This is a genomic window from Enterobacter sp. ECC-249 (assembly GCF_043965265.1).
Lineage (GTDB): Bacteria > Pseudomonadota > Gammaproteobacteria > Enterobacterales > Enterobacteriaceae > Enterobacter > Enterobacter quasiroggenkampii.
The window spans coordinates 3,849,999-3,965,341 of sequence record NZ_CP143660.1 but is presented as its reverse complement, the minus strand read 5'-3'; the positions used below and the strand labels follow the sequence as shown (position 1 = coordinate 3,965,341).

Annotated in this window: 102 protein-coding genes, 6 tRNA genes and 1 other RNA gene (2 of these 109 cut by a window edge); 62 read left to right on the top strand and 47 right to left on the bottom strand. The window is 57.0% G+C overall.

Annotation, left to right across the window (positions count from 1 at the left end; all coding sequences use genetic code 11):
- Positions 1–181: the 5' portion of a MurR/RpiR family transcriptional regulator gene (locus tag V1587_RS18830; RefSeq protein ID WP_008502123.1), read on the bottom strand. 650 nt of this gene lie to the left of the window's left edge; the window shows 181 of its 831 coding nt (coding positions 1–181); it begins with the start codon at positions 179–181; its stop codon lies beyond the left edge, outside the window.
- A 292-nt stretch (positions 182–473) separates the two neighbouring features.
- Between V1587_RS18830 and V1587_RS18825 the strand changes: the two genes are divergently transcribed.
- The 10 genes from V1587_RS18825 to iolB all read left to right on the top strand — a co-directional run bounded on the left by V1587_RS18825 (position 474) and on the right by iolB (position 13,601).
- Complete coding sequence (locus V1587_RS18825; protein ID WP_048226210.1) at positions 474–1,979, top strand: CoA-acylating methylmalonate-semialdehyde dehydrogenase; 1,506 nt, start codon at positions 474–476, stop codon at positions 1,977–1,979.
- Between the two features lie 11 nt (positions 1,980–1,990).
- Complete coding sequence (iolD, locus tag V1587_RS18820) at positions 1,991–3,916, top strand: 3D-(3,5/4)-trihydroxycyclohexane-1,2-dione acylhydrolase (decyclizing) (protein WP_371897427.1); 1,926 nt, start codon at positions 1,991–1,993, stop codon at positions 3,914–3,916.
- Between the two features lie 300 nt (positions 3,917–4,216).
- Positions 4,217–5,203 (top strand): inositol 2-dehydrogenase, encoded by a 987-nt coding sequence (gene iolG / locus V1587_RS18815; protein ID WP_042715811.1) that lies wholly within the window; start codon positions 4,217–4,219, stop codon positions 5,201–5,203.
- A gap of 31 nt (positions 5,204–5,234) precedes the next feature.
- Positions 5,235–6,164: a sugar ABC transporter substrate-binding protein gene (locus tag V1587_RS18810; protein WP_008502118.1), complete on the top strand. Its 930-nt coding sequence runs from the start codon at positions 5,235–5,237 to the stop codon at positions 6,162–6,164.
- 54 nt (positions 6,165–6,218) lie between these two features.
- Complete coding sequence (locus V1587_RS18805; protein ID WP_248165366.1) at positions 6,219–7,766, top strand: sugar ABC transporter ATP-binding protein; 1,548 nt, start codon at positions 6,219–6,221, stop codon at positions 7,764–7,766.
- Positions 7,767–7,777: 11 nt separating this feature from the next.
- Positions 7,778–8,806: an ABC transporter permease gene (locus V1587_RS18800; RefSeq protein ID WP_008502116.1), complete on the top strand. Its 1,029-nt coding sequence runs from the start codon at positions 7,778–7,780 to the stop codon at positions 8,804–8,806.
- Between the two features lie 8 nt (positions 8,807–8,814).
- Positions 8,815–9,948, top strand: coding sequence for a Gfo/Idh/MocA family protein (locus V1587_RS18795; protein ID WP_371897425.1), 1,134 nt, complete (start codon positions 8,815–8,817; stop codon positions 9,946–9,948).
- A 12-nt stretch (positions 9,949–9,960) separates the two neighbouring features.
- Entirely contained in the window at positions 9,961–11,865 is a 1,905-nt protein-coding gene (gene iolC, locus V1587_RS18790) for a 5-dehydro-2-deoxygluconokinase (RefSeq protein WP_395314451.1), read from the top strand.
- An 11-nt stretch (positions 11,866–11,876) separates the two neighbouring features.
- Positions 11,877–12,767: a myo-inosose-2 dehydratase gene (gene iolE, locus V1587_RS18785; RefSeq protein WP_023618722.1), complete on the top strand. Its 891-nt coding sequence runs from the start codon at positions 11,877–11,879 to the stop codon at positions 12,765–12,767.
- A gap of 9 nt (positions 12,768–12,776) precedes the next feature.
- Positions 12,777–13,601 (top strand): 5-deoxy-glucuronate isomerase, encoded by an 825-nt coding sequence (iolB, locus tag V1587_RS18780; protein ID WP_371897423.1) that lies wholly within the window; start codon positions 12,777–12,779, stop codon positions 13,599–13,601.
- A gap of 57 nt (positions 13,602–13,658) precedes the next feature.
- On the opposite strand, the gene V1587_RS18775 is transcribed toward iolB, so the two are convergent.
- Genes V1587_RS18775 through V1587_RS18765 form a run of 3 tightly spaced genes read right to left on the bottom strand, consistent with a single transcriptional unit; the run spans position 13,659 to position 16,160 of the window.
- A complete protein-coding gene (locus V1587_RS18775; protein WP_371897422.1) occupies positions 13,659–14,402 on the bottom strand; it encodes an alpha/beta fold hydrolase in 744 nt (247 codons plus the stop codon).
- Positions 14,403–14,413: 11 nt separating this feature from the next.
- The gene (locus V1587_RS18770) at positions 14,414–14,881 is read right to left on the bottom strand and encodes a DUF6130 family protein (RefSeq protein WP_371897421.1); all 468 of its coding nucleotides are present in this window, start codon (positions 14,879–14,881) and stop codon (positions 14,414–14,416) included.
- Between the two features lie 49 nt (positions 14,882–14,930).
- A complete protein-coding gene (locus tag V1587_RS18765) occupies positions 14,931–16,160 on the bottom strand; it encodes an MFS transporter (RefSeq protein WP_371897420.1) in 1,230 nt (409 codons plus the stop codon).
- A 97-nt stretch (positions 16,161–16,257) separates the two neighbouring features.
- On the opposite strand from V1587_RS18765, the gene V1587_RS18760 reads away from it, so the two are divergent.
- Entirely contained in the window at positions 16,258–17,202 is a 945-nt protein-coding gene (locus V1587_RS18760; protein ID WP_371897419.1) for a LysR family transcriptional regulator, read from the top strand.
- On the opposite strand, the gene V1587_RS18755 is transcribed toward V1587_RS18760, so the two are convergent.
- Positions 17,133–17,315 carry a YfgG family protein gene (locus tag V1587_RS18755; RefSeq protein ID WP_371897418.1) on the bottom strand — a complete coding sequence of 61 codons (183 nt, stop codon included), beginning with the start codon at positions 17,313–17,315 and terminating at the stop codon, positions 17,133–17,135. The genes V1587_RS18760 and V1587_RS18755 overlap by 70 nt on opposite strands.
- 369 nt (positions 17,316–17,684) lie before the next feature.
- On the opposite strand from V1587_RS18755, the gene V1587_RS18750 reads away from it, so the two are divergent.
- Positions 17,685–19,925, top strand: coding sequence for an EAL domain-containing protein (locus V1587_RS18750; RefSeq protein ID WP_371897417.1), 2,241 nt, complete (start codon positions 17,685–17,687; stop codon positions 19,923–19,925).
- 4 nt (positions 19,926–19,929) lie between these two features.
- Here the strand turns inward: V1587_RS18750 and ppx are convergent, their stop codons facing one another.
- From ppx to purM, 4 genes are all read right to left on the bottom strand, one after another.
- Positions 19,930–21,468 (bottom strand): exopolyphosphatase, encoded by a 1,539-nt coding sequence (ppx, locus tag V1587_RS18745; RefSeq protein WP_371897416.1) that lies wholly within the window; start codon positions 21,466–21,468, stop codon positions 19,930–19,932.
- 3 nt (positions 21,469–21,471) lie between these two features.
- The gene (gene ppk1, locus V1587_RS18740) at positions 21,472–23,532 is read right to left on the bottom strand and encodes a polyphosphate kinase 1 (RefSeq protein ID WP_371897415.1); all 2,061 of its coding nucleotides are present in this window, start codon (positions 23,530–23,532) and stop codon (positions 21,472–21,474) included.
- A 228-nt stretch (positions 23,533–23,760) separates the two neighbouring features.
- Entirely contained in the window at positions 23,761–24,402 is a 642-nt protein-coding gene (gene purN, locus V1587_RS18735) for a phosphoribosylglycinamide formyltransferase (RefSeq protein ID WP_021241814.1), read from the bottom strand.
- The gene (purM, locus tag V1587_RS18730; protein WP_032675306.1) at positions 24,399–25,436 is read right to left on the bottom strand and encodes a phosphoribosylformylglycinamidine cyclo-ligase; all 1,038 of its coding nucleotides are present in this window, start codon (positions 25,434–25,436) and stop codon (positions 24,399–24,401) included. The genes purN and purM overlap by 4 nt, the downstream gene beginning before the upstream one ends.
- 266 nt (positions 25,437–25,702) lie before the next feature.
- On the opposite strand from purM, the gene V1587_RS18725 reads away from it, so the two are divergent.
- The 4 genes from V1587_RS18725 to V1587_RS18710 all read left to right on the top strand — a co-directional run bounded on the left by V1587_RS18725 (position 25,703) and on the right by V1587_RS18710 (position 30,159).
- The gene (locus tag V1587_RS18725) at positions 25,703–27,133 is read left to right on the top strand and encodes a 6-phospho-beta-glucosidase (protein ID WP_048226189.1); all 1,431 of its coding nucleotides are present in this window, start codon (positions 25,703–25,705) and stop codon (positions 27,131–27,133) included.
- Between the two features lie 225 nt (positions 27,134–27,358).
- The gene (gene upp / locus V1587_RS18720) at positions 27,359–27,985 is read left to right on the top strand and encodes a uracil phosphoribosyltransferase (protein ID WP_008501641.1); all 627 of its coding nucleotides are present in this window, start codon (positions 27,359–27,361) and stop codon (positions 27,983–27,985) included.
- An 86-nt stretch (positions 27,986–28,071) separates the two neighbouring features.
- A complete protein-coding gene (gene uraA, locus V1587_RS18715) occupies positions 28,072–29,361 on the top strand; it encodes a uracil permease (RefSeq protein ID WP_371897414.1) in 1,290 nt (429 codons plus the stop codon).
- Between the two features lie 96 nt (positions 29,362–29,457).
- Positions 29,458–30,159, top strand: coding sequence for a DnaA inactivator Hda (locus tag V1587_RS18710; RefSeq protein WP_211438414.1), 702 nt, complete (start codon positions 29,458–29,460; stop codon positions 30,157–30,159).
- A gap of 89 nt (positions 30,160–30,248) precedes the next feature.
- On the opposite strand, the gene V1587_RS18705 is transcribed toward V1587_RS18710, so the two are convergent.
- The 3 genes from V1587_RS18705 to celB are packed head-to-tail and all read right to left on the bottom strand — an operon-like array spanning position 30,249 to position 33,949.
- Positions 30,249–31,670, bottom strand: a complete 1,422-nt coding sequence (locus tag V1587_RS18705; RefSeq protein WP_395314593.1) for a leucyl aminopeptidase family protein — start codon at positions 31,668–31,670, stop codon at positions 30,249–30,251.
- Positions 31,670–32,626 (bottom strand): N(4)-(beta-N-acetylglucosaminyl)-L-asparaginase, encoded by a 957-nt coding sequence (locus V1587_RS18700; protein WP_371897413.1) that lies wholly within the window; start codon positions 32,624–32,626, stop codon positions 31,670–31,672. Before V1587_RS18700 ends, V1587_RS18705 begins: the two co-directional genes overlap by 1 nt.
- Positions 32,627–32,629: 3 nt before the next feature.
- Entirely contained in the window at positions 32,630–33,949 is a 1,320-nt protein-coding gene (gene celB / locus V1587_RS18695) for a PTS cellobiose transporter subunit IIC (RefSeq protein ID WP_371897412.1), read from the bottom strand.
- 146 nt (positions 33,950–34,095) lie between these two features.
- Here celB and V1587_RS18690 point away from each other — a divergent pair, with 146 nt between their 5' ends.
- The gene (locus tag V1587_RS18690) at positions 34,096–34,920 is read left to right on the top strand and encodes an XRE family transcriptional regulator (protein WP_371897411.1); all 825 of its coding nucleotides are present in this window, start codon (positions 34,096–34,098) and stop codon (positions 34,918–34,920) included.
- Here V1587_RS18690 and arsC read toward each other — a convergent pair.
- The gene (gene arsC / locus V1587_RS18685; protein ID WP_371897410.1) at positions 34,917–35,273 is read right to left on the bottom strand and encodes an arsenate reductase (glutaredoxin); all 357 of its coding nucleotides are present in this window, start codon (positions 35,271–35,273) and stop codon (positions 34,917–34,919) included. The genes V1587_RS18690 and arsC overlap by 4 nt on opposite strands.
- Positions 35,274–35,291: 18 nt before the next feature.
- A complete protein-coding gene (gene bepA / locus V1587_RS18680; protein WP_395314450.1) occupies positions 35,292–36,755 on the bottom strand; it encodes a beta-barrel assembly-enhancing protease in 1,464 nt (487 codons plus the stop codon).
- Positions 36,756–36,976: 221 nt separating this feature from the next.
- Here bepA and V1587_RS18675 point away from each other — a divergent pair, with 221 nt between their 5' ends.
- Positions 36,977–38,041 (top strand): AI-2E family transporter, encoded by a 1,065-nt coding sequence (locus V1587_RS18675; RefSeq protein WP_371897408.1) that lies wholly within the window; start codon positions 36,977–36,979, stop codon positions 38,039–38,041.
- Between the two features lie 138 nt (positions 38,042–38,179).
- Here the strand turns inward: V1587_RS18675 and bcp are convergent, their stop codons facing one another.
- Positions 38,180–38,650 (bottom strand): thioredoxin-dependent thiol peroxidase, encoded by a 471-nt coding sequence (bcp, locus tag V1587_RS18670; protein ID WP_032659360.1) that lies wholly within the window; start codon positions 38,648–38,650, stop codon positions 38,180–38,182.
- On the bottom strand, positions 38,650–39,219 hold the full coding sequence (locus V1587_RS18665) for a glycine cleavage system transcriptional repressor (protein WP_104950379.1): 570 nt from the start codon (positions 39,217–39,219) through the stop codon (positions 38,650–38,652). Before V1587_RS18665 ends, bcp begins: the two co-directional genes overlap by 1 nt.
- 145 nt (positions 39,220–39,364) lie before the next feature.
- Here V1587_RS18665 and dapA point away from each other — a divergent pair, with 145 nt between their 5' ends.
- The 6 genes from dapA to ypfH all read left to right on the top strand — a co-directional run bounded on the left by dapA (position 39,365) and on the right by ypfH (position 45,822).
- Complete coding sequence (gene dapA, locus V1587_RS18660; protein ID WP_008501633.1) at positions 39,365–40,243, top strand: 4-hydroxy-tetrahydrodipicolinate synthase; 879 nt, start codon at positions 39,365–39,367, stop codon at positions 40,241–40,243.
- Positions 40,244–40,259: 16 nt separating this feature from the next.
- A complete protein-coding gene (gene bamC, locus V1587_RS18655) occupies positions 40,260–41,294 on the top strand; it encodes an outer membrane protein assembly factor BamC (RefSeq protein WP_395314449.1) in 1,035 nt (344 codons plus the stop codon).
- Between the two features lie 109 nt (positions 41,295–41,403).
- Complete coding sequence (gene purC / locus V1587_RS18650; protein ID WP_008501631.1) at positions 41,404–42,117, top strand: phosphoribosylaminoimidazolesuccinocarboxamide synthase; 714 nt, start codon at positions 41,404–41,406, stop codon at positions 42,115–42,117.
- 120 nt (positions 42,118–42,237) lie between these two features.
- A complete protein-coding gene (locus tag V1587_RS18645) occupies positions 42,238–43,107 on the top strand; it encodes a neutral zinc metallopeptidase (RefSeq protein WP_371897406.1) in 870 nt (289 codons plus the stop codon).
- Positions 43,107–45,053: a tRNA(Met) cytidine acetyltransferase TmcA gene (locus V1587_RS18640; protein WP_371897405.1), complete on the top strand. Its 1,947-nt coding sequence runs from the start codon at positions 43,107–43,109 to the stop codon at positions 45,051–45,053. Before V1587_RS18645 ends, V1587_RS18640 begins: the two co-directional genes overlap by 1 nt.
- Before the next feature lie 73 nt (positions 45,054–45,126).
- Positions 45,127–45,822, top strand: a complete 696-nt coding sequence (gene ypfH / locus V1587_RS18635; RefSeq protein ID WP_371897404.1) for an esterase — start codon at positions 45,127–45,129, stop codon at positions 45,820–45,822.
- A gap of 93 nt (positions 45,823–45,915) precedes the next feature.
- Here the strand turns inward: ypfH and V1587_RS18630 are convergent, their stop codons facing one another.
- Genes V1587_RS18630 through V1587_RS18620 form a run of 3 tightly spaced genes read right to left on the bottom strand, consistent with a single transcriptional unit; the run spans position 45,916 to position 47,626 of the window.
- Positions 45,916–46,113, bottom strand: a complete 198-nt coding sequence (locus tag V1587_RS18630) for a YpfN family protein (RefSeq protein WP_008501627.1) — start codon at positions 46,111–46,113, stop codon at positions 45,916–45,918.
- Between the two features lie 24 nt (positions 46,114–46,137).
- Complete coding sequence (gene dapE, locus V1587_RS18625; protein WP_023294260.1) at positions 46,138–47,265, bottom strand: succinyl-diaminopimelate desuccinylase; 1,128 nt, start codon at positions 47,263–47,265, stop codon at positions 46,138–46,140.
- Positions 47,266–47,275: 10 nt separating this feature from the next.
- Positions 47,276–47,626, bottom strand: a complete 351-nt coding sequence (locus tag V1587_RS18620) for an ArsC family reductase (protein WP_371897403.1) — start codon at positions 47,624–47,626, stop codon at positions 47,276–47,278.
- A gap of 387 nt (positions 47,627–48,013) precedes the next feature.
- Between V1587_RS18620 and ypfM the strand changes: the two genes are divergently transcribed.
- The gene (gene ypfM, locus V1587_RS18615; protein ID WP_015572204.1) at positions 48,014–48,073 is read left to right on the top strand and encodes a protein YpfM; all 60 of its coding nucleotides are present in this window, start codon (positions 48,014–48,016) and stop codon (positions 48,071–48,073) included.
- Positions 48,074–48,182: 109 nt separating this feature from the next.
- Here the strand turns inward: ypfM and acrD are convergent, their stop codons facing one another.
- Positions 48,183–51,296: a multidrug efflux RND transporter permease AcrD gene (gene acrD, locus V1587_RS18610; RefSeq protein ID WP_371897402.1), complete on the bottom strand. Its 3,114-nt coding sequence runs from the start codon at positions 51,294–51,296 to the stop codon at positions 48,183–48,185.
- 142 nt (positions 51,297–51,438) lie between these two features.
- A complete protein-coding gene (gene narQ, locus V1587_RS18605; RefSeq protein ID WP_371897401.1) occupies positions 51,439–53,133 on the bottom strand; it encodes a nitrate/nitrite two-component system sensor histidine kinase NarQ in 1,695 nt (564 codons plus the stop codon).
- Between the two features lie 151 nt (positions 53,134–53,284).
- Between narQ and aegA the strand changes: the two genes are divergently transcribed.
- The 3 genes from aegA (at position 53,285) to V1587_RS18590 (ending at position 57,066) form a co-directional block, all read left to right on the top strand.
- A complete protein-coding gene (gene aegA, locus V1587_RS18600) occupies positions 53,285–55,261 on the top strand; it encodes a formate-dependent uric acid utilization protein AegA (RefSeq protein ID WP_371897400.1) in 1,977 nt (658 codons plus the stop codon).
- A gap of 66 nt (positions 55,262–55,327) precedes the next feature.
- Complete coding sequence (gene nudK, locus V1587_RS18595; protein WP_048029618.1) at positions 55,328–55,921, top strand: GDP-mannose pyrophosphatase NudK; 594 nt, start codon at positions 55,328–55,330, stop codon at positions 55,919–55,921.
- Between the two features lie 101 nt (positions 55,922–56,022).
- Entirely contained in the window at positions 56,023–57,066 is a 1,044-nt protein-coding gene (locus V1587_RS18590) for a DUF1176 domain-containing protein (protein WP_371897399.1), read from the top strand.
- 377 nt (positions 57,067–57,443) lie between these two features.
- On the opposite strand, the gene tkt is transcribed toward V1587_RS18590, so the two are convergent.
- Complete coding sequence (gene tkt, locus V1587_RS18585; protein WP_371897398.1) at positions 57,444–59,432, bottom strand: transketolase; 1,989 nt, start codon at positions 59,430–59,432, stop codon at positions 57,444–57,446.
- Positions 59,433–59,451: 19 nt separating this feature from the next.
- Positions 59,452–60,402, bottom strand: a complete 951-nt coding sequence (gene tal / locus V1587_RS18580) for a transaldolase (protein ID WP_395314448.1) — start codon at positions 60,400–60,402, stop codon at positions 59,452–59,454.
- Between the two features lie 289 nt (positions 60,403–60,691).
- On the opposite strand from tal, the gene maeB reads away from it, so the two are divergent.
- Positions 60,692–62,971 (top strand): NADP-dependent oxaloacetate-decarboxylating malate dehydrogenase, encoded by a 2,280-nt coding sequence (gene maeB / locus V1587_RS18575; RefSeq protein ID WP_045406103.1) that lies wholly within the window; start codon positions 60,692–60,694, stop codon positions 62,969–62,971.
- Positions 62,972–63,068: 97 nt separating this feature from the next.
- On the opposite strand, the gene hemF is transcribed toward maeB, so the two are convergent.
- Positions 63,069–63,968, bottom strand: coding sequence for an oxygen-dependent coproporphyrinogen oxidase (gene hemF / locus V1587_RS18570; RefSeq protein ID WP_371897396.1), 900 nt, complete (start codon positions 63,966–63,968; stop codon positions 63,069–63,071).
- A complete protein-coding gene (amiA, locus tag V1587_RS18565) occupies positions 63,968–64,843 on the bottom strand; it encodes an N-acetylmuramoyl-L-alanine amidase AmiA (RefSeq protein ID WP_023308739.1) in 876 nt (291 codons plus the stop codon). Before amiA ends, hemF begins: the two co-directional genes overlap by 1 nt.
- Before the next feature lie 212 nt (positions 64,844–65,055).
- On the opposite strand from amiA, the gene V1587_RS18560 reads away from it, so the two are divergent.
- The 10 genes from V1587_RS18560 (at position 65,056) to pdxK (ending at position 73,399) form a co-directional block, all read left to right on the top strand.
- Complete coding sequence (locus tag V1587_RS18560; RefSeq protein WP_023308738.1) at positions 65,056–65,481, top strand: GNAT family acetyltransferase; 426 nt, start codon at positions 65,056–65,058, stop codon at positions 65,479–65,481.
- Positions 65,468–65,917: a DUF2919 domain-containing protein gene (locus V1587_RS18555; RefSeq protein ID WP_371897395.1), complete on the top strand. Its 450-nt coding sequence runs from the start codon at positions 65,468–65,470 to the stop codon at positions 65,915–65,917. The genes V1587_RS18560 and V1587_RS18555 overlap by 14 nt, the downstream gene beginning before the upstream one ends.
- A gap of 63 nt (positions 65,918–65,980) precedes the next feature.
- The gene (locus V1587_RS18550) at positions 65,981–66,556 is read left to right on the top strand and encodes an RpoE-regulated lipoprotein (protein ID WP_395314447.1); all 576 of its coding nucleotides are present in this window, start codon (positions 65,981–65,983) and stop codon (positions 66,554–66,556) included.
- Between the two features lie 92 nt (positions 66,557–66,648).
- Positions 66,649–67,548: a Dyp-type peroxidase gene (locus V1587_RS18545; protein ID WP_371897393.1), complete on the top strand. Its 900-nt coding sequence runs from the start codon at positions 66,649–66,651 to the stop codon at positions 67,546–67,548.
- 173 nt (positions 67,549–67,721) lie between these two features.
- Entirely contained in the window at positions 67,722–68,735 is a 1,014-nt protein-coding gene (locus V1587_RS18540; RefSeq protein ID WP_023344640.1) for a sulfate ABC transporter substrate-binding protein, read from the top strand.
- Positions 68,735–69,568, top strand: coding sequence for a sulfate/thiosulfate ABC transporter permease CysT (cysT, locus tag V1587_RS18535; protein WP_004123378.1), 834 nt, complete (start codon positions 68,735–68,737; stop codon positions 69,566–69,568). The genes V1587_RS18540 and cysT overlap by 1 nt, the downstream gene beginning before the upstream one ends.
- Positions 69,568–70,443, top strand: coding sequence for a sulfate/thiosulfate ABC transporter permease CysW (cysW, locus tag V1587_RS18530; protein WP_371897392.1), 876 nt, complete (start codon positions 69,568–69,570; stop codon positions 70,441–70,443). The genes cysT and cysW overlap by 1 nt, the downstream gene beginning before the upstream one ends.
- Positions 70,433–71,527 (top strand): sulfate/thiosulfate ABC transporter ATP-binding protein CysA, encoded by a 1,095-nt coding sequence (gene cysA / locus V1587_RS18525; RefSeq protein ID WP_028013999.1) that lies wholly within the window; start codon positions 70,433–70,435, stop codon positions 71,525–71,527. Before cysW ends, cysA begins: the two co-directional genes overlap by 11 nt.
- 118 nt (positions 71,528–71,645) lie before the next feature.
- The gene (cysM, locus tag V1587_RS18520; RefSeq protein ID WP_371897391.1) at positions 71,646–72,557 is read left to right on the top strand and encodes a cysteine synthase CysM; all 912 of its coding nucleotides are present in this window, start codon (positions 71,646–71,648) and stop codon (positions 72,555–72,557) included.
- Between the two features lie 5 nt (positions 72,558–72,562).
- Positions 72,563–73,399, top strand: a complete 837-nt coding sequence (gene pdxK / locus V1587_RS18515; protein WP_371897390.1) for a pyridoxine/pyridoxal/pyridoxamine kinase — start codon at positions 72,563–72,565, stop codon at positions 73,397–73,399.
- Between the two features lie 44 nt (positions 73,400–73,443).
- Here the strand turns inward: pdxK and crr are convergent, their stop codons facing one another.
- The 5 genes from crr to cysZ form a co-directional block, all read right to left on the bottom strand.
- A complete protein-coding gene (crr, locus tag V1587_RS18510) occupies positions 73,444–73,953 on the bottom strand; it encodes a PTS glucose transporter subunit IIA (protein WP_003861316.1) in 510 nt (169 codons plus the stop codon).
- A 40-nt stretch (positions 73,954–73,993) separates the two neighbouring features.
- Entirely contained in the window at positions 73,994–75,721 is a 1,728-nt protein-coding gene (gene ptsI / locus V1587_RS18505) for a phosphoenolpyruvate-protein phosphotransferase PtsI (RefSeq protein ID WP_023332954.1), read from the bottom strand.
- 44 nt (positions 75,722–75,765) lie between these two features.
- Positions 75,766–76,023, bottom strand: a complete 258-nt coding sequence (ptsH, locus tag V1587_RS18500; RefSeq protein WP_045909449.1) for a phosphocarrier protein Hpr — start codon at positions 76,021–76,023, stop codon at positions 75,766–75,768.
- Between the two features lie 317 nt (positions 76,024–76,340).
- Positions 76,341–77,312, bottom strand: coding sequence for a cysteine synthase A (cysK, locus tag V1587_RS18495; RefSeq protein ID WP_014884739.1), 972 nt, complete (start codon positions 77,310–77,312; stop codon positions 76,341–76,343).
- A gap of 163 nt (positions 77,313–77,475) precedes the next feature.
- Positions 77,476–78,237 carry a sulfate transporter CysZ gene (gene cysZ, locus V1587_RS18490; RefSeq protein WP_023308728.1) on the bottom strand — a complete coding sequence of 254 codons (762 nt, stop codon included), beginning with the start codon at positions 78,235–78,237 and terminating at the stop codon, positions 77,476–77,478.
- Positions 78,238–78,467: 230 nt separating this feature from the next.
- On the opposite strand from cysZ, the gene zipA reads away from it, so the two are divergent.
- From zipA to V1587_RS18475, 3 genes are all read left to right on the top strand, one after another.
- A complete protein-coding gene (gene zipA, locus V1587_RS18485; protein WP_395314446.1) occupies positions 78,468–79,451 on the top strand; it encodes a cell division protein ZipA in 984 nt (327 codons plus the stop codon).
- Positions 79,452–79,520: 69 nt separating this feature from the next.
- Positions 79,521–81,536, top strand: coding sequence for an NAD-dependent DNA ligase LigA (gene ligA / locus V1587_RS18480; protein ID WP_395314445.1), 2,016 nt, complete (start codon positions 79,521–79,523; stop codon positions 81,534–81,536).
- A gap of 1 nt (position 81,537) precedes the next feature.
- A complete protein-coding gene (locus tag V1587_RS18475) occupies positions 81,538–81,753 on the top strand; it encodes a DUF3820 family protein (RefSeq protein WP_003861328.1) in 216 nt (71 codons plus the stop codon).
- Here the strand turns inward: V1587_RS18475 and V1587_RS18470 are convergent.
- On the bottom strand, positions 81,750–82,745 hold the full coding sequence (locus tag V1587_RS18470; protein ID WP_024907615.1) for a bile acid:sodium symporter family protein: 996 nt from the start codon (positions 82,743–82,745) through the stop codon (positions 81,750–81,752). The genes V1587_RS18475 and V1587_RS18470 overlap by 4 nt on opposite strands.
- 89 nt (positions 82,746–82,834) lie before the next feature.
- On the opposite strand from V1587_RS18470, the gene V1587_RS18465 reads away from it, so the two are divergent.
- A complete protein-coding gene (locus tag V1587_RS18465) occupies positions 82,835–83,770 on the top strand; it encodes a LysR family transcriptional regulator (RefSeq protein WP_371897387.1) in 936 nt (311 codons plus the stop codon).
- On the opposite strand, the gene V1587_RS18460 is transcribed toward V1587_RS18465, so the two are convergent.
- The gene (locus V1587_RS18460) at positions 83,767–84,105 is read right to left on the bottom strand and encodes a FlxA-like family protein (RefSeq protein WP_371897386.1); all 339 of its coding nucleotides are present in this window, start codon (positions 84,103–84,105) and stop codon (positions 83,767–83,769) included. The genes V1587_RS18465 and V1587_RS18460 overlap by 4 nt on opposite strands.
- 207 nt (positions 84,106–84,312) lie before the next feature.
- Here V1587_RS18460 and xapA point away from each other — a divergent pair, with 207 nt between their 5' ends.
- The 3 genes from xapA to V1587_RS18445 all read left to right on the top strand — a co-directional run bounded on the left by xapA (position 84,313) and on the right by V1587_RS18445 (position 87,400).
- On the top strand, positions 84,313–85,137 hold the full coding sequence (gene xapA / locus V1587_RS18455; protein WP_371897385.1) for a xanthosine phosphorylase: 825 nt from the start codon (positions 84,313–84,315) through the stop codon (positions 85,135–85,137).
- A gap of 51 nt (positions 85,138–85,188) precedes the next feature.
- Positions 85,189–86,445: a nucleoside permease gene (locus V1587_RS18450; protein WP_371897384.1), complete on the top strand. Its 1,257-nt coding sequence runs from the start codon at positions 85,189–85,191 to the stop codon at positions 86,443–86,445.
- Between the two features lie 67 nt (positions 86,446–86,512).
- Complete coding sequence (locus V1587_RS18445) at positions 86,513–87,400, top strand: LysR family transcriptional regulator (protein ID WP_395314444.1); 888 nt, start codon at positions 86,513–86,515, stop codon at positions 87,398–87,400.
- A gap of 99 nt (positions 87,401–87,499) precedes the next feature.
- Here the strand turns inward: V1587_RS18445 and V1587_RS18440 are convergent.
- The 5 genes from V1587_RS18440 to V1587_RS18420 all read right to left on the bottom strand — a co-directional run bounded on the left by V1587_RS18440 (position 87,500) and on the right by V1587_RS18420 (position 88,032).
- Positions 87,500–87,628: non-coding RNA, RtT sRNA (locus V1587_RS18440), on the bottom strand.
- Positions 87,629–87,654: 26 nt separating this feature from the next.
- Positions 87,655–87,730: transfer RNA gene (locus V1587_RS18435), tRNA-Lys, on the bottom strand.
- 4 nt (positions 87,731–87,734) lie between these two features.
- Positions 87,735–87,810 (bottom strand) — tRNA-Val (locus V1587_RS18430).
- Between the two features lie 29 nt (positions 87,811–87,839).
- Positions 87,840–87,915, bottom strand: a tRNA-Val gene (locus V1587_RS18425).
- A gap of 41 nt (positions 87,916–87,956) precedes the next feature.
- Positions 87,957–88,032 (bottom strand) — tRNA-Val (locus V1587_RS18420).
- Positions 88,033–88,290: 258 nt separating this feature from the next.
- Here V1587_RS18420 and gltX point away from each other — a divergent pair.
- On the top strand, positions 88,291–89,706 hold the full coding sequence (gltX, locus tag V1587_RS18415; protein WP_371897383.1) for a glutamate--tRNA ligase: 1,416 nt from the start codon (positions 88,291–88,293) through the stop codon (positions 89,704–89,706).
- A 49-nt stretch (positions 89,707–89,755) separates the two neighbouring features.
- On the opposite strand, the gene V1587_RS18410 is transcribed toward gltX, so the two are convergent.
- Entirely contained in the window at positions 89,756–90,142 is a 387-nt protein-coding gene (locus V1587_RS18410; RefSeq protein WP_371897382.1) for a YfeC-like transcriptional regulator, read from the bottom strand.
- A gap of 1 nt (position 90,143) precedes the next feature.
- A complete protein-coding gene (locus tag V1587_RS18405) occupies positions 90,144–90,506 on the bottom strand; it encodes a YfeC-like transcriptional regulator (protein WP_045909399.1) in 363 nt (120 codons plus the stop codon).
- Between the two features lie 217 nt (positions 90,507–90,723).
- On the opposite strand from V1587_RS18405, the gene V1587_RS18400 reads away from it, so the two are divergent.
- The 3 genes from V1587_RS18400 to V1587_RS18390 all read left to right on the top strand — a co-directional run bounded on the left by V1587_RS18400 (position 90,724) and on the right by V1587_RS18390 (position 93,320).
- A tRNA-Ala gene (locus V1587_RS18400) sits at positions 90,724–90,799 on the top strand.
- Positions 90,800–90,840: 41 nt separating this feature from the next.
- Positions 90,841–90,916 (top strand) — tRNA-Ala (locus tag V1587_RS18395).
- Positions 90,917–91,130: 214 nt separating this feature from the next.
- Positions 91,131–93,320, top strand: a complete 2,190-nt coding sequence (locus tag V1587_RS18390; protein WP_371897381.1) for an EAL domain-containing protein — start codon at positions 91,131–91,133, stop codon at positions 93,318–93,320.
- Positions 93,321–93,364: 44 nt separating this feature from the next.
- On the opposite strand, the gene V1587_RS18385 is transcribed toward V1587_RS18390, so the two are convergent.
- Positions 93,365–94,552 (bottom strand): NupC/NupG family nucleoside CNT transporter, encoded by a 1,188-nt coding sequence (locus tag V1587_RS18385; protein WP_045909397.1) that lies wholly within the window; start codon positions 94,550–94,552, stop codon positions 93,365–93,367.
- Between the two features lie 349 nt (positions 94,553–94,901).
- Between V1587_RS18385 and V1587_RS18380 the strand changes: the two genes are divergently transcribed.
- Positions 94,902–96,140 carry an Nramp family divalent metal transporter gene (locus V1587_RS18380; protein ID WP_237424673.1) on the top strand — a complete coding sequence of 413 codons (1,239 nt, stop codon included), beginning with the start codon at positions 94,902–94,904 and terminating at the stop codon, positions 96,138–96,140.
- Positions 96,141–96,173: 33 nt separating this feature from the next.
- Here V1587_RS18380 and V1587_RS18375 read toward each other — a convergent pair whose 3' ends face one another.
- Together V1587_RS18375 and mgrA are read right to left on the bottom strand one after the other, a co-directional pair.
- The gene (locus V1587_RS18375; RefSeq protein WP_048224360.1) at positions 96,174–96,524 is read right to left on the bottom strand and encodes a DUF2502 domain-containing protein; all 351 of its coding nucleotides are present in this window, start codon (positions 96,522–96,524) and stop codon (positions 96,174–96,176) included.
- Positions 96,525–96,651: 127 nt separating this feature from the next.
- Positions 96,652–97,650 carry an L-glyceraldehyde 3-phosphate reductase gene (gene mgrA / locus V1587_RS18370; protein ID WP_371897380.1) on the bottom strand — a complete coding sequence of 333 codons (999 nt, stop codon included), beginning with the start codon at positions 97,648–97,650 and terminating at the stop codon, positions 96,652–96,654.
- Positions 97,651–97,837: 187 nt separating this feature from the next.
- On the opposite strand from mgrA, the gene ipdC reads away from it, so the two are divergent.
- A complete protein-coding gene (ipdC, locus tag V1587_RS18365; RefSeq protein ID WP_371897379.1) occupies positions 97,838–99,496 on the top strand; it encodes an indolepyruvate decarboxylase in 1,659 nt (552 codons plus the stop codon).
- Here the strand turns inward: ipdC and V1587_RS18360 are convergent, their stop codons facing one another.
- Positions 99,497–100,732 (bottom strand): ion channel protein, encoded by a 1,236-nt coding sequence (locus V1587_RS18360; protein ID WP_371897378.1) that lies wholly within the window; start codon positions 100,730–100,732, stop codon positions 99,497–99,499.
- Positions 100,733–100,937: 205 nt separating this feature from the next.
- Between V1587_RS18360 and glk the strand changes: the two genes are divergently transcribed.
- Positions 100,938–101,903 (top strand): glucokinase, encoded by a 966-nt coding sequence (glk, locus tag V1587_RS18355; RefSeq protein WP_048029635.1) that lies wholly within the window; start codon positions 100,938–100,940, stop codon positions 101,901–101,903.
- Between the two features lie 35 nt (positions 101,904–101,938).
- Here the strand turns inward: glk and V1587_RS18350 are convergent, their stop codons facing one another.
- Entirely contained in the window at positions 101,939–102,670 is a 732-nt protein-coding gene (locus tag V1587_RS18350) for a LytTR family DNA-binding domain-containing protein (RefSeq protein ID WP_023294232.1), read from the bottom strand.
- Between the two features lie 3 nt (positions 102,671–102,673).
- Entirely contained in the window at positions 102,674–104,380 is a 1,707-nt protein-coding gene (locus V1587_RS18345) for a sensor histidine kinase (protein ID WP_048029636.1), read from the bottom strand.
- 386 nt (positions 104,381–104,766) lie between these two features.
- Here V1587_RS18345 and alaC point away from each other — a divergent pair, with 386 nt between their 5' ends.
- Entirely contained in the window at positions 104,767–106,005 is a 1,239-nt protein-coding gene (gene alaC / locus V1587_RS18340; protein WP_371897377.1) for an alanine transaminase, read from the top strand.
- A 52-nt stretch (positions 106,006–106,057) separates the two neighbouring features.
- Here alaC and ypdK read toward each other — a convergent pair whose 3' ends face one another.
- Together ypdK and lpxP are read right to left on the bottom strand one after the other, a co-directional pair.
- Complete coding sequence (ypdK, locus tag V1587_RS18335) at positions 106,058–106,129, bottom strand: membrane protein YpdK (RefSeq protein ID WP_099458937.1); 72 nt, start codon at positions 106,127–106,129, stop codon at positions 106,058–106,060.
- Positions 106,130–106,487: 358 nt separating this feature from the next.
- Positions 106,488–107,408 carry a kdo(2)-lipid IV(A) palmitoleoyltransferase gene (lpxP, locus tag V1587_RS18330; RefSeq protein WP_348941315.1) on the bottom strand — a complete coding sequence of 307 codons (921 nt, stop codon included), beginning with the start codon at positions 107,406–107,408 and terminating at the stop codon, positions 106,488–106,490.
- A 12-nt stretch (positions 107,409–107,420) separates the two neighbouring features.
- On the opposite strand from lpxP, the gene V1587_RS18325 reads away from it, so the two are divergent.
- The 8 genes from V1587_RS18325 to tssH all read left to right on the top strand — a co-directional run.
- Positions 107,421–107,558: a hypothetical protein gene (locus V1587_RS18325; protein WP_159427010.1), complete on the top strand. Its 138-nt coding sequence runs from the start codon at positions 107,421–107,423 to the stop codon at positions 107,556–107,558.
- 642 nt (positions 107,559–108,200) lie between these two features.
- The gene (gene tssB / locus V1587_RS18320; protein ID WP_371897376.1) at positions 108,201–108,698 is read left to right on the top strand and encodes a type VI secretion system contractile sheath small subunit; all 498 of its coding nucleotides are present in this window, start codon (positions 108,201–108,203) and stop codon (positions 108,696–108,698) included.
- Positions 108,699–108,730: 32 nt separating this feature from the next.
- Positions 108,731–110,275, top strand: coding sequence for a type VI secretion system contractile sheath large subunit (gene tssC / locus V1587_RS18315; protein ID WP_395314443.1), 1,545 nt, complete (start codon positions 108,731–108,733; stop codon positions 110,273–110,275).
- 18 nt (positions 110,276–110,293) lie between these two features.
- The gene (gene tssK, locus V1587_RS18310; RefSeq protein ID WP_371897374.1) at positions 110,294–111,631 is read left to right on the top strand and encodes a type VI secretion system baseplate subunit TssK; all 1,338 of its coding nucleotides are present in this window, start codon (positions 110,294–110,296) and stop codon (positions 111,629–111,631) included.
- Complete coding sequence (tssL, locus tag V1587_RS18305; protein WP_371897373.1) at positions 111,628–112,281, top strand: type VI secretion system protein TssL, short form; 654 nt, start codon at positions 111,628–111,630, stop codon at positions 112,279–112,281. The genes tssK and tssL overlap by 4 nt, the downstream gene beginning before the upstream one ends.
- A 3-nt stretch (positions 112,282–112,284) precedes the next feature.
- Positions 112,285–114,009, top strand: coding sequence for an OmpA family protein (locus tag V1587_RS18300; RefSeq protein ID WP_371897372.1), 1,725 nt, complete (start codon positions 112,285–112,287; stop codon positions 114,007–114,009).
- 5 nt (positions 114,010–114,014) lie between these two features.
- Positions 114,015–114,506, top strand: coding sequence for a type VI secretion system effector Hcp (gene hcp, locus V1587_RS18295; RefSeq protein WP_023325816.1), 492 nt, complete (start codon positions 114,015–114,017; stop codon positions 114,504–114,506).
- Between the two features lie 156 nt (positions 114,507–114,662).
- Positions 114,663–115,343: the beginning of a type VI secretion system ATPase TssH gene (gene tssH / locus V1587_RS18290; protein WP_395314442.1), read on the top strand. 1,953 nt of this gene lie beyond the right edge of the window; only the first 681 of its 2,634 coding nucleotides appear in the window; it begins with the start codon at positions 114,663–114,665; its stop codon lies beyond the right edge, outside the window.

Here is a 115,343-nt window from a genome sequence, read left to right as displayed (position 1 = left end):
AGCGGATCAGCGTCGAGGGCGGCACGTCGGCGCGCTCGGCAATGACGGCAACCGTATCAAACGCCACGCTGTTGGTGTTATCCAGCACGTAGCGGGAGACCTGCTGCAGCCTCTTGCTAAGGCTATCGTAGCGATCGCGGATTTGCTGCTGCAGTTCGTTCAGGCTGGTTGCTGTCGTCATGTTATCCCCCAAATACAGTCATATGATTCTAAACGCAAAACCGCGTCTTTTAAATGTCGGCCATCCATCTGGCAGCAAAAATGAAACAGAAGCTTCAGTCATTTCCTCGCCCGAAATTCCTTAATAGCGCACGCGGCGTCAGTGGTGCTGGCTGTTAACATAAAAATCCATCCTTGATCACAATAATCATCATTTATTTTATTTCAACTTAAAATGGAATATTTGTTTCATATATAGTGTTCAGTACACAGTGTTCAGGTCACAGTCACGTATCAACAGCGAGAGGTTAAGGATGGAGACGGTAGCGAATTTTATTCACGGCGAATGTGTCACCGGTTCAGGCCAGCGCGTTCAGGCGATCTTCAACCCGGCCACCGGCGAGCAGATCCGCCAGGTGGTGATGAGTACGGCACAGGAAACGGAGCAGGCGATTGCCGCCGCGCAGCAGGCGTTTCCGGCGTGGGCGCGCCATGCTCCGCTTAAGCGCGCGCGCGTGATGTTCCGCTTCAAGGCGCTGCTGGAAGAGAACATGGATCGCCTGGCCCGCCTCATCAGCGAAGAGCACGGCAAGGTCTTCTCCGACGCGGTGGGCGAACTGACGCGCGGCCTGGAAGTGGTGGAGTTTGCCTGTGGTATTCCGCATCTGCAAAAGGGCGAACACTCGGCGAACGTCGGGACCGGCGTCGACAGCCACTCGCTGATGCAGCCGCTCGGGGTCTGCGCCGGGATCACGCCGTTTAACTTCCCGGCGATGGTGCCGATGTGGATGTTCCCGATTGCGCTGGCGACCGGCAACACCTTCGTGCTGAAGCCGTCGGAAAAAGACCCTTCTCTGGCGCTCGCGCTGGCGCAGCTGCTGAAAGAGGCCGGCCTGCCGGACGGCGTCTTCAACGTGGTGCAGGGCGATAAAGAGTCCGTTGACGTGCTCCTGACCGACCCGCGCGTGCAGGCGGTGAGCTTTGTCGGCTCCACGCCGATTGCGGAATACATTTACCAGACCGCGTCCGCCCACGGTAAGCGCTGCCAGGCGCTGGGCGGTGCGAAAAACCACTGCATTTTAATGCCGGATGCCGACATGGAGATGGCGACCAACGCTATCATGGGCGCGGCCTACGGCGCGGCGGGCGAGCGCTGCATGGCGCTCTCGGTGGTGCTGGCGGTGGGGGATAACACCGCCGATGATCTCTGCGCCCGGCTGGAAAAACAGATTGCCGTGCTGCGCGTCGGACCGGGGCTCGACCAGACGCCGGAAAACGAAATGGGACCGCTCATCTCTTCTGCGCACCGCAGCAAGGTGCTGGGCTACATCGACAGCGGGGAAGCGCAGGGGGCGACGCTTCGCGTGGACGGCCGCGGCTTTAGCGTGAAGGGCCACGAGCAGGGCTATTTTGTTGGGCCAACGCTGTTCGATAACGTCACCCCGGAGATGACCATCTATAAAGAAGAAATTTTTGGTCCGGTGCTTTCTGTGGTGCGCGTAGCAGATTACGCCAGCGCGGTGGACCTGATTAACCGCCATGAATATGGTAATGGCTCGGCAATCTTCACCCGCGACGGCGGCTGCGCGCGCCGCTTCTGTGAAGAGGTGCAGGCGGGCATGGTGGGGGTCAACGTGCCGATCCCGGTGCCGATGGCATTCCACAGTTTCGGCGGCTGGAAGCGCTCCATCTTCGGGGCGCTCAACGTCCACGGCAACGACGGCGTGCGTTTCTACACCCGAATGAAAACCATCACCGCGCGCTGGCCGGAAATGCAGCAGGAGACAGGCGCTGCGTTCTCCATGCCGACGCTGGGCTGACAGGAGGCGTTATGCAAACCGAACGTATGACCATGGCCCAGGCGCTGGTCCGGTTCCTTAATCAACAGTACGTTAGCGTGGATGGCCACGAAACGCCCTTCGTTGAGGGCGTCGCCACCATCTTTGGACACGGCAACGTGCTGGGTATCGGCCAGGCGCTGGAGCAGGATCCCGGCCATTTGCAGGTGATGCAGGGCTGCAACGAGCAGGGCATCGCCCATATGGCGACGGGATTCGCCAGGCAGCACCGTCGTCAGCGCATCTTTGCCGTCACCTCCTCCGTCGGGCCGGGCGCCGCCAATATGGTCACGGCCGCGGCAACCGCCACGGCGAACCGTATTCCGCTGCTGCTGCTGCCGGGCGATATCTACGCCAGCCGCCAGCCGGACCCTGTGCTGCAGCAGATCGAGCAGTATCACGACCTCAGCATCAGCACCAACGACTGTTTCCGTCCGGTCTCCCGCTACTGGGACCGCATTAACCGCCCCGAGCAGCTGATGAGTGCGATGCTCAGCGCGATGCGAACGCTCACTGACCCGGCAGATACCGGTGCGGTGACGATTTGCCTGCCGCAGGACGTGCAGGGGGAAGCGTGGGATTACCCGCTGAGCTTCTTCGCGCGTCGCGTGCATCACATCGAGCGTCGTCCGCCCGATCCGCAGCGCCTGGCGCAGGCGCGGGCGCTGATCGCCCGCAAGCGTCGCCCGCTGGTGGTGTGCGGCGGCGGCGTGCGCTACTCCGGCGCGCATGAGGCGTTTCGCGACTTTGTCGAGTCGCTGCGGCTGCCGTTTGCCGAAACCCAGGCCGGAAAGGGGGCGCTGGTAAGTGACCACCCACTTAACCTCGGTGGAGTAGGGGTGACGGGGGGAATGGCCGCCAACCAGCTCGCGCCGCAGGCCGATCTGGTGATCGGCATCGGCACGCGCCTGACCGACTTTACCACCGGCTCCAAGGCGCTCTTTTCCCATCCGGACGTCGAATTTCTGCTGCTGAACGTGGCCGAGTTTGACGCCCTGAAGCTGGACGCCACGGCGCTGATTGCCGACGCTCAAACCGGGCTCGAGGCATTGACCCACGCGCTCGGTGATTACCGCAGCGGCTGGGGAGAGGCGATCGCTGAGGCGAAATCCGCCTGGCGCGACGAGTGCCGTCGCCTGTGGGATCGCCAGTGGCGTCCGGACGACGCGCCCGAAGTGGCGGGGCACCTGGACGCGCAGCTGGCGGAGTACGGCGAGACGCTCAATACCCGCCTGACCCAGACGCGGGTGCTGGGGCTGATCAACCAGCATATTGAAGATAACGCCATCGTGGTGGGCGCGGCCGGTTCGCTGCCGGGCGATTTACAGCGCCTCTGGCAGGTCAAAACGCCGGACAGCTATCACCTGGAGTACGGCTACTCCTGCATGGGCTACGAGATTGCGGCGGCCATCGGCGCGAAGCTTGCCCGACCCGAGCAGCCGGTTTATGCCATGGTGGGGGATGGCTCCTACATGATGCTGCACTCCGAGCTGCAAACCGCCGTTCAGGAGGGGATTAAGGTCACCGTTCTGCTGTTTGATAACGCCGGCTTCGGCTGCATTAACAACCTGCAGATGGGGCACGGCATGGGCAGCTTTGGCACGGAAAACCGCCATCGCAACCCGGAAACCGGACGGCTTGACGGTCCGCTGGTGAAGGTCGACTTTGCGCAAAACGCGGAGAGCTACGGCTGCCGCGCCTGGCGGGTGCACGACGAACAAACCCTGCTGGCGGCGCTGGAGGCGTCGCGCGCCCATCCGGGCCCGACGCTGCTGGACATCAAGGTGCTGCCGAAGACCATGACCCACGACTACGCCTCCTGGTGGCGAACCGGTGATGCGCAGGTGGCGGAATCGTCTGCCGTGCGCGAAGCCGCTGAGCAAACGCAGGCGCAGGTGAAAAAAGCCAGGCAGTATTAAGTTTTCCCGCCGTAACGAAATTTTCATTTCATTTTCCCCTCACCCCGGCCCTCTCCCCAAAGGGGAGAGGGGATGGTGTGGTGCACTCTTTTCTCCCGCGCCCCTTTGGGGAGAGGGCCGGGGTGAGGGGTTAGCAGCACATCCTTCCATGTTGTGAGATTGATAACAAAATTTATCTCATTCATCTCAAAAGTGTTAACCCGCACTCAAAAACATAATTTTCACTATTTATAAAAATGAAATAAATGTTTTATTTATAGGGTCGTTAGTTCACAGCATTCACCAACACCGGGAGCCGTTATGTTTAACATTGCTTTACTGGGCGCTGGCCGAATTGGCCAGGTACATGCAGCTAACATCGCCAGCCACGGCGCGACCACGCTCTGGTCCGTGGTTGACCCGAATCAGGAATTTGCCACCCGCCTCGCCGCGCAGTATCAGGCCCGCCAGCAGAGCCTGGATGAAGCGATGACCGACCCTAACGTTCACGCCGTGCTGATCGCCTCCGCCACCGATACCCACGCGGACCTGATTGAAATGGCCGCCCGCCACGGCAAGGCCATCTTCTGTGAAAAGCCGGTACACCTCGACCTCGCCCGCGTGCGCGACTGTCTGAAGGTGGTCAAAGAGTACGATGTGCCGCTGTTCATTGGCTTCAACCGCCGCTTTGACCCGCAGTTTCGCCGCGTGAAAACCGACGCGCAGGCCGGGCGCATCGGTAAGCCGGAATCGCTGCTCATTATCTCCCGCGATCCGTCTCCACCGCCTGCGGAATACGTGCGCGTTTCCGGCGGCATGTTCCGCGATATGACCATTCATGATTTTGACATGGCGCGCTTCATCATGGGCGAAGAGCCGGTGTCGGTGTATGCCCAGGGCAGCAACCTGGTGGATCCGGCGATTGGCGAGGCGGGGGACATCGATACCGCGTTTATCGTTCTGAAATACGCCTCCGGCGCGATGGCGACCATCGTCAACAGCCGCCGCTCATCTTACGGCTACGACCAGCGTCTGGAGCTGCACGGCTCCGAAGGGCTGCTGTGCGCGGGCAATATTCTTGAAAACCAGGTGCAGCACTACGGCAAACAGGGCTGCACCAGCGCGCTGCCGGAACATTTCTTCCTGCAGCGCTACAAATCCGCTTACGCCGCGGAATGGGAACACTTTGTTGCGGTTCTGCGCGGCGAAGCGGTGCCTGACTGCAGCGGCGATGATGGTGAACGTGCGCTGTACCTCGCGGATAAAGCGCTGGAGTCGCTGCGCAGCCAGCGCGAGATCGTCCTCTAAACACCACAACCCTACACAGAGAGACATAATAATGAAAAAACTGATCGTAGCCGCCCTCATCGCCATGACGTCCGGGGCCGCCCTCGCCGAAAACGAGCAAATTGTTTTCAGTACGCCAAACCTGGCCATGCCGTTTGAAGTTCACATGCAGCGCACGGCGGTGAAAGCCGCAAAAGAGATGGGCGTGAAGCTTCAGGTGCTTGACGGGCAGGGCAGCTCACCGAAGCAGGTGGCTGACCTGGAAAACGCCATCACCCGAGGGGCGCAGGGCTTTATCGTCTCCCCGAACGACGTCAACGCGGTTTCCAGCGCGGTAGATGAAATTCAGGATGCGAAGCTGCCGGTGGTCACCCTTGACCGATCCGTCGACAGCCAGAAGAAAGTGCCGCACTTTGGCGCCAACAACTACAAGGGCGGCCAGGCGATTGGCGACTTCGTCAAAACCAAATTCCCCGACGGGGCGGAGATCATTCTGCTGACCGGCCAGCCGGGCTCCTCCTCCAACATCGAACGCACTAAAGGGATCCGCGACAGCCTGAAGGCGGGTGGCGATAAGTACAAGATCGTCGCCGATCAGACCGGTAACTGGATGCGTTCTGAAGGGATGCGCATCGTGGAAAGCGTTCTGCCCTCGCTGCCGAAACGTCCGCAGGTGATCCTCTCCGCCAACGACGATATGGCGCTGGGGGCGATTGAAGCGCTGCAGAGCCAGGGCGTGAAGCCGGGAGAAATTCTGGTCACCGGCTTTGATGCGGTGCCGGAAGCGCTGGCCCGCGTGCGTGACGGCTGGCTGGCGGTAACGGCGGATCAGCGTCCGGGCTTTGCGGTGCAGACGGCGATGAGCCAGCTGGTGGCCAACGTGCGCGAGAAAAAAGCCATCACCGGGGCCGACTACCCGCCGACGCTGATCACCAAAGAAAACCTGCAGCAGGCCGAGCGTATCGGTGAGGCCGGTAACTGATTTATCCGCAGCCGCCGCTGGCGCGGCGGCTCACTCTAAAGGAGGAGCAGACCGATGTCGCAACCCTTACTGAAAGTGACCGACCTGGCAAAAAGCTTTTCCGGCGTCTGGGCGTTAAGCAGCGCTCAGCTGACCGTCGGCGCGGGCGAGATCCACGCTCTGCTGGGAGAAAACGGGGCGGGTAAATCCACGCTGCTGAAGGCGCTAGCGGGGGCGCAGCCGCAAACCCGCGGGGATATCTGGTTCAACGGCGAAACGCTGCCGGTGGACGACTCCCCGGTGGAACGGCAGAACAAGGGCATTATCACCATCTATCAGGAATTCAACCTGCTGCCCAACATGACCGTCGCGGAAAACATGTTTCTCGGGCGCGAGCCGCGTAAACGTAACCTGATCGTCGACGAAAGGGCGGTTAACCAGGAGGCGCAGGTCATTCTTGATTACCTGCAGCTGAACGTTGCGCCGACCACGCCTGTCGCCCGCCTGAGCGTCGCCCAGCAGCAGATGGTGGAGATCGCCCGGGCGCTGACCCTCAACGCCAGGCTAATCATTATGGACGAACCTTCCGCCGCGCTGAGCGACAGCGAGGTGGAAAGCCTGCACCGCGTGGTGCGCGAGCTTAAAAACCGTGGCGTGAGCATTATTTACGTCACCCACCGTCTGCACGAAGTTTTCCAGCTCTGCGATCGCTTCACCGTTTTCCAGGACGGCCGTTTCACCGGCACCGGCGCGGTGGCGGAGACCAACGTCGAACAGCTGATCCGCCTGATGGTCGGACGCGACGTGGCCTTTAACCGTCGCCCCGCAAGTGAAACGCATCATGAGGATAAACCCGTCCGCCTGGCGGTGAAGGGGCTGAGCCGCGAAAAGCCGCCGCTGGATCCGCACGGCATCGCCCTGCACGACATCAGCTTCCACGTTCACGCCGGGGAGGTTTTAGGCATTGCCGGGCTGGTGGGCGCCGGGCGCACCGAAGTGGCCCGCTGCCTGTTTGGCGCAGACGCGTTTACCTCCGGGAGCTTTGAACTGGACGGCGTGCCTTACCAGCCGCGCGACCCGCTCTATGCCCTTGACCAGGGCGTGGCGCTGGTGCCGGAAGACCGCAAAAAAGAGGGGGCGGTGCTGGGACTGTCGATTCGCGACAACCTGTCGCTCTCCTGCCTCTCCTCGCTGCTGCAGTGGCGCTGGTTCGTGAACACCCGCAAAGAGGACGATCTGATCGAGTCCTACCGCAAGGCGCTGCAGATCAAAATGGTCAACAGCGCGCAGGAGGTGCGCAAGCTCTCCGGCGGTAACCAGCAAAAGGTGATCCTCGCGCGCTGCATGGCGCTCAACCCGCGGGTGCTGATCGTCGATGAGCCGACGCGCGGCATCGACGTGGGGACCAAATCAGAAGTGCACCAGGTGCTGTTTGACATGGCGAAAAAGGGCGTGGCGGTGATCGTGATCTCCTCCGATCTGCCTGAAGTGATGGCGGTGTCTGACCGGATCATCACCCTCAGCGAAGGGCGAGTGACCGGCGAGATCCACGGTGACGACGCTAACGAAGAACGGCTGATGACGATGATGGCCATCAACCACAACGCCCTGAACGCGGCATAACGGAGTTTCTCATGACGCAGATGATTTCTAAAACGCAGGCCCCGGTCAAACGCGCCGGACGCATCGATCCCATCGCCTTCTTCGAGCGCTTCGGGGTTCTGATTTTCATGATCCTGCTGCTGATCTTCTTCCAGTCGCAGAACAGCAATTTTTTCTCTGAACGCAATATTTTCAACATCCTGACCGAAGTGTCCATCTACGGGATCATGGCCGTGGGGATGACCTTTGTCATCCTGACCGCCGGGATTGACCTCTCCGTGGGCTCCATTCTGGCGGTGTGCGCCATGACCGCGGCGTACGTGATCAAAGGCGACAACTTCACCACCGTCGACCCGAATGCCTGGGGCGGCATGAGCTGGCTGATTGGGCTGGGGATTTGTCTGGCGATGGGCACGGCGATCGGCTTCCTGCACGGTCTGGGCGTGACCCGCCTGCGCCTGCCGCCGTTCATCGTGACCCTCGGCGGGATGACCATCTGGCGCGGCCTGACGCTGGTGATCAACGACGGCGCGCCGATCGCCGGTTTCGATCAGGGCTACCGCTGGTGGGGGCGCGGGGAGCTGCTCGGCATCTCCATTCCGATCTGGATCTTCGCCATCGTCGCCCTCGGCGGCTATCTGGCGCTGCACAAAACCCGCTGGGGCCGCTTCGTCTACGCCATCGGCGGTAACCCGGAGGCGGCGCGCCTGGCGGGGGTGAACGTCAAGCGCGTGCTGGTCAGCGTCTACGTGCTGATTGGCTGCCTGGCGGGGCTGGCGGGCTTCATTCTGAGCGCGCGTCTGGGGAGCGCCGAGGCGGTGGCCGGGATCTCCTTTGAGCTGCGCGTCATCGCCTCGGTGGTGATCGGCGGCACCTCGCTGATGGGCGGCTACGGGCGCATCGGCGGCACCATTATCGGCTCCATCATCATGGGGATTCTGATTAACGGCCTGGTGCTGATGAACGTCTCGGCCTACTACCAGCAGATTATCACCGGATTAATTATCGTTCTGGCGGTGGCGTTTGATACCTACGCCAAGAGCCGTCGCGGCGCACTGTGAGGATCGCAATGAAAGAGGTTCGTATTGGATTGATTGGCACCGGGTATATCGGCAAGGCGCACGCTATCGCCTATGCCCAGGCCCCGACGGTGTTCAACCTGCGCGGCAGGCTGGTGCGCGAGATGGTGGCGGAAGTCACGCCGGAGCTCGCGGCAGCGCGCGCGCAGGCGTTTGGCTTCAACCGCTCCACCGGCGACTGGCGGGCGCTGGTGGCCGACCCGGCTATTGACGTGGTGGATATTTGCTCACCCAACCATCTGCATAAAGAGATGGCGCTGGAGGCGATCCGCCACGGCAAGCACGTCTATTCGGAGAAGCCGCTGGCGCTGAACGCCCACGACGCGCGCGAGATGGTCGACGCCGCGAAGCGGGCCGGGGTGAAAACGCTGGTGGGGTTCAACTACATGAAGAACCCGACGGCGCAGCTGGCGAAGGAGATTATCGCCCGCGGCGAGATTGGCGAGGTGATCCACTTCTACGGCACCCACAACGAAGACTATATGGCCGACCCGCTTTCGCCCATTCACTGGCACTGCTTTAAGGAGACCGCCGGGCTTGGGGCGCTGGGCGACCTCGCGGCGCACATCGTCAACATGGCCCAGTACCTGGTCGGGGAGATTGAGCAGGTCTGCGGCGATCTGAAGATTGTGGTCCCGGAGCGTCCGGCGAAGGCCGGATCGGCAGAGATGATCGCCGTCGAAAACGAGGATCAGGCCCACGCGATGGTGCGCTTCGCGGGCGGGGCGCAGGGCGTGATTGAAACCTCCCGCGTCGCCTGCGGCCGCAAGATGGGGCTGTCGTACGTCATTACCGGCACGAAAGGCGCCGTCAGCTTCACCCAGGAGCGCATGGCGGAGCTGAAGCTCTATCTGCATGACGATCCGGTGAACCGTCAGGGATTCCGCACCTTACTCGTCGGCCCGGCGCACCCGGACTACGCCGCGTTCTGCATGGGCGCAGGCCACGGGATAGGCTTTAACGATCAAAAAACGGTGGAAGTGCGCGACCTGGTGGACGGGATTGCCGCCGACGCGCCGATGTGGCCGGACTTCGAAGAGGGCTGGAGGGTGTCGCGCGTGCTGGACGCGATCGCGCTTTCGCACCGGGAAGGCCGCTGGCTGAACGTGAACGACATTGTCTGATGAGGTATCAACGTGGAAAAGCAGTTTGATGTGATATGCATGGGCCGCGTGGCGGTAGACCTCTACAGTCAGCAGATTGGTGCCCGTCTGGAGGACGCGTCGAGCTTCGCCAAATATCTCGGCGGGTCGTCCGGCAACGTGGCGTACGGCACCGCGCGTCAGGGTTTACGTTCGTCGATGCTGGCGCGCGTCGGCGATGAACATATGGGCCGCTTCCTGCGGGAAGAGCTTAATCAGGTGGGCTGTGATACCAGCCATCTGATTACCGATAAAGACCGCCTCACGGCGCTGGTACTACTCGGCATTAAAGACCGGGACACCTTTCCTCTTATTTTTTATCGCGATAACTGCGCGGATATGGCGATTACCGCCAGCGATGTGGATGAAAGCTACATTGCCTCCGCACGTTGTCTTGCCATCACCGGGACTCACCTTTCTCATCCTCAGACCCGCGAGGCGGTGCTGACGGCGCTGGGCTATGCCCGCCGTCACGGCGTGCGCACGGTGCTCGACATCGATTACCGTCCGGTGCTGTGGGGGCTGACCTCCTTAGGCGACGGTGAAACGCGCTTTATCGCCGCCGATAAGGTCACCTGCGAGCTGCAGGAGGTGTTACACCTCTTCGACGTCATTGTCGGCACCGAGGAGGAGTTTCACATTGCGGGCGGCAGCACGGAGACCCTGCAGGCGCTGGGGCAGGTGCGTGCCGTAAGCAAGGCAGTGCTGGTCTGCAAGCGCGGCGCGCTAGGCTGCTCGGTCTATACCGACGCCATTCCGCCCCGGCTGGACGACGGCCTGACGGTGACCGGCGTGCGCGTGGAGGTGCTGAACGTCCTCGGGGCGGGAGATGCGTTTATGTCCGGCCTGCTGCGCGGCTACCTGAACGACGAGGGCTGGGAGCAGTCGTGCCGCTACGCCAACGCCTGCGGCGCGCTGGTGGTCTCGCGCCACGGCTGCGCCCCGGCGATGCCGAGCAAAATCGAGCTGGATGACTATCTCTCCCGCGCTGCGGATGTGCCGCGCCCGGACCTCGACCCGCGTCTGAACCACCTCCACCGGGTGACCACCCGCCGTCGCGAGTGGCCGGAGCTGTGCGTGATGGCCTTCGACCACCGCAGCCAGCTTGAGGATATGGCGCTGCAGTGCGGCGCGTCGATCGGGCGCATTCCGGCGCTGAAGCAGCTGATCCTGCAGGCCAGCCGCGAGGCGGCGAGCCGGGCCGGGCTGGAGGGCAAAGCTGGCCTGCTGTGCGACGGCACCTTTGGTCAGGACGCGCTGAACGCCATCACCGGCGAGGGGTGGTGGATTGGTCGCCCCATTGAGCTGCCGGGCTCGCGTCCGCTGGAGATGGAGCATGGCAACATCGGCACCCAGCTCATCAGCTGGCCGCAGGAGCACGTGGTGAAGTGCCTGGTCTTCTTCCACCCGGAAGACGCTCACGGCCTGCGCCTGGAGCAGGAGCAAAAAATCGCCGAGGTGTATCACGCCTGCTGCCGGTCCGGGCACGAGCTGCTGCTGGAGGTGATCCTGCCCGCGACCATGCCGCGCAGCGACGAGCTCTACCTGCGCGCTATCTCCCGCTTCTACAACCTCGGCATTTACCCGGACTGGTGGAAGCTGCCGCCGCTCTCCGCCGACGGCTGGACGGCGCTGAGCGAGATTATCGAACGCCGGGACCCGCACTGCCGCGGGGTGGTGATCCTCGGGCTGGACGCCCCGGCGGAACAGCTGCGCGCCGACTTTAAAGCCGCAGCGGGTCAGACGCTGGTGAAAGGCTTCGCCGTGGGGCGCACGCTGTTTGGCGATGCCTCCCGCGCGTGGCTGAAACACGATATTGACGATGCGCAGCTGGTGGCGCGCATCCGGGACAACTACCTGCAGCTTATCGCCTGGTGGCGCGAGCGCGGACACGCATAATGGAGACGACAATGAGTGTACAACTGGGCATTAACCCGCTGACGTGGACGAACGACGATCTGCCTTCTCTCGGCGCGGAAACGTCGCTGGAGACCTGCCTGAGCGAAGGTAAAGAGGCCGGTTTCGCCGGTTTCGAGCTGGGCAATAAGTTCCCGCGCGAAGCGCGCCTGCTCGGCCCCATCCTGCAGCGCCACGACCTGCAGCTGGTCTCCGGCTGGTACTCCGGCCGTCTGCTGGAGCGCAGCGTGGAGGAGGAGATCGCCGCCGTGCAGTCCCACCTGACGCTCCTGCGCGAGCTGGGGGCGAAGGTGCTGGTCTTTGCGGAAGTGAGCGGCTGCATTCACGGCGAGCAGCAGACCCCGGTGCACCTGCGCCCGCGCTTCCCGCAGGCGCGCTGGAAAGAGTACGGCGAGAAGCTCACCGAGTTTGCCCGCTACACTCAGCAGCAGGGAGTACAGATTGCCTACCATCACCATATGGGCACGGTGATTGAGTCCGCCGACGATGTGGACAATCTGATGACCCACACCGGTGACGCGGTGGGGCTACTGCTCGATACCGGCCATTTGACCTTTGCCGGGGCCGATCCGCTGGCGGTGGCGCAACGCTGGGCGTCGCGCATCAACCACGTTCACTGCAAAGACGTGCGTGCCGACGTGCTGGCGGACGTGAAAAACCGCAAGACCAGCTTCCTCGACGCGGTGCTGAGCGGCGTGTTTACCGTGCCGGGCGACGGCTGCGTCGATTATCCGCCGATTATGCGGCTGCTGAAGGCGCAGGACTATCACGGCTGGCTGGTGGTGGAGGCCGAGCAGGATCCGGCCGTTGCCCATCCGCTGACCTACGCCCGTCTGGGGTATAACAATCTGAGCCGCCTGGCGCGCGACGCCGGGCTGATTTGAGGAGGTGACATGTCACGTCTGTTATCACGCTGGCAACAGCCGAACGCGGAGGGACGCACCCAGTCCGTCACGCCGGAAAGCGCAGGGTGGGGTTACGTCGGCTTTGAGGCGTATGAGCTGCAGGAGGGGCAGACGCTGACGCTGCCCGCCGTCAGCGAAGAGCGCTGTCTGGTGCTGGTGGCCGGACGCGCTTCCATCAGCACGCCTTCCGCGCAGTTTAACGACATCGGCGAGCGGATGAGCCCGTTTGAACGCATCAAGCCGTGGGCGGTGTACGTCACCCCGCAGGAGACGGTGCAGGTGAAGGCGCTGACGACGCTGGAGCTGGCGGTCTGCGCCGCGCCGGGCAAGGGCTCGTATCCGACGCGGCTGATTGCGCCGCAGGATATCGACGCTGAAGCGCGCGGCAAGGGCCATAACCAGCGCTACGTGCACAACATTCTGCCGGAAGACAAGCCCGCCGACAGCCTGCTGGTGGTGGAGGTCTGGACCAACGAGGGCTGCACCAGCTCGTATCCGAGCCACAAGCACGACACGGATAACCCGCCGCAGGAGACGTATCTGGAGGAGACCTACTATCATCGTCTCAATCCGGAGCAGGGGTTCTGCATGCAGCGGGTTTACACCGACGACAGAACGCTGGATGAGTGCATGGCGGTCTATAACCGTGACGTGGTTATGGTGCCGAAGGGCTACCACCCGGTGGCGACGATGGCCGGGTATGACAGCTACTACCTCAACGTGATGGCAGGTCCGGTGCGCAAATGGATGTTCACCTGGGAGGAGGACCACGCGTGGATTAATCGGGATTATCCCGCTGCCAGCGAGGGCTGAAGCCGTTTGATTTGCCGGGTGGCGCTGCGCTTACCCGGCCTACAGTCCGCAAAAATATTACTTTGCTTCAACCGCCTGCTCAATCGTCCGGGCGATAGCCTCCGGCTGGCTCACCATCGACACGTGGCTTGCCACCACCTCTGCGGATTTCGCATGGATAGTCTTTGCCATCGCACGCTCAAGATCGGGGTTGATCATTCGGTCATTCTTGCTGACCACAAACCAGCTCGGTTTGTCATGCCACGCCGCGTGGGCAACCTTTTCACCAAACGCCTCGGCCTTAATTGGCCCCTGCGTGGCTGCAATCGTATCTTGCATGGCTGGCTTCACGTCAGGCGCGAAATCCTTCCTGACGGCTTCCGTCGGCAGGTATAAATAGCCGTCCGCTGTTTTGGCAATGCCCGCGCTGCCCGGCGGTGCGGGGTAGCTTTCTGCCAGGTCCGCCGTCGACTGGCCGGAATCAGGCGCGAACGCCGCCACATACACCAGCGATTTTACCCGCGCATCGTTTCCCGCCTCGCTAATCACGGTGCCGCCCCAGGAGTGGCCCACCAGCACCACGTCACCCTTGGCGCGGGCGATAGCCCGCCGCGTGGCCGCAACGTCATCCTTAAGCGACGTGAGCGGGAGCTGGACGGCAATGACCTCGGCGTGCTGCTTCTGCAACAGGGCAATCACCTTATTCCAGCTGCTGCCGTCGGCAAACGCGCCGTGGACCAGCACGACGCTGGTTTTACCCTGCGCAAAGGCGCTGGCGGAAAGCGCCAGCAGGCCTGCCGTTAGTACAGACAGTGCTTTCATCTTCAGACTCCTTAAAAATGGTGGACCGCCGCGTGGGGCGGGACGGTGAATTCAACGGTTTTGTGATCGAGCGGCTTATGCGTCGGGTCGGCCAGAATTATCGTCACCTTGTGTTTACCGGCGGGCAGCCCCACCAGGATCACCGGCTCTCCGCTGGCGTCAGCCCAGTGCCACGGCGCGTCGTCCACCACCACGTGAATGTGCCCGATGCGCGGGGTGACCTTGAGCGCGTCGGGGCCGAATACCGGCTCGATGCGCAGGTTTTCGGCTCGGTACTGGATAAACACCGCGCCTTTGCTCAGCGGCCCGGCAAGCGGCGGATCGACGATCAGCTTTGCGGGCGGCTGCGGCTGCGCCAGCGGGGCAACGGCGGCGGGGCCGTTAACGTCCGCGGCGCTCAGATTGTCCAGCGGTGTGGCCTGGGCCCGTGCGACAGATGCCAGGACAATCAGGGGGAAAAGTACATAGCGACGAATCATGGTTCTCTCCTCATCGGTTCTGAATGACGACAGGGAAAGAAAACCATTTTTATGTATCGGAGATATTTACCGGAGGCGGCGTTTTGTACCCGTTTGTCAGCGCATCGCGCGGGATACAATGCGATACAGTTTGCTTCCCGGGACAGCGCACAATCGCTATCGCCAGCCCGGCAATTACCAGCGTCAGCCCCGTAGAAACCCACATTGCGCCTGCGATCCCCAGCGTTTTATTCAGCCAAGCATAGGCAAACGGTGAGGCTGCCGCCATCAGCTGGCCGGGGATCAGCAGCATGCCCGTGCGGCGGGCATATCTTTCCGCGCTAAAGAGTTCCAGCGGCAGGGTGGCTTTAACGATGGTGACCAGCCCGTTGATGGCCCCATAGCCCAGTACAAAACCGGCCACACACCAGACAAACAGGGCGCTGCTCAACCCCATAAGAAAACAGAGCGGCATGGCGAGCGCGGTAAAAAGCGTCAGCTTGAAGGGCGTTAAGCGAGCTCCCGCCAGCACCTCCAGCGAACGCGCGCCCGTCTGGCCGATTCCCCACAGCATGCCGATGGCGACCGGCAGGCCGAAGTGGGCAATAAACTCCGGCAGATGGGTGGAGGTGCCGTTAGAGACAAAGGTGATGAGGGCAATGAAGGCGGCATAAAGCCAGCCGTTACGCCGTTCGTTTTTCAGCGGCGGCGCGGCGACCTTTGTCGTCACCGTCAGCCGCTGCCGGGGAAGCGTTCTTATCAGCGCCGCACTCAGCAGGCCGAAGAGAGCATAGACGCGCAGCGCCTCCTGCCAGCTCATTACCTGAAGCAGAGCATCGCCCAGCGGCCAGAAGACGGCGGAGGCCAGCCCGCCCGCCAGCGTGACGCGCGAGATCGTTCTTCGCGCCTGCTGCCCGTAGAGGTTCACCAGCGCGGCGAACAGCGCATCGTACAGCGACAGGCGCATCCCTATACCGGCGACCAGCCAGGCGCCGTACCAGCCATAAAGCGTCCGGGTATACGCCATTCCTGCGCAGCTTGCGGCGATCAGCAGCGTTCCGCCCATTACCACCTTCTGACCGCCAAAGCGTGCCAGCAGGCGGGCGACAAACGGGGAAACCGCCGCCATCACCAGCATCGCCAGCGTCAGGCCGAGGTAAATCTGCGGTGACGACCATCCCCGGTCGGCTGAAATGGCCAGCGCAAAGGTGCCGGGCATATAAAACGAAATCCCCCAGTTGATGAGTTGATTACACCCGGCCGTGAGGGCGAGGCGATGTGGCAAGGCTGGTGTTTCCATTATTTTTCATTCCGCTATGCAGTTGTCCTGAGCATAACGGGCGCGGTATTGTGCTGGCAGGGCCGCAACCTTATGCGCGGTATAAGAGAAACTTTGAATGACGACGCTTAATCTGGGCTATCTCGCCACCTTCCGTCTGGTTCACCAGCGCGGCAGCTTTTCAGCGGCAGCGGACGTGCTGGGCATCTCCCAGCCCGCCGTCAGCCTGCAAATACGCCAGCTGGAGCAGTTTCTGCAAACGCGGCTGGTGGAGCGTACCGGGCGGGGGATTAAGGCTACGGCTGCCGGAGAAACCTTGCTGGCGCACGGGGAGCGTATTCAGCAGGCGGTGGATGACGCCATCCGGTCCGTGAATGCGTTTAGCCACGACGTAAGCGGCACCATTACGCTAGGCACGGGGGCAACGGCCTGCATCCATCTTCTGCCGCCGATGCTGGAGCAGCTACGCCGCGACTATCCTCTCCTGAGCGTGGGAGTGACGACGGGCAACACCCTCGACATCGTCAGGGCCATCGAAGAGAACCGTCTCGATATGGGGCTGGTGACGCTGCCGGTGAGTGGCAGAGCGCTGGACGTCATGCCGGTAATGGACGAAGAGTTTGTTTTTATCTCGTCGCGGGAGCAGCAGGATGCTTTCAGAGACTTTACCCCTGAGGCGCTGCACGCTCAGCCGCTGATTGCGTTTGAATCAGGCAGCGGTACCCGGGCGCTGATCGACGGCTGGTTTGCCGCCCAGGGTTTAGCGATCGCGCCGGTGATGCAGCTTGGCAGCATCGAGGCGATCAAACGGATGGTTCGTGCGGGGCTGGGCTACAGTATTGTGCCGCGAATGGCGGTCGAACATGAGGCCGATCGCGAAGGGCTATGCGTGATGTCGCTGACGCCGATGCTGCAGCGGCAGTTGGCCGTGGTGATGCGGCAGGACAAAATCCTCAGCAAAGGGATATCGGGCATTATTCGGATACTGCAAAACTATCCGGCTGCCTGGCGGTCAGCGGTGTCGACGGTCAGGCTGGACTGCTGCGACTGGGTTTTGTCCTGATGGTGATACCAGGCGCCAATCGAAGAGTAAACGAAGCGGCCAAAGAAAAACAGGAAGCTGATGAGCAGTATGATGCGGGTCATTCGGGTATTAAATTGATGTCGTTTTCGCATACGCGTGACCTGACTCACTCTGTTTTTCCTGGATAAGCCCTTTTGGGCGACAAGGATATTAAGGCACAGCGGGAAGACGGGGTCAATTCTGCTATGTGTAAATAACCGTCAATGTTTACATTGATTAATGTTATTGAAATTAATTAATGCATTTACCATATTGATAATATGAAGAAAATAATTTCAAAAAAATCGCTGCAAAAAGTTATTTGCGTAAAGTAGTTTGATTTAAGTCAACGGCTTTCCGGCCCTGATATTTAAAATCCTTCCTCCACACAGTTCGCCCCGCACGCCGCCGGGCGGCGTACGTCAGGTTGGATGCCTGTCTTTATTTTCCCTCTGGAGCGAAAGGGGTTTAACCGGGCATCTATGAATATTCTCGCTTTCCTGAAAAAAAATGAAAACCGCTGGTGGGCATTGCCGCTTATTTTGCCTGTGGTTTTACTTCCCGTGCTGAGCATCGCGAATACCTTCACGCAGCTGGGCGACGGCATTGCGGCACTCTATTATTTACCCCTCTCATTTTTGCTTTCGCTGATGATGTTTTTTGGCCTGGAAGCGCTGCCCGGGATCGTATTGTCGCTGTTTATCCGCTATTACCCGTCGGTCGGGATGTTTGAAACCGTCGCAGGGATCCTCCATTTTATCGTCCCTTTAGTGCTCAGCTGGGGAGGCTACCGGGTGTTTGCGCCCAGACGGAATATGACCGCGTACGGCGACTTGAGGCTTATGGCGCAGCGCATCTTCTGGCAGGTCTTCTGCCCCGCGACGCTGTTTCTGGTGCTGTTTCAGTTTGCGGTGTATTTAGGCGTGTATGAGAGCCGTCAGAGCCTTGCAGGATTAAATCCGCTCAATATTCGCACGCTCATCAACTATCAGACGCTGCTGGTCAGCGGGCTGACGGGCGTGCCGCTGAGCTATCTGCTGATCCGCCTGCTTCGTCATCCGCGCTATATCAAAAGCCTCCTCTCGCAGATCCGTTCCGAGATAGACAAAAAGGTGACGGTCGTTGAGATGTTGATGTGGGCTATCGCGCTTGGCGGGCTGCTTTCGCTGCTCCTGCTTCCGATGAATGAGAACAGCTCCATTTTCACCACTAACTACACCCTTTCGCTGCTGATGCCGGTGATGCTCTGGGGCGCGATGCGTTTTGGCTATAAGCCGATTTCGCTTATCTGGACGCCGATACTGCTGGTGTCTATTCACTATTTTTACCGCTATATCCCGGTGAACCCGGGGTATGACATTCAGCTGGCGATCACCTCTTCCAGTTACCTGGTCTTCTCGTTCGTGGTGATTTATATGTCGATGCTGGCGACCCGGCAGCGCGCGGCGAACAAACGCTCCCGCCGGCTGGCGCTGCTCGACCCGGTTGTTCATATGCCTAATCTGCGGGCGCTGTCGCGCGATCTGGCGAAAAATCCGTGGTCGGCGCTCTGCCTGCTGCGCATTCCGGAGCTGGAAATTCTGGGCCGAAATTACGGCGTGTTGCTGCGTATTCAGTACAAGCAGCAGCTGGCGCAGTGGGTGAATGGCACGCTCCAGCCCAATGAGCTGGTGTATCACCTGACCGGGTATGACCTGGCGGTACGGCTCAACGCGGAATCGCACCAGCAGCGGATTGAAACCCTGGACGAGCATATCAAGCAGTTCCGCTTTGTCTGGGACGGCATGCCGCTGCAGCCGCAGGTGGGCGTGAGCTATTGCTATGTCCGGTCCCCGGTTAACCATCTTTATCTGGTACTGGGTGAACTCGGCGTGGTTGCCGACATGTCGCTCTCCTCCAATCATCCGGAAAATCTTCAGCAGCGTGGCGCCGTCCATTTGCAGCGCAACCTGAAGGATAAGGTCGCGATGATGAGCCGCCTGCAAAAGGCGCTTGATAACGACGAATTCACCCTGCTGGTTCAACCCGTTCGCGGCCTGCGTGGCGATTGCTATCATGAAGTCCTGCTCCGGATGCCGGATGCCAACGGGCTATTGATCTCCCCCGACCAGTTCCTGCCCGTCGCGCAGGAGTTTGGACTCTCCTCGCGAGTGGATTTGTGGGTGCTGGAGCATACTCTGCGCTTCCTGGCCGCGCATCGAGAAAGGCTGCCCGGCCAGCGCTTTGCCATTAATCTGGCTCCGTCGACCGTGTGTCGGGTGCAGTTTCCGCATGAGGTGAGTCGCCTGCTGGCGAAATACGCCATTGAGCCATGGCAGCTGATCTTTGAAGTGACGGAGTGCAGCACCTTTTGCAATGCGGAGCAGGCGCTACATATTCTCCGTCAGCTGCAGAAAATGGGGGTGCGTATTGCGATTGATGATTTTGGCACCGGCTATGCGAGCTATGCGCGGCTGAAAAGTGTGGATGCGGATATTCTCAAGATCGACGGCAGCTTTATCCGCAATATCGTCAACAACAGCCTGGATTATCAGATTGTGGCCTCTATCTGCCATCTGGCGCGCATGAAAAAGATGCTGGTGGTGGCGGAGTACGTCGAAACCGAAGAGATACGTAGCGCGGTTCACGCGCTAGGTATCGATTATGTGCAGGGTTATCTGATTGGCAGGCCGGCACCGCTTGAGTCACTGCCGGAAGCAGAGGCGTCCACCGAGGACGCCTGAGCCGTTATGCGGCGACGTCGGCGCTCTCTTCTTCAATTTTGAGCAGCCAGCCGGTGACCGCTTCCCAGTACTGCTGCTCTTTTTCGAGGTCCAGCAGGACCAGCGCGTTCTGGCTGAACCAGTCGTGCGGGAAGCTCAGCGTCCAGTGATGGTCGTCGGTTTTAAGCTTCAGCGTAGGCGGCGTGGTGGTCGCCTGACGCTGGTTATTAAGCAGTACGCCCAGACGCAGCAGCTGAATAAGCGGCAGGAACTGTTTTTTCTTGAACAGCGTAAAGCGCGGCAGGTCGTCAAGCTTGATGGCTTTACGGTGATAACGCACCAGGGTCGCCATCATGGTTTGCTGCTCCTGGTTGAAGCCAGGCAGATCGCTGTTTTGCAGAATGTAGGCCGAATGGCGATGCATCCCGCTGTGGTTGATGTTAAGTCCCACCTCATGGAGCATCGCTGCCCATTTCAACAGCGCGGCAAGCTGCGGGTGCGCGAGCTTCGGATTCTGCTCCTGCCACTGGTCGTACATCTGCACCGTAGTGTCCAGCACGCGCTTCGCCTGCTCGCGATCGATGTTGTACTGGTTAGCGAGGCTTTGCGCGGTGCGGCTGCGAATATCCTGATGGCGGAAGCGGCCTTCCATCTCATACAGCACGCCTTCGCGCAGCGCGCCGTCGGAAAGGCGCAGCTCTTTAATGGCGAGGGCATCAAACACGCCACAGAGAATAGCCAGCCCCGGTACGAAGACCGCTTTACGCTCGTCGGAAAGACCCGGCAGGCTTAAAGCGTCAAAACTTTTATGCTTCAGCACTTCGTCGGTCAGCAATGTCAGGCGTTCGGGCGTGATAAACCCGTCCTTTTCACCCATCGCCAGCAGCACCTCATGCGCCGCTTTGATGGTGCCTGACGCGCCCAGCGCCACGTTCCAGCCCTGAATACGGTACTGCCAGGCCAGGTTTTCCAGCTTCTGGACGGCCGCCATACGCGCACGCTGGAAGTTCTCGCGGGTGATGGTGCCGCCCGGGAAATACATCTGCGCGAAGCTGACGCAGCCCATACGGCGGCTTTCCACCAGGCGAGGCTCAAAGTCTTCGCCGATCACCAGCTCCGTTGAGCCACCGCCGATATCGATAACCAGCTTGCGCCCTTTTTCCGGCTGGGTGTGCTCGACGCCCATGAAGATCAGACGCGCTTCCTCGTTGCCGGAGATGATCTCAATCGGGTAGGGGATCACCTTTTCGGCCCGCTTGAGGAACTCCGGGGCGTTCAGGGCCTGGCGCAGGGTATGGGTGCCCACGATGCATACGCTTGAGGGCGAGAAGCCCTGCAGGCGTTCAGCAAACAGCGACAGGCAGTTTAACCCGCGCTCCATCGCTTCTTCGCTAAGCATGCTGCGTTCATCAAGACCATCCGCCAGGTGTACGCGCTGCTTCAGACGACCGATGATTTGCAGCGCGCCATCCACCTCACGGGCGATGACCATGTGGAAACTGTTAGAGCCAAGATCGACCGCGGCGAATTCCTGCGGGCGTGGTGTCTTATCATTTATCGGCATAGGTTAATCGGGCTGCTCGAGTGATTTGATATAGTCGTAAATCGCCAGTTGCGACCGCACTTTACGGCGGTTGCCGCGCGGTACATAGCGGTTACTGAGTTCTTTGTCGATATAGCGTGCTTTCACGGTATCGCTGAACAGAATCTCGATGATGTCGAGGATCTGCTGCTTCAGACGCGGATCCAGCAGCGGTGCCGCGACTTCAATACGGTAGTCAATGTTGCGCGTCATCCAGTCTGCAGAAGAGAGATAGACCTGCTTATCACCCGCATTATCGAAAATATAGACCCGATCGTGTTCCAGGTAGCGGTCAACAATGCTGATCACGCGAATATTGTCGCTGATGCCTTCCAGTTCCGGGATCAGCGAGCACATGCCGCGGATCAGCAGGTTAACCGGCACGCCGGAGCTGGACGCGGCGTACAGCCTGTCCACCAGCCCTTTGTCCACCAGGTTGTTAAGCTTCAGCGTGATGCCGGACGACAGCCCTTTCTGGGCATTGGCGATCTCTTTATCGATCATATCGTACAGCAGACGGCGCGAGTTCTGTGGCGAGACCAGCAGATAGTCGAAGCTAACCGGACGGTACGGGTTCTCAATAAAGTTAAAGACCCGGCGCACTTCGTTAGTGATGCGGGCATCGGCGGTCAGCAGAGAGTAGTCGGTATAAATTCGCGCCGTTTTCTCGTTAAAGTTCCCGGTACCGATGTGGGCATAACGCACAACATCGTCGCCCTCTTTACGGGAGATGAGGAACAGCTTGGCGTGAATTTTCAGCCCCGGCGCGGAGAAGATGACGTGTACACCGGCTTCCGTCAGACGGCGCGCCCAGTGAATGTTGGCCTCTTCGTCGAAGCGCGCCTGCAGCTCAACCACCACGGTGACTTTTTTGGCGTTGTGCGCCGCATGGATCATCGCGTCGATGATGCGGGAATCTTTTGCCACGCGGTAGATGTTAATTTTTATCGCCAGCACGCTCGGGTCGAACGAGGCCTGACGCAGCAGTTCGAGCACGTGCTCGAACGTGTGATACGGATAGTAGAGCAGGACATCGCGTTCGCGAATGGCATCGAATCCGTTGCGGAATTTATCGAACCACAGATGGCGCAGGCGCGGCAGCGGCTTGTTCACCAGATTGGCTTTGCCGACGTTCGGGAAGCCAATAAAGTCTTTAAAGTTGTGGTAACGACCACCCGGTACGATGGAGTCATATCGCGAGATGGTCAGCTTCTCGCGCAGCATTTCCACCATAGCGTCCGGCATATCGCGCTGATAGACAAAACGCACCGGCTCGGCCGTCAGTCGCTGTTTCAGGCTGGATGACATCAGCTCCATCAGGCTGGCTTCCATCTCGTGCACCAGGTCATATTCGGCGTCACGGGTCATCTTCATCGAGTAGGCGTTTAACGCATCGTAATCGAAGAAGCCTTTGAAGATATCGTCCAGACAGTAGCGCAGAATGTTGTCCAGCAGGATCATCGGTTTGCGTCTGCGCGGGGTTTCCGGCGGCAGGTTCACAAAGCGCGGCACCTTATCAGACGGGATCTCCAGCAGCGCGTAGCGGATGGATTCACCGCGAATAATTTCTACGGCCAGATAGGTGTAGTCATCTTTCAGGAACTGCACCAGATCGGTTTCGCGGTTGATGAGAATCGGGGTAATGTGCTGGCGCAGGTACTGTTTAAAATAGTGGCGCAGCCAGTTTTGTTGGTTAACGGAAAGCTGACGTTCGTTAATCAGGAAGATTTGATTACGCGCCATCTCCAGCAGCAGTTCGTTATACAGGCCGTCAAATTCCTGATCGGCTTTCAACACGCGGGACTGGATTTTGCCCAGCAGATGCCGCGAGTGCGAGTTTAGGCCCTGTTCTTCGCTGATGATGATGCGTCTCTTCAGCTCGGCAAAGCGAACCTTATAGAATTCATCCAGGTTGTTGGAATAGATGCCCAAAAAACGCATGCGTTCGATCAGCGGGTTACTTTTGTCAGCCGCTTCCTGGAGTACACGTTCGTTAAATGCTAACCAGCTTAGCTCTTTCTCGATATATAACTTTTCCTGACCCATTACAGCTCACACTCCAGTTCAATCACAGGACGTGGTAAATCCGTCTCGTCCTTATTATGGCGAGCATTTCCACGATATGTCCAACAGTGCCAGAAAAGTATGACAGTTATTTTTTTTGTTGGGGAAGTTAGAGGGTTGGGGAAGAGGGGGCGGGTGGCGCTGGGCTTACCACGACCTACGGAACCGTAGGCCCGTGCAAGCGAAGCGCCACCGGGCGATTTAAACAAACTACTCTTCGGCAGCATGACCCTGCGGGGGTAACTTCACGCCGTCCAGCCAGGCTGCGCCGTCGCGCATTTCGAGACGCCCGTCGACAAACCAGCTCACCACCAGCGGGTAAATGGCATGCTCCTGGGTCTGCACGCGTTCGGTCACGTCTTCTTCGCTGTCGCCGTCAAAGACCGGGACTTTGGCCTGCAGGATCACCGGACCGCCGTCCAACTCGTCGGTGACGAAATGCACGGAGGTGCCGTGCTCCTCATCGCCGTTTTCCAGAACCTGACGATGGGTGTGCAGGCCGGGATATTTCGGCAGAAGAGAAGGGTGAATATTCAGCAAACGTCCGGCGTAGTGCGCGACAAAGGCTGGGCTCAGAATGCGCATATAGCCCGCCAGCACCACGACGTCCGGCGCGTAGGCATCAATCTCCTGAACCAGCTCGCGGTCAAAGGCTTCACGCCCGGCGAACTGGCTGGCTTCCAGCGCGTGCGCGGGTATGTTCGCTTCCCGCGCGCGCTCAAGGCCGAACGCGTCGGCCTTGTTGCTGAATACTGCCCGAATGGTGCCGTTGATTTTCTTCTGCTTGCAGGCGTCTATGATGGCCTGCAAATTACTTCCGTTGCCGGAAATGAGCACCACGATGTTTTTCATTCAATGACCACACGCTGTTCGGAATCGGAGGCTTTAATCGTACCGATTTTCCACGCGTTTTCACCTTTCTCTGTCAGCAGCTTAACCGCTTTATCCGCTTCGCTTGCCGGCAGGGCGATAACCATGCCCACGCCGCAGTTGAAGGTGCGGTACATTTCGTGAGAGCTCACGTTGCCTGCGGTCTGCAGCCAGTTAAAGACTGCCGGCCACTGCCATGAGGATTCGTCGATCACCGCCTGGGTGTTGTCCGGCAGGACGCGCGGGATGTTTTCCCAGAAGCCGCCGCCGGTCAGGTGGGCAATGGCGTGAACGTCGACGTTCTCGATCAGTTCCAGCACGTTCTTCACGTAGATGCGGGTTGGGGCCAGCAGGTGGTCAGCCAGCGGTTTCCCTTCAAGCTCGGTCGTCAGCGGGTCACAGCCGCTCACCTCGAGGATTTTACGCACCAGGGAGTAGCCGTTGGAGTGCGGGCCGCTGGAGGCCAGCGCGATCAGCACATCGCCATCCGCCACTTTGCTGCCGTCAATAATTTCTGATTTTTCTACTACGCCGACGCAGAAGCCCGCGACGTCATAATCTTCGCCGTGATACATGCCCGGCATTTCCGCGGTTTCACCGCCGACCAGCGCACAGCCAGACTGCAGGCATCCTTCGGCGATACCGTTGATCACGCTTGCCGCGGTATCCACGTCCAGTTTGCCGGTGGCGTAGTAATCGAGGAAGAACAGCGGCTCTGCGCCCTGAACCACCAGGTCATTCACGCACATCGCAACCAGATCGATACCGATCGTGTCGTGACGTTTTAAATCCATCGCCAGGCGCAGCTTGGTGCCTACACCGTCAGTTCCCGAGACCAGAACAGGTTCACGATATTTTTGCGGCAGCGCGCACAGTGCGCCGAATCCACCCAGACCACCCATCACTTCCGGGCGGCGGGTTTTTTTCACCACACCTTTGATTCGGTCAACCAGCGCATTACCTGCGTCAATATCAACACCGGCATCTTTGTAGCTGAGAGAAGTTTTGTTGGTCACGGCTTAAATCCCCACGCGATTGCATAGCTAGTAAGAAAAATCGGCGCAATTCTAACAGTCCAGGCAAACGTTTGCGAGCCTATTCTCGGCGAGAGGATTTTTTTTTACGCGCAGCCTGCCAGTGCGCCCAAACTTGCGTCTGTTCACGAAAATGAAACCGGTTTCGGCATTCTCCTTGCAACCATTAACGGCTTTGCACATCATTCAACTGAAACCGGTTTCTGTAATTGTTTTTGCAGAAAATAACGCAGAATGAGGGAAAGCGAATGTCAGGATTTAAAGCAGATTTTCTGTGGGGCGGTGCGGTTGCGGCGCATCAGCTGGAAGGCGGCTGGAAAGAAGGGGGTAAAGGCGTAAGCGTAGCCGACGTCATGACCGCGGGCGCGCACGGCGTGCCGCGTGAAATCACCAACGGCGTGCTACCGGGGAAAAATTACCCTAACCATGACGCCATCGATTTCTACCACCGCTATAAAGAAGACATCAAACTCTTTGCCGAGATGGGGTTCAAATGCTTCCGCACCTCTATCGCCTGGACGCGCATTTTCCCGAAAGGTGACGAGCGTGAGCCGAACGAGGCTGGCCTGAAATTCTATGACGACCTGTTCGACGAGTGTCTGAAGTACGGCATCGAACCGGTTATTACCCTCTCTCACTTCGAGATGCCTTTCCACCTGGTCACCGAATACGGCGGCTGGCGCAACCGTAAGCTGATCGACTTCTTCGTTCGTTTTGCAAAAGTGGTTTTCCAGCGCTATCAGCATAAAGTGAAGTACTGGATGACCTTTAACGAGATCAACAACCAGGCCAACTTCCACGAAGACTTTGCGCCGTTCACCAACTCCGGGCTGAAGTACGCGCCGGGCGAAGACCGCGAGCCGGTGATGTTCCAGGCCGCGCACTATGAGCTGGTGGCCAGCGCGCTGGCGGTGAAGGCGGGGCGCGAGATTAACCCGTCCCTGCAGATCGGCTGCATGATTGCCATGTGCCCAATCTACCCGCTGACCTGCGCGCCGGACGATATGATGATGGCGATGAACGCCATGCACCGTCGCTACTGGTTCACCGACGTGCACGTGCGCGGCAAGTACCCGCAGCATCTGCTCAACTACTTCGAACGTCGCGGCTTCACGCTGGATATTACCGAAGAAGATAAAGCCGCGCTGACGCAGGGCTGCGTGGATTACATCGGGTTTAGCTACTATATGTCCTTCGCTACAAAGGCGACGGCGGACAACCCGCAGCTGGACTATGACGAGAGCAAGAGCCTGGTCTCCAACCCGTACGTGCAGAAATCCGACTGGGGCTGGCAGATTGACCCGGTGGGGCTGCGCTACTCCCTCAACTGGTTCTGGGATCACTACCAGCTGCCGCTGTTTATCGTTGAGAACGGCTTTGGCGCAATCGACGTGCAGGAGAGCGACGGCACGGTGAACGACCAGTACCGCATTGACTACCTGGCCGCCCACATCCGCGAGATGAAAAAAGCGGTGGTGGAGGATGGCGTAGACCTGATGGGCTATACCCCGTGGGGCTGTATCGACCTGGTGTCTGCCGGTACCGGTGAAATGAAAAAACGCTACGGATTTATCTTTGTCGATAAAGACAATGAAGGGAACGGCACGCTGAACCGCAGCAAGAAGAAATCCTTCGACTGGTATAAGCAGGTGATTGCGAGCAACGGGGAGCAGCTATAATTGCCCGGTGGCGCTGCGCTTACCGGGCCTACGGGATGTATAGGCCGGGTAAGCGTTAGCGCCACCCGGCAGAACCCCGCACTCAAGCCGGAGTCTCGCCTCCGGTTTTTTTGTCTCTAAATCATTTTGCTTGATATACGTCAAGCAAGATGGGTATGGCCTAATCTGAAAAAAGCGGTATAATCCCGCGATTTTTTTGCGGATGCCATTCAGAGGAGAAAGAGAATGAAGATTGTGGAAGTGAAACACCCACTCGTTAAACACAAGTTGGGCCTGATGCGTGAGCATGACATCAGCACGAAGCGTTTTCGCGAACTGGCCTCTGAAGTCGGCAGCCTGCTGACCTACGAAGCGACCTCCGATCTGGAAACAGAAAAAGTCACCATCGAAGGCTGGAACGGCCCGGTGCAGGTTGAGCAGATCAAAGGTAAGAAAATTACCGTAGTGCCAATCCTGCGTGCCGGCCTCGGCATGATGGAAGGCGTGCTGGAGCACGTGCCAAGCGCGCGTATCAGCGTGGTCGGGATCTACCGTAACGAAGAAACCCTTGAGCCGGTTCCTTACTTCCAGAAGCTGGTGTCTAACATCGACGAGCGTATGGCGCTGGTAGTTGACCCAATGCTGGCGACCGGCGGTTCAATGATCGCTACCATCGACCTGCTGAAAAAAGCGGGCTGCAGCAGCATTAAGGTGCTGGTACTGGTTGCGGCTCCGGAAGGGATCGCGGCGCTGGAAAAAGCGCACCCGGACGTTGAGCTGTATACCGCCTCTATCGACCAGGGGCTGAACGAGCACGGGTACATCATCCCGGGGCTCGGCGATGCCGGCGATAAGATCTTTGGTACGAAATAATCGAATAACGATAAATAAGCCGACTTTGATAGTCGGCTTTTTTTTGAATAAAACACCAACAACGATACTACTCAGAGGAAAACACTATGACGCGCCGTGCTATCGGGGTGAGTGAAAGACCGCCGCTTTTACAGACTATCCCGCTTAGTTTGCAGCACCTGTTCGCCATGTTTGGCGCAACCGTGCTGGTGCCAATCCTGTTCCACATTAACCCGGCTACCGTGCTGCTGTTCAACGGCATCGGTACGCTGCTGTACCTCTTTATCTGTAAAGGAAAAATTCCGGCGTATCTCGGGTCGAGCTTCGCCTTTATCTCTCCGGTATTACTGCTGCTGCCGCTGGGTTATGAGGTCGCGCTGGGCGGCTTTATCATGTGTGGCGTCCTGTTCTGCCTGGTCTCCTTCATCGTGAAGAAAGCCGGTACCGGCTGGCTCGACGTGATGTTTCCCCCTGCGGCGATGGGCGCCATCGTGGCCGTCATCGGTCTCGAACTGGCGGGCGTGGCGGCGAATATGGCCGGCCTGCTGCCTGCTGACGGCCAGTCACCGGATTCCAAAACCATTATCATCTCGCTGGTGACCCTGGGCGTAACGGTGTTTGGCTCCGTGCTGTTCCGCGGCTTTATGGCGATTATCCCGATCCTGATCGGCGTGCTGGTGGGCTATGCGCTCTCCTTCGCGATGGGCGTGGTGGACACCACCCCGATTGCTCAGGCCCACTGGTTCGCGCTGCCAACCTTCTACACCCCTCGCTTTGAATGGTTTGCTATTTTCACCATTCTGCCTGCGGCGCTGGTGGTGATTGCGGAGCACGTCGGTCACCTGGTGGTGACGGCGAACATCGTTAAGCGCGATTTAATCCGCGACCCGGGCCTGCACCGCTCCATGTTTGCCAACGGTTTCTCCACCATCATCTCCGGTTTCTTTGGCTCCACGCCAAACACCACCTACGGTGAAAACATCGGCGTGATGGCGATTACCCGCGTCTACAGTACCTGGGTTATCGGCGGCGCGGCGATCATCGCCATTCTGCTCTCCTGCGTCGGCAAGCTGGCGGCAGCGATTCAGATCATTCCAGTGCCGGTGATGGGCGGCGTTTCTCTGCTGCTGTACGGCGTGATCGGTGCCTCCGGTATTCGCGTGCTGATTGAGTCCAAAGTGGATTACAGCAAGGCGCAAAACCTGATCCTGACCTCGGTGATCCTGATTATCGGCGTGAGCGGCGCGAAGGTGCACATTGGCGCGGCCGAGCTCAAGGGCATGGCGCTGGCGACCATCGTCGGCGTGGGCCTGAGCCTGATCTTCAAGCTGATCTCGGTAATCCGTCCGGAAGAAGAGATTCTGGACGCGGACGATAGTGAAAAAGCGTCACATTGATCGAAGAATCGGGCGAGGGATCGCCCGGTTCTCTCCTTGCAGGTTCCGTGTTAAACTCCATTTCGATTTTACGTAGGATCTCTGGTTGAGGTATTTCTGAACGGACCGGCACAGCTCTCTCTGCCACTCTATCTCCCTGACGACGAAACTTTTGCGAGTTTCTGGCCGGGTGATAACCCCTCTTTACTGGCTGCACTGCAAAACGTGCTGCGTCAGGATCACAGCGGATACATCTATATCTGGTCACGCGAAGGCGCGGGGCGCAGCCATCTGCTGCATGCCGCCTGCGCGGAGCTTTCGGCGCGCGGAGATGCAGTAGGCTACGTGCCGCTGGATAAACGTACCTGGTTCGTGCCTGAGGTGCTGGAAGGAATGGAGCATCTCTCGCTGGTCTGCATCGATAATATCGAATGCGTGGCGGGGGATGAGCCGTGGGAAATGGCGATCTTCAATCTTTACAACCGCATTCTGGAGTCGGGCAAAACCCGGCTGCTGATCACCGGCGATCGTCCGCCTCGCCAGCTGAATCTGGGGCTGCCGGACCTGGCGTCTCGTCTGGACTGGGGGCAAATCTACAAGCTTCAGCCGCTGTCGGATGAAGATAAGCTTCAGGCGTTACAGCTGCGCGCTAAGCAGCGCGGGTTTGAGCTGCCGGAGGACGTGGGGCGTTTCCTGCTCAAGCGTCTGGATCGCGAAATGCGCACCCTGTTTGACACGCTCGATCAGCTCGATCGCGCCTCCATTACCGCCCAGCGCAAGCTGACCATTCCGTTTGTGAAAGATATTCTCAAGCTTTGAATTTGCTCGCCCGGTGGCGGCTACGCCTTACCGGGCCTACGAAAATCCGCCGCACTTTGTAGGTCGGGTAAGGCGTAGCCGCCACCCGGCTAAATATCCCCCATTAGATGCTCAACCAGCAGTGGAATCGGTCTTCCCGACGCCACGCTCCGTCCGTTTTCGCGCCACAGCGCCGTACCGCTGATGTCCAGATGCGCCCACGGAATAGTTGGCGGACAGAAGTGATGCAGCAGCCACGCCGCCGACGCACTGATTGCTGCATTATTGGTCGGCGTGTTGCACAGATCGGCAATCGCGCTGTCGGTCTGTTTTTTCAGTCGCGCATCCAGCGGCAGGGACCACACTTCATCGCCGCTCTGCTTGCCCGCCAGCGTCAGCGCCGCGCGCAGCGGTTCATCCTGCGTCATCAGCCCGCTCAACTCATACCCCAGCGCCTTTACGACCGCACCGGTTAAGGTCGCTATATCAATAATATATTGAGCCTGTGGATGCCGCTGGCTGGCCCAGGCGATGGCGTCCGCCAGCACCAGTCGGCCTTCGGCATCGGTGTTGTTGATTTCAACGGTGGTGCCGTTGCAGGCCGTTGCTACCGTGCCGGGCTGCATGGCGTTCGGACCTATAGCGTTTTCCGCCAGCGCCAGCACGCCCATGATGCGTACGGGCAGCGCCAGCTCTGCGACGGTCAGCATCAGGCCCAGCACGTTAGCCGCGCCGCACATGTCGTATTTCATGGTGTACATGCCCGCGCCTTCCTTCAGCCACAGGCCACCGGTATCAAAGGTAATGCCTTTTCCCACATAGCAGCGCACCGGGTCGTCGTTGACGCCGTCATAATGAATCGCCAGCAGGCGCGGCGGACAGGTCGCTCCTTTGCCAACGGCGTGCAGCAGCCCCAGACCCTCCTCAGCAATAGCCTTTTCGTTCAGCACTTCGCAGCGCAGGGCGGGGAAGGCGGCACAGAGCCTTTGCGCCTCTTCGACTACAAACTGCGGCGTGCATCGGTCGGACGGGATATCCGCCAGACGTCGCGCCGCGACCATGCCGTGGGCGATGGCCTGCTGCTGGCGGAAGATCCCCTCCAGTTTTGCCTGCTGTTCCGGCAGGCAAAGGGCGGTAATGTGCGTAAGGCGCACAGCCGATTCATCCGTTTTCTTCAGCTTCAGGTCGCTAAGCCTGTGCGCCTGATTAAAGAGAAAACGCAGCACCTGCGCCAGCACCACATCGTCGATATCGGTAACGTCCAGTATCAGCTCGGGGCTGACGGGCGAGGCCAGCAGCGGGCGAAGCGCCGTCAGTAATCCTTCGGTAAGATTATCCTGCCACAGGGCATCCGGCAGCAGGGTTATCCGGGCAAACGGGGCGCAGCCGAAGCGGGTGTCAGCGATGCTGGCAGACTTGCGCATTTCCGCGACAAGCGCCGTTTCGGGCAAATGCGCACAGGAGGCGGACGCAATCAAATGGCTTTGCGGAGCCGCGTCAGAAAGCGCGTTGATAAACTGATACGTAATCATCATGACTCCTCAATAGGCGCGCGGATCCGCGCGGCATAGGCCTGCATCCACTCATCGTCTACCGCGTGATAATGCGTTCTCTCCCGCAGGCGTTCGGTACGAAAAACGGTGAGGGGCTGGCGAGCCGTCGCCACCACAAACGAAAATGTCTTGATGTTGGTGGCGGCCCCGAATTCGCCCCTGTTGTTCATGCACACCACGGAAAGATCGCCCGCGCGGCCAAAGCGCGACATCAGCTTGTCTTCAAGTTCGAACACCACTGAATCCGCCGCCTGCTGGGGCGTCATGCCCTGCGCCATGCGGCGGACAATTTCGAAGCTGGTACAACCTTTCATCAGATCTTCCCCGACGCCCGTGGCGGTGGCGGCGCCGGTTTCACTGTCGCAGTAAAAGCCGGAACCGATGATTGGCGAATCGCCGAGTCGGCCGCGTTTTTTCATGAACAGGCCGCTGGTGGAGGTAGCGACGCTCATTGACCCCTGTTTATCGAGGCCGATAATGCCGACGGTGTCATGTCCGTCGTAAGGGCTTAAGCCCTTATCCAGCGTTTCGCGGCAGCGTTTGCGGTAGTGCTGCATGGCGCGGTCAGTGAGCATGGTTTTGTCGGCAAAGCCCTGGCTTAGCGCCCATTCGCGCGCGCCCTGGCCGACCAGCAGGCTGTTGTAGCGCTGGCGGCTTAACGCATGCGCCACGCGTACCGGGTTGGCGATATCTACCAGGTTGCCCACGGCACCAAACGCCAGCGTGTCGCCGTCCATGTAGGCGGCGTCCAGCTCCACTTCGCCATTTTCGGTGGGCAGCCCGCCGTAGCCGACGGATTTATAAAACGGAAAGTCTTCGACGGCGGCGACGGCATCCACCACCGCAGCGGAGACAGGTTTACCCGCAGCCAGCGCAGATGCAGACTCGGTGACGCCTTCAAGCGCCATTCGCCAGGTCGCGATAATTCCCCACATGCTTTACTCCTGTTTTGCAAGGGTGGTGTCGGTTTGCGTAACGGTGGCCATTTCCGCCGCGCGGTACTGTTTGTCCACGATACGCATAAAAGGCAGATACAGCATGGCGCCAATCAGCAGGTTGATCAGCTGCATCACGCTGCCGCTCAGGTGCCCGGTGACGATAAAACCGCTGATGACCGGCGGCAGCGTCCAGGGAATAAACACCCCGGTGGTGACGGCAACCGCGCCAATCTTCATCGCCGCATACTGCACGGTGACCAGCACCAGCGGCACCAGGTTGAACGGGATGAGCATGATCGGGTTCATGATCACCGGCAGGCCAAACAGGATCGGTTCGTTGATGTTAAACACTGATGCTCCGGCACCGAGGCGCGCCACTTCACGCATGTTTTTGCTGCGGGCGAAAATCAGCATCGCAATCACCAGCGACAGCGTAGCCCCCGCGCCGCCCATCCAGATCATGTCAAAAAACTGTTCGGTGATAATATGCGGCGGCGTCGTGCCTGCCTGAATCGCGGCGATGTTGTCGGTCTGGTTCTCCATCCACAGCGGACGAATGATGCCGTTGATCATCGAGCCGGAGTTAATGCCCACCGACCACAGAATGGTGATGCTGAACACCGTCATCAGCGCGCCAAAGTAAGAGGTGCCGTAGTGGCGCACCGGCGTGGCAACTACTTCGTAAATAAACTGGTGGATGGTGTGGTAGTGGGTGTTTTCAAACACGATGCGGATACCCAGCACCAGAATCATCACCAGCAGGGCAGGGATCAGCGCCGCGAACGACTCCTGCACCGCCGGAGGCACGCCTTCCGGCATTTTGATGACCAGATTTTTGCGCTTGAGCCAGCAAAACAGCTCCGTCCAGAGAAGGGAACCAATCATCGCCACGAACAGCCCTTTGCTGCCAATCCACTCCACCGGAATGACGGTAATACCGCCGTTTTCCGCCACTTTGATAAAGGGCGTCAGGATGAGAAAGGCGACCAGCGCCAGGATGCCGCATGAGATTCGATCCTCGCCATAGTGTTCCGCCAGGCGGAAGGCAACCAGGAAGCTGATAAACAGCGACATGGTGGAGAACACCGCGTTGAACGGGATTTCGATAATGGCGCTCCAGCTTTCACCAAAGGCCTGAGACATAAACTGCTGATAGGCTTGATTCGGGAACGACGAGATCACCAGCAAAATAGAGCCGACGATGATAAACGGCATGAATGATACGTAGGCGCCGCGAATGGCCCCGAGATGACGCTGCTGGGCCGTTTTGGCCGCCAGCGGCATCAGTTTTGCTTCGAGAAATCCCAGAACATTGTTCATTGTGAACTCCGTACAAGATTGAGGGGTGTTGTTTGTGTTATGTCTGGGGATTATCAGTGAAGCGTGGCGAGCGAAAGGTGAAATCGGTCACAAAGCAATCGCTGGTGTAGTATAAATCTCACAAGATTGGTTCTGAGGATCCTGCGATGGAAATTAAACTGCATGCTAATGCCACCACGACGCCGCGCATCCGTCGCTATCTTCAGCAGTCAGATAAAAGCGACAGAGAGCTCGCCACGGAGTTGGGTATTTCGGTCACTACCGTCAGGCGCTGGCGCAACCGCGAGCAGGTTTCGGATAACCATACGACGCCAAAAGTGATACACAAAGCGTTGAGACAAGAGCAGGTTGCGCTGGTCAATGCCCTGCGGGATATCACGGGCGCCCCGCTGGACGAACTGCTGCAGATGGTCAATAACGGACTCGGGATCGCCGTATCCCGCGCGACCCTGAACCGCTACCTCAAACCGGCTTCGGTAAAGCAGAAGGGCGCGATGTTGCAGGGGAAAAAGGCGCTGAAGGCAGGCATCGTGCCGCAAAAACTCCTGTTACATCATCAGCCTTTGTCGCTGCATATGGACGATGGCGGGGAACAGCATCTGCTCTGGGCGCGCGAACCGGTGAGCGGCTGGTGCTACGCCCGGCTGTACGCGGGCATTTCTCCGCAGCTGCTGGCCCACTGGGCGAACGACGCGCTGAAAGCCTGTCCGGCAGATATTCAATCTGTTGAGACTTTTGGTTTCGAGGTGAAGCTAAAGGAGCGCAATACCACCGTAACGGTGCATCCACGGCAATACCGCGCCGTTCAGGTTGCTCTGCCGCTATGTGAAATCATTCCGCGCCTGAACAGTGAGCCGGCAGGCGAGCTGTTGATCCAGTTGTGCGAATTTTACAACCGGGGAAAAGCGCAGAAAAAGCTGGGAGAGAGTACGCCGCAGGCTTTTCTGGAAGCGCTGCGGCATAAGGACTAGATGATCTCGAGCACGTCTTCCGGCGGACGTCCAATGCGCGCCTGGCCGTTCGCCACCACAATCGGGCGCTCAATCAGCTTTGGATTTTCAACCATCGCCTGGACCAGCTCAGCCTCGGTGAGACTGCTGTTATCCAGGTTAAGCGACTTATACAGATCTTCTTTCTGACGCATCAGCTCTCTTGCACTGCTCATTCCCAGCATGTGCAGCAGCTGGCGAAGGGTTTGCGCGTCAGGTGGGGTGTCGAGGTACAGCACCACCTCCGGCTCAACGCCGTTAGACTTCAGCAGGCTCAGGGTATCGCGGCTCTTGGAGCAGCGCGGGTTGTGATAAATTTTTACGGCGTCTGTCATGACGTGAATTCTCCTTGATTACATCTTCTCGTACGGCTTAAAGCGCTGCTGCAGGCCGCGCAGCTGATCGATACGCGCATCGTAACGGGCCTGCTGGAGGCTGCCGAGTTTGACCTGCGAGCTGGCGCTGCTGAGCGCGGAAATGGCCTGATCGAGGCGGCCCACCAGGGCAAAGCCTTCGGCGCGCGCCGCCAGCTCCTGATCGCGGTTGCCGAGCTGGGCTTCCGCCTGAGCGAGCAGATCCCAGCCGTTTTGATCGTCTTTATTATTAAAGGTGTAGCGATTCAGGATGGTCGCCGCTTCGCCCGGCTGGCCGCCCTGCAAGTAAGCGTTCGCCAGGTTAAGCTGCAGCACCGGGTTGGTACGGACATCTTTTGCCCCTTTCAGGCGGTTAATCGCATCGGCCGTTTTCTTCTGACCCAGATCGATATCCGTCGACAGATCGAGATACCACGGGTTGTTCGGGTCGGCAGCCAGGAGCGGTTGCAGCGCTTTACGCGCCTCGTCGTATTTACTGGCTTCCATCGCCTGGAGCGCCTGACCATACTGCGCGGCGTTCTTCTCGCGTACGTTGCCTTTCGCCAGGGTATCCAGCAGGTCGCTGGTGAGCTGGTTACGCCCGGAATTGTACATCCCAAGCGTTCTCACTTTCGCCATGTAGAAATCCTGCGAAGACTGGACCACGACCGGGCGCATCTGGTTGGCACGGTTACGCGCGTCCGACAGACGGCTTTCCGGCAGCGGGTGGGTCAACAGAATTTCCGGCGGACGGGAAGAGTAACGCGCCTGATCGAGCAGTTTTTCCAGGAAGCTCGGCATGGCCTGCGGGTCAAAGCCCGAACGCTGCAGCACCTGAATCCCGATGCGGTCCGCTTCCTGTTCGTTTTGTTGGGTGAAGCTGATCATCCCCTGGCGCGTTCCTGCCAGCGTACCGGTCAGGGCCGCCATCCCGGCCTGCGGGCTGGCCATCGCCAGCAGAATAGAGCCCAACGCGCCCACCCAGGTGAGGGGGGCGTTACGTTTCTGGTCTTCCATCGCTCGCGCCAGGTGACGCTGAGTGACGTGCGAAATTTCGTGCGCCATCACCGAGGCCAGCTGGCTTTCGTTGTCTGAGTAACGGAATAACGCCGAATGCAGCACCACGTTGCCGCCAAAGAAGGCGAAGGCGTTGATTTCGTCATTATTGATTAAATAGAAATGGAAGGGGGTTTTTACCGAGTCGGCGTGCGAAACCAGACGCATCCCCAGCCCGTTTATGTACTGTACCAGCAAAGGGTCGTTAATCAGCGGGGCGCTGCCGCGCAGCTGGCGAACATAGTAATCCCCCATTTGCATCTCTTGCCCAATAGAGAGCGTGCTTCCTGCTGTGGTGCCCATGTCCGGCAATGTATCGGACGAGTCAGCAAAAGCGGGCAACACCTGACCGACCGTCACCGCGGCAATCAGTGTTGCAACCAGTGTTTTTCTCAATTGCCTGAACATAACCACTGTCCTGTATGTTGGATGTGCTAATTTGACCGATGAACCGGCATATCGTTCATCTCTGCTGCCCTGCGAGTGTAGCCATGTTATAGCATGAAGAAAATCCCATTCATCAGGCTTTTGCGGATTGCTATCGGGATACAAAAAGCGAAAGTCTTTTTTGTGACAGTTAGATACAATTCACCTTCTCACTCCCGCCATTCGATTCAGGGAAGGGTTGTATGCTCGAAATGTTAATGCAGTGGTACCGGCGTCGCTTCAGCGATCCGGAAGCCATTGCTTTGTTGGTTATTCTGGTCGCCGGGTTCGGTATCCTGTTCTTCTTCAGCGGTCTGCTCGCCCCTCTGCTGGTGGCGATTGTGCTGGCGTACCTGCTGGAGTGGCCCACGGCGCGCCTGGAACATATCGGTTGTTCCCGCCGCTGGGCGACCAGCATCGTGCTGGTGCTGTTTGTCGGCATCCTGCTGCTGATGGCCTTCGTAGTGATGCCGGTTGCCTGGCAGCAGGGAATCAACCTGATTCGCGATATGCCCGGCATGTTGAACAAACTGTCTGATTTCGCCGCCACGCTGCCGCGTCGTTATCCTGCGCTGATGGATGCCGGGATTATCGACGCGATGGCCGAAAACATGCGCGCCCGCATCATGACGATGGGCGATTCGGTGGTGAAGTACTCCCTGGCGTCCCTGGTCGGACTGCTGACGCTGGCGGTCTATCTTGTGCTGGTGCCGCTGATGGTCTTCTTCCTGGTGAAAGATAAAGGCCAGATGCTCAACGCCGTGCGCCGTATTCTGCCGCGCAACCGCGGGCTGGCGGGGCAGGTCTGGGAAGAGATGAACCAGCAGATCACCAACTACATTCGCGGCAAGGTGCTGGAGATGATTGTCGTGGGGGTCGCCACCTGGATTGGCTTCCTGATTTTCGGCCTCAACTACTCGTTGCTGCTGGCGGTACTGGTGGGGCTGTCGGTCCTGATCCCGTACATTGGCGCGTTTGTGGTGACCATTCCGGTTGTTTGCGTGGCGTTGTTCCAGTTTGGGCTGGGTACCGAGTTCTGGAGCTGCTTCGCGGTGTACCTGATTATTCAGGGGCTGGACGGTAACCTGCTGGTACCGGTGCTGTTCTCCGAAGCGGTGAACCTGCATCCGCTGGTGATTATCTTATCGGTGGTGATTTTCGGCGGGCTGTGGGGATTCTGGGGCGTGTTCTTCGCCATTCCGCTGGCAACGCTGATTAAAGCGGTCGTCCACGCGTGGCCGGATGTGCCGGCGGTGGAAGAGAAGTAGTGTTGAACGGCCTGATGCCCTCACCCCGACCCTCTCCCACGGGGAGAGGGGGAAAACATTAAAAACGGCAACCTGGGTTGCCGTTTTGCATTGACCTTGTAGGTCGGGTAAGGCGAAGCCGCCACCCGACACTCACTTTCAGGCGCTTGCTTTCAGCCAGTTCAACACCACGTCGTGGTGGTTGCTGGTTTTGAAGTCGTCAAACACGTGTTCAACTTTACCGTCAGCGTCAATGAGGAAGCTGATGCGGTGAATGCCGTCGTAGGTTTTACCCATAAACGTCTTCTCACCCCAGACGCCGAACTGCTCGCATACCTGATGATCTTCGTCAGAAAGCAGCGTGAAGTTCAGCAGCTCTTTTTCAGCAAATCGTGACAGCTTTTCTGGTTTATCGGTGCTGATACCCAGCACTTCCACGCCGACTTTTTTCAACTCGTCCATGTTGTCGCGTAAGCCGCAGGCCTGTACGGTGCAGCCGGGGGTCATGGCTTTCGGGTAGAAATAGACCAGAACACGCTGTCCCTGGAAGTCGGTCAAATTTACTTGCTCGCCGTCTTGATCCGGTAAGCTAAATTTCGGTGCGATGTCACCGGCTTTCAGTGGATTCATTACTCAACTCCATCCTGTTCGTGCTGCGAATAATTGACGACGCTTATACTGCCCTGCGCGTTTAATTCTGTACAGAGGGCTTTGAACGCTTGCTCGATATTTGACGCATCCTGTGACGCAGGACTGTGTGCGGTAATTTGAATAAAAAGCGTGGGAACCGTGCTTGCGTCCCCCGGCTGCGTACGGGAAACCAGTTCGGCAATATTCATCTGATGACTGTCAAACAGCGCCGTGAAACGCTCAATCAGATGTGGAGAATCAGGCACTTCAACCTGTACCCAGACGGTAGAAGGCAATGCCGGACGCGGACGCGCAGTAGTGCGCTTCATGACGATCAGCAAATCCAGCTCGGCGCCCTTCAGCGGCAGAGTCGATTCAATCAACGTGATGGCGTTCCATGTCCCGGAAAGCAACATAATAAATGTGAACTCTTCGCCGAGCATGGCCAGACGGCTGTCTTCGATATTACATCCGCAGCTGCTTACGTGGCGGGTGATGGTGTTCACGATACCCGGCCTGTCGGCACCCAGCGCAGTGATAACCAGGTAATGTTGTGATGAGGTTGTCAAACCTGTTCTTCCTTTGCATGGTTAAGTCTTCCTAAGGAAAGCATAAAAAAAACATGCATACAACCGCCTGAGGCCCTCAGGTCGCTTGCTTTTATTACAGTTCCAAACGTACCATTGAGACTCTTGTTCGCACAGAGGATGGCTCATGTTCACGGGAAGTATTGTCGCGCTTGTAACACCGATGGATGAAAAAGGTAACGTCTGCCGGTCTAGCATGAAGAAGCTGATTGATTACCATGTCGCCAATGGAACCTCGGCGATCGTTTCGGTAGGGACTACCGGTGAATCCGCAACGCTGAGCCACGACGAGCACGGCGATGTAGTGATGCTGACCCTGGAACTGGCTGACGGACGTATTCCGGTCATCGCGGGCACAGGCGCGAATGCCACCGCAGAAGCGATCAGCCTGACCAAACGTTTTAACGACAGCGGCATCGTTGGCTGTCTGACGGTGACCCCTTATTACAACCGTCCAACTCAGGAAGGTTTGTTCCAGCACTTCAAAGCCATCGCTGAACATACTGACTTGCCACAAATTCTGTATAATGTGCCGTCCCGTACCGGTTGCGATATGCTGCCGGAAACCGTTGGCCGTCTCTCGGAAGTAAAAAATATTATCGGTATTAAAGAGGCGACGGGGAACTTAAGCCGCGTTCATCAGATCAAAGAGCTGGTTTCAGACGACTTTATCCTGTTGAGCGGTGATGATGCGACCGCGCTGGACTTTATGCAGCTCGGTGGTCATGGCGTGATCTCCGTAACGGCAAACGTTGCGGCGCGCGACATGGCTGAAATGTGCAAACTGGCCGCGGCCGGTCACTTTGATGAAGCGCGTGTCATAAATCAGCGTCTGATGCCGCTGCACAATAAATTATTTGTCGAACCCAATCCGATCCCAGTGAAATGGGCATGTAAGGAGTTGGGGCTTGTAGCAACCGACACGCTGCGTCTGCCAATGACACCGATTACCGACCACGGTCGTGACATCGTCAGGGCGGCGCTGAAGCATGCCGGTTTGCTGTAGAGTTTAGGGAGATTTGATGGCTTATTCAGTACAGAAGTCGCGCCTGGCGAAGGTTGCGAGTGTTTCGCTTGTTATGCTGCTCGCTGCCTGTAGTTCAGACTCGCGCTACAAGCGCCAGGTGAGCGGTGATGAATCCTATCTGGATGCGACCCCGCTTGCTGAACTTCACGCACCGGCTGGTATGATCCTGCCGATTCAGAACGGCGATTATAATATTCCCGTGACCAACGGCAGCGGCCTGGTCGGTAAAGCGCTTGATATTCGTCCGCCAGCACAGCCTCTGGCGCTGGTCAACGGGGCGCGTACCCAGTTCACCGGTGATACCGCGTCTCTGATGGTTGAGAGCGCGCGCGGTAGCAATCTGTGGCCGCAGGTTGTCAGCGTCATTCAGTCGAAGAACTACACCATCGATAAACGCGATGACGCCAGCCAGACGTTAACCACCGACTGGATCGAATGGAACCGTCTGGATGAAGACCAGCAGTACCGCGGTCGTTATCAAGTCTCCGTAAAACCACAGGGTTACCAGCAGGCGGTTAACGTTAAGCTGTTGAACCTGGAACAGGCGGGTAAACCGGTGGCGGATGCCTCGTCCCTGCAGCGTTACAGCACCGAAATGCTGAACGTGATTGCCGCGGGTCTGGATAAGACCGCGACCGATGCCGCCAACGCTGCGCAGAGTCGCAACGGTGTGACCTTTGATGTCCAGAGCGGCGCGGATGATACCGGCCTGCCAATGCTGGTGGTACGTGCACCGTTTAACCAGACCTGGCAACGTCTGCCAGCGACGCTGGAAAAAGTGGGCATGAAAGTGACCGACAGCACGCGTTCGACCGGCAGCATGACGGCAACGTATAAGCCGCTCTCCGACAGCGCATGGCAGGAACTGGGCGCGAAAGATCCTCAGCTTGCCTCCGGTGACTACAAGATTCAGGTAGGCGACCTTGATAACCGCAGCAGTCTGCAGTTTATCGATCCAAAAGGTCATACGCTGACCCAGTCGCAGAACGATGCGCTGGTCGCTGTCTTCCAGGCAGCATTCAGCAAATAAATACGAGGGCTGGTGAATCCAGCCCTTTTTATTTTCGTGCTACGCAAACGTGTGCGTGGCATAATATCCCCAGTTTTGAACACAAATCATCACACCAGGAGTAATGAAGATGCAGAAGCAAGCTGAGTTGTATCGTGGCAAAGCGAAAACCGTATACAGCACGGAAAACCCGGATCTGTTGGTGCTCGAGTTCCGCAATGATACGTCAGCAGGGGATGGCGCACGCATTGAGCAGTTCGATCGTAAAGGCATGGTGAACAACAAGTTCAACCACTTCATTATGACCAAACTGGCCGAAGCGGGTATCCCGACCCAGATGGAAGCGTTGCTGTCCGATACGGAATGTCTGGTGAAAAAACTGGATATGGTTCCGGTTGAGTGTGTTATTCGTAACCGTGCGGCGGGCTCCCTGGTGAAGCGTCTGGGCATTGAAGAAGGTATCGAACTGAATCCACCGCTGTTCGACCTGTTCCTGAAAAACGACGCGATGCACGACCCGATGGTCAATGATTCCTACTGCGAAACCTTCGGCTGGGTGAACAAAGAGAACCTGGCGCGCATGAAAGAGCTGACCTACAAAGCCAACGACGTGCTGAAAAAACTGTTTGATGATGCGGGCCTCATCCTCGTCGACTTCAAGCTAGAGTTTGGTCTGTTCAAAGGCGAAGTGGTGCTGGGCGATGAGTTCTCACCGGACGGTAGCCGCCTGTGGGATAAAGAAACCCTGGATAAAATGGACAAAGACCGTTTCCGTCAGAGCCTGGGTGGCCTGATTGAAGCGTACGAAGCGGTTGCTCACCGTTTAGGCGTTAAGCTCGACTAACTCCCTCACTTGCCAAAGGATGTTCCCATCCTTTGGCGTCTTACCTTTGTTTCCTATGGTAATCTTGCCGTTAACCGCCTACGATCATAGCTATTATTAATGGAATAGTTCGAGGTGGTTATGCGCTGGCAAGGGCGTCGTGAAAGTGACAATGTAGAAGACAGACGCAGTGATGGCGGCGGCGGTCCTTCAATGGGTGGGCCAGGCTTCCGCTTACCCAGCGGCAAGGGCGGTATCATCCTGCTGATTGTGGTTTTAGTCGCGGGGTATTACGGCGTCGATCTCACCGGGTTGATGACCGGTCAGCCGCTGCAACAGCAGGAGCATTCTCAGCGCTCCATCAGCCCGAATGAAGATGAAGCGGCCAAATTTACCTCCGTTATTCTCGCCACAACAGAAGACACCTGGGGTCAGCTGTTCGAGAAGATGGGGCGTACCTACCAGCAGCCGAAGCTGGTGATGTACCGGGGGGCAACCCGCACCGGATGCGGTACCGGGCAATCTGTGATGGGGCCGTTCTACTGCCCGGCAGACGGCACCGTCTATATCGATCTCTCTTTTTACGATGACATGAAACGCAAGCTTGGCGCTGACGGTGATTTCGCCCAGGGCTACGTTATCGCGCATGAAGTCGGCCATCACGTGCAAAAGCTGCTGGGGATTGAGCCAAAAGTACGCCAGATGCAGCAAAATGCCTCGCAGGCAGAAGTTAACCGGCTGTCCGTCAAAATGGAGCTGCAGGCGGACTGCTTCGCGGGCGTCTGGGGCCATAGCATGCAGCAGCAGGGCGTTCTGGAATCCGGCGATCTTGAGGAGGCGTTAAATGCCGCTCAGGCTATCGGTGACGACCGTCTTCAGCAGCAGAGCCAGGGGCGCGTCGTGCCGGACAGCTTCACACACGGTACCTCACAGCAGCGCTACAGCTGGTTCAAACGCGGCTTCGACAGCGGCGATCCGGCGCAGTGTAATACCTTCGGCAAAGCGATGTAATGTTGGCGTTTGAACTGCTGATACGCGAGCTTGAGCGCACCGGCCATCGTCGGCTGGTGGTGCTCAGCGGTGAGGCGCAGTGGACGTTAACCCAGGCTGTTGCCCTGCGTGACGCCTTGCCCGGAGACTGGATTTGGCTGGACGAGCACCCTTCAAAGGCCATCAGCGGCCTGCTGGGACGCGAGTTCCGCCATGCTGTTTTTGACGCCAGCGCCGGGTTTGATGTCGCCGCGTTTGCCGCCCTGAGCGGAACGCTGAGCGCCGGAAGCCTCCTGGTGCTGCGGGTTCCTCCGCTTTCTGACTGGGCCGACAGGCCTGACGGCGATTCTTTGCGCTGGAGCGACAGCGCTGAAGCGATAGCCACGCCGCATTTTGTTCACCATTTCTGCCGGACAATTGACGCCGATCCCGAGGCGATCGTCTGGCTTCAGGGCCGCGCGTTATCCCTTCCGCCTTTTCCCGACGCGCCAGACTGGCAGCCTGCCAGCGGCGCCCCGCAGCGCGAGCAGGCTGAGATCCTGGATGTGCTGCAGACGATGCCGGATGGCATCGTGGCCGTCACCGCCGCACGCGGGCGTGGAAAATCAGCCCTGGCGGGAATGTTGCTGAGTCGCATTGCAGGCAGCGCCGTGGTTACCGCGCCGTCGAAAGGGGCGACAGATATCATCGCCCGCTTTGCCGGAGAGCGTTTTCACTTTATGGCCCCGGACGCGCTGCTTGCCTCTTCACACCGGGCAGACTGGCTGATTGTTGATGAAGCCGCGGCGATCCCCGGACCTCTGCTGGAAAAGTTAGTTGTCCGTTTCCCTCGCGTGCTGTTGACCACCACGGTGCAGGGATATGAAGGAACGGGCCGGGGATTCTTGCTTAAATTCTGCGGTCGGTTTGCCGGGCTGCGACGCTACAGCTTATCTACACCGGTACGCTGGGCGGCGGGCTGCCCGCTCGAGCGGGTTGTCGCCAGCGCGCTGCTGTTTGACGATACGCTGATCGACCGTCGCCCGGAAGGAGAGGTGCATTTAACGTCTCTGACGCCGACGGCATGGGAAAGCCGCCCGGCGCTTGCTGCGAGCGTATACGAGCTCCTCTGTGCGGCACATTATCGCACCTCGCCGCTCGATTTACGCCGCATGATGGACGCGCCCGGGCAGCAGTTTGCCGTAGCCGAAACGAACCCGGTTATCGCCGGGGCGCTCTGGCTGGTGGAGGAGGGCGGGCTCTCCCCTGAGCTTAGCCGCGCCGTGTGGGCAGGATACCGGCGTCCGCGCGGGAACCTGGTGGCGCAGTCTCTGGCGGCGCACGGCGGCTCTCCGCTGGCGGCGACGCTCAGAGGACGACGGGTGACCCGCATTGCCGTACATCCTCACCGTCAGCGGGAAGGGATTGGCCAGGCGCTTGTTCGCGGCGCCAGCGGCGAAGATTATCTGTCGGTGAGCTTTGGCTTTACCGATGAGCTGTGGCGTTTCTGGCAGCAATGCGGGTTTGTGCTGGTGCGGATGGGCAGCCATCGTGAAGCCAGCAGCGGCTGCTACACCGCAATGGCCTTGCTGCCGCAGAGCGAAGCCGGGCGTCTGCTGTGTGTGCAGGAACATCAGCGTTTGTGCCGGGATATGCGCGTCCTGTCGGCCTGGAACGGTGAAAAGCTCCCCGTAGAAGACCGCTGGGAAGCTACCCTTAATAATGACGACTGGCTGGAGCTGGCGGGGTTTGCTTTTGCCCATCGGGCGTTTTCAACCTCTGTTGCCGCACTTACGCGGCTGTTGTTAACCGTGGACATGCCGCTTCCGGCCCTGCGTGGGAAAATGGCAGGAAAAACAGAAGACGTTGGGCGAAAAGCGTTGCTGGCAACGTTGCGGGGTGAAACCGCGCAAGCGATTGAAAGTCTTGATTATCCGCGCAGCCAGCAGTTGAAAGAAGACATTTTGCAATGGCAATTTTTTCAATGACTTCTTCAGTAAAGTGGCATGGTCATTCACGTCGTGAGGCGTAGAATCCAGGTCATCTATTAAGGAGACCACCATGAAACACGATCATTTTGTTGTTCAAAGCCCAGACAAACCGGCTAAACAGTTACTGCTTCTGTTTCATGGTGTTGGCGATAATGCCGTCAATATGGGGCAGATTGGCAGCTGGTTTTCGCCCGTTTTCCCCGAAGCGCTGATTGTCAGTATCGGTGGCGTAGAGCCATGTGGCCCGAACGGACGGCAGTGGTTCTCGGTTCAGGGCGTGACGGAAGAGAACCGTCAGGCGCGCATTGATGCCATCATGCCGACCTTTATCGACGTCGTCCGCTACTGGCAGCAGCAGAGCGGCGTAGGAGCTGATGCGACCGCGCTGATTGGCTTCTCGCAGGGGTCAATCATGTCGCTGGAAAGCGTAAAGGCGCAGCCAGGTCTGGTGTCACGGGTGATCGCGTTTAACGGCCGTTTTGCGACGTTACCGACAAGCGCAACCACGCGGACCACGATCCACTTAATCCACGGTGGCGAAGACCGGGTGATTGAGCTCTCGCATGCGGTTGCTGCCCAGGAAGCGCTGATTCGGGAAGGTGGGGATGTGACGCTGGATATCGTTGACGATCTGGGCCACGCCATTGACGACCGCAGCATGCAGTTCGCGCTCGATCGTTTGCGCTATACCGTACCGAAGCACTACTTTGATGAAGCGCTCAGCGGCGGTAAGCCGGATAACGATGATATTGTTGAGTTTATGTGAGGTTTTTCCCCCTCACCCTAACCCTCTCCCCGGAGGGGAGAGGGAACATGGCACCCCTCGCCCCTCCGGGGAGAGGGGCTGGGGGTGAGGGGATTACTTCTTCTGGTCCTTCTTCGGCCAGTCGTCGTCATCGTCCCACTTGTCGTTGAAATCACGGTGCGGGGGAAGATCCGGTTTGTTGGCGAGAAATTTTTTATGGTCCACGCGCTTAAGGTCTTTAATCACGTTAAGCAGTACGCCGACCAGAAAAACCAACACCAGAACCCACCAGTACTTTGAAAGCCAATCCATTCGCTATTCCTCTCAGAGCGTTCGTCAGGCGACGATTTGCTCCATAATACGTTGATACATACGGGCCAGCAGTTGTAAATCTGCCGCATTGACACACTCATTGATTTTATGAATGGTTGCGTTCACTGGTCCCAGTTCGACAACCTGAGCCCCCATACGGGCGATAAAGCGTCCGTCTGAGGTACCACCCGTTGTCAGCAGCTGTGGCTTAATTTCATTATAGTGCTCGATGGCGTTCACCACCGCATCCACCAGTTTGCCGCGCTGCGTCAGGAACGGCTGGCCTGAAAGCCACCACTCCACGGTGTAGCGCAGCTGATATTTTTCCAGCAGGGCGATAACGCGCGCCTTGATCATCTCATCGGTCAGCTCAGTGCTGAAGCGGAAGTTGAACTGGACGAAGTAATCCCCCGGGATCACGTTATTGCTGCCGGTCCCGGCCTTGACGTTCGCAATCTGCATGCTGGTCGGCGGGAAGAACTCGTTGCCCTTATCCCACTCAATCGCCACCAGCTCGCTCAGCATTGGCGCTGCGCGGTGGACCGGGTTATCGGCCAGATGCGGGTAAGCAACGTGGCCCTGAACGCCGTGAATGGTCAGGTTACAGGTCAGCGAGCCGCGGCGTCCGTTTTTAACGACGTCACCCACCACTTCGGTGCTAGACGGCTCGCCGACCAGACAGTAGTCGAGACGCTCGTTGCGCGCCATCAGCGCTTCAACGACCTTCACGGTACCGTTATGGGCGCTGGCTTCTTCGTCAGAGGTGATCAAAAACGCGAGGCGGTTTTTGTGGTTTGGATGCTGCGCCACAAAGCGCTCTGCCGCCACGACCATCGCCGCCAGAGAGCCTTTCATGTCTGCCGCGCCGCGACCAAACAGCATGCCATCGCGGATGGTCGGCTCAAACGGCGGGTTAATCCAGCGGTCCGCGTCACCGGCGGGAACGACGTCAGTATGCCCGGCAAAGGCCAGCGTTTCACCCTGTCCGCGCCACGCCCAGAAGTTCTGGGTATCGCCAAAATCCATGCGTTCAACGGTAAAGCCGATGGCGCGCAGGCGTTCAATCATAAGAGCCTGACAACCTGCGTCGTCCGGGCTAAGGGAAGGACGGCGAATAAGCTGCTGAGTCAGCTCAATGACCGGGCATGACATAAACTACACCTCAACGAAAAAAGTCGGAATAAAGGGTTTCACTGAAACCCAGCAGCATAGGCTGCCCTGGCGCGCAGAGCAATGGGCGTTTGATAATTGCCGGCATCTCGAGCATCAGTTTTGCCGCGCTGTCGGCGTCAACGATGCTGGCGCGCAGAGAGTCGTCCAGCTTACGCCAGGTTGTGCCGCGGGTGTTCAGCAGGGCTTCCCACCCCAGCTCGCCGATCGCGCTATGCAGAAATTCTGCATCAAGTCCGTCGGCACGGTAATCGTGGAAGCGGTACTCCACGCCGTTAGCTTCCAGCCAGCGGCGGGCTTTTTTGATGGTGTCGCAATTTTTAATGCCGTACATCACAACCATGGTGAATCCTTTTGACGTTCTGATAATTAAATGTTCAGTAAATTCGAAGATATATCCTTAAGTGGAATATAACACATTCAGGAATCGTCTGGATTTACGCTTCATCTTAATTCAACTCACATCTGTACGCTGAATATTCTTTCATCATTTAAGCATAGATGTCCATAAACTTTAAAAACCCAATAAACTCAGCCAATAAAATAAAACTCACCCGTCCGTAGGGTTATTTCAAAATATTGCTGGCCGTCACAAAAAATTGAGGGCTCTCCGTTCATATTTATCATAAATCCCCGCAGGACGTGGGGTACAATCACAGCAATTGGTTAAATAGTCTTCACAATGATGGTACGTTTTTGTAGAATGCACATAATAATAAGAGAGGTTGTTATGATTGAACGTGAACTGGGGAACTGGAAAGATTTTATCGAAGGCATGCTTCGTAAATGACATTCAGTAAGAATTGCAAGAGCACTAAAATAAGTAAAATAACCATAGTGTGAATTAATCACACAATAAAAAGGCGGCCGATAAAGCCGCCTTTTTTTATTTCAATTACTTACTCAGCCCGTTCCTTTAGCGGGAAGCGGCGACGCACCAGCACAAAGAACAGCGGAACGAAGTAAATGGCAAGAATGGTGGCCGAAATCATGCCGCCCATCACCCCAGTGCCGACGGCATGCTGGCTGCTGGAGCCTGCGCCCGTACTGGTTGCCATCGGCAGTACGCCAAAGACAAACGCCAGAGACGTCATCAGGATCGGGCGTAAGCGCTGACGGCAGGCGTGTAGCGTGGCGGCCATCAGCTCGTGACCTTTGGCATTCATCTCGTTGGCAAACTCAACGATCAGAATGGCGTTTTTCGCCGATAGCCCAATGACGGTGAGCAGGCCCACCTGGAAGTAGACATCGTTCTCCAGGCCGCGCATCCAGGTCGCCAGCAGCGCGCCGATAACCCCAAGGGGCACGACCAGCATGACCGAGAACGGGACCGACCAGCTCTCATACAGGGCGGCAAGGCAGAGGAAGACCACCAGTAGCGAGAGCGCGTAAAGTGCGGGAGCCTGTGCCCCGGAGAGACGCTCCTGGTAAGACATGGCCGTCCACTCCAGACCAAAACCGGCGGGCAGCTGTTGCACCAGTTTTTCCATGGTGTCCATGGCGGTACCGGTGCTGACGCCCGGCGCGGCTTCCCCGACGATTTCAACCGCAGAATAGCCGTTATAGCGCTCCAGGCGTGGCGATCCGCTTTCCCAGTGCGAGGTCGCAAAGGCAGAGAACGGCACCATGCCGCCAGCGTTATTCCTGACAAACCAGCGGTTGATATCATCCGGCAGCATGCGGAACGGCGCGGCGGACTGGACATACACTTTTTTCACGCGGCCGCGATCCATAAAGTCATTCACATAGCTTGATCCCCACGCCGTTTGCAGGGTGTCGTTGATATCGTTGATCGAGACGCCCAGCGCCTGTGCCTTACGCTGATCGATATCCACCTGAAGCTGCGGGCTGTCGTCGAGGCCGTTATGACGAACGCGGGTCAGGCCGGGATCGTTGCCCGCCAGCGCTAACAGCTTATCGCGTGCCGCCATCAGCGCCGTGTGGCCCGCCCCGGCGTGATCCTGCAGTTCCATATCAAACCCGGCGGAACTGCCCAGCCCGCTTATCGCCGGCGGACTGCTGGCAAAGACGCGCGCTTCTTTGATGTGCGCAAAGGCTTTGGTCGCACGTTCAATGATGGCAAATGACGTTCCCGTTCTGGTATCGCGCTCGTCCCAGTCCTTCAGGCGGACGAACATGCGGGCGACGTTCTGCCCGTTCCCGCCCGGACCGGAGCCGACGGTAGAGAAGACCGACACCACGTTATCTTTCTCTTTGGTGAAGAAGTACTGTTCCACTTTCTGAACCACTTTCAGCGTCTGCTGCTGCGTTGCGCCGCTCGGAAGCTGCACCGAGGTGGTGAACATCCCCCGGTCTTCCATCGGCAGGAACGAGGTGGGAAGATGCAGGAACAGCCAGACCATGCCGCCCAGCAGCACAACGTAAATCATCATCCAGCGCAGGCTGCGATGGAGCACGTGACCAACGGCAGATTCATAGCGCGCGGCATTGCGGTTGAACATCCGGTTAAACCAGCCGAAGAAGCCTTTCTGCCCGTGATGCTCCCCTTTATGCAGCGGTTTCAGAATAGTGGCACACAGCGCGGGGGTGAGGATCAGCGCGACCAGCACGGAGAGCACCATCGCCGAGACGATGGTTATCGAGAACTGACGGTAAATCGCCCCGGTGGTGCCGCCAAAGAAGGCCATCGGGATAAAGACGGCCGACAGCACCATCGCAATCCCGACCAGCGCCCCCTGAATTTGCCCCATGGATTTGCGCGTTGCCTGGCGCGGAGAGAGCCCTTCTTCGCTCATGATGCGCTCGACGTTTTCAACCACCACGATGGCATCATCCACCAGAAGGCCGATTGCCAGCACCATCGCAAACATCGTCAGGGTATTAATGCTGTACCCGAACGCGTAAAGCACCGCAAAGGTCCCCAGCAGCACCACCGGGACGGCAATGGTGGGGATCAGCGTCGCGCGGAAGTTTTGCAGGAACAGGTACATGACCAGGAACACCAGCGCGATGGCTTCCAGCAGGGTCTTCACCACGTCCTCAATCGATGCTTTAACGAAGGAGGTGGTTTCATAGGCGACTTTGTACTCCAGCCCGTGCGGGAAATACTGCGACAGCTCGTCCAGACGGTCTAACACCAGTTTTGCCGTCGCCATTTCGTTCGCGCCGGAGGCCAGTTTAATCCCCAGACCGGAGGCCTGATTGCCGTTAAAGCGGCTCAGGTAGTCGTATTTCTCCGCCCCCATTTCCACCGTGGCGACATCGCCCAGACGCACTTCCGACCCGTCCTGATTCACGCGCAGGGTGATGTTGCGGAACTGGTCCGGCGTCTGCAGCAGGGATTGCGAATTAATGGTGGCGTTCAGGGCTTGCTTATCAACGGAAGGCGTTCCCCCCAGTTGCCCCACGGCAATCTGGGCGTTCTGGGCTTTAATGGCATCCGTCACGTCGGTTGCCGTCATCTGGTAGCTGTTCAGCTTGTTGGGATCGAGCCAGATACGCATGGAGTACTGTGAGCCGTAAGCGTCGATATCCCCGACGCCGTTAATCCGGCTGATGGGATCCTGAATATTACTGGCGACGTAGTCCGCGATGTCCTGTTTATCCATCGAGCCATCCGTCGAGACAAACGCGATGGTCAAAATATTGGTATCGCCGGTTTTACGCACGGTCACGCCCTGGTTCTGCACCGCCTGGGGCAGCTTGCGCATGGCCGACTGCAGCTGGTTTTGAACCTGCTGCACCGCTTCGTCCGGGTCGGTGCCCGCCTTAAAGCTCAGGGTGACCGTCGCCTGTCCCGTGGCGCTGCTTTGCGAGGACATGTACATCAGGTTATCCAGACCCGTCATGTTCTGCTCGATAACCTGCGTCACGGTATTTTCCAGCGTCTGTGCCGACGCGCCGGGGTAGTTTGCGGTGACGCGCACGTTCGGCGGTGCCAGGTCGGGGTATTGCTCAACGGGAAGTGAAGTAATCGCCAGGACACCTGTCAGACACAACAGGATGGCAAGCACCCAGGCAAAAATGGGGCGATCGATGAAAAAATTCGCCATGAAAGTGTGACCTCGTTTTGCTGCACGTCATTATTGTTTATTGCCCGCATAACTTTAGCGGTAAGGCCCAGGTCAAACGTGGAGAAATAAAGGAGATAATGTAAATTATCATGCGCTTTTCCCTGTGCATGCCCCTTTACCGTTATTTACCCGTTAACGGCACAGGCGCCGGGAACGTCACGCTGACCAGCGTGCCGCCGTTTTGCGGCTGTGAAAAGTGCAGCACTCCTCCAAGCCGCTGCGCGCGTTCGCGCATAATGTTCAGCCCGTAGTGTCCCGGCGGCTCGCTGGCTTCGCCAATCCCGATGCCGTTGTCGCGAATGCTGACGCTGTGCGTCCCGTTCGCTGCGGTCACGCAGCTGACGGTGATTTCGCTCGCCTGCGCGTGCTTAATGGCGTTCAGCACGGCCTCACGCACGATCTGCAGCAAATGCACCTGTTTTTGCGCGTCCAGCGCCAGCGAGGAGAGGCGGCAGTCAAGATGCAGCTTCGCCTGCGTCTGGCTCTGCAGGACGTCGAGGGACTCCTGCAGCGCCGCGGGTAAATTCGCGTGGTTCAGCGTCAGGCGGAAGGTGGTCAGCAGCTCGCGCAGCTGCTGCCAGGCGTTGTTCAGCTCGCGGGAAAAGTCGGTGATAATGGTCTGCGCCGGGGTATTTTCTTCCGGCACGGCGCGTTTGAGCAGTGCAAGCTGAATGCGCAGATACGACAGCACCTGCGCCAGCGAATCGTGCAGCTCGCGGGCAATGGTGGCGCGCTCCTCCATCAGCAGCAGCTGCTGGTAATGCTTTTGCGCCTGGTTAAAGTACAGCCCGCGCCCGAGCATGGTCGCCACGCTTCTCATCAGCGGGAGGGGAACGCTGTCCGTCTCGCTTTGCCAGCGCAGCTCGCCGTAGAGCGTGTCCTGCATCAGTACCGGCAGGTTTTGCAGAGGGATACTCTCGGACTCCGTCCCTTCACACAGCCGCCAGTCGTCGCTGGTGCGCAGCTCCAGATAATTCATCTGCGTATAGTCATGGACAATCTGCAGGATATGCCGGAAACAGAGGCTGTCAATCTGGCCGGTATTCAGCGCCTGCGAGCACTTGAACAGCATGTCGAGCTGCTGGTGGGCTTCGTGCAGGTGCCGCGTCTTTTCCGCAACCGAGGCTTCGAGCGAACGGTAGAGCGTATCGAGCTCGGCTGACATGTGGTTAAAGGCGCGCGAAAGCTGGCCCAGCTCGTTCGGCAGGGCGCTATCCGGTGCAGGAGTGGCAAACTCGCCGCGCTCAATGCGTTCGCTGGCCGCCACCAGGTTATTCAGCGGTAGCACCACCTGGCGACGGATGCGTCGCAGGGTAAAGAGCGTCAGCAGCAGGATCCCAAGTGCGCCAGCCAGCGAGAGCAGGGTGACCGTCTGAATTTTATGTTCGGTGTAGTGCTGGAGGGCGAGGACAAAGGCATCAATGCGGCCGACAAAATCTTCGATATTGCGTTGATACCACGCGCTGTCGCCGCGGGCGATGCGCGCGTCCATCTCCTGCCAGGCCACATGCAGCTGCTGATAGCGTGCTTTAACATTATCCGGTACGTACCAGCGGTTCAGCTTCTGCAGGGCAGGCGCGCCGAGCGTCTGTTGCCAGCTCTCGCGATGTACAGCAAGGGAAGGGCTGTTGCGCTGCATCTCATAACCCAGACGATAGCTCTGCATGCGCAGCGAACCGGCGATATTAATGGCTTCGGCATCACGCTGGCTGCTGGCCAGCGTCAGCAGCGCGACGGTGCTGGTCAGCACGGATAAGGCAATGATCGAAAAGAAAGCCCAGGCAAGGCTTCCGGAAACGGGTCGTTTAACGGTCACAGAACGGCTCTCTGAATAAATTGATCTGCCACAGGTTCACTGGAAATAATTGGGCGTTCCAGGCATTTGAACATTGCCCGATCGCACCGTGATGCGTAAATACCATACTCTTATAAAGAGAAAGGTTATTGAACCAAAAACAGGTGTGGTTATGAATCGTTTTATTATGGCTAGCAGCCAGCAGTGCATTGGGTGTCGCGCCTGCGAAGTGGCCTGCGTGATGGCGCACAACGATGAGCAGCATGTCCTGAGCGAGCGCCATTTTCATCCTCGTATCACGGTCCTGAGATCCGGCGAGAAGAGCCGCCCGGTGACCTGCCATCATTGCGAAAATGCACCCTGCGCGCAAAGCTGCCCGAACGGCGCCATCAGCAAATGCGATGACAGCGTACAGGTGAATCAACAAAAATGCATCGGCTGTAAGGCCTGCGTGGTGGCCTGCCCGTTTGGCACGATGGAGATTATCGTCACCCCGCTCGACAACGGCGGCGTGAAGGCCTCGGCGAATAAATGCGATCTCTGTCTGACGCGCCCACACGGCCCGGCCTGTATCGAAAATTGCCCCGCGGATGTCCTCTCTCTGGTAACGCCTGCCGCGCTGGATAACCTGGCGAAATCGCGCCGCCTGCGTACGGCCTGCCTGGAGGCGCAGCCCTGGCATGCGGAAGCCGTCAGAGAAGACGCTTCGCGCACCAAACTGCAGCAGATGCAGGCGACGGCGCCACGCGGCGAGCCCGACAGGCTGGCTGCCGCAGAACGCGTGAGCCATTTTAACGAAATTTACCTGCCGTTCCGGGCCGAACAGGCCGCCCGCGAGGCGTCGCGCTGCCTCAAGTGCGGCGAGCACAGCATTTGCGAATGGACCTGCCCGCTGCATAACCATATCCCGCAGTGGATCGAGCGCCTCAACGCGGGGGATATCACCGGCGCGGCCGAGCTTTCACATCAGACCAACTGTTTACCTGAAATTACCGGCCGCGTCTGTCCGCAGGATCGATTATGCGAAGGTGCCTGCACAATACGTGAAGTGGCGGGATCCGTGACCATCGGTAACATCGAGCGCTATATCGCCGATCGCGCGCTGGCGATGGGCTGGCGGCCGGATATGTCCGCCGTCACGCCGTCAGGTAAACGTGTCGCGATCGTCGGCGCGGGGCCCGCCGGGCTGGCGTGCGCCGACGTGCTGGCGCGCAGCGGCGTGAGCGTGACGGTCTATGACCGTCATCCGGAGATCGGCGGTTTGCTGACCTTTGGCATCCCGGCGTTCAAGCTCGACAAATCGCTGCTCGCGCGGCGCAGAGAGATATTTACCGCGATGGGGATCCGCTTCGAGCTGAACTGCGAGGTGGGCCGGGACGTGTCGATGTCGCAGTTAAAGAACGATTACGACGCCCTGTTTATTGGCGTGGGAACCTATCGTTCGATGAAGGCGGGTATCCCGCATGAAGACGCGCCGGGGGTCTACGACGCGCTGCCTTTCCTGGTGGGCAACACGCGGCATGTTATGGGCCTGAAGGCAACGACCAGCGAGCCGTTCATCGACACCCGTGGCCTGAACGTGGTGGTGCTGGGCGGAGGCGATACCGCGATGGACTGCGTCCGCACTGCGTTACGCCACGGAGCGGAAAACGTCACCTGCGCCTATCGTCGGGATGAGGCCAACATGCCGGGCTCGAAGAAAGAGGTGAAGAACGCCAGAGAAGAGGGCGCCGCATTTGAATTTAACGTCCAGCCGGTTGAGCTCACGCTGGATCCGTACGGTAAGGTCAATGGTATCCGGATGCTACGTACCGAGCTCGGTGAACCGGACGCGCAGGGGCGGCGTCGGCCCGTTCCGGTGGCCGGCAGCGAGTTTGTGATGGCCGCTGATGCGGTGATCATGGCGTTTGGTTTTAACCCGCACGCGATGCCGTGGCTACAGGCGCAGAGTGTCGAAACGGATGACCGGGGGCGGATCGTGGCCTCGGTCGAGAGCCGCTACCGTTACCAGACGACCAACCCGCAGATCTTCGCCGGGGGCGATGCGGTACGCGGCGCGGATCTGGTGGTGACCGCGATGGCGGAAGGGCGTCATGCGGCACAAGGGATACTCGACTGGCTTGGGGTTAACGCGCCAAAACATCATTAAACCGGCGGGCGACAAAGCGGGATTCACGGCGTAGTATAGGACGACTCATTGTGTCGTGGAGCCCGTATGACCCTGAAAATTGACGTTATCAAAGACAAAATTCTCTCCGAAAACTACTTTGTCCTGCGTAACATCACCTATGACCTTACGCGTAACAACGGTGAAGTGATCCGCCACAGGCGCGAGGTCTACGACCGCGGTAACGGAGCGACCATTCTGCTCTATAACCGTGAAAAGCAGAGCGTGGTGCTGATCCGCCAGTTCAGGGTGGCGACATGGGTTAATGGCAACCCTGACGGACGTTTGATTGAAACCTGCGCGGGCCTGCTCGATGACGATGAGCCGGAAGTCTGCATCCGCAAAGAGGCCGTCGAAGAGACCGGCTTCGAAGTGGGCGAGGTCAAAAAGGTCTTCGAGCTGTTTATGTCGCCGGGCGGCGTGACGGAAATTGTCCATTTCTTCATCGCGGAATACAGCGACGCGCAGCGCACCCACCGGGGCGGCGGCGTAGAGGATGAAGATATCGAAGTGCTGGAGCTTCCTTTTGCCCGGGCGCTGGAGATGGTGCGTTCAGGCGAAATCAGGGATGGTAAGGCGGTGATATTACTGCAGTATTTACAGACTACCGGGCTGATGAATACCCCTTTCGAACGGATATAGCCTGTTTTTCGGGTATATCTGATAAATCCGATTGAGCAACCCCGGCGGGAACACGAAGATACTGCCCAGTTACGCGTTTTCGTTCCGGGATTGTGCCATTCATGCGCTACAGCGTCTTTTTCTTTTCCCTGTTTTATGTGCTCCTCGCGACGCAGGTGTGGGCTGCACCCGCGCAGCAAGGCTTTTCTGACTGGCAGGTGACCTGCAATAACCAGAACTTTTGCCTTGCCCGCAACACGGGCGAACACCGTGGCCTGGTCATGACGCTCACCCGAAGCGCCGGGGCGAAAACGGATGCCACGCTGCGTATCGATCTCGGCGGTCTTGATACTCCTTCCGTGAAGGAACCTGAGATTGCCCCCCGGCTGCTGCTGGATAATGTTCCCGTAAAGCTGGACAAACAGCGCTGGCAGCTTACGCCCTGGCATCTGAAAACGGACGATGCGGCCACCATCACCGCCTTTCTGAAAAATATCCAGGAAGGGAAGGCCCTGACCCTGCGCGGCGGTAAGCAGGTGATTTCTCTGAGCGGTCTGAAAGCCGCGCTGCTGTTCATTGATGCGCAGCAAAAGCGCGTCGGCAGCGAAACCGCGTGGATCAAGAAAGGTGACGATCCGCCGTTAAGCGTACCGCCCGCACCCGCCCTGAAAAAGGTGGCGACCGTTAATCCTACCCCAACACCGCTTTCCCATGCCGAACTGAACGACCTGCTGGATTACGGTACCGGCAGGATGAACAGCAGCCAGTGCTCGCTGGATCCTAACCGCCGGGAAGTGCGCGTCACCGCGTTAACCGATGACAAGGCGCTGCTGATCGTCAGTTGCGAGGCGGGGGCCTATAACACCGTCGATCTGGCGTGGCTGGTGTCACGTAAGAAACCGTTCTCTGCCCGCAGCGTCAGGCTGCGTCTGCCGTTTACGCCGTCAAGCGACAGCAGCGAAATGGAGTTGATGAACGCCAGCTTTGATGAGAAGACTCGCGAGCTGACAACGCTTGCGCTGGGGCGTGGTTTGGGCGATTGCGGGATCCAGACGCGCTGGCGTTTTGACGGCCAGCGTTTCCGCCTGGTGCGTTATGCTGAGGAACCCAGCTGCGATAACTGGAACGGGCCAGACGCCTGGCCCACGCTGTGGATCACGCGGTAGCTTTTTGCCGGGTGGCGGCTACGCCTTACCCGGCCTACGAATCTTGCGGTCCGTGACAATGTGCCGGGTGGCGGCTACGCCTTACCCGGCCTACGAATCTTGCGGCCCGTGACAATGTGCCGGGTGGCGGCTACGCCTTACCCGGCCTACGAATCTTGCGGCCCGTGGCAATGTGCCGGGTGGCGGGTGGCGGCTTCGCCTTACCCGGCCTACAAATCTTGCGGTCTGTGGCAATGTGCCGGGTGGCGCTACGCTTACCCGGCCTACGAATCTTGCGGCCCGTGACAATGTGTCGGATGGCGGCTTCGCCTTATCCGACCTACAAAAACCGAACCGTAGGCCCGGTAAGCGCAGCGCCACCGGGCACGCAGACCGCACTACAGCACGCTCAACGCCTTCTCAACCACGTTCTCAACGGTAAAGCCGAAGTACGGGAACAGCTTATCGGCAGGGGCGGACTCACCGTAGCCCCGCATGCCCACAATCGCTCCTTTGAGCCCGACATACTTGTACCAGTAGTCGGCAATACCGGCCTCCACCGCCACGCGCGCCGCGACGCTGGGCGGCAGGACCGATTCCCGGTATGCCTCGTCCTGGGCGTCAAAGATATCCGTGGAGGGCAGGGATACGACCCGCACCGCGTGGCCTTCGGCGGTCAGTTTCTCCGCCGCTTTCACCGTGATTTCCACCTCTGAACCGGTCGCAATCAGGATCACGTCCGGCTTGCCGCCGCTGTCTTTCAGGATATAGCCGCCGCGGGCGATGTTTTTCACCTGCTCCGGAGTGCGCTCTATCTGCGCCAGGTTCTGGCGTGACAGAATCAGTGCCGTCGGGCCGTTATGGCGTTCTACCGCCAGCTTCCAGCCCACCGCCGCTTCGACCTGATCGCAGGGACGCCAGGTGCTGAAGTTTGGCGTCAGGCGCAGGCTCGCCAGCTGTTCCACCGCCTGATGGGTGGGGCCGTCTTCTCCCAGACCGATGGAGTCGTGGGTATAGACCATAATCTGCCGCGCCTTCATCAGCGCTGCCATGCGCGCCGCGTTACGGGCGTATTCGACGAACATCAGGAAGGTGGCGGTGTAGGGCACGAAGCCGCCGTGGTGAGCGATGCCGTTGGCGATCGCGGTCATCCCGAACTCGCGCACGCCGTAGTGGATATAGTTCCCGGCAATGTCCTCTTTCAGCGATTTCGAGCCCGACCAGATGGTCAGGTTACTCGGTGCCAGATCCGCCGAGCCGCCCAGCAGTTCAGGGAGAAGAGGGCCAATCGCATTCAGGGTGTTTTGCGACGCCTTTCGGGTGGCGATTTTTGCCGGGTTGGACTGCAGGTTTTCAATCAACGCCTGCGTTTTATCGTCCCAGTCCTCTGGCAGACCGCCGCTCATGCGGCGGGAAAACTCGGCGGCCAGATCCGGGTGCGCTTTTTTGTAGGCGGCAAACTTCTCGTTCCAGGCGTGCTGGGCTTTTTCACCCGCTTCACGGGCATCCCAGGCTCTGTAGATCTCTTTCGGGATCTCGAATGGCGGGTATTTCCAGCCCAGCTTCTGCCGGGTTAGCGCCACTTCCTCCTCGCCCAGCGCCGCGCCGTGCGCCTCTTCTTTGCCCGCCTTGTTAGGTGAGCCGAAGCCGATAACCGTGCGGCAGATAATCAGGGACGGTTTGTCCTTCACGCTCTGCGCTTCCTGAATCGCTTTTTTCACCGCCTCAGGATCGTGGCCGTCGATCTCATGCACCACGTGCCAGTGGTAGGCCTCGAAGCGTTTTGCCGTGTCGTCGGTAAACCAGCCTTCGGTTTCCCCGTCGATGGAGATGCCGTTGTGATCGTAGAAGCCAATCAGCTTGCCCAGCCCCAGAGTGCCCGCCAGGGAGCAGACCTCGTGCGAGATCCCCTCCATCAGGCAGCCGTCACCCATAAACACGTAGGTGTAATGGTCGACAATCTCATGGTCCGGCTGGTTGAACTGTGCCGCCAGGGTACGTTCGGCAATCGCCAGCCCAACCGCATTGGCCAGCCCCTGACCGAGCGGCCCGGTGGTGGTCTCCACGCCCGGCGTATAGCCAATCTCCGGGTGCCCAGGGGTTTTGGAGTGCAGCTGGCGGAAGTTTTTCAGCTCCTCAAGAGGCAGGTCGTAGCCGGAAAGATGCAGCAGGCTGTAGAGCAGCATTGAGGCGTGGCCGTTGGAGAGAATAAAGCGGTCGCGATCGTACCAGGTGGGATCGTTGGGGTTGTGCTTCAGGAAGTCGTTCCACAGCACTTCGGCAATATCGGCCATGCCCATCGGTGCGCCGGGGTGGCCGGAATTGGCTTTCTGCACGGCATCCATGCTGAGGGCGCGAATGGCATTGGCTAGCTCTTTACGGGACATAGTTCACTCCGTGGCAAGGTTAAAGTTTGGCAGCGAGAAGATCTTCAAGTTTGCGCTGGTCGACGGCGAACAGACGGATACCTTCCGCCAGTTTTTCCACGGCCATCGCGTCCTGATTGTGCTCCCAGCGGAACTCCGCTTCGGTCATGGCTTTCGGTTTTGGCAGAACGGTAGAGGTCGGCACCAGCTTGCGGATCACCGTTTCTTCTTTGTCCTGTAGCTCCTGGAGCAGGTTAGGGGAGATGGTCAGGCGGTCGCAGCCTGCCAGGGCAAGGATCTGCTCGGTACGGCGGAAGCTGGCCCCCATCACGATGGTTTCGTAGCGGTGTTGTTTGTAGTAGTCGTAAATATTGCGCACCGATTTCACGCCCGGGTCCTCATCCACCACGTACGGATCCATCGGCTGTTTTGCCTGATACCAGTCGTAGATGCGCCCGACAAACGGTGACACCAGGAACACGCCCGCTTCGGCACAGGCGCGCGCCTGGGCAAAGGAGAACAGCAGCGTCAGGTTGCAGTGAATCCCCTCTTTTTCCAGCACTTCTGCGGCGCGGATGCCTTCCCAGGTCGACGCCAGCTTAATCAAAATGCGTGATTTATCGATCCCTTGCTCCTGGTAGAGTTCCACCAGACGACGCGCTTTATTAATGCTCTTTTCTTTATCGAAGGAGAGGCGGGCGTCGACTTCGGTCGAGACGCGCCCCGGAATGCTTTTAAGAATTTCCGCACCAAAATTAACCGCCAGCTTGTCGCTGGCTTCGGCGACCTGCTGCTCCTGCGTTTTGCCGCGCTGTTTACCGTAGGCAATGGCGTCATCAATCAGATGACTAAAATGGGTTAGCCCGGCTGCCTTGAGCAGTAGCGAAGGGTTAGTGGTCGCATCCTCCGGCTGGTAGTGACGAATCGACTCGATATCGCCGCTGTCGGCTACCACGGTGGTGAATTGTTTGATGCCGTCTAGCTGGTTCATAAATGATTACTCCTTGGAAATAAAAGAGTTAGATGAGTGCGTTAGTTCACACTTCTGGAAAAATCATGATGGACTTAACAAAAAAGCATAGCAGACGGGGGAGCCATTGCTTTTGAGACGGGTAACATGGCTGTTATAAATTGATAACAATTTTTAATGTGTGATGGTGAGAGTTTGGCAGCCTTCAAAGTTTAGGAGGCGGTCAGAGGCGATACTAGACGGCACACCAGGGTGTGCAACAGGATCGCTTTCGTCACCCTTTTGACCGATACGTGAAAGGAAAAATAAGATGGATGAGCAGTTGAAACAGAGTGCCCTCGATTTTCACGAGTTCCCTGTTCCGGGAAAAATCCAGGTCTCCCCAACCAAGCCGCTGGCAACCCAGCGCGATCTGGCGCTGGCCTATTCGCCGGGCGTGGCGGCACCGTGTCTGGAAATCGAAAAAGATCCGCTGGCGGCCTACAAATATACCGCGCGTGGCAACCTGGTCGCCGTAATCTCTAACGGCACGGCGGTGCTGGGGCTGGGCAACATCGGCGCGCTGGCCGGCAAGCCGGTAATGGAAGGTAAGGGGGTACTATTCAAGAAATTCGCCGGTATCGACGTGTTCGATATCGAGGTGGACGAGCTCGATCCTGACAAATTCATCAACGTGGTGGCCGCGCTGGAGCCGACCTTCGGCGGGATTAACCTGGAAGACATTAAAGCGCCGGAATGTTTCTATATCGAGCAGAAGCTGCGCGAACGTATGAACATTCCCGTGTTCCATGACGACCAGCACGGCACGGCCATTATCAGCACCGCTGCGATTCTGAACGGCCTGCGCGTGGTAGAGAAAAATCTCTCCGACGTGCGCATGGTGGTTTCTGGCGCAGGCGCCGCGGCCATAGCCTGTATGAACCTGCTGGTGGCGCTGGGTATGCAGAAACACAACATCGTGGTCTGCGACTCCAAGGGCGTGATTTACAAAGACCGCGAGCCGAACATGGCGGAAACCAAAGCGGCCTATGCGGTAGAAGACGATGGTAAACGCACGCTTGAGGACGTGATCGACGGCGCGGATATCTTCCTCGGCTGCTCGGGTCCGAAGGTGCTGACCCAGGAGATGGTGAAGAAGATGGCGCGCGCGCCGATGATCCTGGCCCTGGCGAACCCTGAGCCGGAAATTCTGCCGCCGCTGGCGAAGGCGGTGCGTGAAGACGCCATCATCTGTACCGGGCGTTCCGACTACCCGAACCAGGTCAACAACGTGCTCTGCTTCCCGTTCATCTTCCGCGGCGCGCTGGACGTTGGCGCGACGGCAATCAATGAAGAGATGAAGCTGGCCGCCGTGCACGCCATCGCGGAGCTGGCGCACGCAGAGCAGAGCGAAGTGGTCGCGTCTGCGTACGGCGATCAGGATCTGAGCTTTGGCCCGGACTACATCATTCCAAAACCGTTCGACCCGCGTCTGATTGTCAAAATTGCCCCTGCGGTGGCCAAAGCTGCGATGGACTCCGGCGTCGCGACGCGTCCGATTGAGGATTTCGACGCTTACGTCGATAAGCTCACCGAGTTTGTCTATAAAACGAACCTGTTCATGAAGCCGATCTTCTCTCAGGCGCGCGCCGACGCGAAGCGCGTGGTGCTGGCGGAAGGAGAAGAGGCGCGCGTGCTGCACGCTACCCAGGAGCTGATCACCTTAGGTCTGGCGAAGCCGATCCTGATTGGTCGTCCGAGCGTGATTGAAATGCGTATTCAGAAGCTGGGCCTGCAGATTAAGCCGGGCGTCGACTTCGAGATCGTTAACAACGAATCCGATCCGCGCTTTAAAGAGTACTGGAGCGAATACTACGCGATCATGAAGCGTCGGGGGATCACCCAGGAGCAGGCGCAGAAAGCCGTCATCAGCAACACGACGGTGATCGGTGCGATCATGGTTCATCGCGGCGAGGCGGATGCGCTGATCTGCGGCACCATCGGCGATTACCACGAGCACTTTAGCGTGGTGCAGGAGATCTTCGGCTATCGCGACGGCGTCCATACCGCCGGGGCGATGAACGCCCTGCTGCTGCCAAGCGGCAACACCTTTATTGCCGATACCTACGTTAACGACGACCCGACCCCGGACGAGCTGGCGGAGATCACCGTGATGGCCGCCGAGACCGTGCGTCGCTTTGGTATCGAACCGAAGGTGGCGCTGCTGTCGCACTCTAATTTTGGTTCGTCTAAATCCGCGGCGGCTTGCAAAATGCGTGAGACGCTGGCGCTGGTGCGCGAGCGCGCGCCGGAGCTGATGATTGACGGGGAGATGCACGGCGATGCCGCGCTGGTGGAGAGCATCCGTAACGAACGTATGCCGGACAGCCCGCTGAAGGGATCGGCAAACATCCTGATTATGCCGAACGTGGAAGCGGCGCGTATCAGCTATAACCTGCTGCGGGTCTCCAGCTCTGAAGGGGTGACCGTAGGACCGGTGCTGATGGGCGTGGCGAAACCGGTGCACGTGTTAACGCCGATTGCCTCCGTGCGTCGTATCGTGAATATGGTGGCGCTGGCGGTGGTTGAGGCGCAGACGCAGCCGCTGTAATCCCCTCACCCTAACCCTCTCCCCATAGGGGAGAGGGGACTGCACCGAGCCGTCTTTCACCCTCTCCCCTATGGGGAGAGGGCCGGGGTGAGGGGAGTTACACCCAGTCCCGAACCTGAATAAACTCACGCAAGGCAGCCTCCGGGCTGCCTTCTTTTGGCTCGTAGCAGTACTCCCAGCGCACCAGCGGCGGCATCGACATCAGAATCGACTCCGTGCGCCCGCCGGTCTGCAGGCCGAACAGCGTCCCGCGATCCCACACCAGGTTGAACTCCACGTAGCGCCCGCGGCGGTAGAGCTGGAACTCACGCTCGCGTACGCCGTAGTCGGTGTTTTTACGGCGTTCGACGATGGGCAGATAGGCGTCGGTATAGCCTTCACCCACCGCGCGCATAAAGCTGAACGCGGTATCAAAATCAGGCGTGTTGAGGTCGTCAAAGAACAGCCCGCCGATGCCGCGCTGCTCGTCGCGGTGCTTCAGGTAAAAGTAGTCGTCGCACCACTTTTTATATTTCGGGTAAACGTCTTCGCCAAACGGCAGGCAAAGGTCCCGCGCGGTGGTGTGCCAGTGCACGGCATCCTCTTCGAAGCCGTAGTAGGGCGTTAAGTCGAAACCGCCGCCAAACCACCAGACCGGATCGGCCCCCGGCTTTTCGGCAATGAAAAAACGCACGTTGGCGTGGCTGGTGGGCACAAACGGGTTGTGCGGATGCACTACCAGCGAGACGCCCATCGCCTCGAAGCTGCGGCCCGCCAGATCAGGACGGTGCGCCGTAGCAGACGCGGGCATGGCGTCGCCGTGAACGTGGGAAAAATTCACGCCGGCCTGTTCAAAGATGCCGCCGTTACGCAGCACGCGGCTGCGTCCGCCGCCACCGGCCTCGCGCTGCCAGGTATCTTCCTGAAATTCTCCGCCGTCTGCGGCGGCCAGTTTCTGGCAAATCTCATCCTGCAGCTGCAGCAGGAACGTTTTGACCAGTTGAGCATCGGGTTTCATCAACGTTTCCTGGAGTGCGCTTTTTGGTTATCGAACCAGTTGAAGTAACTGATAATGCCGGAGGCGATGGCGTTGGCAATCTTCTGACGAAACGCCGTGGTGCCGAGGAGTCGCTCCTCTTCCGGGTTGGTAATGAACGAGGTTTCCACCAGCACGGACGGGATGGACGGTGATTTCAGCACCACGAACGCTGCCTGCTCGGTGCCTTTACTGTGCAGTCGATGCACCGGCTTAATCTTTTTCAGAATATGCGAGCCGAGCGTCAGGCTGTTTTTGATCGTATCCGTCTGCACGAGGTCAAACAGCACCTGCTGTAACAGGTGATCCTTGTCCGTGGCCTTCTTCCCGGCGACTTCATCCGCCCGGTTTTCACGGTCGGAGAGGTATTTTGCCATGGCGCTACTGGCTCCACGGTTGGAAAGCGCAAACACCGAGGCACCGGCGGCTGACGGGTTGGTAAAGCCGTCGGCGTGAATCGACATAAACAGATCCGCTCCGTGCTGATGGGCGATCTCAACCCGGTCATACAGCGGAATAAAGGTATCGCCAGAGCGCGTCAGGCGGGCGTCAATGCCGTTGCTGCGTAAAATTGCGCGCACATTTTTTGCAATTGCCAGCACGACGTGTTTTTCTTTCGACCCGTTTTTGCCGATGGCGCCGGTATCAATACCGCCGTGGCCCGGGTCGAGCATCACCAGACGCTTCGCGCCCGGCTTTTTGGTTTTCGGTTTGCTGTGTCCGTTACTGGTTTTGAGCGTGCTCTCGTCTTTCGCCTGAGCCTGCTTTGCGATACCCGTTAACGTTAAGGCCGCCAGCCCCGCTTTGAGAACCTGACGACGCGATGTGAGTGCTTTTAATGGTTTGAATGTGCTCATGCGGCCTGAATACTAAAAAATGGGGTCCTGGTGTTATATCGTATCGTGTTTCCCGTTACGACAGTCCATATTGAGAATTGTTTTACTTTTCATTTCAATACGTGACAAAGTGACATTATGCCAAATTTTGGCGAGATTTTCCCCGGTTATTGGCGAAAGGCGAGCTTCGCGCCATAATCACTGTTTTTAAACCCGAAAAGGCGGTTAATACCATGGAGATACGCGTTTTTCGCCAGGAAGATTTCGAAGAGGTGATCACCCTTTGGGAGCGCTGCGATCTGCTGCGTCCGTGGAACGATCCGGAAATGGATATCGAACGTAAGGTGAATCACGACGTCAGTCTGTTTCTGGTCGCGGAAGTCAATGGCGAGGTTGTAGGGACGGTAATGGGCGGTTACGACGGCCACCGCGGCTCGGCCTATTATCTGGGCGTGCACCCGGAATACCGTGGTCGTGGCATTGCCAATGCGCTGCTGAACCGGCTCGAGAAGAAGCTGATCGCCCGCGGCTGCCCAAAAATCCAGATCATGGTGCGGGAAGATAACGACGTGGTGCTGGGCATGTATGAGCGTCTGGGCTACGAGCATTCTGACGTGCTGAGTTTAGGAAAGCGTCTGATCGAAGATGAAGAGTACTGAGATTCATCCGGCCGACTATGATGCGCAGGGGCGCGTCAGGCTGCCCTTTTTATTCTGGTGCGTTCTGCTGCTGCAGGCCCGGACCTGGGTGCTGTTTGTGATGGCCGCCGCGTCGCGTGGGCAGGGCGACACGCTGCTGAATCTCTTTTATCCCGATCATGATGCCTTCTGGCTCGGCTTGCTGCCGGGCGTGCCGGCGGTGGTCGCTTTCTTATGCAGCGGACGACGGCAGGCGATCCCACGTTTTTGGCGCGCGCTTCGCTGGCTGCTGATCCTCGCCCAGGTTGCGCTGCTCTTCTGGCAGCCGGTACTCTGGTGGTACGGTGAACCGCTGACGGGCACCGGCGTTGCGCTGGTGGTTGCCGATATTGTGGCGCTGCTGTGGCTGCTGACCAACCCGCGTCTTCGCGCCTGTTTTACGCCGCAGGATGATTAATCCGGCACTTTTTGCCGATGCCGCACTCCAACAAGCGTTGATTTAACAAGAAAGGACGTTTCAATGAAATCGCTGCGTTTACTTTTATGCGCTCTCCCGCTGGCGTTGACCGGCTGTTCGACGCTCTCCTCCATTAACTGGTCCGCCGCCTATCCGTGGAACTGGTTTGGCTCATCAACGGAAGTGACCGAGCAGGGCGTAGGGAAAATTACCGCCGCGACGGCGCTGGATCAGAATGCTATTCAGGATGCGCTCAGCAGCGATTACCGTCTGCGCAGCGGCATGAAAACGGAGAATGGCAATATTGTTCGCTATTACGAAGCGCTGAAGGGCGACAAGCTGGCGCTGGTGATCAACGGTGACAAAGGCACGGTAAACCGAATTGCCGTGATGGATGAAGATATTCCGACGGCGAGCGGTGTGAAAGTGGGCACGCCGTTTAGCGATCTTTATAAGCAGGCCTTTGGCAACTGCTCCAGCGCGCCGTCCGACGACAAGGTCGCGGTGGAATGTAAGGCGGAAGGCAGCCAGCACATCAGCTATATCTTCACCGGAACCTGGAGCGGACCGGAAGGACTGATGCCGTCCGACGACACGCTTAAGAGCTGGAAAGTGAGCAAAATTATCTGGAAGCAGTAATTTGCGTCTGAACAAACCGCCTCGCTGAAATCCGGGTATAATAGCCGCCATCAATGCCACGCTGACGTGGCATCTTTATTTCAGGAGGAGCGATGTCTCAGGTTCAGAGTGGCATTTTGCCAGAACACTGCCGCGCGGCGATTTGGATTGAAGCCAATGTCAAAGGGGACGTGGATGCCCTGCGTGCGGCCAGCAAAGCGTTTGTTGATAAACTGGCGACCTTCCAGGCCAAATTCCCGGAAGCCCACCTCGGCGCCGTCGTTGCGTTTGGCAATAACGTCTGGCGTCAGCTGAGCGGCGGCGAAGGGGCGGAAGAGCTGAAAGACTTCATCCCTTACGGTAAAGGCCTGGCTCCGGCGACCCAGTACGACGTGCTGATCCACATTCTCTCTCTGCGTCACGACGTGAACTTCTCCGTTGCCCAGGCGGCGGTGGCGGCCTTTGGCGAAAGCATTGAGGTGCAGGAAGAGGTTCACGGTTTCCGCTGGGTGGAAGAACGCGATCTGAGCGGCTTCGTCGACGGAACGGAAAACCCGGCTGGTGAAGAGACGCGTCGTGAAGTCGCGGTAATTAAAGACGGCGTGGACGCGGGCGGCAGCTACGTGTTCGTGCAGCGCTGGGAGCACAACCTCAAGCAGCTTAACCGCATGAGCGTGCACGACCAGGAGATGATGATTGGCCGTACGAAAGAAGCCAACGAAGAGATCGACGGCGACGACCGTCCTGTGACCTCTCACCTGACCCGCGTTGACCTCAAGGAAGACGGCAAAGGGCTGAAGATTGTCCGCCAGAGCCTGCCGTATGGTACCGCAAGCGGCACGCACGGCCTTTATTTCTGCGCCTACTGCGCGCGCCTGCATAATATTGAACAGCAGCTGCTGAGCATGTTCGGCGATACCGACGGCAAGCGCGACGCCATGCTGCGCTTCACCAAACCGGTGACCGGCGGCTACTACTTTGCGCCGTCCGTTGAGCGCCTGCTGGCGCTGTAATAGCCTTTCTCCCTCTCCCTGTGGGAGAGGGCTGGGGTGAGGGCATCAGGCCGCACCCCTTATTCCCTTTTCTGCTTCTAAATCACCAAACGGTATATAAAACCGTTACTCCTTTCATCCCCGTTATAAATATTATGACTATAAGATAGTCATCACATTTATAAGGGTGCGCAATGGCCGTTACTGTACTGAAAAAAGGAACTCTGGCGCTGGCAGGTTTACTGCTGGTGGCGCAGGCGCAGGCGACTGAACTGTTAAACAGTTCGTATGACGTCTCCCGCGAGCTGTTTGCCGCCCTTAACCCCCCGTTTGAACAGCAGTGGGCGAAAGACAATAACGGCGATAAACTGACCATCAAGCAGTCCCACGCCGGTTCGTCCAAGCAGGCGCTGGCCATTCTCCAGGGGCTGAAAGCGGATGTGGTGACCTACAACCAGGTGACCGACGTGCAGATCCTGCACGACAAAGGCAAGCTCATCCCGGCGGACTGGCAGAGCCGTCTGCCGAACAACAGCTCGCCGTTCTACTCCACCATGGGCTTCCTGGTGCGTAAGGGCAATCCGAAGAATATCCACGACTGGAGCGACCTGGTGCGTTCCGACGTGAAGCTGATTTTCCCGAACCCAAAAACCTCCGGTAACGCGCGTTACACCTATTTAGCGGCGTGGGGCGCGGCGGACAAGGCCGACGGTAACGATAAAGCCAAAACCGAGCAGTTCATGACCCAGTTTCTGAAAAACGTCGAAGTGTTTGATACCGGCGGCCGCGGGGCGACCACGACCTTCGCAGAGCGCGGTCTGGGCGATGTGCTGATCAGCTTCGAGTCGGAAGTGAACAACATCCGCAAACAGTATGAAGCGCAGGGCTTTGAGGTGGTTATCCCGAAAACCAACATTCTGGCCGAATTCCCGGTCGCATGGGTGGATAAAAACGTGCAGGCGAACGGTACCGAGAAAGCGGCAAAAGCCTATCTCAACTACCTGTACAGCCCGCAGGCGCAGACCATCATTACCGATTACTACTACCGCGTGAACAACCCGGACGTGATGAACAAGCTGAAAGATAAGTTCCCGCAGACCGCGCTGTTCCGCGTGGAAGATCATTTTGGCTCCTGGCCAGACGTGATGAAAACGCATTTTGCCAGCGGCGGTGAATTAGACAAACTGCTGGCGGCGGGGCATAAGTAATGTTTGCAGTCTCGACTAAACGCGTGCTGCCGGGCTTTACCTTAAGCCTCGGGACCAGCCTGCTGTTCGTCTGCCTGATCCTGCTGTTGCCGCTCAGCGCGCTGGTGATGCAGCTTGCGCAGATGAGCTGGGCGCAGTACTGGGACGTGGTCACTAACCCACAGGTAGTGGCGGCCTATAAGGTGACGCTGCTGTCGGCGTTTGTCGCCTCCATTTTTAACGGCGTGTTTGGCCTGCTGATGGCGTGGATCTTAACCCGCTATCGCTTCCCGGGCCGCACGCTGCTTGACGCCCTGATGGATCTGCCGTTCGCGCTGCCGACGGCGGTGGCGGGCTTGACCCTCGCGTCGCTCTTCTCCGTGAACGGGCTGTACGGCGAGTGGCTGGCGAAGTTTGACATCAAGGTGACCTATACCTGGCTCGGTATCGCGGTGGCGATGGCCTTTACCAGCATCCCGTTTGTGGTGCGTACCGTGCAGCCGGTGCTGGAAGAGTTAGGTCCGGAATACGAAGAAGCGGCGGAAACGCTGGGCGCCACGCGCTGGCAGAGCTTCCGCAAGGTGGTGCTGCCGGAGCTGTCTCCGGCGCTGATGGCGGGCGTCGCGCTGTCGTTTACCCGCAGCCTCGGCGAGTTCGGCGCGGTGATTTTTATCGCCGGGAACATCGCCTGGAAAACGGAAGTCACCTCGCTGATGATTTTCATTCGCCTGCAGGAGTTTGATTATCCAGCGGCGAGCGCGATTGCTTCGGTGATCCTCGCTGCCTCGCTGCTGCTGCTGTACTCGATTAACACTCTGCAAAGTCGCTTTGGTCGACGTGTGGTAGGTCACTAATGGCGGAAGTTACGCAATTGAAGCGATACGATGCACCCCGCATCAACTGGGGTAAATGGTTTCTGATTGGGGCGGGCGTGCTGGTTTCCGCCCTCATTCTCGTCGTGCCGACGGTCTATATCTTTGTTCAGGCGTTCAGCAAGGGCCTGATGCCCGCGCTGGAAAACCTGGCGAACCCGGATATGCTGCACGCCATCTGGCTGACCGTGCTAATTGCGCTGATCACCGTCCCGGTGAACCTCGTGTTCGGTACCCTGCTGGCGTGGCTGGTGACGCGCTTTAACTTCCCGGGACGTCAGCTGCTGCTGACCCTGCTGGACATTCCTTTCGCCGTATCGCCGGTTGTTGCCGGTCTGGTGTATCTGCTCTTTTACGGCTCAAACGGCCCGCTGGGCGGCTGGCTGGATGAGCATAACCTGCAGATCATGTTCGCCTGGCCGGGCATGGTGCTGGTTACCATTTTCGTGACCTGTCCGTTCGTGGTGCGCGAGCTGGTTCCGGTGATGTTAAGCCAGGGGAGCAATGAAGACGAAGCGGCGGTGCTGCTGGGCGCGTCAGGCTGGCAAATGTTCCGTCGCGTGACGCTGCCGAATATCCGCTGGGCGCTGCTTTACGGCGTGGTGCTGACCAACGCCCGCGCGATTGGCGAGTTTGGTGCCGTTTCCGTCGTCTCCGGTTCCATCCGGGGGGAAACCCTGTCGCTGCCGCTCCAGATTGAACTGCTGCAGCAGGACTACAACACCATCGGCGCCTTTACTGCCGCAGCGTTGCTGACGCTGATGGCCATTTTGACCCTGTTTTTGAAGAGTGTGGTGCAGTGGCGTTTAGAAAATCAGGAAAAACGTCTGCATCAGGAGGGAAATCATGAGCATTGAGATTGCCAATATTAAGAAGTCTTTTGGTCGCACCCAGGTGCTGAATGATATCTCGCTGGATATCCCTTCCGGACAAATGGTGGCGCTGCTGGGACCCTCTGGCTCCGGCAAAACCACGCTGCTGCGTATTATCGCCGGGCTTGAGCATCAGACCAGCGGGCACATCCGCTTCCACGGTACCGACGTGAGCCGCCTGCACGCCCGCGATCGTAAAGTGGGCTTTGTGTTCCAGCACTACGCGCTGTTCCGCCACATGACCGTGTTTGACAACATTGCGTTTGGCCTCACGGTGCTGCCGCGTCGCGAGCGCCCGGATGCGGCAACCATTAAGGCGAAGGTAACCAAACTGCTGGAGATGGTGCAGCTGGCGCATCTGGCGGATCGTTTCCCGGCCCAGCTGTCCGGCGGGCAGAAACAGCGCGTGGCGCTGGCGCGCGCGCTGGCCGTTGAGCCGCAAATTCTTCTGCTGGATGAACCCTTCGGCGCTCTGGATGCGCAGGTGCGTAAAGAGCTGCGCCGCTGGCTGCGTCAGCTCCATGAAGAGCTGAAATTCACCAGCGTCTTCGTGACCCACGACCAGGAAGAGGCGATGGAAGTTGCGGATCGCGTGGTGGTCATGAGCCAGGGCAACATTGAGCAGGTTGACGAGCCGGAGCAGCTCTGGCGTGAACCGGCGACCCGCTTCGTGCTGGAGTTTATGGGCGAGGTGAACCGTCTGCAGGGGACCATTCGCGGCGGACAGTTCCACGTGGGGGCGCACCGCTGGCCGCTGGGCTATACCTCCGCGCATCAGGGCCCGGTCGATCTGTTCCTGCGTCCATGGGAAGTAGACGTGAGCCGTCGGACCAGCCTGGATTCACCGCTGCCGGTGCAGGTACTGGAAGCTAGCCCTAAAGGGCACTACATCCAACTGGTGGTACAGCCGCTGGGCTGGTACACCGAGCCGCTGACCGTGGTGATGCGCGATGACGTGCCGCCGCATCGGGGCGAGCGCCTGTTTGTCGGTCTGCAGCATGCCCGTATTTATCACGGCAAGGAACGCATCGAGACGCGCGAGGATATTGCTCTGGCGGAGTCAGCCTGATAGGTTAGTAGGATGTTTATCGCCCGGCGGCGCTGCGCTGACCGGGCCTACAGTTATCACTGCGTCTTGTAGGCCGGGTAAGCTAAGCGCCACCCGGCTTTTTTATTGAGTAAAAATCGTGAATACACTCGAACACACCATCGGCAACACGCCTCTGGTCAAGCTTCAGCGCATGGGGCCTGACAACGGCAGCGAAATCTGGGTCAAACTCGAAGGCAATAACCCGGCGGGGTCGGTAAAAGACCGCGCGGCGCTGTCGATGATCGTCCAGGCCGAAAAGCGCGGCGAGATTAAGCCTGGCGACGTGCTGATTGAAGCCACCAGCGGCAACACCGGTATCGCGCTGGCGATGATTGCGGCGCTGAAAGGCTACCGCATGAAGCTGCTGATGCCGGACAACATGAGCCAGGAGCGCCGCGCCGCGATGCGCGCCTACGGGGCCGAGCTGATTCTGGTGACCAAAGAGCAGGGGATGGAAGGCGCGCGCGACCTGGCGTTAGAAATGGCCGAGCGCGGCGAAGGTAAACTGCTCGATCAGTTCAACAACCCGGACAACCCTTACGCGCACTTCACCACAACCGGCCCGGAAATCTGGCAGCAAACCGAGGGGCGAATCACTCATTTTGTCTCCAGCATGGGCACCACCGGCACCATTACCGGGGTATCGCGTTTTCTGCGCGAGCAGGATAAAGCCGTCACTATTGTGGGTCTGCAACCGGAAGAGGGGAGCAGCATTCCGGGCATTCGCCGCTGGCCGGCGGAGTATATGCCCGGCATCTTTAATGCGCAGCTTGTGGACCAGGTGCTGGATCTTCACCAGCGCGAGGCGGAAAATACCATGCGTGAGCTGGCCGTGCGCGAAGGTATCTTCTGCGGCGTCAGCTCGGGCGGCGCGGTAGCGGGCGCGATTCGGGTGGCGCAGGCAAACCCGGGCGCGGTGGTGGTGGCGATCATTTGCGATCGCGGCGATCGCTATCTGTCTACCGGCGTCTTTGGTGAAGAGAGTTATTCGCAGGGGGCGGGGATTTAAGCGTCATGGAGATGATTCTATTCCGGGATAATGCCCGGGCGCAGCAAACCGATATTGTCGCGGTACAGTCGCAGGTAGTCTACGGCAGCGTGGGTAACAGCATTGCGGTGCCGAATATTCGAACCCACAGGCTGAACGTCACCGCCGTGCCAACGGTACTTTTTAGCAACACGCCGCACTATGACACGTTTTATGGTGGAGTGATCCCCGACGAGTGGTTCAGCGGCTACCTGAAGGCGCTGGAAGAGCGCGAGATCCTGCGCGAGCTTAAAGCGGTCACTACCGGCTATATGGGAAATGCCAGCCAGATCGTCCTGCTGGCGCAGTGGCTGAAGGCGGTCAAAGCGCAGCATCCTGACCTGCTGGTGCTGGTTGACCCGGTTATCGGCGATATCGACAGCGGGATGTACGTGAAGCCCGAGATCCCCGAAGCGTATCGGGAGCACCTGCTGCCGCTGGCGCAGGGGATTACGCCAAACGTCTACGAGCTGGAAGTGTTAAGCGGCAAATCGTGCCGTACGCCGGAAAGCGCCATTGCGGCAGCGCAGGAACTGCTCTCTGACAGCCTGAAATGGGTGGCGATTACCAGCGCGCCGGTCGCTGACGACCCGCAAAACATCCACGTGGTGCTGGTCACCCGCGAGGGCGTGACCGTTAGCGCGCATCCGCGTGTAGAAACCGATCTGAAAGGGACGGGAGACCTGTTCTGTTCAGAACTGGTGAGCGGCATTGTTGAGGGGAAAACCGTTGCCGATGCCATTCGCATGGCCGGCGATCGGGTGACGGACGTGATGCTCTATACCCAGTCGAAAGGCTACGACGAGCTTATCCTCCCCGCATAAACAAAAATGGCGCCCGAAGGCGCCATTTTTCTGTGCGGCAAGAATTACTTCTTGATGCGGATAACCGGGGTTTCACCCACGGTGACGCTGCCAGACAGTTTGATCAGTTCTTTGATTTCGTCCATGTTGGAGATAACAACCGGCGTCAGGGTAGACTTGGCTTTTTCTTCCAGCAGTGGCAGATCGAATTCAATCACCGGGTCGCCAACTTTAACACGCTGGCCTTCTTCCGCGATACGTTTGAAGCCTTCGCCTTTCAGTTCAACGGTGTCGATACCGAAGTGAACGAACAGTTCGATACCGCTATCAGATTCGATAGAGAACGCATGGTTGGTTTCAAAAATTTTACCGATGGTGCCGTCAACTGGAGCAACCATTTTGTTGCCAGTTGGTTTGATAGCAATGCCATCACCAACGATTTTCTCAGCAAACACTACATCCGGCACGTCTTCGATGTTGACGATCTCGCCGGAGAGCGGAGCAACAATCTCAATAGTTCCGGAGTCTTTCTTATCATCAGAAACCAGAGATTTCAGTTTATCGAACAAACCCATGATCTTCTCCTAAGCAGTAATTTGGGCCGCATCTCGTGGATTAGCAGATTGTTTTTTCTTCAATGAACTTGTTAACCAGCGTCATTAACTCGTCCGTTGTCGGTTGAGCAAGAGCCTGCTCTGCTAACACCTTCGCATCTTCGAAGTTCGTGTTACGGATAATCTTCTTAATGCGCGGGATGGAAATGGCGCTCATAGAGAATTCGTCCAGACCCATACCCAGCAACAGAAGTGTAGCACGTTCGTCGCCTGCAAGCTCACCACACATGCCAGTCCATTTACCTTCTGCATGAGAAGCATCAATAACTTGCTTGATCAAGTTCAGTACGGACGGTGACATTGGCTGGTAGAGATGTGAAATCATATCATTACCACGGTCAACTGCCAGGGTGTACTGCGTTAAATCATTGGTACCGATACTAAAGAAATCAACTTCTTTGGCTAAATGACGCGCAATGGTCGCCGCTGCAGGTGTTTCCACCATCACGCCGATCTCGATTGACTCGTCAAACGCTTTACCTTCGTCACGCAGTTCCTGCTTGTAGATTTCGATCTCTTTCTTCAGTGCACGCACTTCTTCAACAGAGATGATCATCGGGAACATGATGCGCAGCTTACCGAACGCAGAGGCACGCAGGATCGCGCGAACCTGGTCACGCAGGATCTCTTTACGATCCATCGCGATACGGATTGCACGCCAGCCCAGGAACGGGTTCTCTTCTTTCGGGAAGTTCATGTATGGCAGCTCTTTGTCGCCACCGATGTCCATGGTACGGACGATAACCGCCTGAGAGCCACACGCTTCAGCCACGGCTTTGTAAGCAGCAAACTGCTCTTCTTCCGTTGGCAGCGCGTCGCGGTCCATGAACAGGAATTCTGTACGATAGAGACCTACGCCTTCCGCACCGTTGCGCTCAGCGCCATCAACGTCGCGGACGGTACCGATGTTTGCGCACACTTCAACCTGATGGCCGTCAAGGGTGATGGCCGGCAGGTCTTTCAGCTTAGCGAGTTCCGCTTTTTCAGTTGCAACCTGCTCCTGAACCGCGCGTAGTTTATCGATCTCTTCATTGGTTGGGTTTACGTAAACCAGATTGTTTACGGCATCCAGAATCAGATAGTCGCCGTTTTTCACCTGAGAGGTAACGCTACCGGTACCCACGATGGCAGGCAGTTCCAGAGAACGCGCCATGATAGAGGTGTGGGAAGTACGGCCGCCCGCGTCGGTGATGAAACCGAGGACCTTTTTCAGGTTCAGCTGTGCGGTTTCAGACGGGGTGAGGTCAGCGGCAACCAGGATCACTTCATCCTGAATCGCGCTCAGGTCGATGATGGCCAGGCCCAGGATGTTGCGCAGCAGGCGCTTACCGATGTCACGTACGTCAGCCGCACGCTCTTTCAGGTATTCATCATCCAGTTCTTCCAGGGCAGTTGCCTGACCTTCGATAACTTCATGCGCAGCCGCGTCGGCCGTCATGCCTTTATCTTTAATCAGGGCTATGATTTCCTGCTCCAGCTCCTCATCTTCAAGCAGCATGATGTGCCCTTCGAAGATGGCTTCTTTTTCTTCACCGAAAGTTTCGCCAGCTTTAGTTTTGATCGCTTCCAGTTGCGCAGATGCCTTGGCACGACCGCTCAGAAAACGTTCAACTTCCTGATCAACCTTGTCGGCAGAAATTTTTTTCCGGTCGATGACGATCTCGTCTTCTTTCAGCAGCAGTGCTTTGCCGAAAGCGATACCCGGGGATGCTAAAATGCCTGAAATCATAACCCTACCTTACTTGTGACTGATATTTAAAAGAACCCGGAAACTTACTCGAGCTCAGCCATCAGTTTTACCAGATGCTCAACTGCTTTCTGCTCGTCTTCACCTTCCGCAGAGATGGTGACTACGGTGCCCTGAGTCAGGCCCAGAGTCTGCAGTTTGAACAGGCTTTTTGCGCTCGCGCTTTTGCCGTTGGAAGTCACAGTGATTTCAGAAGAAAAGCCTTTTGCTTCTTTAACAAACTGAGCAGCAGGGCGGGTGTGCAGACCGTTCGGAGCGGTAATGGTAACTTCTTGCTGGAACATTGTATTTCCCCAACTTATAGGTTTAGTGTTGTGGAACTAAAGTCTAGCCTGGCGACTGAACTTTAGCCTGTATTGTTAGCGCTGACGTTTCGATCGTCATTAAACATTATGCAGCGAAAGCAAGACTTGAACCAAATCATAAAATCGATTCAGCAAGGCTATTTCATTCACCGATTAATTTCACGCATCAAAATAATTGCTGGTTTAAATACCAGACCCAACGGGGTGAAGCAATGCCAGGAGGGGCAAAAGTTTGAAGCAGGCCACAAAAAAGCACCTGAAAAGGTGCTTTTTTACGCGTTATTAACATGCTGGCACTACTGTTGCAGTTCTTTTTCGGTAAACAGATCGGCAAACAGCGCGGTGCTCAAGTAACGCTCACCCGAGGAAGGAAGGATAACCACTATATTCTTATTGGTAAAGGCTTCGTCTTCCTGAAGCTTGAGCGCTGCCGCAACGGCCGCACCGGAAGAGATACCCGCCAGAATGCCTTCTTCATCCATCAGGCGACGCGCGGTCGAGATGGCTTCTTCGTTAGTGATGGTAACCACTTTATCGATCAGCTTCAGATCCAGGTTGCCCGGAATGAAGCCTGCGCCAATACCCTGAATTTTATGCGGGCCTGGCTTAAGCTCTTCACCCGCCAGTGCCTGGGTGATAACCGGTGAGTCAGTCGGCTCAACGGCAACGGTAATCAGGTCTTTTTTACCCTTTGTGCCTTTAATATAGCGTGACACGCCGGTTAGCGTACCGCCGGTACCCACGCCGGAGATAAAGACATCAACCTGGCCGTCGGTATCTTCCCAGATTTCCGGACCGGTGGTCTTCTCGTGAATTTCCGGGTTCGCCGGATTGCTGAACTGCTGCAGCAGCAGATATTTCGCCGGATCGCTGGCCACGATCTCTTCGGCTTTCTGAATGGCGCCCTTCATGCCCTTCGCGCCTTCGGTCAGCACCAGGTTCGCGCCCAGCGCTTTGAGCAGCTTACGACGCTCGATGCTCATGGTTTCAGGCATGGTCAGCGTCAGCTTGTAGCCGCGCGCGGCAGCAACATAGGCCAGAGCGATCCCGGTATTGCCGCTGGTCGGTTCCACCAGCTCAACGCCAGGCTTCAGTACGCCACGTTTCTCAGCATCCCAAATCATGTTTGCACCGATGCGGCATTTTACGCTGAAGCTTGGGTTACGTGATTCGACCTTCGCCAGAATGCGTCCATTACCGATACGGTTCAGTCGAACCAGGGGCGTATGACCGATAGTCAGCGAGTTGTCTTCATAAATCTTACTCATGGCCTGTCCTTAACTGTATGAAATTGGGATACCGACCCAGCATACCTGCTAAGCAGGTAGGGGGAAGTAAGGAATTCGCATATCTATATACTGCAAGGAAATAATGGGGATCAGTATGGAATAAGGGGCGGCATAAGCCACCCCTGCTTTACACATTTTTGCATTATTTCCATAACGCGTGCTTAGCACGGTAGCAGTCGACCCACATTGCCGTCGCGCCGCAGACGGCGACGGGCATGATGAACAGATTCAGGAAGGGAATCATGGTGAACAGACTGGTCAGCGCGCCAAACTGCATATTGGCGACCTTCTGGCTGCGCAGGGCAGTGCGCATCTCTTTAAACGGCACCTTGTGATTATCGAACGGATAGTCGCAGTACTGGATGGCCAGCATCCAGGCGCTGAACAGGAACCACAGCACCGGCGCCACCGTCTGGCCAATGCCTGGCACAAAATAGAGGATAAGCAGCACAATCGCGCGGGGCAGGTACCAGGCAAACTTCTGCCATTCGCGCTTCATGATGCGTGGCAGGTCTTTCATGATCCCCAGTACGCCCGTGTCTGGCGGCGTCGCGCCGGTAAGCCGCGCTTCCAGCTGTTCCGCCAGCAGACCGTTAAACGGTGCGGCTATCCAGTTGGCAATCGTCGAGAAGAAGTACCCAAACACCAGCAGCACGGAGATCACCGCCACCGGCCATAGCAGGTAGTTAAGCCACTGCAGCCAGTCCGGCACGTAACTCATCAGCGACGGGATCCAGCTCTCCAGCTTTGTGAATAGCCACCAGAACGCGCCGCCCATCAGAATAATGTTGATCAACAGCGGCAGGATGACGAAGCGTCGAATACCCGGCAGGGAGACCAGTTTCCAGCCCTGAGAAAAATACCAGACGCCGCTGCGCGGGGGAGAAGAAGATGTTGAAACCATAGCCAGGCTGTACTCCTTTTTACACAACCAGTGGAATTGCCTGCCTATATTATCCACTTACGAAGCAATGACCAGTTCGGAAATGTTCGAAAAACCAGCAAAAAGCACGATTTCCTTCATCTTTATGCTGTGAATGCTCTGCACACACTTGCACTTGACGTAAACGGCAAATACTCTTAGTGAGTAAATGTTTGCCGTGGTGGCAAGGTGTTAGAACAACAGAGAATATAATGATGCAGGATTTGCGTCTGATATTAATCATTGTTGGCGCGATCGCCATAATCGCTTTACTGGTACATGGTTTCTGGACCAGCCGTAAAGAGCGTTCCTCGATGTTTCGCGATCGCCCACTGAAGCGCATGAAGTCCAGTCGTGACGACGATGACAGTGAAGATGACATCGACGGCAGCGACGACGACGGCGTGGGTGAAGTTCGTGTTCATCGGGTCAATACTGCGCCCGGCGCAGGCCATGGGGAGCATGAAGCGCCTCGTCCTTCGCAGCACCAGTATCAACCGCCGTATGCTTCTGCACAGCCGCGCCAGCCAGCGCCACAGCCTGTGGAAGAGCCGGTGCGCCAGCCGCCGCAACAGCCTGTCTATCAGCAGCCTGCTGCGCCACAGCCGGTTCAACAGCAACCGGTGCAGCAGCCCGTGCAGCAACAGCCTGCTCAGCCGGTAGCACAACCGCAGCAGCCTGTTCATGTGCAGCCTGCGCCTCAGCCCGCTCCGGCACCGCACGTTGAGCCCGAGCCCGTTGTAGAGCCAGAGCCGGTAGTTGAAAAAACGCAGCGCAAAGAAGCGGTGATCATCATGAACGTGGCCGCGCATCACGGCAGCCACCTCAACGGTGACGTGCTGCTTAACAGTATTCAACAGGCAGGCTTCAAGTTTGGCGATATGAATATTTTCCACCGCCACCTGAGCCCTGACGGTAGCGGTCCGGCGCTGTTCAGCCTGGCCAACATGGTTAACCCAGGCACCTTTGATCCGGAAATGACCGGTGATTTCGTGACCCCGGGCGTGACTATCTTTATGCAGGTGCCGTCTTACGGCGACGAACTGCAAAACTTTAAGCTGATGCTGCAGTCCGCTCAGCACATCGCTGACGAAGTCGGCGGCGTGGTGCTCGACGATCAGCGTCGAATGATGACCCCGCAGAAGCTGCGCGAGTATCAGGACCGCATCCGCGAAGTTAAGGAAGCTAACGCGTAATCGTCGCGTTGACTTCAACTCCTCCTCAACCCCCGCCTGTCGGGGGTTTTTTCTCATTGATGGTGCGATATGGACTCAATCGAACAACAACTCACTGAACTGCGAACCACGCTTCGCCATCATGAATATCTCTATCATGTTATGGACGCACCGGAAGTCCCGGATGCGGAGTATGACCGCCTGATGCGCGAGCTGCGCGAATTAGAGGCGCAGCATCCTGAACTCATCACACCGGATTCCCCCACCCAGCGCGTCGGCGCCGAGCCGCTGGGCGCTTTCAGCCAGGTGCGTCATGAAGTGCCGATGCTGTCGCTGGATAACGTCTTCGATGAAGAGAGCTTCCTCGCGTTTAACAAGCGCGTGCAGGATCGCCTGAAAAGCAGCGACTCCCTCACCTGGTGCTGCGAGCTTAAGCTGGATGGCCTGGCCGTCAGCCTTCTCTACGAAAACGGCGTGCTGGTGCGTGCCGCGACGCGTGGCGACGGTACGACGGGGGAAGACATCACCACCAACGTGCGTACCATCCGCGCGATCCCGTTGAAGCTGCAGGGCGACAACATTCCTGCGCGTCTGGAAGTGCGCGGCGAAGTGTTTCTGCCCCAGGCGGGCTTTGAGAAAATTAACGAAGAGGCGCGTCGCACGGGCGGGAAGGTGTTTGCTAATCCGCGTAACGCGGCGGCGGGTTCGCTGCGCCAGCTTGACCCGCGCATCACTGCGAAGCGACCGCTTACTTTCTTCTGCTACGGTGTCGGTATTCTGGAGGGCGGCGAGCTGCCTGATACCCATCTCGGGCGTCTGCTGCAGTTTAAAGCGTGGGGACTTCCGGTGAGCAACCGCGTTCAGCTCTGCGACTCGCCGGAAGCGGTACTGGCGTTCTACCACAAGGTGGAAGAGGATCGTCCGACGCTCGGCTTTGATATTGATGGCGTGGTCATCAAGGTGAACTCACTGGCGCTGCAGGAGCAGCTGGGATTTGTGGCGCGCGCGCCGCGCTGGGCGGTAGCGTTTAAGTTCCCGGCTCAGGAGCAGATGACCTTTGTCCGTGACGTAGAGTTCCAGGTCGGCCGTACGGGCGCCATTACCCCGGTTGCTCGCCTGGAGCCTGTGCAGGTTGCGGGCGTGCTGGTAAGTAACGCCACGCTGCATAACGCCGATGAAATCGAACGCCTGGGCCTGCGCATTGGTGACAAAGTGGTGATTCGCCGAGCGGGCGACGTTATTCCGCAGGTAGTTAACGTAGTGGAGTCAGAACGCCCTGCTGAAACGCGCGAAATCATCTTCCCGACCCACTGCCCGGTGTGCGGCTCTGACGTTGAGCGTGTGGAAGGCGAAGCGGTGGCGCGCTGTACGGGTGGCTTAATCTGCGGTGCGCAGCGTAAAGAGTCGCTGAAGCACTTCGTCTCCCGTCGGGCGATGGACGTGGACGGCATGGGCGACAAGATTATCGATCAGCTGGTTGAGAAAGAGTATGTCCACACGCCAGCGGACCTCTTCAAACTGACGGCGGGCAAACTGACCGGTCTGGATCGCATGGGGCCAAAGTCAGCCCAGAACGTGGTTAATGCGCTGGAAGCCGCAAAAGAGACCACCTTCGCCCGTTTCCTGTACGCGCTGGGCATTCGTGAGGTGGGTGAAGCGACGGCCGCGGGTCTGGCGGCGTACTTTGGTACGCTGGAGGCGCTGGAAAAGGCGAGCATCGAGGAGCTGCAGAAAGTCCCTGATGTCGGCATCGTCGTCGCCACGCACGTCTTTAACTTTTTCGCCGAAGAGAGCAACCGTGAAGTTATCGGCAAACTGCTGGAAGAGGGCATCAGGTGGCCCGCGCCGGTGGTGGTTAACGCCGAAGAGATCGACAGCCCGTTCGCCGGTAAAACGGTGGTGCTGACCGGCAGCCTGAGCCAGCTTTCACGCGACGATGCCAAAGCGCGTCTGGTGGCGCTGGGGGCAAAAGTGGCGGGCAGCGTGTCGAAGAAAACCGACCTGGTGATCGCCGGGGAAGCGGCGGGTTCGAAGCTGGCGAAAGCCCAGGAGCTCGGCATTGCGGTTATCGACGAAGCGGAAATGATGCGCCTGTTAGGAGAGTAACGTGGAGAAAGAGCAGCTCGTTGAGATCGCCAATACCGAGATGCCGTTCGGTAAATACAAGGGCCGCAGGCTGATTGATTTGCCGGAGGAGTATCTGCTGTGGTTTGCCCGCAAGGATGAATTTCCGGCAGGGCGACTGGGAGAGCTGATGGCTATCACGTTACTGATAAAAACCGAGGGGCTGACCCAGCTGGTGCAGCCCCTGAAACGTCCTTAAGCCTTGGCGGCGCGGGTCTCTTCTTGCGCGAGCTTTTCGGTCTGGCGCTTGTAGCGACGCGCCAGCACCGCGCAGACCATCAGCTGGATCTGGTGGAAAATCATCAGCGGCAGCACCATCATCCCAATCACCGAGGTCGGGAACAGAATGTTGGCCATCGGGATGCCGTTCGCCAGGCTCTTCTTCGAACCGCAGAAGACAATCGTGATTTCATCCGCTTTGTTGAAGCCGCATTTGCGTGCCACAAAGACGTTTACCGCAATCACAATCGCCAGCAGGACGATGCTGACCACCACGATAAACAGCAGCGAGCCTGCCCCCACCTTGTGCCAGATGCCATTTACTACCGCTTCACTGAAGGCGGAGTAAACCACCAGCAGAATCGAGGTCTGGTCGGTTTTTGAGATCCATTTTTTATGCTTCGCCACAAACGCCCCGGTCCACGGGCGGGAGAGATGCCCCAGCACAAACGGCAGCAGCAGCTGCAGACAGATTTTGCCCACCTGCTCCAGGTTACCTTCCGCACCGTGCATGTTCATCAGCAGGCCCACCAGCAGCGGGGAGACGAAAATCCCCAGCAGGCTGGAGGCGGAAGCTGAGCAAACTGCTGCCGCTACGTTGCCGCCTGCCAACGAGGTAAAGGCAATGGCAGACTGCACGGTAGCCGGCAGAATACAGAGATACAGGAAACCGGTGTAGAGTGCCGGGTCGACGTTAACCGGCGCCCACCAGGCAAACAGCACCCCGAGGATCGGGAACAGAATGAAGGTGCTGCACATCACCCACAGATGCAGCCGCCAGTGTCCACCGCCTGCGATAATGGCCTCGCGGGAGAGTTTGGCGCCGTGCATAAAGAACAGCAGGGCGATGGCCGCCGTGGTCAGCCCCTCAAAGAACGGGACGAACCCGCCGCGAGCCGGGAAAAACGAAGCCAGTAAAACGGTAACCACCAGGGTAAGCGTGAACGGATCAAGGATACGAAAAAGTTTCATAATCACTCCTGAAAGCAGATGTCGCTATTGTGCTTTCTTCCATTTGAGAAATAAAATTGATTTATTGCATCCATTCATGAATTAAACAGATGAATTATTCATTACGTCAGCTTCGTGTTTTTGTCACCGTGGCGCAGGCTCGCAGCTTTAGCCGGGCAGGAGAGATGATTGGTCTGAGCCAGTCGGCGGTCAGCCACAGCGTGAAAGAGCTGGAGAATCAGACGGGAGTAAGATTACTCGATCGCACCACGCGCGAAGTGGTGTTGACCGAAGCAGGGCAGCAGCTGGCCCTGCGCCTTGAACGGCTGCTGGATGAGCTGAACAGCACGCTCAGAGACGTGGGAAGGCTGGGCCAGCAGCTTTCGGGTACCGTGCGGGTCGCGGCCAGCCAGACGATCTCTGCGCACCTTATCCCTCAGTGTATTGCCGAGGGAAGCCAACGCTATCCGGACATTGATTTTGTGCTGCATGACAGACCGCAACAGTGGGTGCTGGAAAGCATCCGCCAGGGGGATGTGGATTTTGGTATTGTGATCGATCCCGGTCAGGCGAGCGATCTGGCGTGCGAAAGCATACTCTCTGAGCCCTTTTTGCTGCTCTGCCGTGACGACGATCCGCTGGCCACATTGCCGGAAGTCAGCTGGCAGCTCCTGCAGGGCGCGAACCTGGTTTTACAGGATTATGCCTCGGGCAGCCGTCCGCTGATTGATTCCGCGCTGGTGAATCAGGGCGTAAAGGCAACAATTGTGCAGGAGATTGGTCATCCGGCGACGCTGTTTCCCATGGTGGAAGCAGGCATTGGCATCAGCGTGTTGCCCGCCCTGGCGCTTCCCCTTCCGCAGGGAAGCCGGCTGGCCGTCAGGCGATTAACGCCCGCTGTCGAGCGAAAGTTAATGCTGGTGCGGCGAAAAAATCGTTCACTCTCGGGGGCGGCGCAGGCTATCTGGGAAGTTGTGCGTATCCAGGCACAACGATTAACCGAAGCCCGCATACGCGACCCACTGTTTAACGCATCAGAAGATTAGATGTAGATATCGATCTGATTATTGTCTGACGGGCTGTTCACCCCTTCCACTTTGCCTAGCTTTTGCTCCTGCTTCTTCTGGGCCTCTTCGGCCTGCTGGCGCTGCAGCGCGGCGAGCTGTGCCTGCAGCACTTTGATCTGGGTCTGAATCAGTTCCTGCTGCTTCTTCTTCTCATCGGTGCTGATAGGGCTGTTCGACAGCTCTTTTAACTGCTGGGTCAGCTTTTTGATCTTGTCGAGAATGCGGGTGATTTGCGCAGAGATATCGTTACTGCTCGAAGTGCCACTCGCGCCGCTGGTTTGTATCTGTTGGGTTGAAGCCTGAATGGTCGTCATACTTTTTCCTCGCGTTATAAAACAGAGGTATCGGCAACGACGGGATTAGCTTGAGCAAAACTGCCATATCTGGCAGGGAGTTGCATCGATACACAATCAGTATTGATGGTGCGGTGAAAGTGTATTGGAGGTCACCGGCAGGCTGAAGATATAAGACGTAAGTCATGCGATCCCCGCTGTCGCGATCTTCATCCTTAAGGAGCCTCTATGACCCTCTCGAATAATCCGTGGTACTGCGCCGACATTATTCGCGCCGCTAAGCCGAACTTCACGCCCCGCGTGGCGTTTATTCTCGGCTCTGGCCTGGGCGCGCTCGCCGACCAGATTGATGACGCCGTTTCCCTGAGCTACGAAAAGCTGCCGGGCTTCCCGGTGAGCACCGTGCATGGCCATGCCGGGGAGCTGGTGCTCGGGCATCTGGCCGGGGTGCCAGTGGCCTGCATGAAGGGGCGCGGCCATTTCTATGAGGGGCGCGGGATGGCCATCATGACCGATGCGATCCGTACCTTTAAGCTGCTGGGGTGCGAGCTGCTGTTTAGCACCAATGCGGCGGGTTCATTGCGTCCTGATGTCCAGCCAGGAAGCCTGGTTGCCCTGAGCGACCATATCAATACCATGCCGGGCACGCCGATGGTGGGGCTGAACGATGAGCGCTTTGGCGATCGTTTCTTCTCTCTGGCCAATGCTTATGACGCTGATTACCGCGCCATTCTGCAAACCGTGGCGACGAAAGCCGACTTCCCGCTCCATGAAGGGGTGTTTGTTTCTTATCCAGGTCCGAACTTCGAGACGGCAGCCGAGATCCGCATGATGCAGATTATCGGCGGCGATGTGGTGGGCATGTCCGTAGTGCCGGAAGTGATTTCCGCGCGCCACTGCGGCCTGAAGGTCGTGGCCGTTTCTGCGATTACAAATCTCGCGGAAGGGCTTGGCGATATCAAACTCTCGCATGAACAAACCCTCGCTGCCGCTGAGCTTTCCCGCCAGAACTTTATCAATCTTATCTGCGGTTTTCTTCGCCATATTGCCTGAGTAAAACATTCAAGTGGCCCGTGAGGGCCACACTGCTATAAGGAATGGGTTATGAACATCACGACTCGCTTAAAGATGATGTCCTTTATGCAATATTTTATCTGGGGGAGCTGGCTGGTTACCCTCGGCGCTTACATGATTAACACCCTACATTTTACCGGCTCCGACGTGGGCATGGTGTACAGCTCCAAAGGACTTGCCGCGATCGTTATGCCTTCGCTGGTGGGGATTATTGCCGACAAGTGGCTGCGGGCAGACCGCGCCTACGTGATTTGCCACCTCGTTTGCGCCGTCGCGCTCTGCTATGCCGCGCAGGTGAATGAGCCAGGCCTGATGTTCTGGGTCATGCTGGTGAATGCGATGGCCTTCATGCCCACGATTGCGCTGTCGAACACCATTTCCTACGCCTGTCTTCAACAGGCAGGGCTGGATACGGTGAGTCATTTCCCGCGAGTGCGGGTGTATGGCACCGTGGGCTTTATTGCCGCGATGTGGGCCATAAGCCTGATGGGGTCTGAGCTGAGCAACGTGCAGCTTTATATTGCGGCTGTCGCGTCCGTGCTGCTGGCGCTCTATTCTCTGACGTTGCCAGCCATTCCAGTTGCGACGACAAAAACGTCTTCGTCTCTGGCAAGCAAGCTGGGCCTCAATGCGTTTATCCTGTTTAAACAGCCTCGCATGGCGGTGTTCTTTTTATTCGCGATGCTGCTCGGCGCCGTACTGCAGATAACCAACACGTTTGGCAGCCCTTTCCTGCATGATTTTGCGCGTAATCCGGCGTATGCAGATAGCTTTATCGTCACATATCCGTCCATCCTGCTCTCCGTTTCGCAAATCTCTGAAGTGTTCTTCATTCTGACCATTCCGTACTTCCTCGGACGCTTTGGTATTAAAACCGTCATGCTGATGAGCATGGTGGCCTGGATGCTGCGGTTCGGGCTGTTTGCCTTTGGCGATCCGTCTGCAACAGGATTTATGCTGCTCATGCTCTCAATGATTGTCTACGGCTGCGCGTTCGACTTTTTCAATATTTCAGGCTCGGTATTTGTTGAACAGGAGGTCAGCGCCGATATCCGTGCCAGCGCGCAAGGGTTGTTTATGACGACCGTTAACGGTATCGGGGCGTATTTCGGTTCGGTATTGAGCGGAATGGCAGTCGATTACTTCTCGGTGGACGGAGTGAAGGACTGGCAGACGATCTGGCTGGTATTTGCGGCCTATGCCCTGGCGCTCGCGGTGGTCTTTTACTTCAGCTTTAACTATCTCCACACCAGCAAAACCAGCGGGATGCGCACAGTTGCGCATTAAATTTCCCCTCAGGACGATGAAAGGCTTTAAGGTAGGCACATAAGTGTTATCGCCAGGATATGTTTTGATGGAACGCGCCTATCGGACCGATCTCAAGCTGCTGCGCTATTTTCTGGCCGTGGCGGAGGAACTGCATTTTGGACGGGCTGCGGCCCGTCTCAATATGTCTCAGCCGCCGTTAAGCCTGCATATTAAAGAGCTGGAAAGTCAGCTGGGCACGTTACTGTTTATTCGCCACTCGCGGAGCGTCGCGTTGACGCATGCCGGTAAGGTGCTGATGGAAGAGTCCCGTCGGCTGCTCGCCAGCGCAAACCAGGCGCTGGCTCGCGTCGAGCAAATTGGCCGGGGGGAAGCAGGGCGCATTGAGCTCGGGATTGTGGGCACCGCCATGTGGAGTGAGGTGCGCACGGTGATGCGCGCTTTTTTGAAATCGCACCCGAATGTTGATGTCGTATTTCGCGAGAAATCCCCGGTAATGCAGATGGCGCTGCTTGAGCGCCGGGAGCTGGATGTGGGCATCTGGCGGATGGCAATGGAACCTACCCCGGGGTTTACCAGCCTGCGATTGCGTGAAGCGGCTTTTCTGGTGGCGATGCCGGAAGATCACCGGCTGGTGAGCGAATCATCGATTGCGCTCGCAGAGTTGCAGGACGAGTATTTTGTCACGATGCCTTCAGCGCATTCTGACTGGGCATTTTTACATCGCGTCTGCCAGCAGGCCGGGTTTTCGCCGATGATCGTGCGTGAAGCCGTTGAGCCGCAAACGGTACTGGCGATGATCAGCATGGGCATGGGAATTACGCTCGCTGCAGACAGCTACGCGCAAATGCAGTGGCCGGGCGTGGTGTTCCGCCCGCTGAAAGAGCGTATACCGGCAGATTTGTATGTGGTGTATGACGAGAAGCAGGCGACGCCCGCGGTGAAGACGTTAATTGAAACGTTAACAGTGGTGTGATGATTTCGTAGGCCTGATAAGCGTAGCGTCATCAGGCTATGTTTTTTAAGCGCAGTACCGCAGATAGCAAAAAAGCGCCTTTAGGGCGCTTTTTTACATTGGTGGGTCGTGCAGGATGACTCGCTTCGCTCGCCCTTCGGGCCGTCGCCGTAAACGGCTCCGGTGCCTCACTGCGTTCGGCTCGAACCTGCAGCAGGTTCGAATCATCCAGATCGCAGATAGCAAAAAATCGCCTTTAGGGCGCTTTTTTACATTGGTGGGTCGTGCAGGATTCGAACCTGCGACCAATTGATTAAAAGTCAACTGCTCTACCAACTGAGCTAACGACCCGAAATGGTGGGCGATGACGGGCTCGAACCGCCGACCCCCTCCGTGTAAAGGAGATGCTCTACCAACTGAGCTAATCGCCCATTTCGGAACTGCTGCGATAAGGTGAGAATGGTGGGCGATGACGGGCTCGAACCGCCGACCCCCTCCGTGTAAAGGAGATGCTCTACCAACTGAGCTAATCGCCCAATCTCAATTCTTATCTACACTGCGAGTCTACCGAAGTAGATGGTGGGTGATGACGGGCTCGAACCGCCGACCCCCTCCGTGTAAAGGAGATGCTCTACCAACTGAGCTAATCACCCCCGCTGTGTGGAGTCGCATTATAGGGAGAGTTGAAAATGAGTCAACGCATTTTCTAAAGTTTTTATTTGTTCGTCGTAAAATTAAACAAAACGATCGCGAAACGGGCAGTGGCGCATGATTTCTAAACAAAAATCGCAAACTCGGTCACGATAAAGGGATCAACATTGAGGAATCCCCCCACAGTGATAGAATATTGCCCATCGTTTTTTCCCCAGGATTTGCCGATTGCCGGCATCTTTATAACGTAAGGCCATTTCATGAAAATCAAAACTCGCTTCGCGCCGAGCCCGACAGGCTATCTGCACGTCGGTGGTGCACGTACCGCTCTCTATTCCTGGCTTTTCGCACGCCACAACAAAGGTGAGTTCGTGCTGCGTATTGAAGACACCGATCTTGAGCGCTCCACGCCGGAAGCAATTGAAGCCATTATGGATGGGATGAACTGGCTGAATCTGGAATGGGATGAAGGTCCTTACTTCCAGACCAAACGCTTTGACCGCTATAACGCTGTCATTGATGAGATGCTGGTCGCGGGCACGGCGTATAAATGCTACTGCTCAAAAGAGCGTCTGGATGAACTGCGTGAAGCGCAGATGGCGAACGGTGAAAAGCCGCGTTATGACGGCCGCTGCCGCCATGACCATAGCGAGCATGCTGCTGATGAGCCTTGCGTAGTACGTTTTGCTAACCCGCAAGAAGGCTCGGTGATCTTTGACGACCAGATCCGTGGCCCAATTGAATTCAGCAACCAGGAGCTGGACGATCTGATCATCCGCCGTACCGATGGTTCCCCAACCTACAACTTCTGCGTTGTGGTTGACGACTGGGATATGGAAATTACCCACGTTGTCCGTGGTGAAGACCACATCAACAACACGCCACGTCAGATCAACATTCTGAAGGCGCTGAGCGCCCCTGTGCCTGTCTATGCGCACGTCTCCATGATCAACGGTGATGACGGCAAAAAACTGTCTAAACGTCACGGTGCGGTAAGCGTTATGCAGTATCGCGACGATGGCTATCTGCCAGAAGCGCTGCTGAACTATCTGGTGCGTCTGGGCTGGGCCCACGGTGACCAGGAGATCTTCAGCCGCGAAGAGATGATCGAACTCTTCTCTCTGAGCTCAGTCAGCAAATCCGCCAGCGCGTTTAACACTGACAAGCTGCTGTGGCTGAACCATCACTACATCAATACCATGCAGCCGGAATATGTGGCGACGTACCTGCAGTGGCACATTGAGCAGGCAAATATTGATACCCGCACTGGCCCTGAGCTGGCGGATCTGGTGAAACTGCTCGGCGAGCGCTGCAAAACGCTGAAAGAGATTGCTGAAAGCTGCCGCTACTTCTATGAAGAGTTTGCTGAGTTCGATGCGGACGCCGCGAAGAAACACCTTCGCCCGGTTGCGCGTCAGCCGCTGGAAGTGGTGCGTGACAAGCTGGCAGCCCTCACCGAGTGGACCGCTGAGAATGTGCATCACGCCATTCAGGCGACGGCGGACGAGCTGGAAATCGGTATGGGTAAAGTCGGTATGCCACTGCGCGTTGCGGTGACCGGTGCGGGTCAGTCTCCGGCACTGGACGTAACGGTTCATGCCATCGGCAAATCACGCAGCGTAGCGCGCATTAACAAGGCGCTGGACTTCATTGCGGAACGTGAGAACCAGCAGTAATTACGTTAAGAAAAAACAAACGGCAGGGTAACCTGCCGTTTTTTTATGCCTATTTTTCCGCGATACCGAGACGCGTAAGAAAGCCGTGAATGCCTTCGCGTTTCAATAAGGCGTCCAGACGTATCTGCTCTGACGGAGTCATACTCTCCAGCGTATCAATAATGCCTGGGGACAGGTTTGAAATGGGTTCACGGTAGGAAGCAGTGGCCTCCGCGAGATGGTAAACCGCCTGACGGTTGCGGATTGCCGGGAGGCTCATAATATGTTCCTTCACGCGCGCATCGACATGAATGAGTCGCGCGCGACCGCCTTTCACGCCGTTGAGCCCTTCGGTTTTCCACCCCTGCTGGCGTATCCAACGATTAACCGTTTGCCTGGCGACGCCCAAACTCTCCGCCAGCTCTTCCGTGGTCATTTTGCTCCGTAATCTTTTCATATCAGTCCCGATCGCGTATCCCTAAACGTTGCAACAAGCCGGTGATCCCTTCCCGTAATAACAGCGATGTCATCTGCTTCTGCTCTTCCGGCGTCATTTCATTAGCCAGCGTTAGGAGTAGGGTGTGAAGCGAACGGTCATGGCTGGTGCCTTCTGGCAGTTCGGACGTTTCGCTTGCCCGACGTGCGCTGCGGATAAAGTCACGGACTTTTTCGTTCACATGCACCAGGCGCGCTTTTCCGCCCTGGACGCCTGGTTTTGGTGATGTAATCCAACCCTCTTTGCGTACCCATTTATTGATGGTCTGGCGGCTATAGCCAGTGAGGAGGGCTAACTCTTCTGGCGTCATTCGTTCCTTGATCATGCAATTTCCTGAATATCTGTGGGGTTAATTAACGGCTCATTTTATAGCACCGTTTAACGTGAAAACGTGACACGCTTAACTCCTGACTGCGAGCAGGCTCGCAAAGTGATTCATTTGCATGATTTTTCGGCGATTGAATCGCTGGAATTGATTTTGCCGTTGACACTCCGCAGCGGAATTCATATTATGCCGCCCGTCAACATGACAGCTTTACGATGGGGCTATAGCTCAGCTGGGAGAGCGCTTGCATGGCATGCAAGAGGTCAGCGGTTCGATCCCGCTTAGCTCCACCAAACTCTGAACCCAACAGAGTGCGGTCAGTAAAGTCACATGTGGGGCTATAGCTCAGCTGGGAGAGCGCTTGCATGGCATGCAAGAGGTCAGCGGTTCGATCCCGCTTAGCTCCACCAAAATTGTAAACCCTCGTCGAATGACGGGGGTTTTTTTTATCTGTATGTAACGTCCGTTACCGCATTTTGTTATCAAAAAGAAGGTATTCCTGTACCTCTCCTCAATCGAAATCAATAAACCAGTCTATAAATAGACTTGAACTTGATTCGCGCAATTAATAAACCTATTATCCATCCGGTCAATGGTTCTCCCGGAAAATAATGTCCCTGATTAATGAATAAAAAAACGTATAATAATGTAAAGATATTTATGATTGCCCTGGCACTTTGCCTGATTTCGGTACCCGTCTCCCGTTATCTTTCTCCACGCGCAATTGTTAATGGTCACGACGTTTATTTAGCATGGTTACCTTTAAGCGTAATGCTCGCGGTAATACTGCTGTTTGGACGCAGGGCTATTCTTCCCATTGTGTTAGGTTTTACTGTCACTAATTTATTTTATGTTAATTTAGCACCGCTACAATATTCAGTTTTACTGTTCTGTCAGACCTTTGCGCTTTTCGCGGCGTGCGGCCTGCTACGTCTCATGCTGGGCAAGCGCTGGCGTCACAGCATCCCTAACAAGCACATCGGGCTACGTATATTCTGGCTCGGTTTTGTCGTGCCATTAGGTATTAAACTGTCGATGTATTTGGCTGGCTATTTATTTGATTTTCCGGTGACTATTTCCACCTTTTTCGGTGAAGGAACGGTAATTTATAACGTTGTGGATATACAAAGCCTGATATGTGCGGCATTGATTTTTACCATGATGTTCTATTACCCATTAAGAATGATAATTAATCCTCGTTATGCCATTACCTTCTGGCGGCGAAGCGTGAAGCCCGTGTTTTATCACAAGAATCTATTATTTATATTTGTCTGGCTGATGCTTTTAGGCTTCATTCTCGTCATTTTATGTGGTCCTTTTGAATCTCCCGTCATTGCGGGTTATTTGATGCCGCTGATTTTTATTCTTTTTACCTTAGCGATAAGCCGACTGACCTATGCGTTGATTTCTCTGCTGTGGGCGGTATCTGCGCTCCTGCTGTTGACCTACAACTACAACTTCCTTAACGGGGTGGAATCGGGCCATTCGCTCTCCTTTATCCTCTCCGTGCTGATCTCTTTCGCCATCTGCTTGCTTTACATGTCGCGAATTTACCAGCGCAGCGAGTGGCTGAAGCGGGGCTGGCAGGACAGGGCGCTGACCGATCCCCTTACCGGTTTGCCCAATATTCGTGCGCTGGAGGATTACCTTGAGATCCATCCGGATGCCAAAGTGTGCATTCTGCGCATGGATAACCTGGAGTTTTTGAGCCGCCACTACGGGATTATCATGCGGGTCCACTGCAAAAAAACGATCGCCACGTCGCTTCAGCCGCTCCTGCAAAAAGATGAACTGCTCTTCCAGCTGCCCGGAAGCGAGCTGGTGCTGGTATTGCTCGGGCCGGAAATTGCTGAACGTCTCCAGCATATGGTCGATCGGCTCAACAGCAATAAAATTTTCTGGAACAACACCGGGCTGGACATTGAGTTTGGCGCGTCCTGGGGAATGGTCGAAAACGGCGAAAACCTGCATCACACGTTGGGGCAACTGAGCTGGCTGGCAGAACAGGCCTGCGGAGAGCAAAACGTACTCGCGCTCACGAATAGCCTTGAGGCGGCCTCAGGACAAACGACAGAGCGTGTCCTGATGCTGGCGCGGATTAAGCATGCCCTGGAGGCGGGGCAGTTCCATTTGTATGCGCAGCCGATCCAGAAGGCGGACGGGAGCGGCTACTACGAAATTCTGGCGCGTATGGAGAGCGAGGGCGAGATCTTCACTCCTGACCGCTTTATTCCGCTGATTGCGCAGTTCAACCTCAGCCACAGGTTTGATATGTGCGTCATGGAAAAATTACTGGTGTGGCTGCGCGATAACCCTGCACCGCACGCTGGCGCCCGTTTTTCCGTCAACCTGATGCCGCTGACGCTGATGCAAAAAGAGGTCGCGACCGAGATTTGCGCGCTATTTGAACGGTACGGTGTGGCGCCTCAGGCCGTCGTGATTGAGATTACCGAAGAGCAGGCATTCTCTAATTCAGGCTCGAGTATCAACAATATTCAGCAGCTGCGGGATTATGGTTTCCGGATTGCTATCGATGATTTTGGTACTGGCTACGCTAACTATGAGCGTCTCAGACGCCTGCAGGCGGACATCATTAAAATCGACGGCTGCTTTGTGAAAGACATTTGTACAGACGACATGGATGCCATGATCGTGCAGTCGATGTGTAATCTGGCGAAGACGAAATCGCTGTGCGTCGTAGCGGAATACGTCGAAACACCGGCGCAGCGGGAGATGCTCCTTCGCTTCGGTGTGGATTACCTGCAGGGCTACCTGATAGGCAAACCCAAACCGCTGGAAGAATTGCGGGCATAAAAAAACCGGGAGCCAGGCTCCCGGTTTTTGTTTAACGCTAAAGGTTAGAGCACCAGTGCCGCGATAGAAGCAGACAGGACGCTCACCAGCGTAGATCCGTAAACCAGCTTCAGGCCAAAGCGAGAAACCACGTTACCCTGCTCTTCGTTCAGGCCTTTAATCGCACCCGCGATAATCCCGATGGACGAGAAGTTCGCGAAGGAGACCAGGAACACGGAGAGAATGCCTTCCGCGCGTGGAGAAAGCGTGCTGGCAATTTTCTGCAGATCCATCATCGCAACGAATTCGTTAGAAACCAGCTTGGTTGCCATGATACTGCCCACCTGCAGCGCTTCGTGAGCCGGAACACCCATCACCCATGCAACCGGGTAGAAGATGTAGCCCAGAATGCCCTGGAAGGAGATACCCAGCACCGCAGCGAACAGGGCGTTCAGGCCAGAAATCAGCGCAATGAAGCCGATCAGCATGGCGGCAACGATAATCGCCACTTTGAAACCGGCCAGAATGTATTCACCCAGCATTTCGAAGAAGCTCTGGCCTTCGTGCAGGTTTGACATCTGGATATTCTCTTCGCTGGCGTCAACGCGGTACGGGTTGATCAGCGACAGAACGATAAAGGTGCTGAACATGTTCAGTACCAGCGCAGCAACAACATATTTTGGCTCCAGCATGGTCATATACGCGCCCACGATAGACATGGAAACGGTAGACATTGCGGTTGCCGCCATGGTGTACATGCGGTTGCGGGACATTTTGCCGAGAATATCTTTATACGCGATGAAGTTCTCAGACTGACCGAGGATCAGGGAACTCACGGCGTTAAAGGATTCCAGCTTGCCCATGCCGTTCACTTTGGATAACAGGAAGCCAATTCCACGGATCACGAACGGCAGAACGCGGATGTGCTGCAGAATACCGATCAGCGCGGAGATGAAGACGATAGGGCAGAGAACCTTCAGGAAGAAGAACGCCAGACCTTCGTCGTTCATTTTACCGAAGACAAAGTTGGTCCCTTCATTGGCAAATCCGAGCAGTTTTTCGAACATTTCGGAGAAGCCTTTCACGAAGCCGAGGCCTACGTTGGAGTTCAGGAAGAACCACGCAAGTAAAACTTCAATGACCAGCAGCTGGACAACATAACGGATACGAATTTTTTTGCGGTCTGTGCTGACCAGCAATGCAAGTGCAGTAACGACAACAAGTGCCAGGACAAAATGAAGGACGCGGTCCATATTTGCTCCAAATATGAGGCAGGTTTAATTTTCGTGCACATTCTATGTAACAAGCGAAAAGAAAACGAGATCGAGGACACACTATAGTTACATCCTGTGACGAGTCTCAAAAATAGTGATCCACAATACATTTTTGTTATGTTAGGTAAATGAGTGAAAAGTTAAGTTTGTGTGCTAGTCTTCACAAAAGCGCGCGCGATTTTCAGTTTCTGTTAGATCGCCCCACTTACCCGCCCGCCTATCGTTCAAAGCTATCAGAGAAATCACTGTAAACTTCACAAATGATCTTGATAATCATTCTCATTTTGATAGCATTAAACATAGCAAAGGCTATATTTCAGAGGCAGAAATGACAAACAGTCGCGTAGAGGGTAGCAGTGGCAGAGCCGCGCGCAAGTTGCGGTTCGCATTAATGGGACCTGCGTTCATCGCTGCCATTGGCTATATCGATCCAGGTAACTTTGCGACCAATATTCAGGCAGGGGCCAGCTTCGGCTATAAGCTGCTGTGGGTAGTCGTCTGGGCTAACCTGATGGCGATGCTGATTCAGATGCTCTCCGCAAAGCTGGGGATTGCCACGGGTAAAAACCTGGCGGAGCAAATTCGCGACCATTATCCGCGTCCGGCCGTCTGGCTCTACTGGGTCCAGGCGGAAATCATCGCCATGGCCACCGATCTTGCTGAATTTATCGGCGCAGCGATCGGCTTTAAGCTGATTCTGGGCGTGTCGCTGTTGCAGGGGGCGGTGCTGACCGGGATTGCCACTTTCCTGATCCTGATGCTGCAGCGTCGGGGCCAAAAGCCACTGGAGAAGGTCATCGGCGGTCTGCTGCTGTTTGTCGCGGCGGCCTATATCGTCGAGCTGATTTTCTCACAGCCGAATCTGGCGCAGCTCGCTAAAGGGATGGCGATCCCAAGCCTGCCAACCTCGGAAGCGGTGTTCCTGGCCGCCGGGGTGCTGGGGGCGACCATCATGCCGCACGTGATTTATCTGCACTCCTCGCTGACGCAGCATCTCCACGGAGGGACGCGCAAAGAGCGCTACTCCGCCACCAAGTGGGACGTGGCGATCGCCATGACCATCGCGGGGTTTGTCAATCTGGCGATGATGGCTACCGCAGCCGCGGCTTTCCACTTTAACGGTCACACCGGTATTGCCGATCTCGACCAGGCCTATCTCACGCTGGAGCCGCTGCTGAGCCATGCTGCCGCTACGATATTTGGTCTTAGCCTGGTGGCTGCCGGTCTTTCTTCAACGGTGGTGGGCACGCTGGCAGGCCAGGTGGTGATGCAGGGGTTTGTCCGGTTCCATATTCCGCTGTGGGTGCGTCGCTCCGTCACCATGCTGCCGTCATTTGTCGTGATTTTGATGGGGCTCGATCCGACGCGAATTCTGGTCATGAGCCAGGTTCTGCTGAGTTTTGGTATTGCGCTGGCGCTGGTGCCGCTGCTGATTTTTACCAGCAACAAAACCCTGATGGGCGAGTTGGTCAACTCAACGCTGGTGAAGCGGACCGGGTGGGCCATCGTAGTGGTGGTGGTGGCGCTGAACCTGTGGCTGCTGATTGGCACAGCGTTGGGACTCTAAAAGAAAAAGGAGCCGTGAGGCTCCTTTTTGCTGTTAGTCGTCATGACCGTGGTGGCCATGTCCGTGACCTTTGCCGCGACCCCAGCCGCCGCGACGGTCGTCACGATCCCGCCAGCCTTCACGGTAACCGCGCTCATAGGCGCTGTCTTTATACCAGCCGCGGTGTCTGCCGTTATCATGTTTCCACCAGCGATCGCCGCGCCACTCATAGTGACGATGCCAGTAATCACGGTCGCGCCAGTAGCCGCCGTCCCAGTATCTGCCGTAGTCGTCACGATCGCCAATTTGTAATTTTACTGATGGCAACAGGGTGATTTCGCCCGCAGTGGCGATCAGCGGAGCCGAAGCCAGTAATACCGCTGCAAGAATCAGTGACCTGAACATACTCTTTCTCCTTCACGATCGGGGCCTTTGTTGGGCCTGTTAACGCAATTTTACGAGTTGGTAAACCTTCGTATCATCGCCTCAACTCCGAATTCCTGGGTGAGAGCACTTTTTGCTAAAAGCGATTCTAGTTTGAGCTGCTCAGAATCCCTTCTATACGGGACAGTTCTTCCGAAGAGAAATGGCGGTTTGCCAGCATGCCCACGGCGTCATCAATCTGCGCCGCTTTACTTGCCCCAATCAGCACCGACGTCACATTCTCATGGCGTAATACCCAGGCCAGCGCCATCTGGGACAGCTTCTGGCCGCGCTCTTCCGCCATGGCGTTCAGCTTTCTTACCTTCTCCAGCTTCTCTTCGGTTATCTGATCGGGATTAAGGAACTGACTGCCGCTTGCCGCTCGAGAGTCTGCCGGAATGCCGTTAAGATATCGATTGGTCAGCTGCCCGCCGGCCAGCGGCGAGAAGGGAATACAGCCAACCCCTTTTTCCTGCAGCACGTCCAGCAGTCCCGCTTCCGGCGCACGTTCAAAAAGGGAGTATTTCGGCTGGTGGATCAGGCAGGGTGTCCCGAGGTCATTAAGGATATCAATCGCCTGGCGAGCCAGAACTGCCGGGTAGTTGGATAAACCGACATACAGTGCTTTTCCCTGGCGTACCGCATGGTCAAGCGCTTTCATGGTTTCCTGCAGCGGCGTTTCCGGATCTGGCCGGTGATGGTAGAAGATATCCACATACTCCAGCCCCATGCGCTTCAGGCTTTGATCGAGGCTTGCCAGCAGATATTTGCGTGACCCCCAGTCGCCGTAAGGGCCATCCCACATGGTATAACCCGCTTTGGTGGAGACGATCAGCTCGTCGCGCCAGTGCAGGAAATCCTCCTGCAAAATACGGCCGAAATTACGTTCGGCGGATCCGGGAGGCGGGCCATAGTTGTTGGCAAGGTCGAAATGCGTAATGCCCAGATCGAACGCGCGCTGTAAAAGTTGACGGCTGTTTTCGATAAGGGTGGTGTCACCAAAGTTATGCCACAGCCCAAGCGAGATGGCGGGTAACCTGAGCCCGTTTCGCCCGCAGCGGCGATACTCCATTGTCCCGTAACGATTTTTGTCCGGCTGATAACCCATTTTCGTAACCTCTGGCGCTGAAGTGAAAAATCAGTGTATGCGTTTACATTTACGCGAAAAAAAGCAGCATAGCGCAGCCTTTTTTGTAAAGCATTCTTTCCATGTCCTTCTTATCGTCAATTCTGGACAGCCATCACGCTTATTTAATACTCAAGGTGAGGTCAAAACATTAGAAGGATACCTGTTTATGCGTACCCCATACTGCGTCGCCGATTACCTGCTGGACCGTCTTACAGATTGTGGAGCCGATCATCTGTTTGGCGTGCCGGGCGACTATAACCTGCAGTTTCTCGACCATGTAATAGACAGCCCGGATATCTGTTGGGTGGGCTGTGCCAACGAGTTAAACGCCTCTTATGCCGCGGACGGATATGCCCGATGTAAGGGCTTCGCCGCGCTGCTGACGACATTTGGCGTAGGAGAGTTAAGCGCCATGAACGGCATTGCGGGTAGCTACGCCGAGCACGTTCCGGTCTTGCATATTGTGGGTGCGCCGGGGATGGCATCACAGCAAAGAGGTGAGCTGCTGCACCATACGCTGGGCGACGGTGAGTTCCGTCATTTTTACCACATGAGCGAGCCGATCACCGCTGCGCAGGCGATCCTGACCGAACAAAACGCCTGCTATGAAATCGACCGGGTATTAACAACCATGCTCCGGGAGCGTCGCCCCGGCTACCTGATGCTGCCTGCCGACGTGGCAAAAAAAGCCGCCACCCCTCCTGTAAACGCTCTCACGCTCCGGCATACGCATGCCGATAGCGCCTGCCTGAAAGCATTCCGGGATGCTGCAGAAAACAGGCTTGCCGGGAGCAAGCGTACTGCGCTGCTGGCCGATTTCCTGGTCCTGCGCCATGGCCTGAAGCATGCGCTGCAGAAGTGGGTCAAGGACGTGCCGATGGCACACGCCACCATGCTGATGGGCAAAGGGATATTCGACGAGCGTCACGCTGGTTTTTACGGCACCTACAGCGGTTCGGCGAGCGCCGGCGCGGTAAAAGAGGCGATTGAAGGGGCAGATACCGTACTCTGCATCGGCACGCGATTTACCGATACCCTGACCGCCGGCTTCACGCATCAGCTCACCCCGGCGCAGACGATAGAAGTTCAGCCTCATGCCTCACGCGTTGGTGATATCTGGTTTACCGGCATCCCCATGCTTCAGGCAATCGAAACGCTGGTGGAGCTGTGCAAACAGCACGTGCACGAGACGCCCGTGCAGTTCTCTCAAAGCACGATGTCCTACCCGCAGCCGGATGGCTCGCTGACGCAGGCGAATTTCTGGCAAACGTTGCAGACGTTTATTCGTCCGGGAGACATCATTCTTGCGGATCAGGGCACCTCGGCCTTTGGCGCGATCGACCTTCGTCTTCCGGCTGACGTGAATTTTATCGTCCAGCCGCTGTGGGGATCTATCGGCTATACGCTGGCGGCGGCATTTGGCGCACAAACGGCCTGCCCGAACCGGCGCGTGATTGTCCTGACGGGGGATGGCGCGGCGCAGCTCACCATTCAGGAGCTCGGCTCGATGCTGCGGGATAAACAACACCCCATCATTCTGGTCCTTAACAACGAAGGGTACACGGTGGAAAGGGCGATCCACGGGCCGGAGCAGCGGTATAACGACATTGCGCTATGGAACTGGACGCAAATCCCGCAGGCACTGAGCCTTGATCCTCAGGCCCAGTGCTGGCGGGTCAGTGAAGCGGAGCAGCTGGCGGACGTCCTTGAAAAAGTGGCGCACCACGAGCGGCTCTCGCTGATTGAGGTGATGCTGCCGAAAGCCGACATCCCACCGCTGCTGGGGGCGATCACCAAAGCGCTGGAAGCGCGCAATAGCGCCTGATTATTTGTCGTTTCGCCAGGCCATCATCATCGGTTTGCCCGCCAGCAGGAGCCAGGCGGGCAACATCACGATACAAAGCAGAGGGAAAAGCGTCGAATCCGGTACGACTACTGCCGCCATAAACAGGCTGAGCCACGCGTCGCGCGTGACCACCAGAACCAATCCCAGAATAGAACAAGAGACGGTAATCGCCGCCGGGACCGCATCGACATGCTCGTGCAGCATCAGGCCCAGCGCGACGCCGACAAAGACCGCCGGAAAAATGCGTCCACCGCGGAAACCGCAGGCGGCCGCCACCACCAGCGCGGCCAGCTTAATCACGGCAAACAGCAGATAGTCGGAGACGCTAAACACCTGGCTGAAGGCCAGCTGCTGCATCTCGTCCAGACCTTTAAACAGCGTCACCGGCCCGCCGATTGCCCCTAAAATACCGAGGATCAAACCGCCGGCTCCCAGAATTAACACCGGGTGTTTGAGTCTATGCATCAGCCGGTGCAGACGTGGGAGGCACCATACCGCCACCATGCCCAGCGCAATGGCGATGGCGACGACGATGGCGCCGCTGAAAATATCGGCGATTTGCATCTGGCCGTAGTGGGGAAGGGAGAGTGAAAAATGGGGATGGAAAAACAGGCTGGTGGTCAACGCTCCGGCGGCTGCGGCCATCAGCGGCGCAAACAGCTTATCCCACAGCGGGACGTCGTTATTGCTGCTGAGCGTCTGCGAAAAGATCAGTGCCGCCGCCACGGGCGTGCCGAAAAGCGCCCCGATGGTGCCTGCTGAGGCGAGAATGGTCCAGTCCAGCGCGCCGACGCGGGGCAAAATGCGTGAACCGAGAAAAACCGCCAGGCCAATGTTCACGGCCATAATCGGATGCTCAGGTCCCAGACTAACGCCCCCAGCCAGACCGATAATCAACGCAATGATGAGCCCTGGCAATGCAGCGGGGGCAACCGGGGCACCAATCAACGGTTCTTGTGCCGGATCGGGGCCGGCATGGCCGGGACTGAAACGGATCACCAGGCCCACCGCAATACCGGTTATCGTCAGCATCCCAACGATCCAGGCAGGAGAGTCAGCGGTGACGCCCAGTCCTGCAGGTAGCGCGTTCCATAATAGTGTTTGCAGCACCGACGCGACTTTCATCACGACGATGAGCACCAGACTTGAAACCACGCCAATGATGAGCGCCGGAATGGCCAGCAACAGCATGGTTCTGGCTCGCGGGTGGAGCATGATGATTTCCTTGTACAAAACGGTATTACGTTACTTTGCACATTAAGCTTTATGGCAATAGTGCAAAAGGTGCTGAAACGGTAAAGTTATTCTGTGACGTAGATCGATAATCCATGGGCATTCACCTTACGGCCGTTGTTGTTATCACGCCTTGAATTTACAGTGTCCCAAAGATTTATTCTGACTTTAGCGGAGCAGTAGAAGAATGACAAAGTATGCTTTGGTAGGTGATGTGGGCGGCACGAACGCGCGCCTTGCATTATGCGATGTAAGTAGCGGTGAAATTTCCCGGGCGAAAACCTATTCCGGGCTGGATTATCCAAGTCTTGAGGCCGTTGTCCGCGTCTATCTGGACGAGCATCAGGTAAGCGTAGAAGATGGCTGCATCGCCATTGCCTGTCCGATAACCGGCGACTGGGTCGCCATGACCAACCATACCTGGGCATTCTCCATCGCCGAGATGAAAAAAAACCTCGGCTTTGCGCATCTTGAAATCATCAATGACTTCACCGCGGTGTCCATGGCGATCCCGATGCTGAAGCCTGAGCATCTGATCCAGTTCGGTGGCGCTGAACCGGTAGAGGGTAAGCCGATTGCGGTTTACGGGGCCGGTACCGGTCTGGGCGTTTCACATCTGGTGCATGTCGCTCAGCGCTGGGTGAGCCTGCCGGGTGAAGGCGGTCACGTTGACTTTGCGCCAAACAGCGAAGAAGAGGGCATTATCCTCGAAGAATTACGCGCGGAGATCGGCCACGTCTCCGCCGAGCGCGTGCTGTCAGGACCGGGGCTGGTGAATCTGTACCGGGCGATTGTGAAGTCGGACGGCCGTCTGCCGGAAAACCTGCAGCCTAAAGACGTCACCGAACGCGCGCTGGCGGACAGCTGCATTGACTGCCGTCGTGCCCTGTCGCTGTTCTGCGTGATTATGGGACGCTTCGGCGGCAACCTGGCGCTGACGCTGGGCACCTTCGGGGGCGTTTATATTGCGGGCGGAATTGTGCCGCGCTTCCTCGACTTCTTCAAAGCCTCCGGCTTCCGCGGCGGGTTTGAGGATAAAGGACGCTTCAGAAGCTACGTGCAGGACATTCCGGTTTATCTGATCGTGCATGATAATCCAGGCCTGCTGGGGTCGGGTGCCCACCTGCGTCAGGTTCTCGGCCAAATTCTCTGATGTATAGCCCTCTCCCGCGGGAGAGGGCTTTTTCGTTACAGGTGCATCAGCTGGCGGAACTCTTTCACCTTGCTGCGGCTCACCGGCACCTGAAAATCCAGATCCTTCAGGCGCAAGATATAGGTGTTGTTAAACCACGGTTCGATCTCGCGGATCTTGTTTAAATTCACGCAGAACGAGCGGTGGCAGCGGAAAAAATGCGACGCAGGCAGCTTGCTGCAAAACTCGGTGATGTTCATCGCCATCACGTACGATTCCCGCCGCGTATAGACAAACGTCATCTTTTCATGGGCTTCGGCATAGTAGATATCATTGACCGGCGTCACGATGATGCGCTCGTCTTTAACCAAATTAATGGTATCGTTTTCCCGTACCGTTGGGCTGGCGCTAGCGGGAGCGGTCTGCTGCTGCCATGCGGCCTCCAGCTTTTGCAGCATGCTGACAATCCGCGACTCCTGGTAAGGCTTAAGAATATAGTCAAACGCCTCCAGCTCGAAGGCCTCTACGGCGTGCTCTTTCCATGCGGTAACGAAAACAATAAACGGCTTATGGGCAAACTGATTGATGTTTTGCGCCAGCAATACGCCATCCAGCGACGGAATGTTGATATCCAGGAAGATGGCGTCGACCCGGTTATGCTGCAGAAACTTCAGCACGTCCAGACCGTCATCAAACGTCCCCACAATCTCCATCTGGCTGTGGGTGTTGATAAGCCAGGTTAGCTCCTGTTGAGCCAGGATTTCATCTTCTACAATGATGACTTTCATGGGTTACTCCACCTGGGGCAACAGTGATGTTGTCGAATGAACGGGAGAACGCTCGTTCGGAACGTAAAAAGCAATTTCGGTGCCCGGCTCAAGACGCTGAATATGCAGACCGTCGCCGTAAAGCAGCTTGACCCGGTGGTGCACGTTCAGCAGGCCGATTTTATTCCCGGGCATCTCGTTAGACTCCACGCGCTCAATGACTTTTGGGTCAATCCCGTGGCCGGTATCGCGCACGGCAATGCGTACCCGGTTACCGCTTTCGGTGACGCTGATGGTAACGACGCCTTTGCCTTTACAGGGCTGAATGCCGTGAACAATCGCGTTTTCGACCAGCGGCTGGATAAGCAGACTCGGGATCACGCAGTTGACCTCTTCATCAATATCGTAAATGACCGTGAGCTTGTCGCCAAAGCGCGCCTGCTCAATCGCGATGTAGTCTTTGATCTGGTACAGCTCTTTTTTGATATCGATCTGCTCGTCATCTTTCAGCTCGATGTTGTAGCGCAGATAGCGCGACAGATTAAAAATCAGCTGGCGAGCGGTGTCCGGATTAAGACGGATGGAAGAGGAGATGGCGTTCAGCGCGTTAAACAGGAAATGGGGATTGATTTTGCTCTGCAGCGCGCGCAGCTCTGCCTTATTTGCCATCTCACGCAGCTGTTCTGCCCGGGAGACCTCCAGCTGGGTGGAGATAATCTGCGACAGGCCAATCGCCATCTCCTGCAGGGAGGAGGTGATCTGATGCGCGTGACAGTAATAAATTTTTAGCGTGCCCGTCACGACGCCTTTCTCCCACAGCGGGATCACCAGCATCGAGTGGATTTCCGGCGTTCGGTGGGCTTCATCATTGTTTTTAATGATGATTTTACCGTAGTTGATCGCCTGTCTGGTGGTTGGGCTGATGGTGTCATCGTTGTCGCGATAGTTGTGTTCCCCGACGCCAACGTAGGCCAGCACGTGGTCAATGTTGGTGATGGCGACGGCATCTGCGTGGATGTCGTGGCGGATAATTTCGCAGACCTGACGCAATGACTCCGCGTTAACGTGGCGGAAAAGCGGCAGCGTTTTGTTGGCAATATCCAGCGCCAGCTTGGCCTGACGGGCGGCGCTGGCCTCTTTTTCCCCTTCAACGCTTTGTACCAGCAGCACGATAAAACCGATGCAGACGCTGCCCAGGATCATCGGAATCCCGATTTTCGAGACGATATCCAGCCCCAGCGCGGTGGTCGGGGCCCAGACGACGACCAGGATCATCGTCAGCGTTTCGCACACCATGCCTGCGACGATCCCAGCGCGCCAGCGCTGTTTTTTCGGGATTTTGCGGCTGATCCAGCCGGAGAGCACACCGGCGATAATGCTGGTAATAAAGCAGGGCACCGCCGTTACGCCGCCGATATCAATCAGGTAGCGATGGGTTCCGGCAATCACGCCGGTGATGACGCCCACCCACGGGCCAAACAAAATCCCACCGGACATCACGGCGATAATGCGCACGTTAACCAGCGAGCCCTCTACCGGCACGCCTGACCAGGTGCTGAACAGGGCGAACAGCGAAAAGATGGCGGTAACGGCCAGCAGCTCTTTTGGCGAGTGGGCTGATTTGTGCAACAGCTCGCGAAACAGGCGAATGCGGATGAGGAAGAACAGGCAAATCAGCATTAATGCCGCACGGTCAAAAACCGCCAGCAGCATAGTGAATATTTCGTGCACGAGTAGACCTGGGAAAACGGGAAAGAACCATGATAAAAAACCTGGCGCGTATTGACCAGCTATCCGTCAGGTTTATCAAATGAGGAAAACCCATAATTTTTAAAGGGGATTGTCAGGCGGTGACCGATGCATCCAGTTTTTTTCTTATCGGCGCATCATCAGGTAACTGGGTTGATATCACTCTGTTAAATAACAGCTATCAGAAAGCTATTCCCGAAACAGGGACTTCCGCTTTTCGACACAGCCGGGTTCCGGTTTTCAGACAATCACTTTTTTTTCATTTCCCTCTCGACAGCATGATTTTTTTCAGGTTATTTTCTAAACATGCCACACCGGTGGCAGCGTCGCTCGGACGGTCCGGGCGCTAACGTTAATCTGAGGAATCTATGGCTGAATTCAGTCCTGAACGCCGTTTTACGCGTATCGATCGTCTCCCCCCTTATGTTTTCAATATCACTGCTGAACTGAAAATGGCTGCGCGTCGGCGCGGCGAAGATATTATCGATTTCAGCATGGGTAATCCTGACGGCCCAACGCCACCGCATATCGTTGAGAAGCTCTGCACGGTTGCCCAGCGCCCGGATACGCATGGCTACTCGACCTCTCGCGGTATTCCCAGATTACGTCGCGCGATCTCGCGCTGGTATCAGGAGCGCTATCAGGTTGATATCGATCCGGAAAGCGAAGCGATTGTCACCATCGGCTCGAAAGAGGGGCTGGCACACCTGATGCTGGCCACGCTGGATCATGGCGATACGGTGCTGGTGCCTAATCCAAGCTACCCGATCCATATCTACGGCGCGGTGATTGCCGGGGCACAGGTCCGTTCCGTGCCGCTGGTGGAAGGTGTCGATTTCTTTAACGAACTTGAGCGTGCGATTCGCGAAAGCTATCCAAAACCGAAGATGATGATCCTCGGTTTCCCGTCGAACCCAACGGCCCAATGCGTGGAGCTCGATTTCTTCGAGAAAGTCGTCGCCCTGGCGAAGCGTTATGACGTGCTGGTGGTTCACGATTTAGCCTATGCTGACATCGTCTATGACGGCTGGAAAGCGCCTTCTATTATGCAGGTTCCGGGCGCGCGTGACGTGGCGGTCGAGTTCTTTACGCTGTCAAAAAGCTACAACATGGCAGGCTGGCGTATTGGCTTTATGGTGGGTAACAAAACGCTGGTGAGCGCACTGGCGCGCATTAAGAGTTACCACGACTATGGTACCTTCACGCCGCTACAGGTCGCGGCTATTGCTGCCCTGGAAGGCGACCAGCAATGCGTTCACGAGATTGCCGCCCAGTATAAGCGCCGCCGTGACGTGCTGGTAAAGGGCTTGCATGAAGCGGGATGGATGGTGGAAATGCCGAAGGCGTCTATGTACGTCTGGGCAAAAATTCCGGAGCCGTACGCGGCGATGGGATCGCTGGAGTTTGCCAAAAAGCTGCTGCAGGATGCGAAGGTGTGCGTATCACCGGGCATTGGCTTTGGTGATTATGGCGACACCCATGTGCGATTTGCCCTGATTGAAAACAGCGACCGCATTCGTCAGGCGGTGAGGGGCATCAAGAGTATGTTCCGGGCCGACGGTCTTCTCACCTCGAAGAGCGTGACTGAAAATCCCGCGTCGACATGACATAAAAAAACAGGAGCCGATGGCTCCTGTTTTTTTGACTGCATGTTCTTCACTAGATCATCAGGGCAAAGGTTCCGGCCCAGACTAAAACAATCACCGAAATGCCCATAAAGAAATATTTCACGTTTCATCGCTCCGCGTATCTTGTGGTACGCATTTAAAAACAGAGTCCACCTGATTATAGAGAACTGAAATCCGGTCAAAACGGAAATGAGAATTTTCCCGTTACGCCGCTCACTCCAGCTCAGAATTCTGTGCTTTCCTGTTGCCAGACGGCGCTAATGTACGCCTAAAAATGAGGGGAGACAAGAGGGATTTTTTTAAATAATTTCCGTCACTTACGACTGTCGTGGAACGGCGACAGTTTGATTTCGCATCGCAATAAATTCACTTTGGGCGACGCAATGAAAGACGATTTCTCAAAGGGATGACAGGTGATTGAAAAGGTTAGTTTCTTAGCGAAACTAACCTTAATGAAAGGCTTAAATATAGAGCGAGGCTTCGCCCAGAGGGCGGGTTTTGAAACGACGATGCATCCACAGATATTGCTCAGGCGCGCGCATGATTTCAGTTTCGATGACTTTATTGATGAACGCCGCGGCTTCGCACTCGTTTTCCGGATAGTTAGCCATTTCAGGAGAGATGTGCAGACGATAGCCTGATTTATCTGCTTTTCTCACCATCGTCACGGTCAGCATTGAGGCGCCTGACAAACGAGAAATGACAAAGGTGCCGTTAGTCGTCGCAACATCTTTAACCGCAAAGAAAGGCGCAAAGCTGCTGCCTTTACGTCCATAATCCTGATCGGGTGCAAACCAGACGGCTTCACCTTTCTTCAGGGCACCGACCATACCGCGCAGGTTATTACGGCTGATCATCGCCTTATTGGAACGCATGCGGCCACGCGTCTGTACCCACTCCATCAGCGCACTGTTGTGTGGTCGATAGGTCGCCATCATTGGCTGGCACAGGCCCATCACGCGGCCACCCAGTTCCAGAGACATAAAGTGAACACCGACAACCATCACGCCGCGTTTTTGCATCTGCGCGCGTTTAAGATTATCCAGGCCTTCCACGTCAAACCACTTGCGGACACGCTCATCCGGCCAGAACCAGGCCATGCCGGTTTCAAGCAGCGCCATGCCGATGGATTTGAAGTTTTCAGCGATGAGTTTCTCGCGCTCTTCAGCATTGTACTGCGGAAAACAAAGCTCAATATTTTTACGCGCGATGGATTCACGACGTTTCAGGAAAACACGGGAAGCGCTGCCCAGTTTCGATCCCAGCAAACGCAGAACAGGGTACGGAAGTTGAACCAGCAGCCAAAGTAAGCCAAGACCAAACCATGTAAACCAGTAACGCGGGTGTAAAAACGCGCGTTGAAATTTGGATTGAGACAAAATAGTAAAACCTATGTGAAGCCTGTAAAGGTAGCGCAGAGTTTGCGATACGACGTGCCGATAAGACCGTTCTTCAAGGTGATGGTTGCAGGCTTTACCGAACTTTACGGCGTTGCCTGGCCACTGCTGATTTGGGCGGGCGGCGTAATGTAGCACCGTTATACGATATGTGCCATTACTCGTTTTTGATTAAAAAAGCGGCAATCTGGAAGGTGCTTGATTTTACAGTTTTTATAATCACTCGCATGCAAGGGTATGCCGTCTGCCCTATCCGCGAAGATAGAGCATCTTCTGATGAAGGCGTGTGGATAAAAGAGCAGCGTACTTATTCGTGACCGATTACGCACTTGAGAAATTTATTTATCGCTTCCACATTCGCGAATAGGAAAATTCCATGTGAAATTTCTCATGTAATGTTTGCGCAATCAATAATTCAGTTTGCATTCATTATTGAAAAGTATTCTGTTTTTATCGTGCTGCAATAATACATTGCACTCCGTTCATGATTTTTGGTCTCAGTATCTTGATGCAAATCAATATAACGTATTTTTCCTGCCGTCTATCTATGTGCGATCATTTTTTCGATACAAATATTCGGGTTGCATACCGAAAGCAGTGTCTTTTACTGAGGGGAGTGGGTAATCCGCCATAATATTTTAGTAGAAAATTCTTAAGAAATTTCTTATGTAGGATAAAAGATCTGTGTATTTGATTTTATGTCGATCATTATTCTAATATTGCGCATCAAGAACGATACCGTGAAGTTGGCGTAGCAAAACAAAGAGGGATGATGAAATGGCTGACAGTTTTCAGAATGAGGTGCCTAAGGCACGTATTAACCTGAAGCTTGACCTGCATACGGGCGGGGCAAGCAAGAAAATGGAATTACCATTGAAATTACTGGTTGCAGGTGATTTCACTAATGGGCAGGAGTCTGCTTCAATATCTGAACGTGAAAAGGTTAATATCACAAAAAATAATTTTGATAGCGTTCTTTCCGAATATTCCCCAAAAGTTAATCTAACCGTTAAAAATACGTTGTCTGATGATGGTGGCGAGGACAACATTCAGCTGACTTTCCAGAGCATGAAAGATTTCACGCCAGAGCAGGTGGCTGCCCAAATTCCACAGCTGAAGGCGATGCTGGCGATGCGCAACTTGCTCCGCGATCTGAAAGCCAACCTGCTGGATAACCAGACTTTCCGAAAAGAGCTGGAGAAAATCGTTCTTGACCAGTCACTTAGTGCTGAGTTGCGAAATGAACTGTCCGCACTGGCTTCAAAAAAACCTTAACCATCATCCTGTTTTAACGGATTAATCAAGGAATGCTCATGTCTGTACAAAATAATACTGCTGGCGGGGAAAGCGTGGTGCTGGAACGCCCTGCTGTGGGTGGGGTATACGCTTCACTGTTTGAGAAAATCAACCTGAACCCTGTTTCCGAGTTGAGCGCGCTGGATATCTGGCAAGATGCGCAGGCGATGTCGGATGCGACTGCTGACGAGCGTCTCACCGCAGGTATGCAAGTCTTTCTGGAATGCCTGACCAAGGCAGGCTCGAAGGTCGACAAACTGGATAAAAACCTGATCGATCACCACATCGCTGAGCTCGACTACCAGATCAGCCGCCAGTTGGACGCTGTTATGCACCATGACGAGTTTCAGGCAGTTGAGAGCCTGTGGCGAGGGATAAAGTCGCTGGTTGATAAAACAGATTTTCGCCAGAACGTGAAAATTGAGCTGTTGAGCATGTCTAAAGAAGACCTGCGCCAGGACTTTGAAGATAGTCCGGAAATCTTCCAGAGTGGTCTCTATAAACACGCCTACATTGATGAATATGATACCCCGGGCGGCGAACCTATTGCGGCGCTGATTTCCGCTTATGAGTTCGATGCTTCAGCGCAGGATGTCGCCCTGCTGCGCAACATCTCTAAAGTATCTGCGGCTGCACATATGCCATTTATCGGCTCGGCAGGCCCGAAATTCTTCCTCAAGGAGTCAATGGAAGACGTTGCTGCGATTAAAGATATTGGTAACTATTTTGACCGCGCAGAGTACATCAAATGGAAATCGTTCCGCGATACGGACGACGCTCGCTACATCGGTCTGGTGATGCCGCGCGTACTGGGACGTTTACCGTATGGTCCGGATACCGTTCCGGTTCGCAGCTTTAACTATGTTGAAGAAGTCAAAGGTCCGGATCACGACAAATACCTGTGGACGAATGCATCGTTTGCCTTCGCTTCCAACATGGTGCGTAGCTTTATTAATAATGGCTGGTGTGTACAAATCCGTGGCCCGCAGGCCGGCGGTGCGGTTCAGGATCTGCCTATCCATTTGTATGACTTGGGTACCGGCAATCAGGTAAAAATCCCGTCTGAGGTAATGATCCCTGAAACGCGTGAATTCGAATTCGCGAATCTGGGCTTTATTCCGTTGTCCTACTACAAAAACCGCGACTACGCCTGCTTCTTCTCAGCAAACTCCACTCAGAAACCTGCGCTGTATGACACCGCTGATGCGACGGCTAACAGCCGCATCAATGCCCGCCTGCCGTACATCTTCCTGCTGTCGCGTATCGCCCACTATCTGAAGCTGATTCAGCGCGAAAACATCGGTACCACCAAGGATCGCCGACTTCTGGAACTGGAGCTGAACACCTGGGTCCGCAGTCTGGTAACCGAAATGACCGATCCGGGCGACGAACTTCAGGCATCTCATCCATTGCGTGATGCAAAAGTGGTGGTGGAAGATATTGAGGATAACCCAGGCTTCTTCCGCGTGAAATTGTATGCGATTCCGCACTTCCAGGTGGAAGGGATGGACGTCAACCTGTCGCTGGTTTCCCAGATGCCGAAAGCGAAATCGTAAGGCGAGGGGTGAGCAGGGATGAAAATTTATCGCCCACTTTGGGAGGATGGGGCCGCTCTGGCCCCGCAACAGTTCCAGCAGCAGGTCCGCTGGGGTGAGCACGTTGCCAGCATGGTCGCCCGGATGGGTATTTCTCATCCCTGGGGCGTGGTTGCGGCAGAGTTTGATGATGCTGCACTTGCGCTTTCGCGCCTGAATGCCATCCGCCTGGTCGTACGTTTCCAGGATGGCACGATTGTTGATACGGATCTGGCGGATAATATTCCGCCGGTCTGTGATTTGTCTGCTGCAAACGGCTCAGAGGCTGTTGAGGTGGTGGCCGCATTGCCGCTGCTGAGCGCCAGTGGTGGCAACCTCGATAACGGACAGGATAGTGAACGTCCCCGTCGCTGGAAAGCCGAACGTGTGGTGGTGCAGGAGCTGGCTGGTCATGAAAGCGGGGAACTTGCCATTCTACGTAATGCGCTAACCCTGCGTCTGTCCAGTCAGGAAAACACGGCATACTTAACCTGTCCGGTGACTCGTCTGGTGCGTAATGCTCAGGGGCAGTGGGTTCGGGACCCTGCTTTCATTCCCCCAATGCTTTCCGTTTCTGCAAGCCCGCCTCTGAACGCAGAATTGGGTGATCTACTGGTTCGTCTGCAGGCCCGTCGTCGTCGCCTGATGGCCATGCGCCGTGAAAGCAATGAGCGGATGGCAGACTTTGCTGTTGCGGATGTCTCCCTGTTCTGGCTGCTGAATGCTCTGAACAGCGCCGAGCCGGTGTTAACGGAACTTCTGCAGACGCCCGATCGTCACCCGGAACTCCTGTACCGTGAACTGACCCGTCTTGCCGGCAGCCTGCTGACATTTTCACTGGAGCATGACGCCGGGAACATTCCTGCTTATCAGCACGATGCTCCTGAACGGGTATTTCCACCGTTGCTGGCACTGCTGGACAAGCTTCTGGAAGCGAGCCTGCCGTCGCGGGTAGTAAGTATCCACCTGGAGCATCAGGACCAGATCTGGAAAGGTGCCCTGCACGACGCGCGTCTGCGCGAAGGGGCTGACTTCTATCTCTCAGTACGTTCTTCCATGCCGAACCATGAGCTTCAGACAAAATTCCCGCAGTTGTGTAAAGCGGGCAGCTTTGATGATGTTTCGGATGTGGTGAATGTAGCTCTTAGTGGGATGCTTATTAAGCCTTTGTCGCATGTTCCGGCCGCTATCCCGTTGCGCCTTGAGAACCAGTATTTCTCGCTGGATCTGAGCAGTGAGGCGGCTCGCGCGATGCTTGAGATGGGCTGTTGCACCTTGTATACCCCGCGCTCGCTGGGGGATGTTGATCTCGAACTCTTTGCGGTGCTGCGTACATGAATAAATCTGAACTCAGTCAGATAGAACATATCTTCTACCCGGGCTGGCTGATGGCCAGCCAGTTGCGGGGTGGTCAGGAAGTACGTGACGGGGAAGGGCTCTATCGCCGTGCCTGCCGTCTGGTACGAGAGGCGAAAACTGCGCTCACGGAGGCAGGTTACAGCGATATCAGCCGTGACCATATGGTGTATACCCTGTGTGCACTGCTTGATGAGAGCGTGATGAACCGGGGAACTACCGATGATGGCTATCTGACCTGGCGCCGTGACCCACTGCAGGCACACTTCTTTGGTACCCTCAACGCCGGTGAAGAGCTGTGGGAAAGGATCCGTAACCTGCTGAAAGAAAGGGCCCCTGATACCGCTGTCCTGATCTGTATGTACCGGACTCTGCAACTGGGGTTCGTGGGTCAGTATCGCGCTCAGGATGATGAGCGTAGGGAAGATATTGTTCGTGCTCTCGCAGAGCGGGTGCCCGCCTTCACATTGGCACAGGATGCCCCTATTGTTGCCCGCGCATCGCGGCTGCGCAGCGGCCGTCGCTGGTACTGGCTGGGCTGGGTTGTGGCCGCTGTCGCTCTGACTGCTCTCTGGTTTTTCCTTTCGACTTCGCTTACCGGGCTGGTAAGCCAGATCGTCAGGCCGGGGTAAGCGATGCGGGATACGTACCGAAGTCTGTTAACTGCCCAGGGGGCCATTCTGGCGCTGTGGCTCATTCTGGGATTCTGGCCACTATCCACGGGCAGCCGTGTAGCTCTCGGCCTGCTGGTTGTTCTGGTGTCCGGGGTGATGTTCTGGCGTCAGTGTCGTGCTTCTCAGACACGGGCAAACGCTGTCCGGGAAATTGTGGATGAAAACCTGCCGCCGGAAGATTTTCAGGGGGCAGTGATCCTCGTCTGTGGTGACAACGCCCCGCTGTTTGTGTCCGGTTCCCGTCACCGGGAAACCCGGCAGGGCTGGTATCTGTGGGTGAAGGATGCGGAGCAACTGCCTTTATTTGCACAGCACCTGAGCCTGGTACGCCCGGCCCTGGTGTCGCAAATCTCCGTCATGCTGGCGGTGGTCCCTGAACAGCACATATCCAGCGATGATTTTACCCAGTCTCTTCGGGGTTGGCAGCGGGCCGTTGTGCAGTGCCGTGCGGCTTTTGGCATTTTGCCCCCGCTGTGGACCGTGACCTGGGTATCACCCCCTGTGGTCTGCGCTCAGGCAGAGCCCGTCTGGTTTATCACGGTCAGCCAGCGAAGCGGCATTCAAGTGTATCAGCCCGGTCAGGGCAATGTGTCACTGACAGAGTGGACACGGGAGAGCGGCGCAGATGGACGCCTTTCGCGTCTGAATCAGGGCCTGTGGCTGGACAGCCTGCTTGCCTGGCAGAACAGCGCGGTGAATGACCTGCTGTCGGTATGCCGGGGCGAACTGCCGGTGATGAAGCCCTGCGTACAGGGCATGTGCATGGTGCCGGTGAGCGGTATCGGGGGCAATCTCTGGCAACAGCACATCACTACCGTGACGGCGCTGCCACCGGATACCGTTGTGACGACAGAGCCACTGCCGCTGCCTGAACTGCTGCTGCCAGCGCTGCCGCGCCGACGGGGCGTCAGCCGCAGAATGGTGTTCTGGCGTTACGCCGGGTTGCTGGGCGGGATTTTCCTCGCGCTGGCCATGCTGGCATCCTGGATGAACAACCAGCGTCTCATCCGTAATGTGGGCGATCACCTTGCGTTGTATCACCATCTGACGGGGAAGCCTGTAGCACCGAAACTGAGTGCACAGCAGCGCCTCAGAGCCGATGGCGCATTGCTGGACGACTGGGCGCGTCGCGGGGAACCACTACGTTATCGCCTGGGGCTATATCAGGGGCTGCGCCTGATTCCGCTCGTTGAGGCCGCTCTCAGCGACTGGGCACCTCCGCCACCACCACCACCGGTCATCAAGAAAATCATTCAGGGTCCGAAAACCATCCGTCTTGACAGCATGTCGCTGTTTGATTCGGGCAAATCGGCGCTGAAAGCCGGGTCCACCAAAATGCTCGTGAACTCGCTGGTCGGCGTTAAAGCGAAGCCCGGCTGGCTGATTGTCGTGTCAGGGCATACCGATAACACCGGCAATCCGCAACTGAACCAGGCGCTGTCTCTGAAACGCGCGGAATCGGTACGTAACTGGATGCGTGACACCGGCGACGTGCCGGAAAGCTGTTTTGCGGTGCAGGGCTATGGCGAAAGCCGCCCTGTCGCAACCAACGACACCCCGGAAGGGCGTGCGCTTAACCGCCGTGTCGAAATCAGTCTGGTACCACAGGCAAGTGCCTGTCAGATACCCGGCAAAAACCCGGCGCCATCGCAGGATGATGGCGTCTCAGAAAATAAAACGGAGTAATTAACATGGCAATTCCTGTTTATCTTTGGCTGAAGGACGACGGCGGCGCGGACATCAAAGGGTCTGTTGACGTTCAGGATCGTGAAGGCAGCATCGAAGTTGTTGCACAGGAGCATAACCTGTATATCCCAACCGACAACAACACCGGCAAGCTGACCGGCACCCGCATCCACACGCCGTTCCTGTTCACGAAGGAAATCGATTCCTCCAGCCCGTACCTGTACAAGGCGGTGACAACCGGTCAGACCCTGAAATCCGCTGAGTTCAAGTGGTACAAAATCAACGACGCGGGCCAGGAAGTGGAGTACTTCAACACCAAGCTGGAAAACGTGAAGGTAGTGAAAGTGAATCCTGAAATGTATGACATCAAGGATCCTTCTAAAGAGAAGCACAACCACCTTGAACGCGTTGAGCTGCGTTACGAAAAAATCACCTGGACCTACAAAGACGGCAACATCATTCATTCCGATTCCTGGAACGAACGCGCCACCGCGTAATCCTGATGCGGGCAGGTTTTCCTGTCCGCAGTTTTTTGCTGAGAGCCTGAGATGCGGGCACTCAGCAAAGAAAAAAATCTGCCTGCCTGACCTTATGCGCTTTGGTGAACAGCGAGGGGCGGTAGCGTGTCCAGGAACCGACAAAGAGAGAATCTCATGGAAAAACCAGCCATCCTGTTACGTCGTCTGAACCCTTACTGTGCCCGAGCGATGGAAGGCGCAGCTTCGCTCTGTCAGACCCGTGCCCATGCCGAAATTCTGCCGGAGCACTGGCTGCTGAAGCTGCTGGAGCAGGGGGAAGGTGACCTGACGGTGTTGGCGCGTCGTTATGAATGGGATATGGATGGCATCTGGCAGGATTTACTTGGCTGGCTCGACAGACAACCTCGCTCCGTGCGCCATCGGCCCCAGCTCTCTGATGACATCCAGACTCTGATGCAGCAAGCCTGGCTACTTGCATCACTCAATGGCGAAGAGCACATTCGCAGCGTCCATCTGCTGATGGCCCTGGTGGAAAAACCGAAACTGGCACGTTGTGACGGCCTTTGGCCGTTGTTAACGCTGGGTCAGAGCCAGCTGGAGCGCCTGCGACCGTTGCTGGATGCGCAATCGGATGAACGTCCGGAAATGCAGCGCGAAGCCGAGCTGGCACAGAACCACGGTGGTGAGGTGGAGTTTGTCGGGCGTCCGGCTGGTGTGGAAATGAAAGAAGGGGAACTGAGCCCTGCGCTGCAGAACGCGCTGGATAAATTCACCCTCGACGTTACCGCCAAAGCGAAGGAAGGGAAGATCGATCCGGTGTTTGGCCGTGACACAGAAATCCGTCAGATGGTTGAT

What these genes read in the sequence shown, in the direction of transcription:
- V1587_RS18375 (WP_048224360.1), bottom strand. Translation starts at nt 96,524, where the DNA reads ATGTTCAGGTCACTGATTCTTGCAGCGGTATTACTGGCTTCGGCTCCG.
- tssC (WP_395314443.1), top strand. Translation starts at nt 108,731, where the DNA reads ATGCTCATGTCTGTACAAAATAATACTGCTGGCGGGGAAAGCGTGGTG.
- V1587_RS18350 (WP_023294232.1), bottom strand. Translation starts at nt 102,670, where the DNA reads ATGAAAGTCATCATTGTAGAAGATGAAATCCTGGCTCAACAGGAGCTA.
- V1587_RS18410 (WP_371897382.1), bottom strand. Translation starts at nt 90,142, where the DNA reads ATGAAAAGATTACGGAGCAAAATGACCACGGAAGAGCTGGCGGAGAGT.
- V1587_RS18640 (WP_371897405.1), top strand. Translation starts at nt 43,107, where the DNA reads ATGTTGGCGTTTGAACTGCTGATACGCGAGCTTGAGCGCACCGGCCAT.
- V1587_RS18645 (WP_371897406.1), top strand. Translation starts at nt 42,238, where the DNA reads ATGCGCTGGCAAGGGCGTCGTGAAAGTGACAATGTAGAAGACAGACGC.
- uraA (WP_371897414.1), top strand. Translation starts at nt 28,072, where the DNA reads ATGACGCGCCGTGCTATCGGGGTGAGTGAAAGACCGCCGCTTTTACAG.
- ypfH (WP_371897404.1), top strand. Translation starts at nt 45,127, where the DNA reads ATGAAACACGATCATTTTGTTGTTCAAAGCCCAGACAAACCGGCTAAA.
- ptsI (WP_023332954.1), bottom strand. Translation starts at nt 75,721, where the DNA reads ATGATTTCAGGCATTTTAGCATCCCCGGGTATCGCTTTCGGCAAAGCA.
- bepA (WP_395314450.1), bottom strand. Translation starts at nt 36,755, where the DNA reads ATGTTCAGGCAATTGAGAAAAACACTGGTTGCAACACTGATTGCCGCG.
- V1587_RS18555 (WP_371897395.1), top strand. Translation starts at nt 65,468, where the DNA reads ATGAAGAGTACTGAGATTCATCCGGCCGACTATGATGCGCAGGGGCGC.
- bcp (WP_032659360.1), bottom strand. Translation starts at nt 38,650, where the DNA reads ATGAATCCACTGAAAGCCGGTGACATCGCACCGAAATTTAGCTTACCG.
- acrD (WP_371897402.1), bottom strand. Translation starts at nt 51,296, where the DNA reads ATGGCGAATTTTTTCATCGATCGCCCCATTTTTGCCTGGGTGCTTGCC.
- V1587_RS18675 (WP_371897408.1), top strand. Translation starts at nt 36,977, where the DNA reads ATGCTCGAAATGTTAATGCAGTGGTACCGGCGTCGCTTCAGCGATCCG.
- V1587_RS18810 (WP_008502118.1), top strand. Translation starts at nt 5,235, where the DNA reads ATGAAAAAACTGATCGTAGCCGCCCTCATCGCCATGACGTCCGGGGCC.
- crr (WP_003861316.1), bottom strand. Translation starts at nt 73,953, where the DNA reads ATGGGTTTGTTCGATAAACTGAAATCTCTGGTTTCTGATGATAAGAAA.
- ligA (WP_395314445.1), top strand. Translation starts at nt 79,521, where the DNA reads ATGGACTCAATCGAACAACAACTCACTGAACTGCGAACCACGCTTCGC.
- V1587_RS18700 (WP_371897413.1), bottom strand. Translation starts at nt 32,626, where the DNA reads ATGTGGGGAATTATCGCGACCTGGCGAATGGCGCTTGAAGGCGTCACC.
- iolB (WP_371897423.1), top strand. Translation starts at nt 12,777, where the DNA reads ATGTCACGTCTGTTATCACGCTGGCAACAGCCGAACGCGGAGGGACGC.
- bamC (WP_395314449.1), top strand. Translation starts at nt 40,260, where the DNA reads ATGGCTTATTCAGTACAGAAGTCGCGCCTGGCGAAGGTTGCGAGTGTT.
- dapA (WP_008501633.1), top strand. Translation starts at nt 39,365, where the DNA reads ATGTTCACGGGAAGTATTGTCGCGCTTGTAACACCGATGGATGAAAAA.
- V1587_RS18775 (WP_371897422.1), bottom strand. Translation starts at nt 14,402, where the DNA reads ATGAAAGCACTGTCTGTACTAACGGCAGGCCTGCTGGCGCTTTCCGCC.
- hcp (WP_023325816.1), top strand. Translation starts at nt 114,015, where the DNA reads ATGGCAATTCCTGTTTATCTTTGGCTGAAGGACGACGGCGGCGCGGAC.
- V1587_RS18540 (WP_023344640.1), top strand. Translation starts at nt 67,722, where the DNA reads ATGGCCGTTACTGTACTGAAAAAAGGAACTCTGGCGCTGGCAGGTTTA.
- V1587_RS18385 (WP_045909397.1), bottom strand. Translation starts at nt 94,552, where the DNA reads ATGGACCGCGTCCTTCATTTTGTCCTGGCACTTGTTGTCGTTACTGCA.
- ppx (WP_371897416.1), bottom strand. Translation starts at nt 21,468, where the DNA reads ATGCCGATAAATGATAAGACACCACGCCCGCAGGAATTCGCCGCGGTC.
- pdxK (WP_371897390.1), top strand. Translation starts at nt 72,563, where the DNA reads ATGGAGATGATTCTATTCCGGGATAATGCCCGGGCGCAGCAAACCGAT.
- V1587_RS18760 (WP_371897419.1), top strand. Translation starts at nt 16,258, where the DNA reads ATGACGACGCTTAATCTGGGCTATCTCGCCACCTTCCGTCTGGTTCAC.
- iolD (WP_371897427.1), top strand. Translation starts at nt 1,991, where the DNA reads ATGCAAACCGAACGTATGACCATGGCCCAGGCGCTGGTCCGGTTCCTT.
- V1587_RS18705 (WP_395314593.1), bottom strand. Translation starts at nt 31,670, where the DNA reads ATGATTACGTATCAGTTTATCAACGCGCTTTCTGACGCGGCTCCGCAA.
- V1587_RS18445 (WP_395314444.1), top strand. Translation starts at nt 86,513, where the DNA reads ATGGAACGCGCCTATCGGACCGATCTCAAGCTGCTGCGCTATTTTCTG.
- cysW (WP_371897392.1), top strand. Translation starts at nt 69,568, where the DNA reads ATGGCGGAAGTTACGCAATTGAAGCGATACGATGCACCCCGCATCAAC.
- tal (WP_395314448.1), bottom strand. Translation starts at nt 60,402, where the DNA reads ATGAACCAGCTAGACGGCATCAAACAATTCACCACCGTGGTAGCCGAC.
- upp (WP_008501641.1), top strand. Translation starts at nt 27,359, where the DNA reads ATGAAGATTGTGGAAGTGAAACACCCACTCGTTAAACACAAGTTGGGC.
- V1587_RS18800 (WP_008502116.1), top strand. Translation starts at nt 7,778, where the DNA reads ATGACGCAGATGATTTCTAAAACGCAGGCCCCGGTCAAACGCGCCGGA.
- purN (WP_021241814.1), bottom strand. Translation starts at nt 24,402, where the DNA reads ATGAAAAACATCGTGGTGCTCATTTCCGGCAACGGAAGTAATTTGCAG.
- V1587_RS18795 (WP_371897425.1), top strand. Translation starts at nt 8,815, where the DNA reads ATGAAAGAGGTTCGTATTGGATTGATTGGCACCGGGTATATCGGCAAG.
- cysT (WP_004123378.1), top strand. Translation starts at nt 68,735, where the DNA reads ATGTTTGCAGTCTCGACTAAACGCGTGCTGCCGGGCTTTACCTTAAGC.
- dapE (WP_023294260.1), bottom strand. Translation starts at nt 47,265, where the DNA reads ATGTCATGCCCGGTCATTGAGCTGACTCAGCAGCTTATTCGCCGTCCT.
- V1587_RS18560 (WP_023308738.1), top strand. Translation starts at nt 65,056, where the DNA reads ATGGAGATACGCGTTTTTCGCCAGGAAGATTTCGAAGAGGTGATCACC.
- V1587_RS18630 (WP_008501627.1), bottom strand. Translation starts at nt 46,113, where the DNA reads ATGGATTGGCTTTCAAAGTACTGGTGGGTTCTGGTGTTGGTTTTTCTG.
- ptsH (WP_045909449.1), bottom strand. Translation starts at nt 76,023, where the DNA reads ATGTTCCAGCAAGAAGTTACCATTACCGCTCCGAACGGTCTGCACACC.
- maeB (WP_045406103.1), top strand. Translation starts at nt 60,692, where the DNA reads ATGGATGAGCAGTTGAAACAGAGTGCCCTCGATTTTCACGAGTTCCCT.
- iolE (WP_023618722.1), top strand. Translation starts at nt 11,877, where the DNA reads ATGAGTGTACAACTGGGCATTAACCCGCTGACGTGGACGAACGACGAT.
- V1587_RS18405 (WP_045909399.1), bottom strand. Translation starts at nt 90,506, where the DNA reads ATGATCAAGGAACGAATGACGCCAGAAGAGTTAGCCCTCCTCACTGGC.
- V1587_RS18690 (WP_371897411.1), top strand. Translation starts at nt 34,096, where the DNA reads ATGGAAATTAAACTGCATGCTAATGCCACCACGACGCCGCGCATCCGT.
- V1587_RS18750 (WP_371897417.1), top strand. Translation starts at nt 17,685, where the DNA reads ATGAATATTCTCGCTTTCCTGAAAAAAAATGAAAACCGCTGGTGGGCA.
- cysK (WP_014884739.1), bottom strand. Translation starts at nt 77,312, where the DNA reads ATGAGTAAGATTTATGAAGACAACTCGCTGACTATCGGTCATACGCCC.
- cysZ (WP_023308728.1), bottom strand. Translation starts at nt 78,237, where the DNA reads ATGGTTTCAACATCTTCTTCTCCCCCGCGCAGCGGCGTCTGGTATTTT.
- tssK (WP_371897374.1), top strand. Translation starts at nt 110,294, where the DNA reads ATGAAAATTTATCGCCCACTTTGGGAGGATGGGGCCGCTCTGGCCCCG.
- zipA (WP_395314446.1), top strand. Translation starts at nt 78,468, where the DNA reads ATGATGCAGGATTTGCGTCTGATATTAATCATTGTTGGCGCGATCGCC.
- V1587_RS18380 (WP_237424673.1), top strand. Translation starts at nt 94,902, where the DNA reads ATGACAAACAGTCGCGTAGAGGGTAGCAGTGGCAGAGCCGCGCGCAAG.
- V1587_RS18590 (WP_371897399.1), top strand. Translation starts at nt 56,023, where the DNA reads ATGCGCTACAGCGTCTTTTTCTTTTCCCTGTTTTATGTGCTCCTCGCG.
- V1587_RS18725 (WP_048226189.1), top strand. Translation starts at nt 25,703, where the DNA reads ATGTCAGGATTTAAAGCAGATTTTCTGTGGGGCGGTGCGGTTGCGGCG.
- arsC (WP_371897410.1), bottom strand. Translation starts at nt 35,273, where the DNA reads ATGACAGACGCCGTAAAAATTTATCACAACCCGCGCTGCTCCAAGAGC.
- amiA (WP_023308739.1), bottom strand. Translation starts at nt 64,843, where the DNA reads ATGAGCACATTCAAACCATTAAAAGCACTCACATCGCGTCGTCAGGTT.
- xapA (WP_371897385.1), top strand. Translation starts at nt 84,313, where the DNA reads ATGACCCTCTCGAATAATCCGTGGTACTGCGCCGACATTATTCGCGCC.
- V1587_RS18825 (WP_048226210.1), top strand. Translation starts at nt 474, where the DNA reads ATGGAGACGGTAGCGAATTTTATTCACGGCGAATGTGTCACCGGTTCA.
- V1587_RS18390 (WP_371897381.1), top strand. Translation starts at nt 91,131, where the DNA reads ATGAATAAAAAAACGTATAATAATGTAAAGATATTTATGATTGCCCTG.
- V1587_RS18550 (WP_395314447.1), top strand. Translation starts at nt 65,981, where the DNA reads ATGAAATCGCTGCGTTTACTTTTATGCGCTCTCCCGCTGGCGTTGACC.
- V1587_RS18620 (WP_371897403.1), bottom strand. Translation starts at nt 47,626, where the DNA reads ATGGTTGTGATGTACGGCATTAAAAATTGCGACACCATCAAAAAAGCC.
- V1587_RS18545 (WP_371897393.1), top strand. Translation starts at nt 66,649, where the DNA reads ATGTCTCAGGTTCAGAGTGGCATTTTGCCAGAACACTGCCGCGCGGCG.
- cysA (WP_028013999.1), top strand. Translation starts at nt 70,433, where the DNA reads ATGAGCATTGAGATTGCCAATATTAAGAAGTCTTTTGGTCGCACCCAG.
- tssL (WP_371897373.1), top strand. Translation starts at nt 111,628, where the DNA reads ATGAATAAATCTGAACTCAGTCAGATAGAACATATCTTCTACCCGGGC.
- hemF (WP_371897396.1), bottom strand. Translation starts at nt 63,968, where the DNA reads ATGAAACCCGATGCTCAACTGGTCAAAACGTTCCTGCTGCAGCTGCAG.
- mgrA (WP_371897380.1), bottom strand. Translation starts at nt 97,650, where the DNA reads ATGGGTTATCAGCCGGACAAAAATCGTTACGGGACAATGGAGTATCGC.
- purC (WP_008501631.1), top strand. Translation starts at nt 41,404, where the DNA reads ATGCAGAAGCAAGCTGAGTTGTATCGTGGCAAAGCGAAAACCGTATAC.
- V1587_RS18300 (WP_371897372.1), top strand. Translation starts at nt 112,285, where the DNA reads ATGCGGGATACGTACCGAAGTCTGTTAACTGCCCAGGGGGCCATTCTG.
- tssB (WP_371897376.1), top strand. Translation starts at nt 108,201, where the DNA reads ATGGCTGACAGTTTTCAGAATGAGGTGCCTAAGGCACGTATTAACCTG.
- iolG (WP_042715811.1), top strand. Translation starts at nt 4,217, where the DNA reads ATGTTTAACATTGCTTTACTGGGCGCTGGCCGAATTGGCCAGGTACAT.
- V1587_RS18360 (WP_371897378.1), bottom strand. Translation starts at nt 100,732, where the DNA reads ATGCTCCACCCGCGAGCCAGAACCATGCTGTTGCTGGCCATTCCGGCG.
- alaC (WP_371897377.1), top strand. Translation starts at nt 104,767, where the DNA reads ATGGCTGAATTCAGTCCTGAACGCCGTTTTACGCGTATCGATCGTCTC.
- ppk1 (WP_371897415.1), bottom strand. Translation starts at nt 23,532, where the DNA reads ATGGGTCAGGAAAAGTTATATATCGAGAAAGAGCTAAGCTGGTTAGCA.
- V1587_RS18805 (WP_248165366.1), top strand. Translation starts at nt 6,219, where the DNA reads ATGTCGCAACCCTTACTGAAAGTGACCGACCTGGCAAAAAGCTTTTCC.
- ipdC (WP_371897379.1), top strand. Translation starts at nt 97,838, where the DNA reads ATGCGTACCCCATACTGCGTCGCCGATTACCTGCTGGACCGTCTTACA.
- tkt (WP_371897398.1), bottom strand. Translation starts at nt 59,432, where the DNA reads ATGTCCCGTAAAGAGCTAGCCAATGCCATTCGCGCCCTCAGCATGGAT.
- V1587_RS18465 (WP_371897387.1), top strand. Translation starts at nt 82,835, where the DNA reads ATGAATTATTCATTACGTCAGCTTCGTGTTTTTGTCACCGTGGCGCAG.
- celB (WP_371897412.1), bottom strand. Translation starts at nt 33,949, where the DNA reads ATGAACAATGTTCTGGGATTTCTCGAAGCAAAACTGATGCCGCTGGCG.
- nudK (WP_048029618.1), top strand. Translation starts at nt 55,328, where the DNA reads ATGACCCTGAAAATTGACGTTATCAAAGACAAAATTCTCTCCGAAAAC.
- V1587_RS18450 (WP_371897384.1), top strand. Translation starts at nt 85,189, where the DNA reads ATGAACATCACGACTCGCTTAAAGATGATGTCCTTTATGCAATATTTT.
- V1587_RS18470 (WP_024907615.1), bottom strand. Translation starts at nt 82,745, where the DNA reads ATGAAACTTTTTCGTATCCTTGATCCGTTCACGCTTACCCTGGTGGTT.
- aegA (WP_371897400.1), top strand. Translation starts at nt 53,285, where the DNA reads ATGAATCGTTTTATTATGGCTAGCAGCCAGCAGTGCATTGGGTGTCGC.
- glk (WP_048029635.1), top strand. Translation starts at nt 100,938, where the DNA reads ATGACAAAGTATGCTTTGGTAGGTGATGTGGGCGGCACGAACGCGCGC.
- V1587_RS18460 (WP_371897386.1), bottom strand. Translation starts at nt 84,105, where the DNA reads ATGACGACCATTCAGGCTTCAACCCAACAGATACAAACCAGCGGCGCG.
- V1587_RS18765 (WP_371897420.1), bottom strand. Translation starts at nt 16,160, where the DNA reads ATGGAAACACCAGCCTTGCCACATCGCCTCGCCCTCACGGCCGGGTGT.
- V1587_RS18770 (WP_371897421.1), bottom strand. Translation starts at nt 14,881, where the DNA reads ATGATTCGTCGCTATGTACTTTTCCCCCTGATTGTCCTGGCATCTGTC.
- gltX (WP_371897383.1), top strand. Translation starts at nt 88,291, where the DNA reads ATGAAAATCAAAACTCGCTTCGCGCCGAGCCCGACAGGCTATCTGCAC.
- V1587_RS18755 (WP_371897418.1), bottom strand. Translation starts at nt 17,315, where the DNA reads ATGCGAAAACGACATCAATTTAATACCCGAATGACCCGCATCATACTG.